We start from the raw sequence: 115,343 nt of genomic DNA on the forward strand, positions 1-115,343 counted from the left end.
GGTGGCGGGTGATATGGGGACAATCGCGGAGCAGGCGTTCGCCTAGTGTTGCGGTGTTGCCATGGCGGCGGGGGCTACCGTTAATGAAGAGAATGGTCATGAGAAGAAACTCCTTTTTAGTTGACTATATTTTGCCAAGTGCGGTGAATCATAATTGGTAACGGTTTCTTGAAACGGAGGGGTGGTTATTTCCCGAAAGCTAGTGCTAGAATGTAGCTTAACGATCTTTTTGGGAAAGGAGGCATCATATGAAACAGGAAATTCGGCTCCGCTGGTTGTTACTGGGAGCGCTGTTCAGTAGCATCGGCATGAGCTTTATCTGGCCGCTAACCACGATCTATATGCACAATCGGCTGGGCACCTCGCTGACGGAAGTGGGGATTATCTTGCTATTTTACTCGCTAGCCAACGTGGTCGGTAGCGTATTGGGCGGCCGGTTGTTTGACCGGTTGAACCCCTATTACCTGACGATTGGTGGGGTGAGTGTTTCGTTGCTGACGCTGGGAAGTCTGATCTTTAATCACGGGTGGCCCGCGTTTCCCATCTCGCTAATCTTTCTGGGGTTGGCGTCGGGCTGGACGCTAACGATGGTCAACTCCCTGGGAACCACGATTCACAGTCGGGATGGTCGGTACATATTTAACATGTTATATTTTGCGCAGAACTTGGGGGTCGTCTTAGGGACGGCCATGGTGGGGTACGTCTATAATACCAGTGTGACGCTCCTCTTTGGAATTGCGACGAGCCTGTTTGTTCTCTTCCTGGCCGTGGCGATCCTGTGCTATCACGCCCCGGCCGTCATGCAACGCCAGGTCGTTAAGCAGGAGAATCAACACGTCCATATCGCGCTCCCCAACCGCCGCATCATGTCGGGCTTCTTCATTTCACTGGTCATTATCTGGATTATGTACGAGCAATGGGTCTCGAACCTGTCCGTCTACATGACCGGCATGGGCATTCCGATGAAGGATTACAGCCTGCTGTGGACGTTAAATGCGGGGCTGATCGTGGTCTTCCAGGCCTTGATCAACTGGTTCTCGCATTACTTTAGCAACCTCTACCTGCAAGTCTATGCCGGAATCTTCTTCGTGGCGGTGTCCTTTGTGACGCTAATCTTCGCTAAGGACTACTTGCACTTTGTCATCGCAATGGTCATCCTGACGATGGGTGAGGCCACGGCCTTTCCGGCGATTCCCGCGATTGTGAATAACCTGACACCGACTGCCGTTAAGGGGAAATATCAAGGTATGGCCAATGCCTGGGCCTCGGTCGGTAAGGCGGTGGGACCCCTATTTGGCGGTCTGGTGATTGACCATTCGTCCTATACGTTACTGTTTATTATTGCCGCGGTCGCCAACCTGGCGATTCTGGCGCTGAATGGTGTGATCATTACCGGCAACCAACGCCGTGTGGAAACTTTTAAATGAGTTCTGGGGAGAATGGTGTATAATAAACTCAGGTAACTATCTGAAACATTAGGGAAATCAGGGGAAAGCACATGAAAAAGAAAGTTAGGGGAGTCTGCGGCCTGTTGATTGGGATCGTGGTGGGCTTGCTGCTCTTTGCGCAACCACCGCGGAATCAATCGACCGTCACGGACTCGGTCGTTAAACCCACTTCGGGACAAACGGCTGTGCAGGTGACGAATACCACGGGTAGCGGACACGTTGAAATTAAGACGCAAACGACGACCAGCCAAGAAGGTAAGACGGTGAGTCGACAAACGACCACCACAACACCCGTTCGGCAACAACAGAATCGGCCCCATCATTAGTCGGAAAAGTTTTTTTCACGAATTTTGACGGGTTTAAGTGAGAATATACAGAAGAGCTAACCTACAGGGATAAGGGTTAGCTCTTTTTTTACCCAAATATCCAGAAAATATACATAAAAATGAATGTTTATAAAAGAGTTGACAGTGATAATGAATAATGATAAATTTAATATCAATAAATGAGACCAAGCAAAGAAGAGTAGCCGCAACTAAGTTGACCAGCGAGTTCGGGATGATGGAAGCCGAATCAACCGGTTGGGGTGAAGCGCATCGGAGCGTCGAGGCAGTGAAGACTGTAGTTGCCTCTGGGTCGTGCCCATTATCGCACGGTGCGTCACCATCACGTGGCGCCATGAGAGATAAAACAAGGTGGTACCGCGAGCCATTCGCCCTTGTTGGTTTGAGGAAACCAACAGAGACGAGTGGCTTTTTGAGTTCAACGAAATGAGGAATTGGATTATGAAAAAATTAGTAGGATTGAGTTTTGGGCTATTGGCCATTGCGGCCCTGGCCGGTTGTGGGACCACGCAAGCTAAGAGTAGTGCGGATAAGGCGTTGAACGTGACGATGGTGGGGAATCCCGCCACGGCCGATCCCGCCATCTCGGGGGATTCGAACAGTTCTAGCATGATTGCTCAGACGCAAGAAGGGCTGTATACGTTAAATAAGAATGGGAAGGTCGTTGCCGGCGTTGCCGAAAAGGTGGTTAAACCTACGCAGAACGGCACGGTGTATACGTTTAAGATTAAGAAGGCCGCCAAGTGGGCTAACGGCGATCCCGTGACGGCGCAAGACTTCGTCACCTCCTTTCAGTGGCAGGTCAATCCGCAATCTAAATCTCAGGTGGCGAACAAGCTGAAGTTTCTGAAGAACTACGATGCCGTTCAGTCCGGGAAGAAATCCGTTTCCGCATTGGGCGTTAAGGCCCTCGACAAGTCCACGTTACAGTTGACGCTCTCCAAGCCCCAACCGTGGTTGGCGGATATCTTGGCTACGGCCGAGTATCCCATGAAGACGGATTTATTTAAGAAGTATGGCAGTAAGTATGGAACGTCTTCCGCGAAGACCATGTCCGAAGGAGCCTACAAGTTGGTCGGCTGGAGTGGCACCACGGACAGTTGGTCCTACGTCAAGAACACCCACTACTGGAACGCCAAGAACGTCAAAATCGCTAAGGTGAACGTTCAAGTCGTCAAGGAACCTGGCACCTCGGCTAGTCTGTTCAAGTCCGGGAAGGTCCAAGAGACCGTCTTATCCGGTCAGTACATCAAGCAAAATGCGAATAATAAGGAACTGAAGACCACGCTAAACAGTTCGATGCGGTTCCTGGAATTTAACGACAAGAAGACGGTGACCCACAATACCAAGGTTCGGCAAGCCTTCTCCTATGTCGTGAACAGAACGGCATTGACCAAGAACGTCCTTCAGGATGGGTCCGCGGCGGCCAAGAGCCTGATCCCTTATGGCGATGGGAATGACCCGACTACCGGCAAGGACTTCTCTGAAGACGTCGGCAATCTGTTGAGTTACAACCCGCAAAAGGCCACGCAACTGTGGAACGAAGCCAAGAAGGAACTGGGCATCAAGAAGGCCAATCTAGAACTCCTAACGGCCGATACGGATGAACAGAAACATGCCGCACAGTACCTGCAACAACAAGCTCAGAAATACATGCCTGGCCTGACGCTGACGATTAAGTCCATGCCGTTGGCCCAACAGATTGCCAAGGGTTCGGCCGGCAACTTTGACATCGATTTGGATGGCTGGACCACCGACTGGCGGGATCCATCCGACTTCTTACAGATGGCCGATGGAACCAGCTCCGTTAACTTCACGAAGTGGGACAACGCCCACTTCACCAATCTAATGAAGAAGATTGATGACACGTCCGCCTACACGACCCAGCAACGGTGGGATCTGATGAAGCAGGCCGACAAGTACGTGACCCAACAAGCGGGTCTGGTTCCTCTGTATCAACAAGCCAAGGCGCACCTGGTCTCCGATCAAGTCGGTGGCTTAAAGTACACCATGATGACGGATGCGCAGTACAAGTACGCTTATTGGAAGTAGTCACAAAGATTCAGCCTATCCCGTGAGTGTTCGCCCCGAGAGACCCCACTCACCATTACCAACCCCTATCTAGAAAGTCGTCCTGTAGACCTGCAGGGCGGCTTTTTTTAGTGGTTATCGATAGCGAAATAGTTGTACCAGAAAACTAATCAGCTAGCCGATGGTTTATGTTACTATGAAATTAAGGTGGATCTCGGGGAACCGTTTCGGCGGCTGATTTGGGGGAACGTTGGTCATCGCCAACGGCAAATCGGCTACTGAATGGGGTAGGTCCAGCCGGAAGGAGGCTGCGCAGTGCGTTTTCGAAGAATCTTGCGAGACCAAGTTGTGCAAACAGTTGATCTATTGGAAATCTTTCTGTGTTTGATGGTTCCAGTCATCGTGGTGAAAGGGGTATTAGATTACCTCGCCCAGGGGCAATTATTTTGGCTGGACTACATTATCTTATTGGCAAAGAGTGTGGTGGGGTTCATTGGGCTATCTATCCTGTGCGACCTCTTCGAAGTGGCTCGTCGCTACCGATCACGCTGAATGGTTAACGGTGGGGTCTCTGAGATCCCGCCGTTTTTTAAGCCGGAAAGTCTAAACCAATCTTGCGTTGGAGGGGCTTACTCGTCTTCCTGTGCGGTTGTTTGGCCGTAATAGTCACAGCTTCCTGACGAAAGGCCTGATCGGAAACGCGGGTTCGCACGGGCACCGTGAACGTCACCTGGGTGTGTTGGCGGCTCATGCGATGATAGATCTTCCCCCGGAACTTAAGCGTGACGCGACTGTGTTGGGGGACCTTTACGGTGGGGTGCCAGCCCTTTTGGTGAGCCGGCGTTTTAGCAGCCGCGAGAAGGGGCTTCTTCGTGGCGTAGCGCTTGGCGGAGATTTTCTTAGTCAGATGACCATTGGTGACCTTAAACGTCCCGTAACCGCGAAATTTAACGTTAAATTGCTGATGCTTGGTAGGATTCGTGGTCTTGGCCAGCGTTTGGCCCTTGTAGGTGACCTTGAGGGTCTGGGCGCGGGCGGACTTAACCTTAAGGTGTAGGCGGTGCGTATGGCCATTATAGCGGGCCTGAGTGACGGTAAATGTGGGACTAGCAGTGCTGGCTTTCAACGTGAAACCGGCGGCCAGACCGGCAATGACTAAGGCAGCGAGGACACCCAGCGTCAGTTTATTCATAAACGAACCTCCCGTAATTTAGTTCCCAGATTACGGAAATTAAGCGCCTAAGTCAACGTTTAGCCACTTTATACATCAAATTGGATACAATTCCCCTTATACTGGCGGCTAAAGGCGCTAAAAAATGGCTACCCATCGCTGTATGATTGAGTAGCCGTTGCAAAGTTAGTGAAGCATATCTTCTGTATAAATAGCGTGATCCGACACGTGTTCAAATAGTTCATGGCCATTGTTGTCGTGCGTATCGACGAACATGCCCTGCCCGTCATTGATGACGTAGTAGTTGCCGTTGGCATTCTTCGCCAGCATCACCACGAGGGGCTCGTGTTTCGGCAAGATCTCACTGTCGGCCACTGCCATGGCCGTGGTGCCCCCTTGCGTGAAGACGATGGTCTTTCCAGTTTTTCCTTTAAAGTGGTGGTCAATGCGTAGCGTTTGGGTGGTGTAATAATTCTTCGGCGCCTTGTGGTGGCTCACGCTCTTGGTAATCTCGCCCTCGACGATGACGCTGGCGGCCTTCTTCAAATTCTGAATGCCCGTCAGGCCGTTGCTGTAGTCCTTGACGTGGTCGACCTCCAGCTCCGGCTTAGCGGCAGTCGTCAGCGCGGCACGCGTCTTAGCGGGGGTACTGTAAGCTTTGCGGGCACCGCGGATGTCGCAGTTTCGAATCATGTATTTACGATTGGTGGGCCCCATGACGCTGAGCGCCCCGGCACTGTTATGGGCCAGGCCGAGGCCGTGACCGAGTTCATGAATGGCCACGTTGGCGCGCTGGGCCTTCGTGTATTTGTATTTCTTTAGGACACTACGGTTGAGGTACATGCCGGCGCCGGTCTGATGGCCCTTAGAATCGAAGGACTTGCCATTGTAGGCCATCCCGGTTGCATTGGTCCAGATCCCGGTCTTCTTGCTGACGGTGGTGACGTAGGACCGGGAACGCTTATTCTTGGTCGAGGACCACGTGAAGACCTTGGTCTTGTTCCAGGCTTGTTGGGCCGTACGCCAGATTGACCGGTAGTAGCTACTGGTTGATTTGGTATAGTAGCTGGCCCGTTTGGTGGCGTAGCGGTACTTGCTGATGGGCGTGGGACTCTTGGTCGCCGCGGCCGCGGAAACGGGCCCTAGCAGGGCGAGACAGCCCAGCAACCCCAACAAAACTTTCTTCATTAAACACCAATCCTCTCCAGCTAAACGTGCAGGTAACCATTTTGACGAAAAAACAGTCACTAAATAGTCCAATCAACGTACCATTTAAGCGTAGTCCCAACTGGGCGGACTGTCTAGCTTTTTTTTCGCCATTTTAGCTTTGCGCGATTAAGGTGGTGTGAGGCCTCTTGGGTTCCGGGCATTCGATATGAATAAACATGAGTAAAACGGATATTTATAACTTGAAGACACAAAAAAATCAGCAACCACGAAGATGTCTTCGTGAAAGCTGATTAGTAGTTATGGGCAGTCAGGGGATCGAACCCTGGACCCACGGATTAAGAGTCCGTTGCTCTGCCAGCTGAGCTAACTGCCCATGTGATTAAGTTGTTGCTGTTGTATGTCTTCCATATCAACGAGAACTATCATATCATGAGGATAGGGGGTGCGCAACCCCTTTTCGAAAAAAAGTTGATTTTTATTCAAAATAACTGGGTATTTTGTCAGAAATAAGGAATCGGGAATCCCGGTTTCACGCGGATTATCATTATTTTTGTAGCGCGTAAAATTTTTTCAACTTTTTTTCGAAAAGATTCAAATTAATCGCTATTTCGGCGGACAGCTAGCAGTAAGACCGGCAAAAAAAACAGAACTTTTTTTGAAATTCCGCTAAAATCACCGTTTTCCCAAACGAACGCGGTCAATAACGGTCGCAAATTTGGTCGAATCCCAAATCTGTGGAACCGGATATTGCGGATTACCCTCCGCTGCGGCTCCGGCGGCCAAGGCGGGGATATCGGCTTCTTGAATTTGAGAAAGATGGTCCGGTAAATCAAGGTCAGCGTGCAGGCGGTCAACGGCCGCCATAAATTGGTGCGCACACTGGGCGTCATCCGTTGCGGTCAGGCCAATGGTTCGACCCAGCGCCGCTAATGCTGGCACCACGCTATCACCAAACGCGGCCATGACGACGGGGAGAATGACCGCGTTGGCTAGACCGTGGGGCACATGATAGCGACCGCCAATACCGTGGGAAATGGCGTGTACATAGCCGACATAAGCACTAGAAAAGGCAATGCCCGCATCGTGACTAGCGATGAGCATCCGTTCACGTGCGACGAGGTTGCTGGGATCTTGGTAGGTGGCTCGTAGATAGCCAAAGACCAAGCTTACGGCGTGGCTGGCGTGTTCTCGGGCCGACCGCGATCCAAACTTATTGGTGTAAGCTTCAATGGCATCCATGCCAGAATAGGCGGTCATTTTAGCGGGAAGCCCCGTTAAAAGTTGCGGATCAAGGATGGCGACTTTCGGAATTAAGAATAGGTCATCAATCGGATATTTCCGGTGAGTCTGTGTATCGGTAATTACGGCACCGGCGGAAACTTCAGAACCAGAACCCGCAGTTGTGGGAACAGCAATGAGTAACGGAAGGGGACGATGAATCTTCATCGTTCCCGTCATGGACTGAATAGATTGACGTGGACGAACCAGCCGGGCACCAGTCACTTTAGCACAATCCATCACGGAACCACCACCGACAGCAATTAGGGCTTGTGCGCGTTGGTTAGTCGCCGCTTGCAGACAGGCTTCGATGCAAGCGATGTCTGGATCTGGTTTAACGTCTGCGAAGTAAGCATAGTTCACACCAGCTGCGGTTAAGGCGTTGAAGAGTGGGTCCAGAGATTTACGCCGAATAAATCCGGGGGTGGTGACGACTAATACGCGTTCAACGTGGTGCTGTTGGAGAATGGTGGGAATCCGTAACACACTGTTGGCACCGGAAATCGTCGTTGGTTGGAAACGACGCTGTAAAGGTTGCGATAAACTCACGGCAAATTGCTGTGAACGATAAAACCAGGTCGACATCGAAAGACGCCTCTCAGTAAGGGACGGTTCACAAATTAAACGTAGTGTAGGCTTACCAGGTAGTACTGTCAATTAATTGGTTCGGTCGTTCAGGTGGCCAGTGGTAGTCGGCAAACGTTGACTTAATTGAAAAGTAATCGTCATCAAAATGTAAGAGTCCCGAATCACCAGGTAAATCGCTCGGCTTTTTCATGAAAATAACGTATGCTAATAGCCATAATTATGAGTTTTGTTCAGTAATCAGCGGTATTTCCCGAGAAATATCCGGTTAAAACAACCTTAAATCCTTGATAGACTAGGACTGAAAGAAACTTCATGATGTGTTATAATTCAAGTAGCGTTGTTTTCCCGTCACTGGAAGTCTCTCAGGACGGGCAACGCACCTGAAAAATTAGGGTCAGTGACAACGACTGACCCACTATTCCTTGACTTTAAACGATCAACATAAAACCGTACCAAAATCGTAGTGGCCCCATTGACGATGGTAGTTTGACATCCAATGGCTGGCCTGCCGGTAATCCTGCAATTACCGGATCGGACTGTATTTCCCTTTAAGGAGGAAATTTTTAATTATGCCTAAAAAAATTCTAGTTGTCGATGATGAAAAGCCTATTACAGATATTATGAAGTTTAATTTGGAAAAAGAGGGTTACGAAGTGGACGTCGCCTACGATGGTGAAGCCGCCATTCAACAGGTTGAAGACGGGAACCCCGACCTCGTCATCCTCGATTTAATGTTGCCTAAAGTAGACGGCCTGGAAGTCGCCCGTGAGATTCGTAAGAAGCATGACATGCCAATCATTATGGTCACGGCCAAGGACTCCGAGCTCGACAAGGTTCTGGGTCTGGAATTAGGGGCCGACGATTACGTTACTAAGCCGTTCTCTAACCGGGAACTGGTAGCCCGGGTGAAGGCCAACTTGCGGCGGCAGAACACGGCCGCGCACGCCCAACCGGAAGAACCCGAGAACCAAGACATCGAGATTGGTGATTTAACCATCCATCCCGAAGCGTACTCCGTGTCTAAGCGGGGAGCCAACATTGAATTGACCCACCGTGAATTTGAATTGTTACATTACTTAGCGCAACACATCGGTCAAGTGATGACCCGAGAACACTTGTTGCAAACGGTCTGGGGCTATGACTACTTCGGCGATGTTCGGACCGTGGACGTTACGGTGCGGCGCCTGAGAGAAAAGATCGAAGACAGTCCCAGCCACCCTACTTGGTTAGTGACGCGGCGTGGGGTTGGTTACTATTTGCGTAACCCCGATTCTGATCAAGCTTAGCTAGCGGGGAACCGCTAAATCTCGCATTGGAGGAGTATGTGACTTCGTGAATAGTAAAATTAAATTTTTCCAGTCGATTCACTTTAAAATCGCGCTGGTCTTCGCGCTACTCCTATTGCTAACGCTGGAGATCGTGGGTGCCGTGTTCGTCCGGCAGCTGGAACGTCAAAACTTAAACACGTTTAAATCCCAACAGGTCGTGCAGACGTACATCGTCAATCGCCTGTCGGACGAGCTGTCGACCACGAATACCACCAAGGCCGATAAACAGATTAAATCGACGCTGTCGGAGATTAACAACACCAATAATGCCCAGATTAGGGTGATTGACAACAAAGGAACCATTCGTGGGACCAATGAAGCCGATAACCAGGGGATCGTTGGTCAGAAGACCACCGATAACAACATTAAAAATTCAATCTACAATAACCGCGACGTGGTCCGCACCACGTACAATTCGCAGAATAATAGTCGCTACTACACGACCATTACGCGCCTGATTCGCACCCAAGGAAATAACAGCGAATTAGTCGGGGTTATTTACATGCGGTCGAGCCTAGACTCGGTCTATCAAAATATTAATCAAATCACGCTGATCTACGTCTCCGCAACGTTTGTGGCGATTATCTTGGGTCTGGTGATGGCCATTATTATTTCCCGGGCAATTACCCGACCAATCGATGAAATGAAGAAACAAACGCTACGCATTGCCAGAGGGGACTACTCTGGGCATGTGCGGGTCTATGGAACCGATGAACTGGGGCAATTGGCCAGTGCCGTCAACAACCTGTCCGTGCGCGTGGAAGAGGCGCAGGAGTCGACCGAGTCCGAGCGACGGCGGCTAGACTCCGTGATGTCCCACATGACCGATGGGGTTATTGCCACCGATCGGCGCGGGAACGTCACGATTATTAACGAAACGGCCGCCAGTTTCCTGGATACGGAAACCGACAGTGCCGTGGGGAAATCCATTCTGGACCTGCTGGCGATTCGCGATGACTATACGTTGCGCGAACTGCTGGAAGATCCGGACGATTTAGTTTTGGATTTTTCAACGAAAGAACACGACTTAATTCTTCAAGCCTACTTCTCTTTGATTCAGCGGGAGTCTGGCTTTATTTCCGGGCTGGTCTGTGTGCTCCACGATGTCACGGAACAGCAGAAGATTGACCAGGATCGGAAACAATTCGTTTCCAACGTGTCCCATGAGCTACGGACGCCGCTGACCAGCGTGCGGGCGTATATCGAGTCCCTGTCCGAAGGCGCTTGGAAAGATCCCGAGGTTGCGCCGCAATTCTTGAAGGTCACCCAAGAGGAAACGGACCGGATGATTCGGATGATTAATGACCTGTTAACCTTGTCACGGATGGATTCCGGGACACAAAAGGTTGACTTGGAAATGGTGAACTTAAACGAGCTGTTCAACTACGTGTTGGACCGCTTTGACATGATGCTCAAGCAGGATGACCGGCCGGAAAAGACCTACACGATCAAGCGGGACTTTACCAAGCGCGACCTGTGGGTGGAAATCGATACCGATCGGTTTACCCAAGTTCTGGATAACCTGATGAATAATGCCATCAAGTACTCGCCCGATGGTGGGGTCGTGACCTGCCGGCTGCTGGAGACGCACAACAACGTCATTCTCAGCGTGTCTGACCAAGGCTTAGGGATTCCTCGCGCGGATATTCCACGGATCTTTGATCGCTTCTACCGGGTTGATAAGGCCCGTTCACGGGCACAAGGTGGGACTGGCCTGGGATTAGCTATTTCCCGGGAAGTGGTCCAGTTACTCGGTGGCCGAATCTGGGTAGACAGTCGTGAGGGACGGGGGTCAACGTTCTACATTTCCCTACCTTACAAGCCGTATGAAGAGGAGGATCTTTGGGATGAAGATAACTAAAGCCCTCTTACCACTCGGATTAGCCGTGGCGGTGACCGTCAGCGTGGTGTTGTCCGCGATGATCTGGACCAACCCGGCGCAGTACGAGCGGAACCGCCAACGCAGTTCGAATACGCCCACCACGGAGCTGAGTACCCGGCCGCAAAAGGACGTATACCTGCCAACCCAGGTCGTTTACAGCGATCCGCAGGGCAAGCAGGAGCTGTTGAACAACCGGAAAGTTAACCTGACCACGGAGTTGCGCGAGGCATTGACCAAGTGGCAGTTTAGTCGAGTTAACCGGGTGCGGGTATCCTCGAAGCACGCCTACATGCAGTATTTGACGCGCAAGAGTAGCCTGCTCCTGTCGTACGCCAGCCCCATCAACGTGAAGATGTTCAACACCGTCTTTGGTAGTCAACTGAATAGCCAGTCGACGCAGTTTTCGCGGATCTTGGTGCCGTTAAACGACCGGGACCACATCTATCTGTTAGACGACAAACGACAGGATGTCTATCAAGTGACGGTTAAATCCTCGGATACCGCGGCGATTCGGAAGATTATGAAGGAAAACCTCTTCCGGATTAGCGTTAAGATGGCCTGGCTGAGTAATTCGGCCACGGCCTACGTGACGTCGAACATTACGGTGCCATCCTACAGTTATTTGGTCAACCAGCAGTCGACCGATTACTTCACTACGCGCCTCTTAAATAAAGGGGAGTCCACGAATGTGTCGGCCAAGAAGACCAAGGATAGTACCATCTATAGCGACGGCGCTTCTCGACAGTTGACCGTGTACAATAAGCAGGGGACGGCGCTTTATGAAGACTACAGTGCGCTCCAATCCTCGTTGAACTTCAGTCAGGCGCTCAAGGCCAGTTATTCTGCTGTGAAGACCATTGGGATTCCCATGGAAAACTTGCGGTATTACGGGTACAGCGCGAAGAATTCGACGGTGACCTACCGGAGCTTCGTGGAAGGCTTCCCCATCTTTAATCAGAGTAACTACGGTGCCGCGCGGATTCAGATGTTATCGCAGGGCGTGCGCCGGTATAATTTCTCCTTGTACAGCCTGCAGGTCCCGGTGCCAACCGATAAGAAGTCGGTCTCGTTGCCCGGGACGCAAGCCGTCATTGATCAACTGGTTGCGGCGGGGTACGATAAGTCTAAAATCAGTAGTCTTCAGGTCGGCTATCAGTGGCTGACGTCCACGTCGTCGGATAAGGTGGTTAACCTGACGCCAACGTGGTACGTCCACTATAACGGGAGCTGGAGGACCTATACGCAACTGTTGAAGCAACAGCAATAGTCTGGTGAAAGGAGGGGCGGTCCGGCATGGATTTTCGACGGATTGAGTGGCTATTCTTAGTCGCGTTTATCGCAATTGATATCTTTTTATTCGCGGCGTTTCAACACGACACAACGGGACAAACGGATGCGACCACGAGTCGCTCGGCGGATAGCGATACCACCATCATTAAGGAAATGCGCACCGACGATATCAAGTTCGGAACGCCCTCCAAGAAGAGTGGCGAGGGCTACTACGTTTCCACCAGTAATGATGATAGTATCAAGAGTAGCCTGACGTCGCTGTCGGATCAGACGGTTCGTTACCAGTCGGATGGGACGATTACCTCGACCTTCAAGACGGCGATTACCGGCGTGGATACCGCGCATCCGGACAAGGCGTTGGATACGGTGGTCGGGAATACGGCGCTGATTCTCAATGGGAGTCAGTATAAATACAATCAACAATTGTCCAGCCGCAACACGGTGGTCTATACGCAACGGGTCACGGATGGTCAGATTTATTCCAAGTACGGTGAGATTCGCTTCAGCCTAACCAATACGGGAACCGTCACCGGCTACACGCAGGGCTACCTGACGGACGTCACGACCTTGCGGGAAAAGACCGAAACCATTTCCGAACGAAAGGCGTTAATCTGGTTGTACCAGTACAATCAGATTGCTAATAATACCAAGATTGTGTGGACCAAGCTGGCATACACCCGCTACTTTAACTTAAAGAACAGTAGCGTGTATATTCCGACTTGGGTCATCGCGGTCAAGGCCAATAGCGGTAGCAACGCCGGCGTCTTACAGCTGAAACACGTCAACGCCTTTACGGGGGCCATCTTGACCTCGGACAGCAACGTCAAGACCGTCAGTGGTTCGGCAACAACTAGCGATTAAGGAAGGCGGCTTAGGCCGTCTTTTTCATTGGGCGCCAGTAAAATAATAATAAGTTACAAGTCCGCTGAAATGCGGTATCATAACGGTATTGAATTTAAGGAGAGGTCGAATGGATTTGCGGACGGAAACAGCAACAGCAGATGATTTGCGGATCAGTGTGTTATCCAGTGGAAGCACGGGTAACGTCTGCTACGTGGAGAGCCCCAACGAACGGATCATGATTGATGCCGGGTTGAGTGGCAAGAAGATTGAGAAATTAATGGGCGACATCGACCGGAAGATGCAGGACGTCAACGCCCTGTTGGTCACGCATGAGCATTCGGACCATCGGCAGGCCGTGGGGATTTTAGCGCGGCGCTATGCCCAACTCGATGTCTATGCCAACCAGGGGACGTGGGATGCCATGAGCTCGAAGATTGGCAAGGTGGATCTGGCGCAAAAGCACCTGTTCGCGCCGGATACCGTCCAGACGTTTGGTGACATTGACGTGGAAAGTTTCTCGGTGTCCCACGATGCTGCGGAACCTCAATTCTATGCGATTCACTATCACGGGAAAACCTTCGTGATTCTGACGGATACCGGCTACGTGTCGGAGCACGTGGAAGGCGTGATTGCCGACGCGGACGCCTACCTGTTGGAATGCAATCATGATGTGGAAATGCTACGGATGGGCGAGTACTCGTGGCCATTGAAGCAACGCATCCTGGGCGACAAGGGTCACCTCTCCAACGAGGAAGGTGCCGATGCCTTGATGGATGTGTTGGGCAACCGGACCAAGAAAATTTACCTGGGCCACCGCAGTCTGCACAATAATATGCAGTCGCTGTGTCATCTGACCGTGGCCTCCATGATGGAGAACCGCGACTTCGGGGTGGGTCATGACTTCCAGTTAATCGATACCAACCCGGAAGAGGCCACGCCGTTGGTCGCTTTATAAAGAAAACGTAAACTTTAGGACTTCGGCAAGTATTTGTCGAAAAAAATTCACACAATCCAGCTATTATAAGAGTTATCAAAAAATGGCGGTTGGTGGCCTGATGCCCTGACCGACGAATGAGGAGGGTTAGCGCGTTTTTGCGCAATGCTATGGATAACAACAATAATCAAAACAATCAAGCTAATGATAATAACCAGGCAACACCAACACCCACGCCGGAACCCCAACCACGGAAGCGGCGGGGCGGACTGACCTTAACCAAGGTGGCCGTGACCGCGGCCGTCGCCGGCTTACTCGGTGGCGGGGTCGCTTACGGTGGGATTAATTACATTAATAATAGTGGTATTAATGATACGGCCGTGCCTAGTGGCAGTAATTCCACGGGCAACACCAAGACCTCGAACGTGACGGTCAATGTTTCCACGCAATCGACCAAGGCCTTCAACAAGGTCAAAGGGGCCATGGTCTCCGTGGTCAACCTGCAGAAGCAGAATAGTAGTAGCAGTACGCTGGGGCAATTGTTCGGGGAAAGTTCGTCCTCGGACTCCAGCAAGTCTAAGTCAGAATTGGAAGAGGCTTCGGAAGGTTCCGGGGTGGTTTACAAGAAGGATGGTAATACCGCCTACATCGTGACCAACAACCACGTGGTCTCCGGTTCCTCGGCACTGCGGGTCGTGACCAGCTCGGGTAAACAGCTACAAGCGAAGTTAGTCGGGAAGGATTCCGTGACCGACTTGGCCGTCTTGAAAGTTAACGGCGCGGACCTGAAGACGGTGGCGTCGTTCGGGGATTCCGATAAGATTAAGGTCGGCGAGACGGCCTTGGCGATCGGGTCACCGCTGGGTAGCCAGTACGCCACGTCCTTGACGGAAGGGATTATTTCCGCCAAGAAACGGACGATTGAAACCACGAACTCTGCTGGGACGCAGACCGGGAACGCCACGGTTATTCAAACCGATGCTGCGATTAACCCTGGGAACTCCGGTGGGGCGCTGATTAACGTCGGCGGTCAAGTCGTGGGGATTACCTCGTCGAAGATTGCCAGTGATGCCGAGGGGACTAGCGTTGAGGGGATGGGCTTTGCCATTCCGTCGAACGAAGTCGTCAACATCATCAATCAGCTGGTCAAGAAGGGTAAGGTCGTTCGGCCGGCACTGGGCATTACCTACGTGGATCTGGCCAACGTTTCCAGTGCGCAACAGAAGTCGGTGCTGAAGCTGCCATCTAGCGTGGATGCTGGGGTCGTGGTCATGAGCGCTTCGTCCGGTTCACCGGCGAAGAAGGCGGGCTTGTCCAAGTACGACGTCATCACGGAGCTGGGCGGTCACAAGATTTCCGACCAATCAACGCTGCGGGACATTCTCTACAAGTACAAGTTGAACGACACCGTGTCGATGACGTATTACCACAACGGTAAGAAGCAGACGACGAAGGTGAAGCTGACCGAAAGCAGCTCGCAACTGAAGAGCACTACCAGTACTACCGAAAACTCAGAAAGTTAGGCAAAATGAAAGCGGTCGTTGGATTTTTCCAGCGGCCGCTTTTTTCGTATGATAAACTATTCAATGAAAAGCCGAAGTTTAAGGTCGGCTGAAGTTAAATGAAAACGTACCCGGTGGTTGGCTGGCCGAACGAACTAACTGTGAAGACCAGTCGTAATTCAGGCCGAAAAATAAGTGAAATTATAGCTGTGGATAACTTGGGGGATAAACACCGGGTGTGGGTAGTGGAAAAGTTGTGAACAGGTCTGGAACGGCAATGAGAGCGGTGTAAAAGTTATCCACAGGTGCTGGGGATAACTGTGGATAGAAAAACTTGGTGGTCGGATGATGGCTTCAAAACGTTGGCGCCATGCGGATTGTAAGCGGAGCTGGCGAACGTCCGTTTCGTTTCTGACCGGTGGATAACTAAATAGGGATTGACGTTTTCGCAAAAAATAGATGTCGTAGGTCCTTACCGATTTACCCCCAATATCTAGGAAATCAGGTTGTCCACCTGTGGATAACTTTGTGGACAACCTGTGTACAGGAGGATAATTATGAACATCAAATTTGTCGTGGTTGGGAAGTTGAAGGAAAAGTATTTCAAACAGGGAATCGCGGAGTATGCCAAGCGGCTCTCTCGTTTCTGTAAATTTACCATCGTGGAGGTCCCCGATGAAAAGGCGCCGGAAAATCTGTCGCAGGCGGAGATGGACCAGGTCATGGCGGCGGAGGGCGAACGCATCTTGAGTAAGATCAAGGACCGCGAGTACGTCTACGCACTGGCCATCCTGGGCAAGGAGCGCTCGTCGGAGGAGTTCGCCCAGGAAATTAAGGACCTGACCACCTACGGCCACTCGGATATCACCTTCGTCATCGGCGGCTCGCTGGGCTTAACGCCGGCGGTCCTGAAGCGCGCGGACACCCAGATTTCGTTTGGCCGCTTCACGCTCCCCCACCAGCTGATGCGGCTGGTGTTGACGGAGCAGGTTTACCGGGCGTTTATGATTAATGAGGGGAGTCCGTATCATAAGTGATGGGGATTAGATTGAATCTTTATGGTAGAAGTGTCTAGAAAGGATTGGTTAGTTTGAAACTTAAGCATTTGATTGAATATGTTAAAAATAATTATCCAAGTAAAAATTCAAATAAATTTGAAAATGAGAAATTCAAAGACAATGAAACCGTTTCGATATTGTCAGCTGGGCTTAATACCGTAGATAATAAACGATTATTTCTGAACGATAAATTTGTTTCCAATGGATCGGCGGGAATAAGTAGGTGGGCAATTGTTCCATGGATTGCATTGTTTGACATAAATATAACTAGTAGTGCAAAAGAAGGATTTTACATCGTTTATTTATTTTCAGCGGATTTAAAATATGTTTATTTATCGCTTAACCAAGGGTGGAGTTTCTACCAAGATACATATGGAAAAAAAGAAGGTTTAAAAAATGTAAGGAAAGTATCAAGTTATTGGCAAAAATGCTTAAATAGTCGGACAGATAGAATGTCTGATGGTGGAATTGATCTACACGCGTCTGAATATAAGGGAACGACTTTACCACTAGGGTATGAACAAGGAAATATTTTAAGCATTCAGTATGATCTTGATAATCTGCCGGAGGATGACCGGTTAGTCGGTGATTTATTAGATATGAGAAATGTTTTGAAAGAGTTGGAGAGAAAACTATTATTACCAGAGGAATTGAGTTCTTCAATCCTATATATTCTAAAGAAAGGTGAACTAGAAGACTCTGATACTAAAACTAATTTGGAACATCAAAAACAAAACAAAGAAATTTTTTCTAATGAACAAGAAATGTGTAAAACCGGGTTACCACAAAATGGACTACCTCACAAAGTAGTGGGTAAACTTCAGAGGGATATTGATTACGGTGCAAGGGAACGGTATGACGCCAAAATAGGATTTATTGGTGAACTGTTGGTAGTGGAATATGAAAAGGCAAGATTAAAAAGGGAAAGTAGAGGTGATTTAGCTAAGGTTGTTGAACAAGTGTCAAGAACACAGGGAGATGGGTTGGGTTATGATATTCGATCATATACGAAGGACGAAGAACCAAGATTTATTGAGGTGAAGACAACTCAAGGTGATATTAATACGCCCTTTTATTTAAGTAGAAATGAGATGGAAGCGTCAAATAGGTATGGTAACGCCTACGAGTTGTTTAGAGTCTATGATGTCATGGATAATAAAAGATTTTATACAGTGGCTGGACCATTGGAAAAAAGTTTGGAAACGACAGTACAATCATATAAGGCGCTGCCACGTGTTACTCGATAGTTGGGTAGAGAGTATCCTTGCATTGTCAGACAGCTTCTCCAGCTGGTTTTCAAGAGCAGATGGATTAGTGCAATTGGTTTGTTCATGAGTTCTAGCCCGATTCGTCCTAATAATAGCTTCACCCACCCAATCAAAATTAACTAAAACGGCGCTCCGCAGTCCATCCCGACTACGGAGCGCCGTTACTATCCTAAATCATCTTAATCTTGTCCATCAACTGCTCAATCGTAATTCCCTGAAGGTAGGCGACTGTCTGGGATTCGACGTCCCCAAGAATACTTTTAAACATGTCCTGGAATCTGACCTTGTCCTTCTCGGTCCACGACCACGTAGATATTGGCCAGCGTGATGTCTTACGGCAGTGTAGCGAGACCAGCCCCTAGCTACGGTTTTCTATTGAAAAATTACCACTAGATCTCAGCACGATTATTTTAATATATAACTAAACAACTTGGTTAATGTTATTATAAAATACATATGGAGTTCATAAGTTATTCACACTTCGTTGCTATTCTAAAATCATTCAAAAAGAGGACAGCTCGCACCCCATAGGAGACGGAGGATTACCGCATGAAGAAGATAATACGAGCGATTATGATAGTGGGATGTTTTTTGGGATTGGCGTCATTGCTACGGATTCACGCGCAGCAGCGAGAAGATGTGATTCAGACGGCGGTTCTCCAGGACCGAACGGGGACGGCGGTTAAAGAGGTCACGAGCCATCAGCCGCAAGCCTTACAGATGGCGCTGACCGTTAAGTTACCGGCAGGGGAGACGTTACTGACGTTAGCCGATCAGGACAATGTAAAGTTTAAAGTCGGCGACATCACTGACCTTCAGTCCGAAGAGGACATTACAGCGCGGGTCGATCAACAGCATCAATTATTGTTAAAAAATGCTCAAAATGAGTCGCGTGAGGTCGAGGTCATCGTCCCGTTGACCATCGCCGACCCGCTACTTCTTTCTAGTTTACAACTCGAACTCCAAGTCGCCGATTCGGTGGAAACCTTCACCCTCCCCGAGGTCGCGGTAATTGCGACCGACACCGAGGAAGCGGTTAAGGAGTCGACGAAAGACGCTTCAAAGGAATCTTCAAGAAAGTCCGACAAGGCGTCCAGTCAGCAGCGACCAGCCGATTCGGCAAAGGACACAACGACCAAGGATTCCGTCGCTAAAGAGGTGACCACTAAGGACGATGCCAAAGAGTCAACCACTTCAAGCGATAACCAGACTGCTGAAAGTAAGCAGCCAAGTTCGCAAACCAATGGGAATTCATCATCCAAGCAGGCGACGAAGACTAGCGAGTCAACGACCAAACAAGCGGCGAGTGACGAGATAGCCAAGGTAGCGAGTGCTACGCAAACGAAGGATTTACAACGACTGGCGTCCATCAAGTCGGCGTTAGCCAGCGAAGAAATCCCCGTTCACCGGGCGCAGATCCAGATGGAAAGCTGGTCGGATGAGTTGATTATGGGTGGCACGATCTTGGATAAAGATGTCACGCTCTACGAAAAGAAATTGGGAGAAGACCAAAATATTAAAGTAGGTGGCTATTACGGTGGTACCAATTTCAACAACTTTGAGACGCGTTACCACTCGTCTTACCTGCAAAAAAATGGTGGGGAAAAGGCCTACGCCATTGCAATTAATGGGCAGCCAACTTTAAACGAAACCGACACCATAGAAGTCTACTATCCCAATGTTGGCGCGTATACCACGTCAACCACGGCGGAGACGCCGACGGAACAGATGGGCGTTCTCATTCAGATTTCAAACCTTAAGTACCATGAAAAGATTGGGAAAGAAAATGCTGGACGAGCCTACTTTGACTTCTCCAACAATTTCTACTCCGGCATGGTGTACAACGGCATTTACGAGTTTGACCTCGACATGACGTTTACCGATGCCGAGGAGATGAAAGCCCTACGCTTCCCCGAAAAGAATGCTCAAGACGACTATCGGACGCACTTCACGTTCGGGTCGTTGAATGGTAATGCGTCTGGTCAACACGAATGGGCCGGTACCCGGTCGGACTTGCCAGGAAAATTGGCGCCCAATGCCCTAATTAAAGACGATGGCAATGGTTGGTATGAAGGCATTGGTATCGGCGTAACCCCGGAGGAAGACCACAGTGGTGATCAATACTGGGGCGACTACCTCGGTTCCAGCGACTACGAACTAGGCGCGGTGTCCTTCCCGATGGTTGGGACCACGCAGCTCTTTAAGCTCCGAAGCGAATTCGGCTTCACGTGGCAGTCGTTTTCTAGTGGCTACATCATGCCCCTAGAGCCCGCGGCGCCGCAGAAGACGGTTCATCGGACTAGCGAACTAGGGTCTGAGAACAACAACCTCGATGGCGTAACCATCGACCGGGATGCCGACGACCTCAACAGTTTCTACTACACGATTTATCAACCAACGTACAGCATCCCCAACGAGTCCATCGCCAAGCCGAATGAGATTATCTTCCGCGACCGACTGCCGCAGGGCGTCACCGCCACGAAAGAAAACATTCAGCTGTTCAATACCGATGGTAATCTAATTGACGTCAAAAAAGGCGATATCACCATTTCCGAGGATGGGACGGTCGTTTATCGGCTGTCTGACCAGGAGATTGAGGCGTTGACGTTCGACGGAAAGTCCTTTGCGATTCAACTGAAAGTGACGCTGGCCGATGACTTCGTGGGCGGCCTCAAGAACCGGGCCAGCATCGAGTTTAACTCCGGCGACGAACACACTTGGCGTAAACGTACGAATCGCGTGGTGACACGGTTCTTCCGCGGTTACCCGCATGAATTCCAAAAGATTGATGGCACCACCAACCAGCCACTGACGGGTGCGGAATTCATCGTTCAAAACGCAAACGGCGAGTACCTGACGTTTGATCGGAGCGGCAAGTTTGAAAAAGTGGTGACGGACAGAGCGGCGGCGACCCGGCTAACGGGCGACGACACCGGTAAGCTGAAGGTTACGGGGCTTCCGCGGGGCAACTACACGCTGATTGAAACGCGGGCGCCGGAGGGTTACGTCATTGGCCCAGCCACGAAATTTACCGTGTCGAATCAGGCCCAGAGCACCCCACAACAGATTAAAAACGATCCGTACAGCCTGCCCGTAACCGGGGGGCAAGGCATCTTCTGGTTCATCATCATTGGGCTCACGCTCACCCTATCATCGATTGTCATTTGGCGCACACACCCTAGAAGAGGATAACCCATGAAATTCATTAAAGTACGACAACTATTACTCGCGACCTTCGCCGTTTGTGGCCTGGCCCTTGGTGGCTGTGCCGTGGCTCAGGCTAATGAGGCGCCGAATGCGGTGACGATTAAACTTCACAAGCTGGATAATCGATCGGACGAAACCGAGACGCAGCACGAGGATTCGAACCGGGTGATTGAAAACACTGGGGAGGAATTGACGAAATTCTCGGATGGCGTGAGCGTGACCCCCTACGATGCCCAGAAACTGGAGGCCGTGACCTTTGGGATCTATGACCTGACGGCATTTCTGGCAGATAAGCAGGTCGTGAGTGGTCAGACCTCCGCCGAAGAGTTTGAAAAGGTTCGCGACGACGTGATTGCGGAGATTGTCGGTGATAAGACCGACCCGGCCGAGGTTCTACGGGCACAGAAAGATTTTGTAAAGAAACATAAACTACAGCCGATTCAAACGAAAAAGCTAACCGACTCATCGGGCATCTTAACCTTTACTGGACTGGCGAATAAGGGCTTCTACCTGATTATGGAAACTGAGGCGCCAACCCATCATTTGACGGGGCTCTCGGCGCCCATGATTATCGGGCTACCCCTGTCTAACCGGGCGACCATCCACCTATACCCCAAGAACCTAGTTGCCCGGGACGTGGACCCGGAGATTCACAAGGTCGGGCGTAACCCGGAAAGGCCGACTAGCGGTAAGTATCTAGGACTGGAAGGCGTGAAGTTTACGCTGCAACGGGCGGACGGCAAGGGTGAGTCGCGAGACTTGGTGACGGATAAGGACGGTAACATCGCCTTTGGTAGCCTGGAGGTCGGGACCGAATATGTCCTGACGGAGGCTGACAACTCACGGTATCCTTACTACGACCAGGTAAGTGCCAAGGACCATAAGACAGCGCTGACGTTTACCGTGGACAAGGAAGGAAACGTTAAGGCGAAGGAAATGTTGCCGGACGCCAAGCACTTTGTCATTAGAGGGTCAAAGATTAGCATCTTAAACGACCTGACGCTGGGCGGGGCGAAGTTCAAGAAGGTTGATTCCAAGACCGAAAAAGGACTAGTCGGCGCGAAGTTTAAGGTGCAAAAGGTCGATTCAGATGGGAACATCTTCTGGGCAGTCTTTAACCGTGGGACCTTTGTGAAATGGGTCGACAAAAAAGCTAACGGAACGACGTTGACCTCGGATCAGCACGGAAGATTCCAGTTCAATGGGGTGCCCTACGTGTATGATGGCAAGGTGACGTATAACCTGATTGAAACGCAAGCGCCGGCCGGTTATGCCCTGTTGAAGGAAGCAACTGAATTTGAAATCGATGGTCGGGTGCACCTCGAGACCATTAAGAACCATAGCTACGCGCTTCCGGTTACCGGGGGAATGGGCATTTGGCTATTTCTCCTCATCGGGGGACTCCTGATGGGTGGCGCGGGTTATCTGTACTACCGGCAACGGCGGTCAAGCTAACTTGGACAATTAGAGAAGGGAGGGCTCCCGATGCGCAAATGGCTGGTGATCCTACTGGGATGTTTAGGTCTGGGCGTGATTGGCTATCCGGCTGCCAGTAACTTGGTCACCGGGTGGCGTCAGCAGGGGGTCCTGGTGGCCTACAAGAATCAGCTGAAAACGGCGAGTCGGGACCATCGACGAGCCCTTCAGCGGTCCTTACAACGGCAAACCACGGCTACGGGGATGGCGGTTATCGACCTGTTTAAGACCGAGACGACCCGTTTCATGGAAACCACGCCGCTAGCATTGGTGGCGATTCCCAAAATCGATGTGGAACTTCCCGTGTTTGTCGGGACCAGCGATGCGGTGCTCCAGAAGTATGCGGGACTGGTCCACGGAACCGATGTCCCCCAGGGCAAACGCAATCAGCATAGCCTGATTACCGCGCATCGTGGGGCGCCCAATGCCATCCTCTTCACGGATCTTCCGCGGTTGAAACGTGGCGACCGATTTTACCTGAAGAATGCTTACGGGCTGATGACCTACGAGGTAACGACCATTCGGACCGTCAAGGCGACTACGCGTCAGCCGGTTCTCCGCTCGGCGGCCAAGAATCAGGTGACACTGATGACCTGTACGCCGTATATGATTAACACCCATCGCCTGTTGGTGACGGGGGAAAGAATTCCCAACGCTACCCAGACGATTCCCAAGGGCAAGTTTGTCTGGGACTGGTACAAGATTGGTTTGCTGGTGTTGGCGGGATTATTGCTGATTGGCGGCGCATGGGCGGCTTACCGTCGCTATCGCCGGGCGAAGGAGGGAAAATAAATGGCTAAGCGCAAGCGACGATTTAGAAAAAGTTCCCTCTGGTTGCTGGCGATGTTTCTGGTGGGCAGTGGACTGGTGCTCCTCGGGCTGACGCAGAGGTCGTCCATCACGCGGATGGGTGAAACGGCGCTGCGGGGGATGACGGTGGAGAGTGTCCAGCAAGCTAAGCGAACGGCGCAAGGCAAGACGGCGTCGTTTAACTATCAAAAGACAGCCCAGCTGACACCACTGACGGTCGGCGGCTATGGGCTCCGTGAGCTAGTGGGCAACAGCGGCTACGATGGGGCGGTCGGGCAACTCCGCGTCCCGACGGTGGGGTTAGACCTGCCGATTGGCGTTGGCGTGAGCAATGCCGTGCTGGTTCGGGGAGCGGGAACGCTCAAGGCGGACCAGCAGATGGGTCAGGGCAATTACGCGCTGGCGGGGCACTATATGACGGCGAAGCGCCTGCTGTTTTCGCCACTCAAGGGTGTCCGCAGGGGAAATCAGATTTACCTGACGGATAAGCGGCGAACCTACCGTTACCAAGTCACCCGCGTCCAGGTGGTCGATCGCCACCGGATAGAGGTTATTGATGATGTCCCCGGCCAGCGCCTCGTCACCCTGGTGACCTGCGCCTCTGCCAGGCGCGGTGAGCCGAAGCGGCTGGTGGTTCGCGGCGAGCTACAGGCGGTGAAGCGGGTGGCGACTAGGGATTAAACAGAAAGCGTAAAAAGCCATTCTGGTCTGGAGTTGATTCCAGGTCAGAACGGCTTTTTTGGTGGTTGGGTGGGATGAGGAGAGGTGGAAATTGTTTCATGTGAAACAGGGAGGTTTTAGGTGGGGAGAATACTGATTTAAAAAGGCACCTGCAGGGGAGCGCCCCCACATCTGTGGGGAATACCAATCGTGTACGTTTACGTTGGGGCCAACAATAGGATCACCCCCACACCTGTGGGGAATACCGCTGAAAAGCGGTGTGGTTGGGCCTTTTTTTAGGATCACCCCCACACCTGTGGGGAATACCAGGAGGTGTGGTGATATGTAATGCGACGTAAGGGATCACCCCCACACCTGTGGGGAATACACTAAACAATCCTTGTCATACTGGACCTCTGTATTTACAAAATCACTCAGATTAGTCAGTTTGCTCTTACAGCATACAATATTGAGGATAGATTAACAATGAATATGACGAGGCATCATTATAAAGAGTGGTGATGCTTCTAAAAGCTACAGAAGAGATATCATTGGGATGTTTAAATTTGGCGTATGTTGTTATCTAACAAGTCAGGAAGGAACTCAAACAAGTGGGTTTTAGAAAATATGGGATACACTCCGATGGGTTTATTTAATCTTGAAAGGCACCACCCAAAACAAAGAGCTCCCCCTAGCCAGCTAACTAGAGGGAGCCTTGCACTAATACATTTCAAAAAAATTTACTTTCCAGTCGTCCCCAACTCCAACAACCGATGGCGTAGCGCATCGTCGTAGGCCGTCAGGTACAAGCCGTATTTCCCACGCTTCATCAGCACGTTTAATACGTTGGCGATGAAGGTTTTGTATTCTTCCTGGGTGAAATGCCGGTCCTTACGCTTCTTGAAAATCTCCTTGTGCGAATATTTTTCAGGAATAATAGTCATCGTATCCGTCTGCGGGTCGTAGCCAAAGGACGGGCCAATAATCATGCCCACGTAGTTCAAATCGAAACCTTGCAGGGTGTAGATGGTGCCCACCTGCGTGATGGAACCCTCTCGCTTGGCCCAGTGGGTTCGCTGGGGGTCCCATTCGTCCCATGGCAGATTAAAGCTATCCATCTCCACGTTGTGCCGGCCGTCAATCCGCGGGAATCCTGAGGTCGCGACCATCCGACTCATGCCGACTTCCTTATTCCGTTGCTTAATCTTTTCAAACATCGCCCCAGCCGTGTCAAATAGCTTAAATTCGAAGTTGCTATCATCCGGGAAGGGCTTCATCGGCTTCTCGGCGGTCAGATCGTCCATCCAAGCAACCTGGTCATCGTTAGCCACCATCCGATACTGGAAGTTCATACTGAATAATTTATGTGGATGGGAACCAATCGTTTTATAAAGTAAGTCGCGGTCCCAATACATCTTTGACTGGAAGACCTGGTCAAAGTCATAAACGACCACGACCACCTTAGCCAAATTCATCAAGTCCGTCAGTTGATTTTGTCCACGGTAGTGCGCGTAGGGTTCCGACTTGGAATAGAGCAAGTGGGCCTCGTCCACGAAGATGATGTCATACTTCTTATGGTTCTTTTGCGCATAATTGATCAGCGAGGTTGGTCGTCGAATCTCGCTGGCCTTCATGTTGGGAATGGAAGCGGCAAGGTCGCGGTAAGCCTTATACAATTCCGGGTGATTGACCACGAGTGAGGTCTTATAGTGTCGGTCAGTCATGTATTGCCGAACCAATTCCATCAAAACGACCGATTTACCGGTTCCCGCGGCGCCTTCAATAATGGCCACGGCGGACGTGTCGCCGGTCAAACCCTGTCTGATGTAAGCGTTGAGGTTGGTGATCACCGATTTTTGGTCGTCCGAGAGATCATCGACAAAGAATTGTTCTTGTAAAATTTTATTCATGTGTGCGTGATAGCTCCTACTATAAATTTGATTAGCCGTTCGTTAAAAAAGCTATTGTTATTATAGCAGTTACTGACAGTATTGACGGAACTTAAAGAAGAAAGGTCATGTCGATGTTGGCCGTCAGCTGCGCCAATACCGATTAAATGGCTTCACCAATGTTTCATGTGAAACATGGCCAACATCACGTACAACCACAAACGCGCCAGTCAGGAAAGACTTCCCGGCTGACGCGTTTTAATTAAGCCAATGATTTATACAAGATTCGATTCAATCGGCCAAAGCGATCCGCACGCCGATCGACCAGCTCATAATCCAGGTGCTCGTACAGCCCCACGTGGCGGGTCACAATGTACAGGCCATCGATTTTAGCCGCCCGGGCCGTGTTCTCCGCGTGCTGGACCAATTTTAGGCTGAGCCCCTGTCCCCGATAGGTCGGGTTCACGTAGACCGAGCTCACGAAGGGCGAGTAGGGGGTGTCGGGCACGATGTCCGTGGCCAGCAGTGCGCAGAAGCCGGCCAAGGCCCCGCCATCCGTGGCGTAGACCACTCGCTCCCACGGCTGCCAGGTGGCCGTTCGCATGCGCTTGGCGAGTGCCGCGCCCGCCGGCCAAGTGATTGCGCCAATCTGTTCGGCCGCTTGGCCCCACGCCGAATGATGCGGTGTCAGTAATTGTGTCGTCAACATCGCCAGTCCGCCTTTAGGTCCACAAGTAGCCGTTCTCTTGGTCCACCGCCTTTTGCGCGGCGAGATTCAAGTAGTTGAACGGCTCGTTGAAATTAGGCGAGAACAGCATGTCTAGCATCGCTAGCTGGTCGATAGTCCCGCCGTTTTGCATGATGCCCGACACAGTATTGGCCGCCTGAGAGACATCGTGTTCACACAGCAGCTGTGCGCCGAGAACCTTCCGATTATTGCGGTCATAGATTAAAATCACCGTGATGGGGTAGGCGTTGGGCATGAAGTTCGGACGATAAGGGCCCGTGTAGGTGACGCTGGCCGCGTTAATCTTAACCTCCCGCGTCCGGCGCAACGTCAGGCCGGTACAGGCAAGCGTGTGGTTGAAGACCTGCATACCCGTGGTAATCTGGGTGCCAATCGTGCGGAGTCGCCGTTCGAAAACGTTGATTCCGGCCAGGGCGCCTTGCCGAATGGCGTGAGACACCAGCGGCGCATAGGTCACCGTCTTAATCGGATTGTAGTGGCTCACCGCGGCATCTCCCGCGGCTAAAATGTCGGGGTCCGAGGATTGCATGTAGTCGTCAGTCAGGATTGCTCCGTTTGGCGCCATAGCAACCTGTCCCTGCAGGAGCTCCGTTTGCGGAATCACGCCCGCGCTGATGGCGGCCATGTCAACCTCGAAGTCACCGGCCTCGGAGTTCAGCAGGAGTTGCCCGTCCGGTGCATCCTGAAAACCAGTCACCCGGGTGTTAGTGAGAACGTGAACGCCCTTATCGGTAAGCAATTGCGTAATCTTAGCGGCCAATTCGGACTCGATGTATTCATCGAGGAGCTGGGCGGGTTGTTGGATTAAAATCACCTCGTGGCCGGATTCGCGGTACCCTTCGGCCAGTTCAACGCCGACGTAGCCACCCCCAATGATGGCGACCTTTTGGCGTTGAGCGGTATAGGTGCAGATGTTGTTGGCCTGACTGTAGGTCTTGCACAGCAATACGCGAGGATTCTCGATGCCCGGGATAGCGGGGATCGCCGTAATCGACCCAGTCGCCATGATCAGCTTGTCATAGGTCACGGTCGTCATGGCCTTGGTGATCAGGTCTTGGACCAATAGGGAATGATCGCGGGCGTCCACGCGGATGACATCGTGATTTAATTCCAGGTCCACGCCGCGGCGCGTAAAGTCGGCGGGTTCCTGGTACTGGGCGTCCGAGAGTGCCCGAACGGTGCCTTTAATATGTAAATAGGTGGCGCAAGATAGATAGGAAATGTCGGCCTGGCGCTCGTAGACGGCAATTTCCGCTTGGGGATAATTTTTGAGGATTTGTTTAACCGCGGCGATACCGGCGTGCGTGCAGCCAATGATAACGACTTTCATTTCGACAAGCCCTTTCTTTTTTAACTTATTTCGGTATTTTATAGTATACTGATGTTATAGTTAATGCAAACCATCCGTTTAGGGGGTATTTTTATTGGAAACCACTTATCGTTATTTCGTTCAACCACAGATTGATACGGCCACTAAGACCATTTTTGGCTACGAACTGTTGATGAAACAACTTACCCCTGATGGCTGGCGACTGCCGGAGTCCTTTTCCGCAATCGATCCGCAGATTATCGCGGATCTGCTCGTGGAGACGACCAAGGTGTTATCGCTCAAAGTTCGCTATTGTTCGGTCAATGTGAGCCGTGAACAGTTGATGACCACGCCGATTACCCACGCCATTATCAAGAGTCAAGAACAACTCTACCCCACGAAACTAGTGGTGGAGTTAACCGAAGACGATGGCCCGCAGAAGTACACGATGGCCGACCTGTTGCCGCAACTCAAGCGGTTCATTGATCAGGGTATGGAGCTGTCCCTCGATGACGTCGGGACGGGCGATAATTACTTCAAGGATGTTCAAGAACTATTGCCGTTAGCCTCAGAGATTAAATTTGCTTTGCAGAACTTCAACCGGGATTTCAAGGATCCCCACATTTTACAAAAGCTCCACTTCTGGCACGCGATTAGCGCCGAATACGGCCTGCGCCTCGTGTTAGAGGGGATTGAAGACCAAGCGGATAACCGCCTCAGCAAGAAGTTGGGGATTCGGTTGAAGCAAGGCTACTACTTTAGTAAACCACAATTGTTGAAGTTACCACAAGATACTTGTTTGGCCTAAATGAATAATCTGTCCCATTGATGGGCAAGGGGAGTTTGACCGGTGAAATTGGCCGGGAGGCTGCTCTTTTTTGTTGAGGTGAAACGGCCCCTAAAGACGCTCACAGCGGCGATGGGCCGCGGGCTGTGACCACTGTTAATAGTCGGCTAGTGCCGTGCCTGCTGGCGTAATGCCGTCATGGTGGCCGTTTGAAAGGTGGCGATGAGGTCGTGAATCGTGGTTAAGGATTCTTGTTGACCGCCCAGTAGCCATTCACGCCAGATCCGATAGACGCCGGCAGACATGAACTGCGTCCAGTATTTTTGCTGCGTGGCAGTGGCGCCGTCCCACGTCATGGTGACTGCATAGAAGCGCTGCATGTTCTGGTCAAAAATCTGTTGAAAGATGCTTTCAAATCCCCGCGTCACGGAGAGTTTGAGCGTGGGGCCTAGCTGTGTGAAGAAGGTACCCAACGCGGCGAGCTTCTGGTCTTGCGGGACGTGAGCCAAGATATCATCGAATTGCTGGGTGATGATCGGGGTAAAGTGGGCCGTCAACACATCGGCTAACGTCGTGAAATGACGGTAAAACGCCATGCGACTGACGCCGGCGCGTTTGACCACGGCCGTTACGGTCAAATCATTGAGGTCCTTGGTTTCGAGTAGTTGTAACAGGGCGGTTGCCAGATAATTCTGGGAATCTTGCTTAATTTCTTGGGCGTGATTAGTCGCTGCCATAACACATGCTCCATTCTGTCAGAGATGCGCGAAATTCGCTTGAATCCCACGTGGCCTCATTGTATGCTACTTCCACAGACGTTACAAGTGAAACGAAAGCGAGAGTGACAAATGATGAAGAAGCAGTTAGTGGTCGTCACGGGTGGGAGTGGCTTCATTGCCATTCACATTATTTTACAGTTGTTGCAACGCGGATTCGCGGTGCGGACTACGGTTCGTTCCCTAAAGAAGACGGCGTTAATTCGAGAAATGTTGACTAACGGTGGTGTCACGGACTTCCATGACTTGGAGGTCGTTGCGGCCGATTTAACCAGCGATGCCCACTGGTCAGAGACGTTACAGGGGGCCACTTACGCGATTCACGTGGCTTCGCCCACCCCGAATCGGGTCTTTAAGGATGAAAATGAGATGATTCAACCGGCCGTGAATGGGGTATTACGCGTATTGACGGCCGCTCGCGACGCCGGGGTCAAGCGCGTGGTTCTGACGTCGGCGTATGGGGCGATCTTTGCCGGCCATCCGCGGCGAACCACGCCCTACACGGAGGCGGATTGGTCGGATGTTTCGGCGAAGAAGGTTCACGCCTACCAGAAGTCTAAAACGCTAGCGGAACGGGCAGCCTGGCAGTTTATTCGGGAATCGGGCCGCGGCATGGCGCTAACCGCGGTCAATCCCGTGGCGGTGATGGGGCCGGTACTGGCCAACGACTACTCGCACTCGAATGGCCAAATTCGTCAGCTGTTAGAGGGTCAGCTCAAGGCGGTTCCCCGCGTCGATTCGGGTTACGTGGACGTCCGTGACGTGGCCACGCTACACATTTTAGCCATGCTGGCGCCTCAGGCCGCGGGTGAGCGCTTTCTGGCGACGACGGGAGAAACGCTGTCCATGTTGGACGTGGCCGAGGTCTTGCGGACGGCCTTTCCCCAATTTGCGGACCAGTTGCCCACGCGGACCATTCCTAACAGTGCGATTAAGCTGGCGGCGTTGGTGAAACCGGAGTTACGGATGGTCGCTTCGCTTGTGGGAGAATATGCCGGAACGCGTAATGATAAGGCGGTGCGGCTGCTGGACTGGCATCCCCGGTCGGCACAGACGGCCATCGTGGCGACGGCCCAATCCATGCTAGATTTAGGAATTGTTCAGGCCCCAGGGGTATCGTAAAAGGTAGACCATTTCCCACGGTGGAGATGGTTTTTTTATAAATAAAATTATAATAGAATACAATAAAAATAATTTACATTTCTAATGGTATTTGGGCGCGATTATCTGGTATACTGGGGGTAGTTAAAGATCAGTTAGAATGGTTGCGTGAAGGAATAGCGGCGAATCCGGCCATTTGACGAGAACTAGGGCGTTGACAGTCGGACAGTCACGGGGATTAGTAGCGAAAGGGGTCCCAGTTGTTCGGGAATAATTAATAAATCAGGTTAACATCTAATCCAGCTAAAGACTGGCTAGAGTGAACAAAATGTTGCGATCACGGAAAAGATTGTGGAGGAGGCATTTGTCATGATAGTGGGGAGGATGATCCGGCTGTTTGTGGCTGTGCTGGCTGTCTTAACAATTATGGGGATTCGTCAGCAAGTTACCCATCCGCGTGATGGGGTTGGGTATGCGGCCGAGATTCCAGGAAAGGGAACGCCTAGTGGGGCTCCGATTGGAATGTTTGGGTTGTATTTGAATACGGGATTTAATTTACAGCCAGCGAATGTGTATACGTCTGTTGGGCATGAGAAGACACTGAGTACGGGGACAGCTCATTCTATAATTGACTTATTGAATATTGGTGCCACGGATCATTTTCAATGGGCGCAGTCGGTAAATGGGGGCGGCAATTGGTCGGATATGCAGGGGGAAAATCATGCTAACTTAACGGTGACGCCTGAGAAGGTGGGAACGATCTACTACCAACAACGTTTCCAGTACTATTTTCTCGTGTCTACTTGGCCGCATGCTACGGTTCCGTGGACGCCCGCGACTTATTTTTCACGTGTCGCCGCTATAACGACCTTTCCTAATCCTATTCCTGCAACAGGTTTGGCCGTAACGACTGATAACGACTATCTTTACAACAATCAAGCGAACGCACAACAGACTTATGTGCATGCCTTACCGGAGCCGGCTAATGCCACTGGGGATGTCATCTGGTCGAGTTCAGATGCGAGTCTAGCAACCGTTTCTAAATATACGGGTGAGGTGACGGCGAACACTAGCGGTATGGCGGGCATTGTTAAAATTACAGGGACGATAACCAATGCGGATGGGAGCACGGTTGCGGCTGAGGTGCCGATTACGATTGGTGGGGGCTTGGATTCGCAAACCGTTGATGAGGGTCAAACGGCGACGTTTAAGGTTCGGGGAAAGTTTGATCAAGCACCCGAGAACGTCACGTGGTATCGCGTGGATAAGCAAGGGCACAGCACAAAGATTAACGGGCAGTCCGGCTTGAGTTACACCACGCCGGCGACCACTCAGGCGGATAATCAACAACACTACTATGCCGTGGTGACCATTAAGGATGCCAATGGCACCCCCCATTCGATGACGACCAATCAGGCCCTGCTCACCGTAATTCCGGATCCAACACCCAAGGTGACTATTACGAACACGGTGGAAAAATTAAGCACGGGTAGTCAGCCAGCAACCACGCTTGATAACATATTTTATAATGATATCTGTCAGATAACGGGAACGGTGACGGATGCCAATGCGGCGTCTAAACTGGATGACGGCGACTTCGCCATTAATCTACCGAAGGATGTGAGCGACGTCATTGTTAAGGTGGATGGGCAGTGGTCCGCCTATAAGACGACAGACAATGGCGCGCAGAAAAATTACTTGGCGACGGGTCAGAGTTTCAAGGATGAAAAGACACATACGTTTAGCATATCTTTCGTAAGCCAGCAGAAGCAAAATTTAAAATATGCCACCGGCGTTACCTTTCAAGGCTATGCCGATAAGAGTCGCAGTCAGTCATTGGGGACCTTTACGGGGAATGATGTCCAGCTGAACTTTACCGATGGCAAACTCAAGGCCGCTGCTAATGATGTCGACTTCGGCCACCTAACGATGCAAAACCTCGGGCAAAATTTACCCGGGAAAGCCGCTGGGGATGGGGAATTGCTGGATGTTACAGATAATCGGCAAGATAAGACCGCCACGCGCATCGATTTACGCCAGTCGGCACCGCTGAACAATGGCCAAGCGAATTTGGACGCTACGATGAGCTTTGATCCCGGAAGTAAGCAGGCGCTGTTGCCCTTGTCGAATGTGGATCAGACCCTTGTGACGACCAAAGCTGGCGATGCATTGTCCTCAATCGGCGTGGCGCAGGGGCAAGGGTTAACCATCAAGGTGAATACTGGCAACTTCCAAGCGGGGACGACGTATACGACCCAATTAATCTGGAGTATTGTTACGGGGCCGTGAGCTGTTTCATGTGAAACAAGTTGTCACCAGAAGAGGCGTGTCGAGTTGATTTAATCCGAGTGAAACTCAGAATTTCGTTAATCCCAGTAAGGATAGTATAATGATTAAGAATGACGGTTGTCGGCAATCGACGACCATTGTTGCGAATCGGATTTAACGAATTAAATGAGCTATTCAAAGGAGAAAATCAACCATGAAGCACATCGTAGCGGGAATTGTTGCCCATGTCGATGCCGGGAAGACCACGCTGTCGGAGGCGTTGCTGTACCGGTCCGGCGCCCTGCGGCAACTGGGTCGCGTGGACAACGGCGATGCTTTCCTCGATCCCGATGATTTGGAAAAACAACGGGGAATCACTATCTTTTCTCACCAGGCGAGCTTACGGCATGGCGCTCTAGATTTAACCCTACTGGACACCCCGGGACACGTGGACTTTGCCTCCCAAACGGAACAAGTGTTAAGCGTCCTTGACTATGCCATCTTAGTGGTGTCGGCCACCGATGGTATTCAGGGGTATACCCGGACGCTGTGGCGCTTGCTCCAGCATTATCAAGTTCCCACCTTTATTTTTGTGAATAAAATGGATGCCGATACGGCCGACCGCGAACGCGTCTTGAGTCAGTTGCAAGAGGTCTTTTCACCGGGGTGCATCGCCTTTAACGACGCAAAAACGGCCGATGGTGCGCTTCCGGCTGGTGCCGACGAAGACATTGCCATGCAGGACGATGCGGTACTGGAAAGCTTTCTGGACAGCGGAACGGTTGACGATGAAACGGTTCGTCGGCTGATTCAGCGGCGCCAAGTTTTCCCCTGTTACTTTGGGGCGGCCCTGAAGGTGGACGGGATCGATAGCCTGTTGGCGGGTCTGGAACAGTGGACAAAAGCGGCCACCTATCCCGATGAGTTTGGCGCGAAGGTCTTTAAGATTTCCCACGATGACAAGGGTGAACGCCTCACGTGGCTCCGGTTAACCGGTGGCGTCTTGGCGAATAAGGATGTCATCCTAGACGAGCAAAAGGTCAATCAGCTACGCATCTACGATGGGGCGAAATTTACCATTCGGCCCCAAGTCGTGGCCGGCGAGGTCTGTGCGATTCCTAATCTGACGGGGACTCATCCGGGACAGGGCCTGGGTGCCCAAGCCGCGGGTCGCTCGCCGGAGATTCAGCCCGTCTTGAACTACACCCTAGACCCACAAGGCAACGATATTCATAAATGCCTGACGATTTTACGGCAGTTGGAAGACGAGGATCCACAACTTCACGTGGCATGGTCCAGTCATTTACAAGAAATTCGCGTGCAGATCATGGGGGCTGTTCAACTGGAAATCCTCCAACAGATTTTGCGTGAACGGTTCAATCTTGAGGTGGGCTTCGGCACGGGCAGCATTCTTTACAAGGAGACGTTGACGCAGGCTGTAGAAGGCGTTGGTCATTTTGAACCCTTGCGGCACTATGCCGAGGTGCACTTGCTCATGCAGCCAACGCCGCGGGGCAGCGGCGTCACGTTTGCGGCGGATTGCGATTTGGAAATTTTAGGCAAAAATTGGCAACATCAAGTCCTGACTAGCTTGCGGGCCAAGGAACACCTGGGCGTCTTGACGGGGGCGCCGTTGACGGACGTCAAGCTGACGCTGGTCACCGGCCGGGCCAGCATTGTTCACTCGGTCGGCGGCGACTTTCGAGAGGCAACCTGGCGTGCGGTGCGGCAGGGGCTGATGATGGCCCGGACGCAAGGTCAGACCGAGCTGTTGGAGCCGTGGTATCGGTTCCGGCTGGAGGTTGGTCGGGACCAAGTTGGGCGCGCGATGACTGATATTCAGCGAATGCACGGTAGCTTTGAGACGCCCGACACCGCGACGTCTACGGCCGGAATGACGGTGCTGACCGGTACGGCCCCAGTTAGCGAGATGCAGGGCTACGTGCAGGAGGTTAACGCCTATACGCACGGGCAGGGCCAGCTGGAGTGCTTAATCGATGGCTACCGGCCTTGCCACAACGCCGATGAGGTGATTGCGGCGGCGGATTACGATCCCGTGGGTGACCTGGATAACACGCCGGGATCGGTCTTCTGTGCGCACGGGGCCGGGTATCCTGTGCACTGGGATGACGTCCCGGAGATGGCGCACGTGGACTATCGGTACACGGCGAGTGAGTTGGCGCGGTTAAAAATAAATGAATAAAACGTAAACGAGGCGATCTTATTCCTAGAATCGCCTCGTTTTTACCTAAACGGCCCCCATTTTGCGGATTTAGCTCGTATAATTAATAAGGAAGCCCAGAATTGGTAACGATTTGCTTCCAAAATACAGGAAAGTAGGGGATGTTATGTTCAAGAAACTCATGTGGTTTGGCGTGTTAGTCGGCGTCGGGGTAGCGAGTGGCCTGGTTGGTACGACGCAACCGGCCGCCGCGCGCTCGCTTAAGACCCTGCCAGGGATGTCCTACACGCACACCACGCCGGTACGGTCGCGGGGAACCTGGTACAACTGGGACAAGGAGATCGGTGCGAACAAGATTGTTGTGAAGAAGCATCAGGTCAAGTGGTATTACCGGCAACATAAGCAGGGGAAGTGGCATCACGAACAGACCTTAACCGGCAAGAAGCTCTACGTTTATCACCAAACGCTAAAGCATAAAAAATTGTTTGGCTTCTACGCGGCCTATGAGGATGACTTTAACTTCTTTTACACGGGGACGAAGAAGATTCATGGCAAATCGGTCAAGTACCTCTCCTCGGCCGGAATTTATACGTATTATCATGCTTGGAAATACGCGATTCGCTAAATGCCCAAGCCTCATGACGCATTGCTTCAGATGACACCAAGGCGTGGTATACTAAGGCCATTCTAGAGACTTGCAGACGATACCCATGCCAACATTGCCGTCGATGGAAAGGAATACCATGCATCTAAGCGTCTTGCACTGGCATGAGGAAATATTTGCCATTCCAGAAACCGCCCAGCGCCTCTTCTCCAGTGATCGGGTGGCCAATCAAAGCTTTGTCTGGGGACACCGCGTGGTGGGGCTACAGTTTCATCTGGAGCCGGCCGCCGCGAACGTCCGTGAAATGGTGGTCAACGACTTTCTTTACATCGCGGGTTCCGTGCTTCGCCAACCGGTCGCGGCTATTTTAGCCACGCCGGTTCCCCCGGAGAATCAGCGAGCCCTATTTCAAATTTTAGATTATGTCACGGCTTAACCGGCCAACGCAAAGTGGCGGTAGACTGAAAATCAATTCGGTTTACGCCATTTTTATTATTAATAATTAGAGATAAATTGATAATTACGGATACTTCAGACTTATTACAACGTTTTACCTTTTTCCCTTGCCACCCTTCCGCCAATCCTGTAAACTGACAATTACACAAATTATGCAAACGTTTTAACGTAAAAGGGGTAGCTCATGAAAATTAGTAAAAAAGTCTGGTTCGACGCAATTGGGGTGGGACTGTTCACCTTAGTCTACAGCCTCATTATGGGCGGTCTGTCGCTGTGGATGGGGTCGGCGGCTTTCATCGCCGTCTCGTACTTCTTCGGTGCCGGCTTTCCTAAAGATAAGCTCTGGAACATCCTGATTAGCTTTGCGCTGGGCATCGTCTGGGGGCTGATTGCCTTTCGCCTCCTTCAGATTCCAAGCATCGCGCCGCTGTGGCCCAGTGCGGTGATGTTTGGGCTAATGACCTTCATCGTCTTATTTCTTCAGGGTACCATCATGAAATTCACCATCGTGCCGGCCTGGCTCATCGCTTGGGGGACCACGATGCTCATCATCACCAACATCACCGTTCACAACTGGTCGCTATTTGTCGTCCAGCTCTACGGTTCGATGTTGCTGGGGATTTTCGTGATTGGTTACGCATCGGATCTCTTCAATTGGGTCATGTTCCGGTTCTTCCCGGACCAGTCGACTCAGCCAACCGAAACCACGGTCGAAGATGAACAGGATTAATCACGAAGGGGCAACGTCATCTCAGGACGTTGCCCCTTTTGCTTGGTTAGGGTCGAAGAAAGCCCGCGTTTTCGCGCACCGTGGCTGTCTTTTCGCCCGGATTTTTGCTAAGCTAAAACTGAGGTGATTGCATGCAGATTCAAGAAGGCTTCATGCCCTTTCAAGGCTACCAGACCTACTACCGCATCGTCGGTGAGCTGGACAACGGCCAAACGCCGCTGCTACTGCTCCACGGCGGTCCCGGGTCGACCCACAACTATTTCGAAGCGTTTGATGAACTGACGGCCACGACCGGACGACCCATCGTGATGTACGATCAGCTGGGTTGCGGGCGTTCGGACATGCCGGACGCACCTCAGCTCTGGCGCGCATCGACTTGGGTGGCCGAACTCCAGGCCCTCCGCGACTATCTTGGCCTCACCAAGCTCCACCTGTTGGGCCAGTCCTGGGGTGGCATGCTGGCGATTATTTATCTGTGTGACCACCAGCCACAGGGGATTCAGAGCCTGACGCTGGCCAGCACGCTGTCTTCGGCCAGACTGTGGGCACAGGAGCAACACCGAATGATTGGCTTCATGAGCGCTACCGACCAGACGGCCATCGCACAGGCCGAAAGTAGCGGAGATTTCACCACACCGGCTTACCTGACCGCCAACCAACACTTCATGACGCGGCATGCGGCCGGACCAGTCACGGCGGCCTCTCCGGAATTTTTACGCCGGCCCACGCGGCAGGGGACCGTGGCCTACAACGTGGCTTGGGGGCCTAACGAGTATTCGCCCACTGGCACCCTCAGAGACTACGAATACACGGCCAAACTCGCCGACCTCACCACGCCTACGTTGGTCACCAGCGGGGTCAATGACCTGTGCACGCCACTCGTGGCCAAGACCATGGTCGACCAGTTGCCACACGCCGAGTGGACCCTGTTCGCCCACAGCCGGCACATGGCCTTTATCGAGGAACCGACCGCCTATCGGACGCGGCTAGCCGCATGGTTACAGCAAAATGATTCGTGAAAACAAACGACCGTCACTCGTGCATGTCGCGCAAGTGGCGGTCGTTTTCCCTTAAATTAAAGCGTATTGGCATTGGCCATCATCTGGTCCATCACCCGGTCTAGCGTATCCAGATCGGCCTGAGGAATCCCCGCCGTGACCTGTTGACGAAAGGCCTCGGCCAGCGGAATACTCCGCGCCAGTAGGTCTTCACCGGCCGGCGTCAGCGTCAGCAGGCGTGCGCGGCGGTCCTTAGCACTGACCGCCACCGTGATCAGGTCGTCTGCGCTCAACTGATTAACGATTTTGACCATGCTGGGGCCGGTGATCCCGATCAGATCGGCGAGATCGCGCTGCCGGATTTTAGCCTGCTGGTCGATGTAGTAGAGGGCCATCCAGGCGCTACGGTTGATGCCCATGGGCGCCAGAGCGTCATTAAACTTGCTGGCGAAAAGCTTGCTGCTGCGGGAAGTAATGCACATGATACAGCTGTCTAAATCGAATTGGGATGTTGCCATTGAAGTCACCGCCCTCGAAAGAAATGGATGCCTTATTATACCATGCCTCCGCTCAAAAATAGATAGTTAGCTAACTATTGACTTTGCTCAGCTATTCATTATAATGAGGTTGTAAGCGCTTGACAAAACGAAAACTAGGGGGTTACACCAATGGAAAACTATCAGGCAACGGCGCGAAAAACCCAGTCGGGGCTCCAGGTTGACGTCCATTCCCGGGGCGTCCACACCACCATCGATGAACCAGAAAGCCTCGGCGGCACGAACACCGGCATGAATCCGGTGGAACTCGTGTTGAGTTCGCTGGGGACCTCTCTACAAGCCACCGCCGCGGCGTTAGCGCCGGCCAGCAAGTTCAACTATGAGCACATGACGGTTAATCTAGAAGGTGACTTGGATGCCGCGGGCTTCATGGGCGACCCAGACATTCGCAACGGCTTCCAGGAGATTCGCTACCAGCTTCAATTTAAGACGCAGGCCTCTCAGGAAGAATGCGGCCGGTTTGCCGATCTCGTCGCGGCCAATTGTCCGGTCGAAGACATGCTGCGCAACGGCGTGGCGGTCACGTTGGATCAAGTTGAGATTATCTAAAGGAGGCGGCCAACATGGCTATGGAGACATTTAAAGTTCAGGTCAACAGTACCGATCATCCCCACGAATACCAAGCAACCGTCCGGGACTTCCGGGTGAAATTAGCGCCGGATTCCACGACCGCCGCACACCCCCACGAGGCTATTCTACAGGCTTTAGGCGCCTGCGAAGCCATCGTGATGGCGTCCTTCAACAAGCAACAGAACTTTACTTACCGCGACTTCTACTACACCTTGGCTGGAACGCGATCCGGGGAGCGGCCGGGAATGGACCACATCGGCGTGGCCGTTCATTTGAATACGGATGAGTCGCCGCAAAAGTGTCGTGAATTTATGGACTTCACGGAGAATACCTGTCCGGTCATGGACAACTTGACCCACACGGTACCGGTCAAACGGACGGGTGTGGCCGTGATTGCCTGATTTAATCAGTGATTTCTTATAGACGGTGTATGCGCGGGCATATGCCGCCTTTTTGGTAGAAATGTTTCATGTGAAACACGGCCGCTAATTCTAAAGAATGATTAAGGATGACGAACTGCGTGCAACCAAACGCGGTTTTTTTACATTAGTAAGAGTATAGGGGCCGATTCGCCCAAAAGGAGAGTGGGATAAAGGGCGATTAGCCGGCGAGTATTAAGGCTGATTAACCGAATAACTGAAGGTTGAAAGACAGAAATCGACTAAAACCAGTGTCATCGCGTAACTCATCGCGTTAATATTAGTCGTTTACAATTTCGCAGTGGAAAGCGGTCGCCTTACCGTTCGCCAAATATGGGTTGGATCGCGGTGGGTGGACGGGCCGAGCCACAGTGCGGTCTCGACACCTCGCTTTGAGCCGATAGTCCACGTCTCAAAGACGCCAGTTCCCTAACCGGCCAAACCCGCCACTAAGGGAACTCCCACGGCTGAACCCATATTTGGCTCACTCACGGCTGCGAGAGCGCTGGCCAGCAACCAGCGGCTTAACCCGACGTAACAACTAACCGAGTGGCTAACTCAACCGTTGCTGACAAAAACCGGCCTGCCGGAGATCGCCAGGGGTGGAGCCAGCTGTGTCGACGGTGTTAGCTGAGGGGGCTTCTCAGCTTACAGCGTGGGGCGACTTGGGAGACTTGCGGGCTGGGCAAGGCTTCCGAGCGAACCGGAAGCCCGTTTCTCAGGCTGAAGGTGTCCCCCATAGCAGGCGGAACCCCTGGCAGGCGTAGGCTCTGATTTCACCAATTTTAGTGGACAGAACACTGCCGTTCCGGGAATCAGAGCGTTTATTCTACTTTAAGCGGAGTCGACTGCGGTTTGGCGCACGTCTCAGCTAGGTAAAGGTGACGCAAAAGAGCCTGGGATTGTCCCAGACTCTAGTGAAACGCTAGATTTTGACGGGTGCGACACGGCTTAATCCTCGGTAATCTCCAGCTCGCTAATCCGGCCGTGCCGGCGAGCGTAGAAGAGTACACCCATACCGGAGAACGCGGTGGTGATGAGTAGGAGTATGGCCATGTCGGGAAAGGCCGAATCCCCAATCATCAACGTTTCGCGCAATCCGTCGACCGCGTAGCTCATCGGCAACCACGGGTGAATCGCTCGGAAGAAGCCGTTGGTGAGCTGCAACGGATACGTGCCGGCCGAACCGCCCAGTTGTAGCACCAGGAGAACCATGCTGAAGAAGGACCCGGGCTTACCCAAGACCAGGTTGAGCCAGTAGACGATACTCATAAACGTCCCGCCGGTAATCCAGATCATCAGGAAAGTCGCCCACGGATGCACGGGAGCGAGCCCATCGATTGACGCCAGCAGGCCAGTCATGAAGAGGGCCTCGCCGGTGACAAAGGCGGTCATGATGGACGATTTACCCAACCACCAGCCCCAGCCACTGCGCGGGTACTTCCGGGGCGTGTACATGTCAAACATCAGATTAAAGGCCAGAGCACCGACGAACAGGGAAACCGACATCATGTAGGGTGCCATCCCCGTGTCGTTGTTATGGGCATCGTCCGTATCGGTGTGCGCGGTCGTGGTGGGTTGGGCGAATTGCTTATAGGTCAGTTGGGACGGGTGCACTGTGGCTTGTTTGCCGGCGGAATCCAAGGCGTGGGCCAGCTTCGCGTTACCGGCGTGGACCTGCGTTGCCCCCGTGGTGGCCTGATTAGCCCCACTAGCCAGTTGGTTGGCGCCGGTAGCGACCTGATGGGTTCCAGTCGTAGCCGTTTGGGCGGCCGTGGTCAGTTGTGGTCCAGCGGTCGCGAGCGTGTTGAGGCCGCTGGTCAGCGTTGTCGCGCCGGTGGCTAAGTGACCGACGCCGTTCGTGAGTTGCGGTAGCCGCTGGTTAACGGTCGTGATCCCCGTATTGAGGCTGTCGGCGCCCTGAGTCAAAGACGGCCCCTTGGCGGCCAGCCGCTGCGTCCCGGCCGCTAGTTGGGCGTTGCCGGTGGCGAGTTGGGTCGTGCCCCGGCTCAGCGTCGCGTCCTTAGTGGTGAGTTGTCGGGTCCCACTGGCCAATTGATTGGCCCCCTGTGCGAGCCGAGTGGTGGCGTTTGTCAGGCTAGGCAGTTGGTCGCTAAGCGTCGTCACCCCGCTGGTGAGCTGGGTCAACTGGTGATTGGCCCGTTGGAGTCCGCTCGTGAGCGTGACCGAACGGGTGGCAAGTGTGGCAATGCCGCTGGCGAGGTCACCTTGAGCGGCTGCCGTCTGGGTGAGCGTGGTCTGTAGCGTGGTGGTGGCCGCACTGGTGTTATTCAGGCTAGTCAAATCACGGCTGAGTTGCTTGGCGGCCGCCTGGGTAGCGGCAAGTTCGTGTGCACTCGGCGCGTTGTCGCTGGCAGTCTTGAGCACGGCGGCCTTCTGCGTTGCGGTTAGGCCCTGGGCATCGGCCGTGGCGGCAAGCTTTTCTTGTAACGTCTTATTTTGGCGGGTGCTGGTACTGTCCAGGGTCGTCAAGGCCGTCTGAAGCTTGCTAGCATCGCCCTTGACGGCGGTGGTTGCTGATTTGTAGGCGGCTAACTGGGATACGGCGCGCTTGATCGCCGTCTGTTGGCTCTGCGAGGTCTTCAAGCCGGCTTGCATCTTCTGCAGGCCCGTGGTCAGCGCGGCGCTACCGGTGGCCAACTGGGCATAGCCGGTGGTGAGTTGCTGCCCACCGCTAGCTAGGGTGGCGGTCCGGTCCTTTAGGGTGTGGGTGCTGGTCGCCAGGCGCGTGAGGTTATGGCTGAGGGCCTCGGTGCCTCGCTGCGTTTGAGATACCCCGGTCACAACCCGCTTGGTCCCGGTCGCGGCGGCTTGACTCCCCGTGGCTAGTTGATCGGCGGCATGGGCGAGTTGGTCGGCCGCCTGCGTGTAAGTCGTCACGCCAGTGCTCAGTTGCTGGCTCCCCGTAGCGAGTTGTTGACCACCGGTAGCGAGCTGTCCGGTCTTAGTTGCCAGTTGATTGAGACCGCTACTGAGCTGTTGGCTCCCGGATTGGGCCTGTTGAACGCCCGTCACGAACTGACTGAGCTTCGAAGTGATCGTGTTCTCGCCGTTGGTGAGTTTCACCGTGCTGGCGGCGAGGGTGTTCAGCCCGCGGCCAATCTTTTGGTCGGCGGCGGTGAGACGTTGACTGCCCGTGGCGAGTTGCTGATTGCTGTGTCCGGCCTTGGTCACGCCGTCGCCAAGTTGTTTGACGGTCGTAAAGAGGGTCTGGGCGTAGCTCTTGGTCACCGCGTTGCTGACGGACTGGGCCGCCGATTTCGCCGCCTGCGCCGTTAATTTGGCAGCGATGAAACTATGCCCGGCGCTGGTCTGGTAGTGCAGAACCATCTGGTGGGGCGTGGTTTGCATCAGCGTCGTGGCGTTGTGGGAGAAGTTCTGGGGGATGGTCAGCACCATATAGTACTTGCCCGTCCGGAGCCCGGTTTGAGCGGTACGCTCCCGGGCCACCGGCGTGAACTTCATGGCCGACGAATGTTTGAGCGTCGTGGCCAGGTTTTGTCCGGCCGCCAGCCGCTTGCCGTGATAGGTCACGGGACGATCCCGATTGACCACGGCGATGGGCAGGTCGTTTAGCTTGCCGTACGGGTCCCACATGGATTTTAGAAAAGTAACGGCGTAGATTGATGGAATCAACATGATCACCGCTAGAACAATGAGTAAGAGTTTGTGCTTAATTAAATAGTGCCATTCAGCTCGAATCATCGGCGATTCCCCCTTGGTTATGGTATCCTGAGGCCAAAATAAACCTCATGTGTGGCTAAAGAATAATCACTTGGGCGAGGACCGTCCACAACAGAAAAAAGCAGTTTGGGGATTAAGCCGCATTTTCGCCACATCTGGGGTTTAACTGGGGGGATTAGATGACAGATCGCCGCGTGATTCGAACCAGACAGGCGCTACGCCAGGCTTTTCGTAAGTTGGCCCAACAATATCGATTTCGTGAAATTACCGTCCAACAGCTAACCGACGAGGCCAATATTAACCGCAAGACCTTTTACCTGCACTTTGAGTCGATCGATGACCTAGCCGATAGCTTCACGGCGGAGATTGCCGATCAATTGCTGGGCCTGCTACTGGAGGCGCCCACCGATCACGACCCGCTGGACAATTCGGGGGTGTGGTCGGATCGGCTGGGAGCCTTTTTCGAGGAAGCCCCCACGTTTTATACGTTTGTCCTGACGTCCGATGACTACAGTTTCCTGTCGCGTCGGGTGAAGTATCGGGTGGCCGCGGGACTCATCGACCGGTTTCAGGCCGACTACCACCTGAGTGAAATGGACGCCAAGATTGGTGTGAACTTCCTCATCGACAGCACGTTGACCCTGTTTCGCCTGTACATCACCGGGCAACTCGACCTTTCGCTGGCCGAGTTTCAGGCGCGGCTACGGGTCTTGAATTTACGCGGTTGGCGGGGCTTTCTAGCGACCGTGCGGACGACGTGAATGACGGGTGACCCGCTGAAAAATGGGATTAAAAAACGAGAGTGGGACAAAAGGTGATTGGCCGGCGAGCATTAAGGCTGATAACCGAATAATCCCGGGCTTGGATTGTTTGGTTATCAGGTTTAAGCGGAATCGGCTGCCTTTTGGCGCACGTTTCAGCTATGTAAAGGTGAAGCGAAACGAGCCTGGGAATTTTTGTCCCAGGCTCGTTCGTCTTCTTAAATTGAGGAGGTCGTCTCAAAGTTACCGGCGCGATTATTTCTGGTAAATGAAGACCAGTTCGTTGGCCGTGGACCGTGCCGGCGCGTACGCCCAGTCGGGATGGTCGAAGCTAGCCACATCGCTGATGCGTTGGACTTGATGCTCGGCTAGGAAACGCACCATTTCTCCTCGGGCCATCTTGGCCAGCGTGGCCTTGACCTTCAATTTCCCGGCGACCAGACTGCCGAAAATGACGGTCACGAAGGGCTGATTTTGCGCGAGATAAGGCGTGATTGTCTTGGCGTATTCTTGCGAGGCCAGGTTGATGATCGGTTCTGGCGTGGGTGTCAGGGCGCGGTAGAGCCGATCGCCCCAGAAGGCGTAAAGGTTTGGAGTTGATCCCACGGCCAGTCGCGACTGCATTTCCAAGCGGTAGGGCACGATGCCGTCAAAGGGTCGTAGGATGCCGTAGAAGCCGGAGAGAATCCGCAGGTTGGCGCGTACGTAGTCCAGAGCGGGCGCGGTGAACAGGTCGGGGGCCATGTACTGATATTGAATGCCGCTAAAAGCTAGAAGCGCGGGTGTCACGGATCGCGTCAACTCAAGCTTCTGGAGCCAATCATAGTTGGGTTGCGCGAGTTTATCGCTACAGCGCCAGAGGGCCTTAGCCTGTGCGTAGTCGAGTTGCCGAAGTCGGGCGAGAATCTGGCGAGTCGCGTCCAGATATTGGGGCGTGTGCTCGCAGGCGAAGGTGTCCGGATCAACGACCATCTTTTTGGCGGGGGCAATGATGATTTTCATGGCAAACGTCGCCTTCTTTCACAGGGTTTAGACATTAAGCGTAGCATACTTTTGCCGAAAAAGGCGTTGAAAAGGGGGTGCCAGCAGCTTCGATTGGGCTGGTCGCCGGCACCTGCCAGGGATTTTGGCGTTGTGGGGGATCTCCTGCGGCTCTCGGCCCGCCCACCGCGATCCAACCCTTGGCGAACGGTAAGGCGGCCGCTTTCCACGACGAAGCTGTAAACGACTAGGATTAACACCACATGACCTTAGTTTTCGTTGATTTCGGTCTTTCAACCTTTAGTCGACAAACAAAAAGCCCGAGGCAGCGGTGCCCCAGGCTCAATCGGTACAAAACGCGTCAATTATTCGAGTTGGCTTCCCGCATTCTGGCCGGGAGCCACGTCGTCGTGGTTGGCCGGCGTCGGGTTCAGCGCGAAGTCGTCATCGGCGGGAATAGTCGAGGTGTTGATGGCTTCGTCGGACTTGTGCAGGGTGACGGTCCCAAAGGCCGGAACCGTGGCAACCTGCCAGTGGTTGCCGTTGCCGTCAATCGTAACGGCTGCCTTGATTGGCGTGGCCGTTGGATTGTAGAGGTGCGCGGTGATGTCGCCGTTGGCTCCGAGGAAGGCCACGGAACCGAGACTGCCGGTGTAGCCGTCCTTGGTGTAGTTGGTGGAGCCAATCACCTTGGCGCCGGTTGGGACGTCCTGACCGAAGTTGCGCAACATGAAGTATTCCAGATTTCGTTGCACCTTCCCGGTGGTGTGGTCGATGGTGACGACCCCTTCACGACCGGTGGAATCCGCGGCGTTTGGCAAGCCCCGTTCGTCCAAAGCCAGGTTCCAGAGCGTAATCATGCTCAGCCCATTGTGGACCAGCCAGTTGCCAATCACACCGAACATGATGTGAGCGGCCTCTTCCGGCGAGTCGTTCATCATGCAGCGCCGTTCGGTCATGACCACGTCCCAGTTGGCGTAGGTTCGGTTGGCGTTGTAGAGATTCTCAAAGGGACCGGAATAAGTGTGGACGGCTAGCCCGTCAAAGGCGGCAGCCTGAGCGGGGGTCACTTCTTCTTCGATCGGCTTGGTCAGCGCGTGGAAGCTGTCGTCCAAGAGGTACAGTTTGGTATCGGGGAACGAGCGGTTTAGCGCCGGTCGAAGGTATTTATACCCAAAGCTAGCCAGTTGCGGAATCGTCCAGATCATGGCTGGCCAGTGGGCGGCGTTGGACGGTTCGTTTTGAATGGTCAACCCGTAGATCGGGATGCCCAGCTTGCGATAGGCTTCGATGTAGCGAATGAAGTATTGGGCGTAGATGTATTCGAAACGGTTCTCCTCGGTGTAGCCGTTGCCGGTGAATTCGCCGAAACGCAGGTGACCGCCGTGGGTCAGATGGCCGGTGTTCTTCATCCAGGCCGGACCGGACCAGGGTGAGGCGATGATCTTTAGGGCCGGGTTAATCTGCAGGATTTCCTGTAGCACGGGCACGATGTTCTTGAGGTCCTTGGTGGCATCCGGCGCGCCGGGTTCCCCCTCCCCAATGGAAAAGTGTTCTAACTTATTATCGTGTTCGCCGTAAGGCATGTCGTCGTAGGTGTAATATTCCTGACTCTGGAAGTCGCACGAGCCCAGGGGAACCCGCACGCTGGAGAAGCCACCTTGCTCGGGATCGAAGAGTTCGGTCAACAGGTCATGGCGTTGCTTGGCCGACATGTCCTGCCACAGCAGGTGCGCTGCGGAGTCGGTAATCGCGGCGCCGACGCCCTTCCAGTCTTGGTGCTTGTCGGTTGGGTCGATGATGACCTTCTTTGCATCCGCAATGTCACTTTGATAATCCGGGGTGGCCAACGGGGTCCGCCGCTGTGCTAAATCACCGGAAGTGGTGGTCCAAAACTCATGGTTAAATTTTCTCATCAATAAACTCCTCCAATCAGATTTGATGATCGTATAAATGGGAGAAATAACTGGTAAAAATGCCAGTATTTCCGTCCGGGTACACCTTAATCGTAACCGCTTACACGAAAATCGTCCATGGCGATCACTACCCTGAATTTGTCCAAATGGAAACTAAAAGCGATTGTGCGGGTAGGCGGAGCATGGTAATCTGAAGATAGAGACTTTTGGACGAGAGGGGGACGAACCGGGTGGCACAACAATACTTATTTCAGACGATTGAGTCCAACATTTACCTGTACGCGGGGCACTTCCAGCGAAACTTTCCCAGCTGGCACTATCCGCGCGAGCAACACCAATTGTTCGAGCTCATCACGGTCATTCAGGGGAGTGTGACGATGTTTATGGGACCGCGGCGACGGGTGATTAAGGCGGGTGAGGCCATCCTGATCACGCCGGAGACGCCGCACGAAAGTTTCAATTTTAGTGGTGACCGCCTCCAGTTCTTCTGTTTTCACTTTAACGTGGGCGATCTGGAACTCAAGACGCAGCTCATCAAGAACTTAGGAAACGTGGTGGCCCCCGCGGATTCGGCAGTCAGTCAAGCGGCCCACCGCTTCACCCAGTCGCTCATCACGCTGGAAGAAAGTTCCGTTCGGGGGATGGCCCGTAAGTTTCGAGTGGAGATCAGTTTTTTGGAGCTCCTGACGGCCTGGTCCCAGGCCCAACCGGTGGTGACGACCTCCCAGGAGTATCCGGAACGCGAGGTGGTTTTGGCGCAGAAGCTGGCGAGTGGGCTCTTTCGCGATGACGGGCTACGACGTACCTTCCAGGCGGTCTGTGCCGACCTGAACGTCAGCACCACGTACGGTCACCGAATTTTTAAACGCGTCTACGGTATTACCCCCAGCGGTTACGCCAACGAGCGACAATTCAGCCGAGCGAAGGTGCTACTGGAAATTGGCGAAAACTCCATCGAAGACATTGCCCTACGAATGCACTTTAGCAGTCAGGCCAGCTTCAGTAAGCAATTCAAGAAGTGGTCGGGGATGACGCCCAGCGCCTTTCGCAAGACCCAGCGGCGGGAGCGGCAGTCCGCGGATTACCTGGGGTAGGGTCAGTGTTTCATGTGAAACATTGCGGGCAAATAAAAAGCAGCCGGCGGAAGCCAACTGCTCGGTAAGGTCCTACCACATATATTCAATTGGATCTTTAATGTACTTATCGTAAACGTCGGTGACAATGGCCATCTGGTCGGCGGTCAACGGCTGCAATTCGGCGGCGTGCGTGTTCCGCTCGATTTGTGTTGGGTTGCTGGCCCCCGGGATGACGGCCGAAACGGTATCAAACATCAGAATGTACCGAAGCGCGGTATCGGCCAGATTGTCGGTGCCGAGGCGTTCCTTGAGTTCCTGAGCCGCCTTGACGCCGGTGAGGTAGTCGACCCCGGAGAAGGTCTCCCCCTTACTGAAGTGTTGACCATCGCGGTTGTTCATCCGGTGGTCGGCGGGATCGAAGTGGGTGTCGGCGGTGAATTTCCCGGTCAACAGGCCACTAGCCAGTGGGACCCGCGCTAAGATACCCACGTTGGCTTGTTGAGCCAGCTTGAAGAACAACTTGGCTGGCCGTAGCCGGAACATGTTGAAGATGATTTCAACACTAGAGATGTCGTAGTCCAGCGCCTTGATGGCTTCTTCGACCCGTTCAACGCTGACGCCGTAGTTGGCAATCTTGCCTTCCTTTTTGAGATCATCTAAGGTTTTGAACGTTTCGGGTTGGTAGTAGATGGCCATTGGCGGACAGTGCAGTAAGACTTGGTCGAGTGAATCGACCTGCATGTTTTGCAGAGATTCCTCAACGTAGCGTCTGATCGCCTTCGGGCTGAAATGGTCCATCGTCAGCGGCATTTCCTTACGCCCCACCTTGGTGGAGTAGTGGACGTCGGGGTGCCGCTTGATGAATTGGCCCACGACCTTTTCACTCATGCCGTCCTGGTAGCCATCGGCGGTGTCGAAGAAGTTAACGCCGTGATCGTAGGCGGCTTCTAGGGTGTCGAGCGCATCTTTTTCGTCAAAGGGTGCGCCCCATTTACCGCCCAGTTGCCAAGTGCCGAGGGAAACCTCGCTGATGTTAAATCCAGTTTTCCCCAATTTTCTAAATTCCATAGTGGTTAACCTGCCCTTCTGATTTATATTTAGCATAGCACTTGAAGCGCGCTTCAAGTAAAGTATTTTATTATAAGATTGGACTGATCGAACATGACTGAATTGACGATTTCTGAAGTATCTAAGCAGTATCATTTGGCGCCCTCGACGCTACGGTATTACGAACGCCTGGGCCTGATTCCGGGGGTCCGCAAGCGGAACAATCACCGTGTTTATAATGAAGCAAATCTAGAAAAATTAAATAGCATCGTGTGTTTTAAAAATTCCGGAATGAGTATGAGTGAGCTACAGACGCTGCTGAGCTATCAGGAAACCGGCCCCGACCTAGATAATATTTTGGCGGTTTTGAATGAACACGAGGTCAGCGTTGCGCGGCAGTTGGCACAATTGGAAAAGTATCACCGGCACATCACCCAGAAGGTGGCCTTTTACTCGGCCATCAAGGAGGCGGAGGCTACAGGAGCGCCCCGACCGGATTGGGCGGATTATAAGCCTGGGGATGAGCAGTAGGGGCGGCTCGGGGGAATTTATAGGTTGAAATAGGTTTGGCGAGCCGGGTTCTTCCGCTTAGAAAAGTAAGTCGCCCCTGTCCGGCATAGCGGTTAGGATGTAGATTGGCTTGGAGCGTTAGACTTGTTCTCGCCAGTAGACTTGGAAAACCTGCGGCCTTTGAAACGTGTTCGCCCCGGCAGGTCCCTGCGCTTAGAAAGCTAAGTGACTCCTGTCCGGTGTATGTTGCTAATGTTTAGGTTGGTTTGGGTCGTTGGATTTGCTCTCGCCAATCTATTTGGGAAACTTGCGGCCTCTGAAACGCGTTCCCTCGGGCAGCCCCCTCCGCTTAACCCCGATAAGCACCGGCTCGGTTCCACCGAGCGGGCACTTATCGACGTTAATGCTCAGGGGCTAACCGCCCTCACTCACGCTCTTATACAAAAAAAGCAGCCCCGCGTTCTACTCGGGACTGCTGTGGTGGGGTGCGGCGACCTTCGGAATGCTTGCGCACCGATCGCTTTCCCTCACCTTGGTTTGGCACCATCAGCTAGTATCGCACGGGGCTCGTGGGAAGTCAACCTTCTTGAGCGCCGCGGATCGTCATTAATTTAATTGACACGCCCAGCGCGATGATGAGGAAGACCAGACACATGGTGAAGCCGGCCTGAATCCCGATTTGCGGGGCGTTGGGTTGGGCGTGGAAAGATTTCGTCGCCAGGTTAATCGTCGCGATAATGATCGCGGTCCCAAACGACCCGGAAATCTGACGTAGCGTGTTGAAAGTAGCGACCCCATCGGCAACGAGCCGGTTGGGTAGATGGGTCAGGGCGTGCGTCTGGATGGGGATGAGAATCAAGACCAGGCCGAGCTGACGAATCGTTTGGCCAATCGTCAACATGACCACCGAGGCGTTGACGTCGATGAAGGCCTGCATGATGGTCCCGAAGCAATCAATCAGCAAGCCGGTGGTCACAATCACCCGGACTGGATAGCGGTCGTACAACCGCCCGCTGATGGGCGACATCACGCCGGTCAGACAGGCGCCGGGCAACAGGGCAATCCCCGATATGATGGGGCTCTGATGCATGATGGACTGAATCAAGAGGGGCAGTAGAATCGTGTTTCCGTACATGGTCGCCACGATGAGGGCGTTGAGGCTGGTGGCGGTGGTAAATTGCCCGCTCTTGAAAATCTTGGGATTAATCAAGGGATTGGGGCTATGTAGTTGTTGCCGGATGAACAGGGTGGTCAGAATCAGACCGAAAATCAAGGGCACCACCACGAACGGCGACGTCAGTGCGTATTGGCCGACGTTTGAGAAACTCCAGAGGAGCCCCAGCGCCCCGAAACTCACCAGAAACAGGCCGAGGCGGTCCAGCGTGGGCGTCTCGTTGGTCGGGACGCTCGGCAGAAAGAAGTACGCCAAAATCAAGTCCAACAGGATGAAGGGCGCCACGAGAATGAAGAGGTACCGCCACGAAAAGTACGTGAGAATCACTCCGGATAGGGTCGGTCCGATGATCGGTGAAAAATTAAAGGCGAGACCGACAATCCCCATGACGGCGCCCTTCTTGGTGGGGGCGGCGTAGCGAATGGCGAGGATGTTGACCAGCGGCATCATCACGCCCGACCCGGTCGCCTGAATCATGCGGCCAAGGATTAGGACCCAGAAGCTCTGCGCCAAGCTGCCGAGCACCGTGCCGACCAGAAAGATGGTGGTGAACAGGATAAACAGCCGGCGAAACGTGAACTTTTTAATCAGGTAGGCACTCACGGGAATCATCATCGCGCTGACCAGCATGTAGCCGTTGCTAATCCACTGGACGGTGGATGAATTGACGTGAAAGACGGTCATAAACGTGGGTAACGCAACGTTCATGAGGGTCGAACACAGGATACCGAAGAAAGTGCCAAATACCATGATGAATAACGATTGCTTGATTTGTTTAGACATTAAATGGCCTTCTCTTCTCTATTAAATTGCACAACTTATCCAATGATACTGATAATAGGAAAGTTAGTCAATCGGTCTAGGCAGCTAAGTGTTGGTGAGATCGCGACCAACTCGCCGTTATCCCCGGAGGATTGTCGGCTAATGGTCAAATTAGTCACTTATTCATACCATTTACGCTTTTGTGAATTTAATTGTAAGCGTTTACATAAAGGGCGAATTGTGTTAGTTTAGAACGTAAAGAGGTGTCCAGGTATGAAAAAAAGTGACGTATTAGTAATTGGATCCAACATGATTGATCTGACGACCTATATCAACCGCATGCCCGTGGCGGGTGAAACCGTGGAGGCCGAAGACTTTTCGATGGGTTTCGGGGGCAAAGGGGCCAATCAGGCTGTGGCCGCCGCACACCTGGGGTCGCGGGTCAGCTTCATCTCGATGGTCGGGGACGATAGCTTTGGCGAACAACAATTGGCCAATTTCAAAGCCGCTAACATTGATGTGACGGGTGTTGGCGTGGGTCACAAGAGTAGTGGGGCGGCCCCCATCTTTGTCGATCCGACCGCCGATAACCGCATCCTCATCATCAAGGGGGCCAATAACGAACTCACGCCGGCCGTTTTGGATACCCATCTCGATTTAATTCAGAATACAAAATTAATTGTTCTCCAACAGGAAGTTCCGTTGGCGACTAACTATCATGCCATCGACTTGGCCAACCAGTATGGCGTGCCGGTGCTGTTGAATCCCGCACCGGCCAACAGCGAGCTAGACCTGGAACACGTCCGGCAAGTGGACTTCTTCTCGCCCAACGAAACCGAGCTAGCAACCTTGACGGGGCTCCCGACGGAATCGATGGATGAAATTTCGCGGGCCGCCCAGCGCTTAGTCGATATGGGCGTGAAGAACGTCCTGGTCACGATTGGGTCGCGCGGTGTGTTGTGGGTCAGCGCCACGACCAGTCAGTTAATTGACGCCGTGAAGGTCGAAGCCGTCGACACCACCGGGGCTGGCGACGCCTTCATCGGGTCGTTTGCCCATTACTTCGCGCAGGGCGACACGGTACCGCAGGCGTTGCGCCACGCCAACGAATACGCCGCCATCACGGTCACACGACGGGGGACGCAGAAGTCCTATCCCACGGCCAAAGAAGTCGCGGCGCTGTACCAGCCAAGTTGAGTGAGATTGGGTTTAAGCGAAACCAACTGCCGTTTGGCGGAAGTTTCGGCTATTTAAGGACAGGCCGGTTTTGTTCCAAGCGCTTTTTAGGGCAAACGGGCGGGGCGTCAGCCTGAGCAGATTGATTGCGCCCGGTCGGCGGCTTTCGTATACTTAAGGGTAATTACAGTTCAGCCGATATTAAAGGAGGGCGTGACCATGAAGAATTTATTACTCGGGGTTAGTCTGGCGGCCAACGTGGCCCTGGCCTACTTAGTGGTTGCCGATAGAGACCAGCTTAAGGCCCTACAGTCCCGTGCGGATAGTGCGATGGACCAGGTTGCCGGTAAGGCCCAACAGATCAAGGGTACCCTGACCGGCGACGTGAGCGATAAGCTGAAGGGCAACCTACGCGAGGGTCGCGGCGAGGTTAAGTCCGTGATCGACGACGTGAAATCAGAGTTTAATTAGGTAAATGCTAAAAGGACCGCGGAAATTTCCGCGGTCCTTTTTTTCGGAGCCTGGGACAAAACCTCCCAGGCTTGTTTGCGGCACCTTTACATAGCTGAGACGTGCGCCAAAAGTCAGCCGGATCCGCTTAAAACGGCTAACCAAACCATCCAAACCTGAGATTGTTCGGTTAGCAGCCTTAATGCTCGCCGACTAATCGCCTTTGTCCCACTCTTTTTTCGGGGCGCGACGCTTATGATGGTGTCCAGACCATCTTCAAGTCAGGCACGCCGGTGGCCGCATCACGGGTTGTTGTCTGGGCAACGAAGTGGTGTCGTTGGTAGAAGGCCAAGGCGACTTGATTTTGGGGATAAACGTGTAGGGTCAATCGGGGATAATCAGCCTGAAGCCGAGTGATTAGGGCGCTACCGACCCCGCGCTGGCGGTGGTCACGGGCCACGAAGATACCGGCGATGTCCTGACCGTTGAGTCCCGCGAAACCGGTGATTTGTTGTGACGTGGTAGCGAGGTACAGCGTGGCCGTGTCCAGTTGTGACGCCACAGTGGGAGCCATCTCGTGCCAGTATTGGGGGTCGACGAAGGGGTGGGCATCTAGATTTCCCTGAAGCCAAATGGTCATGATCCGGTGACGTTGCGTGGCGGTGAGGGTGGTGACTTTAGTAATCATTAGGCAATTCTCCTATTATTAATAATTAGCCGACATTGATACTTGTAAAGTTGTACAGGTGCCAGTCGTCCGTGAGATGAGGATTGTTGCGGGCCTTGTTGGGCGGCACGCCAACGAAACGTTTGAATTCACGCGTGAGGTGGGCCTGGTCGGCGAAGTTTAGAATGGCCGCAATTTCCGAGAGCGGAAGGTTGGTGGTCTGGAGAATCTCGATCGCCCGGTTAATCTTCACGAGCAACTTGAACCGCGAGATCGTCACGCCGATTTCGCGGTGAAATAGGGTGGACAGATAGTGCGGGGAAAGCCCCAACTGGTTGGCCAACTGGACGACGGTGACGGTCGTCTCGGGGCCATTCATGATAATCTGGTAGGCCCGCCGCACCGGTGCGGAGAGGTGGACGGCCTTGAGTTGGTGGACCCGCTGTGCCATGTCTTTAATCATGGTTTCGATGCCACTCATCACGTCGTCGTAGGTGGTCAGCGTCTCCAGCGTCCGCACGTAATGGTCGTTGAGCGAATAGGCTTGATCGAAGTCCATCCCGGCGTGAATGGCCGCGCGCAGGGTAACCGAGGTGCTGATGATCCCCCAATTCTTGATATTCCGGAGGTTACTGCCGTCCGCGAGAATCCCGATACGCCCGGAATTCACCAGTCCGACAAAGGCATCGTGAACCATCGAGGGTTTTCCCAGTTCGACGGCGGTCTTCAACGCCTTCTCGTAGGCGTAGCTGACATGGGCGCCCTCGTCTTCAAAGTTCACCAGAATCAGCTTGTCGTTGAACTGATCGGAGGGAATAGCCTGGTCGAAGGCCGCCGTGATAGCGGCCTCGTCGAGCGGAAGGTGGCGCAATTGGGCCAACACCAAGAGCTGGTCAACGCACTGTTGCCGCGGAATCGAGTAGGTACTCAACACCTGAGGCAAGTAAATCGTGCGGGCGTCCGTACTGTTGGGGCGCCGACTGGTCACGTCGGTCAGGAGAATCGGGCCCAGAATGTCGGTATATTCGGCGTGAATCAGGCAGACGGAGAAGAGATTTTGGCTGTGGCGGAAGACGGTTAGGGTCGCGGCGGGATGCGGAATCTCCTGAAGAATTGCGGCGTAGGCGGCCGTCAGCAGTTTTCCCTGTTTGAAGACGACCTCGGGCTGGTGCCGAAAGGTTTTAAAGATGACGGCGGGCACGTTGATGGCCGCCAGATAGCGCGTTTCTAAGTCCAAGCCAGTCCCTCACTTTCAAGATAGAAATTCAAAAATTAGATATTTATTCAAAATAGGTGCAAATGTAAGCGCTACATTAGTTATACCGTAGGCGGCCAGGAAATGCTAGGGGCCGATCGGGAGCGGTGGGCAGGTTTTACCGGTGGTTTCCGCCCAATGAAGTCACGTCATAAAAATGTGGGCAGGCAACCGCAGTTTAGGAGGCGTATAATGAAGAGGTGAAATTTATTGAACGGGGTGACTGTTTTTGCGAAAGTTAGCACCATTCTTTGTGGCGTTGGGCGCGATTAGTTTTGGCGTGCCAGCCACACTGATGAAGATTGCCCGGAGTGAGGGTGTGGTCAACGGACCGCTGTTGTTCTGGTCGTTTCTGAGCGCCGTGGTGATTCTCGGCGTGATTCACATTGCGCGGCGGCGTTGGCTACGGTATCAGCATACGAATTGGAAACAGCTCTTGGCGGTGATGGCCGCGGGCACGGCCTCTGGTTTTACCAATACCTTCTATATTCAATCGTTGAAATTAATTCCGGTTGCGGCCGCCGCGGTCATGTTGATGCAGGCGGTTTGGCTATCGGTCTTGCTCGGGAGTCTGATTCATAAACGCCGGCCCTCGCGGCTGCAGGTCATCAGCATCGTGTTGGTCCTGATTGGCACGGTCCTGGCGGCGGGCCTCTTTCCGATTACGCAGCCGCTGTCGTTATGGGGGCTGTTTCTAGCCTTCTTGGCGGCCTGTGCGTACGCCTGCACGATTCAATTTACCGCGATGCTCGGGAATAACTTGGACCCGCTGAGCAAGACGTGGCTGTTGTGTGTCGGGGCGTTTCTTCTGATTTCGGTGGTTTGGGGACCGCAGATTGTCTCGGCACCGGTGACGTTTGACACGCTTAAATGGGCCTTTTGGATTGCCATCTTCTCCATGGTCTTCCCACTGGTCGCCTACTCAATCTTCATGCAGTATCTGGACCTGGGCATTGGGCCGATTCTTTCCTCGCTGGAATTGCCGGCGTCCATCACGATTGCCTTTCTGGTCTTGGGTGAACGCGTGGACTGGCTCCAGATTGTGGGGGTCCTTGTCATCATTGGCGCCGTGATTCTCCCGAATGTGTGGGGGATGCGGCGACAGAATCAATTACGCTAATTGTTTCATGTGAAACAACGGAAGTCACGCCACGGAATTGCCCGCGGTGTGGCTTCTTTTTATGGTATTCTAGGGCTATCAAAGTCGAGGAGATGGGCAAATGGCCACCATTACCGGAAAAACCTTAGCATTAGACGCCGTGACGGCGGGAAACCAATACGTGGATTGCGAGTTGACCTATTCCAATCAAGACATTCGGATTGAGGAGGTAGCTTTTGACAAGTGTCGCTTCCAGCAGACGGACTTCAAGACCAGCGAGTGGCTGGACTGCACCTTTCGAGGATGTCAATTTCTCAATTGCCAATTCCAGCAAAGCTATCTATATCGTTGCGCGTTCAACGCTTGTCAGCTTCTGGGCAGCGACTTCACCGCAGCACGGCTCAAGGACACGACCATCGTCGACTCGCGGGCGGACTACGCCAACTTTGCCGAGGCCGTTCTCACCGGGGTGACGATGACCGCCACCCGGTTGCTAGAAGCCAGCTTTCAAGCGGTGACGGTTAAACGATTGCTCAATTTCAACCGTTGCGATCTGACCCGCGCCGATTTGACGGAAAGTCGGTTGAAATTGGTCGATTTACGCAGTTGTCAGATTGAGGCGCTCGCTTTTACCCCGGGACTAGTCCGGGGCTGTAAGATTGACCCCTTACAGGCCGTGACCTTTGCGGCGGCACTGGGATTGGATATTCAGGATTAAAAAGAGAGTTGCGACGGGGTACCGGTCGTCGCGCGCTTTTGGCTGGCTATGACGGCCGTTGGGGCAGCGGCCACGGCGCGTGCCTCCGCGCGAGTCCCCCAGTGGCCCAGGCAGATGCTGGCGGTCGCCCCGAGAATGATGATGGCCAGAATGGTCTTGATGACTTTTTCGTTGATGGTGAGGACCTCCTTGATTGTGTCGAGAATAACAGGGTTAGTGGGCGAGCGCAAGTGCGGGCAGTTTTAGCAGAAAATGCAGGCTTTTTTGACCGTTGAGCATTTATTCAGTGGACGCGGTTTTCCCCGTCCCGTATGCTGAGAGCAGACTATCTTTAAAAGGAGGCGGCCACCATCGCTGTCACGCTGGAAACGCCACTTGAAAATTTATTATTAGCCAGTAACCTGGGGCTTGGTCGCGACCACCGGCTGGCGGGCTGGCACATCCTGACCATTTTATACCACGACAGCGCGACCGGTGGGGTGCCGATCACGCTAGGGTATTTAGCGAAGCGCTACAACGGGGACTATCTGGATACGGATGAAAAGCCCCTTAAGGATGACGTGTTGAAGCGCATCCTGGAGGTTCTCGGCGACCAGGCGAAATTAATTGAGGTGTCACCGCGTAAGGTGCGGGTTCAGATGAAGAGTGGCGGGTACCACACCCAGCAATCGTACGTTTATAAAATTACGAGTAGTGGGATTGAATACCTGTCGGCCATGCAAAAAGTGGTGGATGCCGATAACACGGTGACCGCCAACATTACGCGAATTAACGAATATTGTCGGTTGGTAGCAAAGCTCTCGGTCCCGGAATTAACGGCGACGGATACCCGGTTATACAATGACTTTCAGAACATGGTGTCGGCGTACAATGACGTCATGAAGGGGATGCACAAGCTCGATGACGACCTGAGCGAGTTGGCCAATGACCTGGGTTTAACCACGGTGGGGCGGCCGCCGAGAGTCTGCAGGAAATGTTGAAGGATAAGGCGATTCCGGCATTTACCCAGTTGCTCGATCAGGGCCCACGACTACAGGCCCTGGCGACCTCGACCACCTTTAGCGACCGCGCAAAGATGCTGTTGCGGTTTAACAAGTCACGGGAATACGTTCAGCGCCAGTTGAACCGGCTGGCCGCGAGCTTTGACCCCAGTTCGAGTGCCATCGACAATAGTCTGGATACGGTCTATCTGTTATTTCAGACCATTCTCAATGCCATTCGGCTGCTGAGTCAGGAGTACGATCACGTTCAGAATCAATCGGTGGATATTAAAGCCTTAACGGGGCAGATCGACCACTTGTTAACCCACTATCAGACGGTGACGATTCCGCTCCGATTCCGCAACATTTACCGCAGGACCGGGTAAATACGGATCCCGCCGACCTGTTGGCGGCCAGCACCATGGGACCCGTGATCTACACGGCGATGAGCCAGACGCAGACGAAGCTGACGGCCGCCGATAATCCTACGGTTGCTGCGAATGAAGCCGATGACGAAGACCATCAGGCGGGACTGGCCGAATTCAAACGGCTAGTCATGCGTGATGGCAATCATGGTGTAGTCGACCAGAGCTTAGTGTTAAAGACGATCCAGGCTCGCGATGAGCTGGTTCGTTTGTACGGGGCGACCGGCTACATGTTTTCAAGTCGGTCGACGAGTATCACCAGTTCGTGGAACAGGAGCAGTTGATTACTGAATACGAGCGGTTAATTGGCGATTGGGTGAAGGCGTAACTAAATGGCGTAAATGAAAAGGGATTGCCCAATCTGAGCAATCCCTTTTAACTAGCCACTAACCCCGTCGTACCCGATAAACGTGAAATAGGTCTTCCCGCCAATCCGGTAGAGACTGTCGAAGGTTCCGGCGATACCGTTGTCTTCGTTACCGGCGTTGTGCTGGGGGTCGTGTAGATTCTTTAGCGTTACGCGATACTGATAAAGGCCGGTGTGACTGACGCGCTTGGTTTTTAAGCCCTTAATGTCGTGGCTGAAATAGAGCACCCGGTCGGGGTCGTGAAAGTCGGTCTTAGTAATCTTTGCCAGACCGGTGGGTTTTTGCATGAAGCCCAGCCCGGCGTTGGCTTTATCATCGTATTTCATATATTCGAGATAACCATCGGGCGTTACGCGGACGCTGGCCGTGGTGGTTTCTTCGGAACTCAGCGCTGCCTGGGCGCCACCGAGGTATAGGTCACCGTGGCTGTAGCCGGGCATGAAGTCCGGCGCGGGAATCCGCTTAAACGCCGTCAGTTTGTCCGTGGCCTTCAATGTGGCCTGCGGGTCGTAGGCACCGGCACCCGGGTCGATGGTATAACCGGCCGGCGCGCTCTGGTGAATCAGCGGGTAACTCAACCGCGCCAAGTAGAGCTGGAGTGTAGGCACCAGAAAGTCTCCGGACTTGGTACTGGTAAGGTTCCCGGCAACGACCGTCCCCGCCGGTAGGGTCAGGTCGCGACTGAGCGCGTGGCCGACCTTGTGCGAGGGGACGAAGTTAACCTTGAGCTTGATAGTTCGGGTGACTTCGAAGTATTGACTGAGGTTGAGAAAGTCCGTGCTAGCCGTGAAATTGCCCACTTTGACTAGGGCACTGGGCTTTTCGGTTTGCGCGTTGATGGGCCGCGTCCCCACAAAGAGGGCGGCTAAAAAAGCAACGATTCCGGTGCTAATCTTAAAAAATTTGTGCATGTTGCCATCCGGCCTCCTACGAAAATTTAGATACGTTAAGTATACCGGAAAGCTCGGGATAAATAAACGAACAAACGTTCTTTTGTGGAAAATTTTCGCAGTTAACCCGGGTTATATTTCGCTAAAATAACCGGCGCAACCAAGGTGTGCGTGTCTTGTGGGGGGAAAACGGGTATGCTGGAGGCAGACGCCCCTACTCTTCGAAATCATCGGCTTACTGGTCTTGATTTATCGGCGGCAGCGGCAAGGGCGTTATCCGCTGCCTCACGGTGTGGTTGGGTTGGCCCTTCTCGTGATGATGTTATTGCCGGTGTCTCAGGTGGCCGATGCAATTATGGGTTTTGTCGCGGGGTTACGCGGGTTGAATTAGTGTAGTATCGCAGGGCTGATGGGAATCTGTCGGCCTTTTTGCATTAACCGATTGTCTGTAGATTAACCAGTTGACAGAGGAAGCCTACAGAAATAACCCGGGAAATTTCCCACTTAGTTGTTGCAATCTAGTCAACAGATACTTAAAATGAAGAGTTAATTAATCGTGAAATCGGCCGTTCTGTCGCGACGAGTCACTGAAATCGGAGGAACAAGTCATGAAATACTCTTATAAATTAAGTGATGCCATCCACATCCTCGTGTACATCTATATTGCGCCGGGAAATCTGGACAGTACGACCATTGCCAGTAGCGTGGCGTCCAATCCTAGCGTGGTCCGGCGGTTGATGGCGGCCTTGAAGAAGGCCGGCCTAATCGCCAGTCGTGCGGGTGCGGCCGAGCCGCGGCTGGCCCGACCGGCTAATGAAATTTCGTTACGCGATGTGTTCCGGGCGGTGGAGCCAAACTCAGAATTACTCCACGTTGACCCGCGGACTAATTTAGATTGTCCGGTGGGGGCCCACATCCAGCAAACGTTGGACGGGGCCTACAGCCGGATTCAACGGGCGGCCGAAAATGAGATGCGCCAGCTGACGATTCAAGACATGGTCGAAGATATTCAGCTACGCAATCAACAGATGGGTTAGTCGTTTAATCGGTAATCTTTGGCGCACGTTTCGCCATTTAAATGAGATGCACGAGGGCTTGAGATGTTTTGTTTCGGGCCCTTTTCGTTTGACGTTGATTACGACTGCCCAACGCAATTGGCCACTACTAGGGTGATCAAGATTGGATCGACGTCAGGTTGATAGTCGAGGGGTCAAGGTCTTTAATTGGCAGTTAACGCGCTCGATCTCAGCCACATAAATTTCTAAAAAAGTCGAAGCCACGGTGCTTGGACTTTTTTAGTCGATGACCAAGCGCCAGGCGTTGTATAATAAACCTATTGTAACCGCTTCAGAAAGGAAGTCTCAAACAGATGAAAGCAGATTTAACGTGGCTAGATGATCCCCAGACCTTCCGGATCAACCAAGCGCCGGCCCACAGCGACCATCGCGGCTATGCCACGGTTGAAGAGGCTGCGGCCCACCACAGCAGTCTGGTTCAGAGTCTCGATGGCTCGTGGGCCTTTCGTTTTGCCCGCGATCCGCAGCACCGGCCGGTTGGGTTCTATCGGCCGGACGACGACCGCAGTGACTTTGAGCCATTGACGGTTCCCGGCCACATCGAACTCGCCGGATACGGGCAGATTCAGTACATCAACACGGCCTATCCTTGGGAGGGCAAGCACTATCGCCGCCCCGCCTATAGTCAGGGTGCCGATCAACCCGAACGGGGCATGTTTAGCACCGACCCCGAGAATACCGTGGGGGCCTACGTGAAGCATTTTACCCTCGATCCGGCGTTGCGGGGGAAACGCGTCAGCATTGAGTTTGATGGTGTGGAACAAGCCATGTTTCTGTGGCTAAACGGCCAGTTCGTGGGCTATGCCGAGGACAGCTTTAGCCGCTCGGAATTCGACCTGACACGCTACCTCCAGCCCGGTGAAAACCTGCTGGCCGTTGAGGTCTTTAAGCACAGCACGGCGGCTTTCCTGGAGGATCAGGATATGTTTCGTTTTTCCGGAATCTTTCGTAGCGTGCGGCTGGTCGCAAAGCCTGAGTTACACCTGGAAGATTTGACGATTCGCGCCGGCGTCGATGCGGCGTTGACGACCGGTCAGTTGGCCGTGACCCTGCGATTGTCGGCGGCGAAACAGCTAGCCGGGGCGGTTCAGGTCCGGCTGCTGGATGCGACTGGTCAGTCGCTGTGGCAAGCTGAACGCGCCGTCGCCGACACGGTAAAATTAACCACGGACTTGCCCCACATTCACCTCTGGTCGCACCACGACCCGTACCTTTACCAGCTGCAAGTCACGCTACACACGGTGGCGGGGACAGTGGTCGAGGTCGTTCCGTATCCGGTTGGCTTTCGCCGGTTGGAAATGCGCGATAAGGTCATCACGCTTAATGGTCAACGGCTGATTTTAAACGGCGTCAACCGTCACGAATGGGATGCGCATCGTGGTCGGGCCGTGACCCTAGCGGATATGCAAAGTGATCTGGCCGTCTTTCACGCCAATCACATCAACGCCGTGCGGACCTGCCACTACCCGGATCAGCCGGTCTGGTACGACCTGTGCGACCGCCACGGGATCTATATGATGGCCGAGACTAATCTCGAAACGCACGGTACCTGGCAGAAGATGGGGGACGTGGAGCCGTCCTATAACGTGCCTGGTGACCTGCCGCAGTGGCAATTGGCCGTGCTCGACCGGGCCAAGAGTAACTATGAAATGTTTAAAAATCACCCGGCCATCTTGTTCTGGTCGCTGGGTAACGAATCCTATGCGGGTGAGGACTTGGCGGCGATGGACGCCTACTACCATCACGTTGACCCGACGCGGCTGACCCATTATGAGGGTGTCTTCCAGAATCGGGCCTACGCCGATCGGATTTCCGATGTGGAGAGTCGTATGTACAATCCGCCACGTGAGATTGAGAAATACCTGCAAAACGCGCTGGCCAAGCCGTTCCTGGACTGTGAATACATGCATGACATGGGCAATTCACTGGGGGGCATGGCGAGCTACGACCGCTTGTTAGACCGCTATCCGATGTATCAGGGCGGCTTCATCTGGGACTTCATCGACCAGGCACTCTGGGTCAAGGATACCGTCACCGGTCGGCCGGTGTTGCGCTATGGCGGGGACTTTGATGACCGCCACAGTGATTATGAATTTTCCGGGGACGGCCTGCTCTTTGCGGACCGCACCCCGAAACCAGCCCTACAGGAGGTGCGTTACTACTATGGCCAACACGACTAAATTGAATTTAATATTTGGCGACGTCACCCTCGGCGTGAGTGGTGACCGGTTTCACTATCTTTTCGCCTATGATCGCGGCGGTCTGGAGTCGCTGGTGCGTGACGGTAAGGAGTGGCTGTACCGCATACCGGTTCCGGCGCTGTGGCGGGCCACCACGGATAACGACCGGGGAAATGGCTTCTCCCGGCGTTCCGCCATGTGGCTGGGGGCCGACCTCTTTAGCCACTGTACCCACGTGGCGGTGGCCGTGGATGGTCACGCGATTCCGCTGCCAATCGCCCCGGAGAATAACCGTTACACCGACCACGAGACGGCCGATGAGGTGGCGGTGACCTTTACCTACACGACGCCCACCGTTCCGGTAACCACGATTGAGGTAACCTATCAAGTCGTCGCCGGTGGAAAACTAACCGTGACCGTGCAGTACCATGGCGTGGACGGTTTGCCGGAATTGCCTGCCCTGGGCCTGCGCCTGGTTATGCCCACGACCGCGAGCGAGTTTGACTACCAGGGCCTATCGGGCGAAACGTATCCGGACCGCATGGCGGGTGGTCAACCGGGAACCTATCACGTTGCCGGGCTCCCGGTGACGCCGTATCTGGTGCCGCAGGAATGCGGTATGCACATGGCGACCGACTGGGTGACGGTGACCCGCGAGCAGACGTTAAATAACGCCGATCCGGACCATCAGGCCTTTCAGTTGACGGTTCGCAAACACGAACAGCCCTTTGCCTTTAGTTGCCTGCCCTACACGCCGGAGGAGTTGGAAAACGCCACTCATCAGGAGGAGTTGCCGGTGCCGCGCCGAACGGTCTTAACCATTTACGGCGCCGTTCGCGGCGTGGGTGGCATCGACAGTTGGGGTGCGGACGTGGAACCGCAGTACCGGTTGGCCGGGGATGCCGACCACCGCTTTCAGTTTGAGATTTAAATATCAGGCTAGTCCGAGTGCGTGCTGGGGCTAGCCTTTTTGGTGCTGACAAGGATAATTATGGGAAAAATTAGACCAATCATTTCGGTCGCCAATCGGTCGGTTGGTCGGACTAGCCGGACAACTAGACCACTGTAAATGGGCAGGAACCTCGCGAATTTAAGGCTTGCTCGGTCGTTGAGGGGATGCTATAGTTTAGCTACGGGTAAAGCTACGGGATAGCAAATAAAATAGCAAGCAAGTGGTAAAATTGTTATTCTTATAAACCAGTAAAAAGTGGGTCATAACGACGAGGAGGCCACGACCATGCAACAGGTAGGGAAACGACAGCAATCATGGGTCATCGGAAGTCTATTGGCAATCTTGGTGCTGTTACTTAGCTTGGGTCTGGCCACAACTTCGGCCGGTGCCAAAGCCACGAGTAGCCACACTGAAAGGGCGCGGATCATGAAGAAGAATAGCCGCTCCCTGAAAGCCGCCACGCTAAATGCGAAGGGCCTGTCGATCGCCTGGAAAGACGTGCTTCGCCACAAGGTTAAACTGTTAAAGCAACTGAAGAAGACGATTGCCAAGGAAAAGGGCAGTGTGTATTCTGCCCGCCAAGTCAAGACACTCAATCATAAGATTGATCGGCTTAACCGGAAGTATACCCGCAAACTAAAGAGGCTAAAGACGCACAAGGACCCGACCGATATTTACTATACGTGGTACAAAGAACCGGGCGGCTACGTCGCGTTCATGAAAGAAAAAATAAAGTGGGTCGGTCGCCGAGCGTATGTCGTCTGGGGGATTCGCGAACATGATGGTAAGTTTAACAATTACGGGGGCCACGGCGACGGCTTTATCATGTAATCGGCTTTAAGGATCTGGAGGTGACCTTCCAGATCCTTTTCGCTCCCAAGGCGCCTTTGTAGCTAGATTAAAAATAATTTTGTTTTTTTTTCAACTTTCTGCTTGCCTTGAAGTCCACATGAAGGTTTAACCTAGGGTCATTCAAGTGTTTGGAAAGGAAGTTTTATTTATGACGAAAAATGTTTTGATCCTGGCCGCTAATGGCCAAATTGCCCGACTTGTTGAACAACGCCTGCTGACCGAAGCAGCCTTTGCTGACGTGAACCTGACACTCTTCTTACGAAATGCCAATCGTCTGAACCAGCTCCAAGATAATCCACGCGTGACGCTGATTGAAGGCGATATCACGGATGCCGCTGCGGTCGGTGCCGCGATGGCCGATCAAGACTTGGTCTTTGTCGCCGTGGTTGACCATGACCGGCAAAACCGACTCACGAGAAACGTGATTGCCGGCATGCAAGCTCATCAGGTGTCGCGGGTCGTCTTTACCAATGTGCTGGGTCTCTACAATGAAGTCGGCGGTGAATTCGGTCGGTGGAACCTGGAGATGATTGGCGCGGGGATGGCGCCGGCGCGTCAATCCGATCAGTTATTGGCCGATTCCGGACTAGACTATACGACCTTGCGTTTACCTTGGCTCAATGATCGTGACATTAAATATACGGTAACGACGAGAAACCAGCCGTACGACGGTGTTTCGGGTTCCCGGCGGAGTGTGGCCGATGTGGTCTTGAGCATGATCGCTGACCCTAACAAGTATAGTCGTGATAGTATTGGGATAGCAGATCCAGCGACCGAGGGTCAGAATCGGCCCGTTTACTAGGGACAAGGAGTGTAATTAAAATGAATATTAAAGAAGCTAGCGAAAAAACGGGGGTCTCCTCCGCAGCCATCCGTTACTATGAGAAGGAATCTCTCATTCCAGCCATCGACCGGACTGAGGTGGGTAACCGCGATATTGACGACCGCATTATTCGGCGTATTCGGTTTGTCACGCAAATGCGAGCGGCCGGAATGAGCATCGAAAACCTGCGACGGTACATCGAATTATTCGATGCGCAGGAAGACAATACCAAGGAACAGAAGGCCCTGTTACAGGAACAGCTGGCCGTCATGGAAGAAAAGCGCGATGACCTTCAGGCGGCGATTGACCACCTCAACTATAAGCTGAACCACTTCTACGATCACATGGAAACTACGGAAGCCGAACTGCGGCAATTGGAGAAGCAACATGCCGAAAAGCTGGAGTCGACGGAGCAAGCCGACGATGAACTGAAGTGATGACGAAGAGCGACTATTTGTGAATGGTCGCTCTTTTTGAGGTTATGGGGTCAATATAATTAGGAGGTCGGTCGAATGGCACTTTTCACTTCGACATTCGTTTTGTTAGTAACAGTTGCTTTAGCGAATCTGGTAGCGCAATGGTTACCGATTCCTAAGACGTATTTGGCATTGCTGGCGGGAATTATGGTCGCGCTGATTCCAGGGTTAAATCATTCGGTCTTGAATTTTGAAAATGAAATCTTTATGGTCTTGATTCTAGCGCCGTTGTTATTTTTCGAAGGTCAAACGACGCCAATGGTTAAGGTGGGGAAAGGAATTCCCAGTATCTTGGGAACGGCTTTTGCCTTGGCGATAGGGTCGGCCGTAGTCGCAACGATTGGGTTACATGGCATCTTCGCGGTCAGTTTGCCCTTAGCACTGGTGATGGTGGCGATTAGTACGCCAACCGATGCCACGGCATTTGAATCTGTCATTACCGGGAGAAAAATCAGTGAGCGGTTGAGTAATCAGCTGAAAATGGAGTCATTATTTAATGATGCGACTGGGCTGATTCTGCTACAAGCTGGGTTGCTATGGCTGAAGACCAACGAGTTTTCTTTTAGTCAGAATATCGGTAAACTCTTAATCTCCGCAGTTGGTGGTGCCATCGTGGGTGCTGTGCTAGCAGTGGCTATCATGTTATTTCGGCAGGCCTTGGTGCGAACCGAAGAAAACGTTATCTCTTCCCAGACACTCATCTATCTGCTGACACCAATCGTGATTTATTTGATCGCAGAGCAACTGGGCGTGTCGGGTATCATCGCGGTTGTGGTCGCAGGCTTGATTCACAATGGGGAAGCTAACGGTAGTCGGTTTACGGCGCCGCGGCAGATGTATCTGGGGACGCAGCTGATGAATTTTATTTCAGAAATTCTAAATGGTGCGGTCTTTGTGATTCTCGGCATTAGTTTGGAACGCATTGTTCAGGAACAGTATCAGCAAATGTTTCGGTCGCTCCAGTGGCTGTGGTGGGGAGTAACGGTTTATCTAGCCTTGCTCCTCTGCCGGGCCATTTACGCCTATTTCTTTATTGCCCAGCGTCGATGGCGAACCAGTTGGTTGTTTTCACTGGGTGGTGTTCACGGGACGGTTACGTTAGCCATGACCTTTTCCGTTCTGGGGATGCTGCCCACCAGTCAATTTCAGCAAGTGATCTTGATGGAAACGGTTGTCATTATCCTGAGTATGTTGGTACCGACCGTATTGTTCAAGCGGTTGTTACCTCAAGACGGCGATGCACTCAGCAAAGCTAAGGTTCTAGCACAGATTCGTCGTGAGATGACGGCCGTGGGAATTCAACGGGTTCATGAGTTGGATTTACCAGAAAATGTTAAACACGTGGTCATCTATGATCTTCAGGACCAAAATAAACGAAATCCGTTGCAGGCCTATCTACGGCGTTGGCGTGGCATTATTAGTCATCACGAAGCCATCAGCTTTCTCCAAAGTCGTGATCAACGATGGGCCATGATGCAAGCATTTGCCAGTGAACGGGCCTTCTTGGCCGACCAGGCACGCCGCCACGTCGTTGATGTGACGTTGTTACACGATATTTACACGGAAGTCTTGATGTCGGAAGCCTTGGTGGTGGACCCTTACAGCCGAATGGTTTAAAAGACTTGTCTTCGAGTCGACTCGAAGGTTTATCGTGAGCGTAATCAGTCAAAAGGAGTGTGTTATGATGAAAATTTTAATTCTAGGTGCGCATGGTCAAATTGCTCAATTGGTCCGGACGCGGTTGCTGGCCGAAACGGATGCGACGTTGACTTTGTATCTACGTCAAGCAACGCGACTAAGCGTGGTTGACGCACAACGAGAAACGGTTGTCGAGGGTGATGTCAATGATTACGCCACCCTAAAGGCCGCCATGGCCGGTCAAGACATGGTACTAGCCGATTTGGGTGGGACGTTTGAACCCATGGCCAAAAATATCGTGCAAGCCATGGAAGAAACTGGCGTGAAACGCTTACTGTATATTACGGGATTGGGCCTGTACCACGAATTGCCAGCAAAGTTTGATGCCTGGTTGGAACGGTCGATTGGGCACGCCGTCATGGAGGATACACGGCGAGCGGCAAGAATTATCGAAGATTCACCGCTCGATTACACCATCATCCGGGCTGGCTACATGACCAACAAGGACGAGATCGACTATGAGCTGACGGAAAAGGGAGAAACCTTCAAGGGAACTACCATCTCGCGGCAAAGTATTGCCGATCTGATCGTGAAGATCGCTAAGAATCCGGCCCTGCACAGCCGCAGTAGCCTTGGCATTGCGAAGGCTGGTACAGATGGCGATACGCCGGTGTATGCCTAGCTAAAGCGTGTTGATAGGTGGTCATGTCGTGTAGCGCCGTGGTAATCAGAACGCGTCAACAGTAATAAAGCTCAAGTCTGTTTTTTTGAAAAAAGTGCTTGTCTTAAAGTCTACTTCAAGGTCTAAACTGGAACTATTGAGTAGATAAAGGAGATTTGCACATGACAACGAAAACGTTAATTGTCGATTATTCATGGTCCGGGACTACCGCCAAGTTAGCGATGGCTCTGCAGCACGTGACTGGCGGTGATCGGGTGGACTTGACGGTCGCCGCAGAAACCTTTCCTAACGATATGTACGCCACCTCTGATGTGGCGAACCAGCAGCTGACAACGCGGCAGTTACCGGCCTTAACCAATGCGCTCCCCGATGTTAGCGCCTATGACGTGTTGCTCGTGGGCGGTCCCGTCTGGTCGGCGAAGGTGTCGACGCCGGTCCGATCATTCTTACAGCAGCTTACGAACTTCCAGGGAACCGTCGCGCCGTTCTACACGGACGCCGGCACCCCCGGCGGTTACGAGGATGACTTTGCCAGGCTGGTCACGACCGCTACTGTGGTCCCGGGAATTGGTTTGACAGCGGGAGAACTGCGGGACGCCGAGCAGCAGCTGACCAGTTGGTGGCAGAACCTAATTAAATAATTGGAGGAATTTCAAATGAAAACAGCCGTATTTGTTGAACCAGGCAAGGTAGAAGCTCAAGAATTACCCAAACCAGAAGTGAAGAATCCCACGGACGCCGTCTTAAAGATTGTGCGGGCCTGTGTCTGTGGCTCCGACCTGTGGTGGTACCGGGGGATTAACGACCGGCAAAAGAACACGCCGGTTGGTCACGAAGCCATCGGAATCGTGGAGAGCGTGGGCAGTGATGTCACCAACGTGAAACCTGGTGACTTTGTCGTCGCCCCGTTCACCCACGGTTGCGGTCACTGTGCGGCTTGCCTGGCCGGCTTCGATGGTAACTGTGAAAATGCGCGGACCGATGATGAAATCGTCGGCTACCAAGGCGAATACTTACGCTTCAAGAACGCCGACTGGGCCCTAGTCAAGGTGCCCGGTCAACCCAGCGACTACACCGATGCCCAACTCAACGACCTGTTAACGCTGGCTGACGTGATGGCTACGGGTTACCACGCCGCCGCGACCGCTGAAGTTAGGGACGGCGATACGGTGGTCGTTATGGGTGACGGCGCCGTGGGTCTGTGCGGCGTGATTGCCGCCAAGCTTCGCGGGGCTAAGCGGATTATTGCCATGAGTCGCCACGCCGATCGCCAGGCGTTGGCCAAGGAATTCGGCGCGACCGATATTGTAGCCGAACGTGGCGATGAAGCCGTTGAACGTGTCATGGCCCTGACGGCTGGTGCCGGTGCCGATGCCGTCTTGGAATGTGTCGGGACTGAACAATCCGTCGATACGGCCGTCAAGGTAGGCCGTCCGGGCGTGCCACAAAAGGCCGAGATGAACACCAACAACTTGTTCTGGAAGAATATTGGCCTGCGCGGTGGGATTGCCTCCGTGACGACCTACGACCGGGAAGTCTTATTGGATGCCGTTTTGAAGGGCGAGATTCACCCCGGTAAGGTCTTCACGCAACGCTTTGATCTTGCTCACATCCAGGACGCCTATGAGGCCATGGATAAGCGAGAAGCAATTAAATCATTGCTAATTATTCGCGATTAATAATTAAACGTAATCATTAGTAATAAAAATGGGCGTGCGGCAGTAGCTGCAGGCCCATTTTTAATGAAAAAACGCCGCCGTTACGCTTACTAACGAAATTGGTGAGGAATTTGTGCCCCCCTGGAGGACAAGGCTTTAGAATTCCTTATAAGTTTGGCCCTTTGAAAATGAGTGACTGGAGTGAAATACGGGATTCGCCGAGAGTTTTTAATTTATTTCAAATTTCTTCTTGCCTTGAAGCACGGATGAAGGTCTAAACTCCTAATCATTCACTTAAAGACGAGGAGCAAATACACATGGCAAAACAAAAACGATTTGACTGGATCTTACTGGTCATCTTAATGAGTTATTTCATGATTCTCTTGGACAATTCAATCATCTTCACGGGGACGGTTAAAATTGCCCAAGATTTAAGCCTGAATCAGGCGACGCTGTCTTGGGTCAGCAGTGCTTATTCGCTGACGTTCGGCGGTTTTCTCTTATTAGGGGGTCGGGCAGGAGACCTATTTGGTCGGCGGCGGGTCTTTAAATTAGGGCTGATCATCTTTGGCCTGGGGTCACTTTTGGTCGGGCTGGCGGTAAATGCGCCGATGATCATTGCAGCTCGGGCCTTTCAGGGCATTGGGTCGGCTATTCTGGCGCCAACCACGCTGGCAATCTTGATGGATACTTACGAGGGGGCTGAACGCGTCAAAGCCATCGCTTATTATGGCGCCATGGCCGGCATTGGCGCTAGCGTCAGCCTGGTCATTGGCGGCGTCTTCGCCAGTCTGTTAACCTGGCGGGTTGGTTTCTTCATGAACGTTCCCATCAGTATCTGGATGTATTATTTGGCGGTTAAGAAGCTCAGCGCGGATCGCGGTCAATCTGGCAAATTGGATTGGGTCGGCACCCTGAGCTCTTTGATTGGGATGAGTGCACTGGTCTACAGTATTATTGGAAATTGGGCCCAGCTGCCGGCCTTGCTCTTGGCCGTCGTATTCTTGGGTATCTTCATTTATCAGGAACACCGGACGGGGCAACCGATCATGCCATTACGATTGTTTACTGACCGTGAACGGATTGGGGCTTACGTGGGGCGTTTCCTTTATCTCGGGGCCATGATGGGCTTTTGGTTCATCACCCCACAACTCATGCAGAATCAATTGGGATTCAGCGCGTTGATGGCAGGGGTCGCGTTCTTCCCCCTGACCGTGGTGAACTTTATCATTGCGCTTCAGGTTGCCCGACTGACGGCGCGATGGGGTAATGGCGGCCTACTGGTCATTGGGATTGCGCTGACGGCGCTTGGCATGCTCTGGCTGAGTTGGTTTACGCCGACGACCGGCTACTGGTGGGGAATCGCCGCGCCAATGGTCGTCATCGGAATTGGTCAGGGCTTCTCCCTGAGTCCCTTCACGGCGGCCGGAGTCGCGCATACGCAAGGGGCTGACGCTGGTGCCGCTTCTGGGGTGGTCAACGTCATGCATCAGATTGGTGGCTCCGTGGGGTTGTCGATTCTGGTGACCATGCAAGATCTCTTTGGTGGTCAAGTACCGGGGTTCCAACACGCCATCCTGACGGGCGCCGGCTTACTGTTACTGGCCTTATTAGCCGCCATCTTCCTAATTGTGCCGGGTGAACGTCAAAAAAATTAAAAATAAGTTGAAATGGGCCTTGCCTTGAAGTAACTGCAAGGGACTACACTGAATTTATCAACGAATGAATTGGAGGAAATGAATCATGACAAACGTTTTAATTATTGGGGCAACGGGTTCTGTGGGTAGCGTTACCCGTCAATATTTCTTGGACCACACGGATGACCAACTGACCTTGATGGCGCGGAACACCCGTCGCTTGGGTCAATTGTCCGACCGCGAACGTGCAGTCACTGGCAGCGTTACGGATACGGCAACGTTGAAGGCCGCGCTTAAGGGTCAGGACGTGGTCTTTGCTGCCTTGAGTGGGAACCTTGCTGGTATGGCAAAGAGTCTCGTTACCGCTATGGATGAGACGGGCGTCAAGCGCCTCTTATTCATTGCCTCGATGGGGATTTACAACGAAATTCCGGCGAGCGTGGGCGCCAGTGGCAATTTGGCCACTAACCCGATGCTGCAAGGTTACCGCAACGCCGCCGACGTGGTCGAAGCATCTGATCTGAACTACACGGTCATCCGGCCCGGCTGGTTTGACAACGGTAAGGACACCGACTACCAGGTGACTAAGAAGGGCGAACCCTTCGGCGGCCATGATGTTTCCCGGCAAAGCATTGCCGACCTGGTCATGCGTTTGGCCCACGACGAGACGTTGGGCTCTCGCGATAGCCTAGGTATTAACCGCAAGTAGATAACGGTGGACTTGAATTAAAGGAGTATTGTAGAAATGGAAAATAAAACATGGTTGATTACTGGTGTTAGCAGTGGATTTGGTCACGCGATGACCGAGCAACTCTTGGCTCAGGGGAAGACGGTCATTGGCACCGTCCGTAACGTTGCCAAGGTGCAGGACTTGATGGACCAGTATCCCGACACCTTTGTTAGTGAAATTATTGATGTGACGGATGTTTCAGCCATTCATCACTTAGTCGCCAAATTAACGCAGAATTATCAGATTGATGTGTTGGTCAACAATGCTGGCTACGGGTTATTTGGCGCCGCTGAGGAATTGAGCGATGACGAGATCAATCGGATCATCGCGACTGACCTGACGGGATCCATTCAAATGGTGCGGGCTATTTTACCTAGCATGCGGCATCAGGGACATGGCCGCTTGATTCAGATTTCTTCCTACGGCGGTCAGGTGGCCTTTCCGGGGAATGCGATGTATCACGCCGCCAAGTTTGGGATTGAAGGCTTCATGGAGGCCGTTGCCCAGGAAGTGGCCAGCTTTAACATTGGCGTGACCATCGTTGAACCCGGTGGTGCGCGGACTGAATTTCGTTATGGCAGTGCGCAGGTGGCCAAGGCGATGCCGGCGTACGAAGGCAATCCGGCGCATGCCTTTCAAACGATGCTAGACCCGGCCAATGGACTCGCGCCTGGCGATCCTAAGCGTATGGCCAGCCGCATCATCGAAAGTGTCGCCCAAGACCCAGCGCCATTGCGGATGGTCTTGGGTTCCCAAGCGCTGGAAAATACGATTGCAACGCTGGAAAAGCGAGTCGCCGATTTCAAGACACAAACGGATCTGGCCGCCTCGACGGATTTTCCGGCGGGCGAATAGGCCAGACAGGGTAGAAAAGACTGACTGTGAACGTCTCGAACGCCTCCTCCGAGGTGATTGGGACGTTTTTTATGGGCTCGTTTATCATTCTTAGGGCAATGGGCCTTGCCTTGAAGTAACTGCAAGGGACTACAGTAAGGTTAATAAATGAAAATGGATTGAGAGGCGGTTTTAAAATGAATACAGAAATCTTACAGCTTTACCGGGACTACAACCAAGCCATGGCGGCAGATGACACGGCGGCCTTGGACCGCTTACTGGGGCCGGACTTCACGCTGACCCACATGACGGGATACGTGCAGCCACGCGCGGAATGGCTGGGTGAGCTGGCGCAGGGAACCATGCATTACTTTTCTTCGGTCGAGGACCACGTGGCGATGCGAGCGACCGCGTCAGGCTGGCAGGTGACCGGTCAAAATCGAGTCGTGGCCAGCATTCATGGTAGCGGGCGGCATGAGTGGCCGTTGAATACGGTCATGACGGTTTCACAGATTGATGGTCGGTGGCAGATCTTGTCAGCGGTTGTCACGACGTACTAGAAAGGAAGTCATTAATTATGGGGGTATTTGAAAATTTAAGAGCGGGCCAGGCTTACGATATCCACGACGCAGCTTATTTAAAAGAAGTTCACGGTGAAATTGATCGGTCGGATGCGTTACAATTTCAAATTAACCAAACCAATCCTAAGCAAAAACAGCGTATCTTGGATTTGGAAAATAGCTTACTTCACGGTCAAATGACCGACGGCACCTTCTTTACGCCGCCGATGCACATTGATACGGCCAGCCGGGTCTTTCTGGGCAAAAATGTTTACGCCAATCACGACTTAACCATGATGGCGGCGGGCACCATTACCATTGACGATGGCGTCATGATGGGGCCGGAAGTGGGGTTCTTTACGGTCAACCATGAGCCGAAAAATATTCGGACAATCTTGACCAAGGAGATTCACGTTAAACGTAATGCCTGGATTGGCGCCCGAGTTAGTCTCTTGCCGGGCGTAACGATTGGGGAGAATGCTATTGTGGGGACGGGCGCTGTGGTCACCAAGGATATCCCCGATAATGCGGTCGCCGTGGGAGTGCCAGCTAGGGTTGTGAAGACGCTGGATTAGGTTAAATATTTCATGTGAAACATCGTGGTGAACGTCGGCGTGGCCTTTCCCACGGGCCTAATTGCTCAGCACCGCCCAGATGTGTTCCGTCTGGAATCGGACGATGAACGGCCTGGATTTCTTTCAGTATACTAGAAGAAATCGAAAAATTTGATATTTTATCCAGTGTACTGGAAGAAAACAGAAAATATAGAATTTTATCCAGTATACGAAACAAAATATGTTGATTTCTAGTTTTCTTCCAGTATACTAGAATAAAACTGAGAGGAGACCGATTATGGTAGTCCGACAACTTTACTTGAAGCGCTTAAAGAAGTATCAGGATACAGAATTTGTCAAAGTGATTACCGGTGTGCGACGGTCGGGAAAGACCTATGTCTTGCGTATGTTTCGCGACTACTTAAGAGATAGTGGCATTTTGGCGGAACAGATTATTTTCCTGAATTTTGAATCCATGAAGTATGGTGATCTTTTGACTAAAGAAGCCCTCTATCAATACGTTACTGACCGCGTTATTTCTGGGAAGAAGATGTATCTGTTCTTTGATGAAGTTCAACGTGTTGTGGGATGGGAAGATGCCATTAATAGTTTTCGGGTGGATTTTGACACGGATATTTACGTTTCGGGGTCCAATGCTTCCTTGCTATCTGGCGAGCTGGCAACCTTACTGACGGGGCGGATGGTAGAGATTCCGGTCTATCCACTATCATTTAAGGAATTCATGACATTTACGCAGACCAGTAAGAACCCTGACTTGGCATTTAATGACTATGTCACAGAGGGGGGCTTTCCAGCGGTGGCACTGGTTACTGATCCAGAAGTCAAGCGCAGCGTGTTAGATGGTATCTATAGCTCGATTCTGTTGCGCGACGTGAATGAACGGGCGGCTGTTAGAAATGACACACTGTTAACGCAGGTGGCAGCTTACCTGCTGAGTGAGATTGGCAATCCAATTTCCGGTAATAAAATTGCGGGAGTCTTGAAAAATGACGGTTGGTCTAAAGTAGGCGTAACCTCGGTGTTGCGGTATATGCAGCTGCTGAGCGAGGCGTTTATCTTTTACCCAGCTAGACGTTACGATTTGCGGGGAAAGAATTATTTGCGGTCGACGGCGAAGTACTACGCCGTGGATACGGGGTTGCGTAACGTCACGTTGAACCGGAATTATCAAGATAACTTTGGCCATCAAATTGAAAATATCGTGTACCTGGAACTCTTGCGACGTGGCTACCGGGTGGATGTTGGCAAATACGACGAACAAGAAATTGATTTCGTTGCGCGCCGAGGAGCAGAGGTGGCTTACTATCAAGTTACCAGGCAACTCCCCACGGCGGATAATCGTGAAATCGGGAACCTCCAAGCGTTGACGGATAATTATCCCAAGACGCTAATTACCGCGAACCGCATGGATGTTGGCGAGGTGTTGGGGATTCCCATCGTGCATATCGTGGACTGGCTGCTAGGGTAGGAAGAAGCGTGAGACAAGAAGCGGTTAGTCGGTGAGCATCAAGGCTGACAACCGAATGCCCCTGACCTTGGATAGTTTAGTTATCAGGTTTAAGCGGAACTAGTGCGCGGCTCCTTTGGCGTACGTTTCGGCTATTTAAAGGGGATACAAGCATACTAACCAATCCTAAGCAAAAACAGCGTATCTTAGATAATGTTTCATGTGAAACACACCAAATTTAATGACAAAAATAGCGCAGATTCACCAGTCGTTTTCAACCTGGTGGGTCTGCGCTATCTTATTTTATTCAGGTAAAACTAGATAAACTGAATCAACGACATCAATACCGGTACAACGATAATAAACAATACCGTACTGGTCGTGACCACATTGGTGGCGTATTCCACGTCACCGTGGGCTTCGTTCGCCAAGATTGGCAGAACCGCTAGCATTGGCGTTGCGGATTGGACAATCAACGTTTGTGAGGCCAGGGTTGGGAAGGTGGCGCCGAAGTGTCCGGCGGCTAGCAACACCCCAACCATCAGGATTGGCGACAGCACGAACCGGCCCAGCAGCGCCACGATGGTATCGCGGTCAAAATGAATACTCTTCAACCCGGCATCGGCCAGAACAATCCCAATGTAAATTAAGGACAGTGGCGTCACCAGATTACCCACGTAAGTCAGCGTGGAATTGAGGAAGCTGACCTTCAAGACCGGGATATTTAACAGTAAGAAGATCAGGGCGACCAGGAAACCCACCAGCGGCATCGGAATGACTTTCTTCCAGTCGATGTGGTTGTGGTGCTTTTCCTTCGGCTTCGTCGGGTCGTCGTTTGAAATCAGGAAGACCCCAAAGGCCCACGTGGAAACGGTGTTGACGATGTAGTAGACCAGGAAGTAAGTCATACTCTGGTCGCCGAACAGGGCGATGTTCAGTGGTAGCCCAATGAAGATGGTGTTGGCGTTGACCACCGCGTTGATGAAGATTCCCTTACGACCGGGCCGTACGTGCATCAGCCGCACCAGGCCAAAGGCGATGATATAGCCAATGATCACGGCCAGAAAGGCGTAGACCAGGTAACCGGAGAAGGAGACCAGCTGACCGCGTGTCAACCGGCTCAGTACGGAGACGAAGATTGATGCGGGCAGCGCAATGTTCTTAATAAATTTAGAGATGGTGCCGCCGAACTTATCATCGAACCAGCCTTGTCGCCGCAGGACAAAGCCGAGAATCATGATGAGAACAACGACGAGGACACTTTGAATCGAATTCCATAAAACAGCCAAGGGTAACGGCCTTCTTTCACATGAATTTAGTTAATTAGGTTATTTATTGCACAACTAAGTAGGACACAATCGGTCTTAACACACTGTGCCAGCAGGAATGAATGATGACCAACTCCTGCTGGCACAGATGGTATGACGATTTAGTTGTCGGAGAACGGTGATGACCGCTACTGCGTAATTTTTCGGGTAAGTCTTAGTCGATGGCCTTGTAGACGGGAGTCCACTTCATGTCGGCCACGGCCTGCTTGGCGTCGGCGATGGGTTCCTTGTTGAGCCGCTGATCGATGACGCTTTGTGCCACGATTTCGGCTAATTTTTGAGAGAATTCCGTCAGTTGTGAAACGGGAGGTAGCACGGCGGCACCGGGTTGGGTGGTGTCGACAATGCCCCCTAGCGCATGGCAAGCCGCGGAGAGCGTTTCCCCATTTAAGACCTTGGCTTTGGCGGCGATTAAACCGAAGCCCAAGCCGGGGTACATCAGGGCGTTGTTGCCTTGGCCAATGTGGTAGGTCGTCCCCTGGTAGTCCACGTCGTCGGCCGGAATCCCGGTGGCGATCAAGGCCTTACCGTCCGTCCACTTGATTAGGTCGGCAGCGGTTGCTTCGGCCAACTTGGTTGGGTTGGACAGGGGGAAGATGATGGGCCGTTCCGTGTGAGCGGCCATGTCTTTGACGATGGCTTCCGTGAAGGTGCCCGGTTGCGTAGACGTTCCGATCAGGACGGTTGGGTGAACGGTCTTGACCACGGCGGCCAGGTTCGTCAGCTCATCGGCGTTGTCGAATTCGGCGCGATCACGGGTGAACGGCTTCTGAGCGGCGGTCAGGTCCGGCGTATCGGAGAATAACAGACCTTGCTTGTCGACCGCGTAGAAATGCTGGCGAGCTTCGTCTTCGGAAAGACCGGCCCGTTGTAGTTCATCGAGGATCTGGTTGGCAATCCCCATGCCGGCGGTACCGGCACCGAACGTCACGAATTTTTGGTCCTTGATGTCTTCCTTGGAAATGTTCAGGGCGCCCAGAATCCCGGCGAGGACGACCATCCCAGTTCCCTGGATATCATCGTTAAAGGTCGCAATCTTATCCTTGTACTTGTCGAGGATGACCTGAGCGTTGGAGCGCCCGAAGTCCTCCCAGTGCAAGAGTGATTCAGGGAATAGCTTCTGTTCTGCGGTTACGAAGCGGTCGATGACGTCGTAATACCGGTCACCGTAAACCCGCTTGTGGTGGTTTCCTAGGTAAAGGGGATCGGCCAACAGTGTTTCGTTGTTGGTACCGGCGTCAATGCTGACGGGCAGCACCTGAGCGGGGTCAATCCCCGCGGCGGCGGTGTACACCATCAATTTACCCACGGCGATGTCGACCCCGTTGACGCCCCAGTCGCCCATGCCAAGAATCCCCTCGGCGTCGGTCACGACGACCAAGCGAATGTCGCGGCCGTCAGCGGCGTTCTTCAAGGATTCCTCGATGTGGTCGGGGTCATCCACGGAGATGAAGGCGGCGTTCTGCGGATCAGTGAAGAGGTGGCTGTAGTCTTCGATGGAATCGGCGACCGTTGGATCGTAGACGATTGGCATGAATTCCACCACGTGGTCGTCCATCAGCCGGAAGAAGAGCGTCCGGTTTTCGTTGAACAGGGTCATCAAGAAGATGCGTTTTTCGAGATTGTTGGGCTTGCTTTGGAATTGGGCGTAAGCTTGCGTGGCCTGTTCGTCCAACGTTTGGACGTGGCTAGGCAGCGTGCCGACTAAGCCGAGTGTTTGGCGTTCAGCCTGAGTGAACGCAGTGCCTTTGTTTAAAAATGGGTTATTTAAGATTGAAGCTGTGGATTTCATCAATGAGTCCCTCCAGTTCATGATTAACTTTACAAGTCATACTATAGACGGTTGCCAAATGTATAGTCAAATCTGGCAGTCGTTATAAAAATAATTTATAATGGGTCGATAAAGACTGTCAGAGGAGGATGTCAAAATGAACACCAAGGATTTGGCCTATTTCGACCGTTTAATTAAATTGAAAAACTTTTCGCAGGTGGCCGCGGAATTCGGCGTGACGCAGCCCACGATTACCACCGCTATCAAACGTTTGGAGACGGAATTCGCCACGAAACTGTTTCTACGAGACCGGGTCCACCACGACCTAACGGTAACCGCCAGTGGCCAACAGCTGGCAGTGCATGCGGCGGCCATTCTGGCGGACTTGGATCTAGCGCATCAGGAGATTGCCCACCTGACCCAGCAGCGAACCGTCCTGGGATTGCCGCCGATTATCGAAAACCACTACTTCCCGCGGGTGGCCGCGCACCTGCAGGAACGGGGGATGCTGGAAAATATCGAAACGGTGGAAGGCGGCTCGATTCAGCTGCGTAACGCCTTACGCGCCGGCCAGATAGATTTGGCGTTGCTGGGATCCACCGAACCCTTGACGTATAAGACGCTGATCGCCGAAGAATTTGACCGGCAACCCTTTAACATCTTTGTCTCGGCCGCCCATCCCTTGGCGGTCCGCAAGCGGATTTACTTCAGTGAATTGCGCCGGGAAAGGTTCGTGCTCTTCAACAATAGTTTCATTACCAATGCGGCCTTCAATCAGCTAGCGCGCCGTAACCATTTTCGCCCGGAGGTGGTCTTCCGGGCCCGCGACACCCATATCATCATGAATCTGGTGGCCGAAAATGTAGGCGTGACCTACCTTCCGGGTTTAGTCGATCAGCACCGCGATGACGTGGTGCGACTGGATCTGTTGGACGACGAGCAGCCGGAATTTATCTCCAGCATTGCCTACCGGGCCTCGCACGTCTTGACGCCCACGCAGGAACAGGTGCTGGCCGTCTTGCGGGGGACGTTGGCATAGGTGAAATAAAAAGAGTTTGGACGGTTTATCCAAACTCTTGTGGCGATTAGCGCTTCGGAAAGGGAATCACGTTGGACGACTTCCCGCCATCGTGGAGATCGCCGTACGCCTGTTCCATAAAGTTCTCGAATTCTTCGGGGGTGTCGGGCGCCTCATCGTCATAGATGTCGTCATCGTCCGAGAGTTCCGTGTAGCGGTCGTGGGCCTGGGCGTACTGAATCAATTGGCTCACGCCCTCCAGGCTAGACTTGTAGGCGTACAGCACGTGGTCGATGCCCAGTGCATCGGGGATGTGGGTGGCTTCTTCCTTGGTCAGTGGTTTCTTGATTTCCTTGTACAGGTCGTTAGCGATGAAGGAAACGGTGAGTGTTTTGGTCGTGATGGTGAGGACGTCATCCGTGTTGGTCAGGTCCTGGAGGTCACCAGCGGTAATGATAAAGTCCTCGCGCTGATTGGTGAACAGGTTCTTCATGACTAATTTGACCGTATCCGTGGGCTTGAGCAGGTTCTCCTGCCGCCGTTCCTGGGATTCGGCGAGCACGTCGTTGACTAGGGACGCGAAGTCGTCGTCCGCCATGTTCAAGGCGTCTTGGGTGGCCTGCATCGTCAGCATGAGCAAGTCCCGCATGGTTCGCTCGTTGGCGTATTGAGGAGTGTCCGGGGTAAAGGACAGCTGCGGATTCCCCTCATCGGTGACGCTGGCTTGATAAATGATGTGATCACGGCTCATAGTAATCCTCCTGTAAGGTTAGTTTGGTCTTATTATACGCGCCGAGACCGGGAGTTGATACTGATTTTCAGAACTTGTATGATTAAAGTTAAAAGGAGTGTGGCTGATGGACTTACAAGAAAAATTCGCCTACATGGCGGCGGGTAAACCGTACGACGACCTCGATCCCCTGTTGATTGCGGCCCGAGACCGCGCGACCGCCAAGACCAACGCGCTCAATGCGACCGATGATCCGGCCGAACGGGCACGGCTCTTCACGGCGTTGGTGGGGAGCACCGGTGCCGACCCGGTGGTCAATCCGAATTTTCGCTGTGAATTTGGCGCCAACATTCACGTGGGTCGGCAGTTTTACGCCAATTATGATGTGGTCATGCTAGATGGTGGAAAAATTACGATTGGCGATCACGTCCTCTTTGGCCCACGCGTGGGGCTGTACACCAGCAATCACCTGTTTGACCCGGTCGAACGGCAAACCGGGGGCTGTATCGCGAAGCCCATTACGATTGGCGATGACTGTTGGTTGGCGGCCAACGTGGCCGTGATGCCCGGCGTGACGATTGGTGCAGGAACCATCATCGGGGCCAACAGCGTCGTCACCCACAGCATTCCGGCCAATGTGATTGCCGCGGGAAATCCCTGCCAGGTTCTACGACCGATTACGGCGGCGGATAAGACCGGCTTCGTGGGGCATGACTTTATTTAAGGAAGAGATTAACTTTTAGAAGGTATGGCAGCTCGTCTGGGGGCTGCTTTTTTCGTTCGGATGATGTATTATTGACAGATTAGGATAAAATGAGAGGATAGAGTGTTATGTCGATGTTTTTCCGCGGGTTGCTCCTGAGCATCGCGCTGGTCTCGTCAATCGGGATGCAAAATTTATTTATCTTTAACAACGCCATCAACCAACGCCTGCCACGGGCGGGAATCGTGGCGGTGATGGTCTGGTTTGCGGATACGGCACTGACCCTGGCCGCCTTCTTCGGGATGGGCGCGTTGATTGGTGCTCACGAGGTTCTCAAGCTGATTATCATGCTGGTGGGGGGCATTCTGGTCTTATGGATTGGGTTTGGCATTCTGCGGTCGGCCAGTAGCTTTCGGCTGGCCAGTTCCAGCCAGGCGCTACCAATGGGCAAGTCGCTGGTCAACGCGTGGGTCGTGACCTGGGCCAATCCCCAGGCGATTATCGACACCAGCCTGATGTTTGGGGCGTTGCGCAGTACGTTGGCCGATGGGGAAGTCTTCCCCTTCATTACCGGGGTCATTACTGCGACGGCTATCTGGTTCGGCGGAATCACGCTGGTTTTGGGGCTCTTGAAGGAACGCCTGCCACAGAAGTTAATGCTGTGGGTCAACATTCTTTCCGGAATCGTGGTCATGGTTTACGGGGGTTATCTCCTCTGGCAAGCCGGCCAGTTGTTCTGGTAAATTGAAAAAATAACGGTTCGTCACAATCTCGTGGCGAACCGTTTTGTTTCACATGAAACATTTTAAAAGAGGATCAGCAGGCCGACTGCGATGAAGAGTAACGGGGAGAGCCAGGCGCCAAACCGTGCGAAGAAGGCGGTGGCGGCGGTCGAACGGGCCAACCGATGGCTAATCAGGATCCACAGGCCAATCATTAGGAGAAAGACGCTCAGGACGCCCCCAAACTCTACCGCGGTCAATCGCGTGAAGAAGGGGATGTAGATGCTGAGGTTATCCCCGCCGTTGCCGACGGTCAGCGACCACACGACCGGTAGGCTGACCGTGCGGGCGAGAGGGGGTAGCGCCGGCTGGCGGTGCCGAGTTGACCACCAGGAGACCAGGCCACTAACCCCCAGCAGGAAGGGCACCAGGCCTAGCCAGTGAGTCCAGTGAGCGATATTAAAATGGAGGACGCCGCGGCTAATCAGCCAGGATGCGGCAATCAGCGTGACGATACCGAGGTATTGGCCGCTGATGATGGCGCGGCTCTGGCGGCGGTTGCGCGCGGCCAACCACAGGAGGAGCAGTACCACGAGGTCATCGGTATCCGTGACAAAGAAGATGCCGATACTCGTGAGGACCAGGGAAAGGGACATGGCGGATTCCAACTTTCATTCGAAATAAAAAAGCGGCCGTCTCCAGCGAGATGACCGCTTAAATTTTAGCTTACTTAGTCGTTTCTTCTTTAGCCGGCTTGTGCTTGAAAACGACCTTCATGGATAGGAAGTAGTTAACGGTGACGGCGACCGCGTGACCAATAATCTTGGTGATTGTGCCGTTGGCGCCGATGACGGAAATCCCCAGCCATAACATGACGAATTCAATCAGGTAGGTCGCAATCCGCGTGCTGTAGAAGGTGCCCATTTCTCTGAATGGCGTGTTGGACTTGTGTTTGAACACGAACGTCCGGTCCAACCAGAAGGACCCCTGAACGACCAGAATCCAGTCAATGAAGTTGGCTAGCTGGTATTCGATGCCTAACGTGTGGGATAGAAAGTAGAATAACGCAATGTTTACCACGACCGTCAGTGCCCCAAACAGCAGGTAACGTTGGACTTGGCCGTGAACTTTTTCCTCGACTTCTTCTAGTTGTTCCTCAAACTCGGCTTCCGTTTCGGTAAGTTCTGCCTCGTACTCTGCCGCGGTGGCAGGGTAATGGTCGTGCCGTAATGGTGTTTTGTCTGATTGACTCTCCATAACTTCTGAGACCTTTCTGTGACGTCCAAACCCTAAGGCAGTACCGAGACTAAAGCTTTCAGCGGCTAGCCCGAGTTGTGAAAACGTGTAATTAAGTTGCTAATTTAATTATACCGTTTTTGACCGCCACTGCAACGGGACACCCTTATGAATTTTAAACGCTTAGCTACTGGGCAGCGGTAGTGCGGGCTGGCCGCCTTGCCGTTCGCCCAATATGAGCTGGATCGCGGTGGACAGGACGCTGTGAGCCTGAGGAGCGGTCTCACAGCTCGCTTGGAACCGCCAAAGGCCGGCGTTTCCAAGTCGCCATTTTCTAAGTAGTCCACTCAGAAAATCCCACGGCTGAGCTCATATTGGGCTTCACTCACGGCTACAACCGTGCTGGTTGATGTGATAAGCGTTGAGATTCACTAGGTTGCCGAGCGAAAAAGGACGATATATTTTAGGTGGAAGGTCTATCCTGCCGGAGGAGGCCAGGAGTGGAGCCAGCCGTGACAACGGTGTTAGCTGGTGCTTTTGACCAGCTTAGACCGTGGGACGACTTGAGAGACTGGCGGTCTTTGACAGGCTTTCAAGCGAGCTGGAAGACCGTTCTTTGTCTGGAAGCGGTCCCCACAGCAGGTGGAACTCCTGGCAGCCGTAGGCGACTGGTAAGCTCACAGTTATGGCAAAGTTTTATCGCGAACGTCCAGGCAACCAGAATCCGACAATTTGTCGAGAACCGTCAGTCCGCCACGTAAGCGCTCCGGTAGTCGGCATCGCCGTTGAACTTGTTGTAAACGACGCCCTTGACCTTCGGGTTAACTAGGCTGCTGGTCCGGCTTTCGTAGAATGGTGTGACGGCTTGGTCCTTAAGCGCCGTCTGGGCGGCCTTGACCAGATCTTGGTACCGCGCGGTCTTGTTCAGCGCATCGGAGCCTTGAGCGGCGTTAAGGGCGGCATCGTAGGCCTTGCTGTCGTAGTGGCCCATGTTGGAGTTGTTCGCCGATTGGAGAATCTGTAGGGATTGAATCGGATCGGCGTAGTCCATCCCCCAGCTGGTCAAGTTCAGTTGGAAGTTACCTTTGGAAACGTTGCTGAGCATGGATGGGAATGGCATCGCGCGGACCTCAACCTTGGCGCCCAGTTTGCTGGTGATGGCGCTTTGAACGAATTCGGCGATGTTTTGGCTAGCGTCGTCGTTACCACAGGTGATGGTTAGCGTGACGGCCTTTTTCCCTAATTGTTTCAAGGCCTTTTGGTACAGCTGCTTGGCCTGCGTTGGGGCGTAGTCCACGGTGCCCTTGGTGTAGGCGTCGGCGGTGAAGTCAGCGCCGGTCTTCGGGTTCTTCATCATGTTGTGGACGCCAAACGTCTTGGCGGGAAGCGAGCCGTTCTTCAAGACCTTGTTAGCCAACTGCTGGCGGTTAACGGCCAGGGAAATAGCGGTGCGGAGGTCTTGATTAGCGGCAACTCGGTTATGCTCGTTGTATTGGATAAACCCAATCCGCCCGGCGGCTAGGGACTTGAGGTCGGGATTGTTCTTGTTTTGAGTGGTCTGTTCGCCGCTCAACGTGACCTGGTCGAGCTTCTTGGACTGATAAAGGTTGTAGGCCGTGGTGCTATCCTTGATGACCTTGTAGTTGATGGTTTGCAGCTTAACCGAACTCTTTTCGGCATAGTTGGCGTTCTTCTTGAGCGTCCAGTTATCGCCTGTCCCGTTCCAGTTGGTCAGGGTAAACGGCCCATTGTAAACGGTCGTCTTGGCGGAAGAACCGTATTTACTACCGTACTTGTTGACGGCTTTTTCGTTTAACGGATAGTAGGTGGTGCTAGCCAGCATCTTCTTGAAGTACGAGGCCGGTTGGCTCAACGTAATCTTTAATTGATACTTGCCGACTGCCTTGACGCCAAGGGTCGATGGCGACTTCTTCCCGGCGGCAATGGCGTTGGCGTTCTTGATATTAGCGAATTGGTAGGTGAACTCCGACTTGGACTTGGGGTTCAGCGTCCGCTCCCAGGAGTAAACGAAGTCCTGCGCCGTGACCGGGTCGCCATTGCTCCATTTACCATCGTGCCGCAAATTGATGGTGTATTGATGACCGTGGTCGGTCACGGTCGTCTTGGTAGCGAGGGCGTTTTCGGCCTGGCTGTTGGCGTTGAGCCGGTAGAGGCCTTCGCCAACCTGACTCAGCGTGTTGCTGGAAATATTGTCGGTAATCTTAGACACGTCTAGGCTGGAAATGGTAGCGGTCTGATAGAGATTCAGGCGCTGGGCCGTGGCGGTCTTAGTGGACTTCGAGTGGGCGGTGACGGCGAAGATGCCGCCGATTAGGACGATTCCGGTGCAGAGTAATAAGGCTTTCTTGTGATCGAATAAATTCATGATGAATTCCTCCAAATTTAGTTAGGGTCTGGGTTAGGGTCATCAGTAAGTTTTGCCATCGTTTGATCATGTTGGGTTCCTCCTCGGTTCTAAAAGTATGCAAAAAACCGTCCTCAACAGCCAATGTGTTAAGGACGGTTTTTAACCGCGGTGCCACCTTAATTAGATGAGTCGTCAAATAGACGGACCCGATCCCTCTCCACAGGAAACCAACATTTCCCTGACAACTGACGTATGTCGCACGTCTTCCCGTACTCTATAAATTTCGGGGAAGCCCTCGGTGGTCCATTTAACTACCTGCGTTCGGCCGTACTCTCAGCAACGACGGCTCTCTTGACGTGCACGATAATCTTGATCTCCACTTCAATGGTTTGTTTCGGACGATTTATTGAATTGAGGCTAGTGTACCCCCGCTAAACGCGAGTGTCAACGGGGAACTTAAATTTTTTTAGCACGTTAATTAGTAATTAATAACTAATTATTAATTACTAATTAACAAGATTATAACTATCATCGATCAACTGGTTCAGGGTCTGCCGATCGGTCTGGTCATTGAGCACCACCGTCAGCCAGTGTTCCTTGTTCATGTGGTAGGCCGGTAAGTAGCCGGGATTTTGCCGCAAGATGCTGGCGAGCTCCGGGTCGACTTTGACGTCGATCTCGGCAGTGCCGGTTAAGCCCAATTTATTTTGCGGCACGTTCATTACCGGGGCGAACCACTTGCCACTGGGCGTCTTAAAAGTGGCGTAGTGCGGGAATTTCTTAAACGTGTAGACGGGGGATGCGGCGTAATTATTAATGATATAATCAAAAACTTCTTGACGCGTTGCCATAACAAAGTCTCCTCAATAGGTTCTCTAGTTTTTAGTTTAGCGGGTTATCGTAAGGGGGTCAATTCATTAACCAAAGGTAAAATTTTAGGTGATAGTGACGATACCACACAACGACTAAGCGGGCAAAACGATTGTTCTGGCGATTGCCGTCAGCTTCGGGCATAATGAGTAAACTGTGGTCGCCATGCGACTCCTAGCATTAATTTTAGTGGGTTACAGTTTCGTAGTGAAAAATGGCCGCCTTGCCGTTCGCCAAATAGGGGTTGGATCGCGGTGGGCGGACGAGCCGAGCCACAGTGCGGTCTCGACACCTCGCTTTGAGCCGAGAAATCACGTCTCAAAGGCGCCAGTTCCCTAAGCGGCATGGAACCGTGCCACTAAGGGAACTCCCACGGCTGAACCCCTATTTGGCTCACTCACGGCTGCGAGAGTGCTGGCCAGCAACCAGCGGCTTAACCCCGACGTAACAACCAGTTTGTCGATAAACGCCGGTATTGCTGGTAAGCACCACCTTGCTGGAGATCGCCAGGGGTGGAGCCAGCTGTGGCGACGGTGTTAGCTGAGGTCCTTTCTCAGCTTACAGCGTGGGGCGACTTGGGAGACTTGCGGGCTTAGCAAGGCTGCCAAGCGAACCGGAAGCCCGCTTCTCAGGCTGGAGGTGTCCCCCATAGCAGGCGGAACCCCTGGCAGGCTCAGGCTCCTGTCCTCACTAATTTTAGTGGACAGAACACGGCCATTTGGGGAATCAACAACTTAATTTTACCCCCTGGTTAATCACAAAAAAGTGGGCAACCTCACGGGATTACCCACTTCTTCAGTACATTTAAGTGTCAGAATTTATTTACCAGGAACGTAGTCTTCATCAATGATTAAGACTGGCTTGATCGTCTTCCCGGAAACGGAATCAGCGTTGGCTTCGTTGATTTGACTGAACTTGTAGAACTTTTCGGTCTTTTGGTAATCGAACATACCCAACTTACTGAATTCAATCAGCCGTGGAATATCAACTTGAGGAATGGAGTCCCCCATGTTAACCCCGATGACGCTCTTGTCGTTGACACAGAGGTCGTTCCAGGTATCCAGGTCGATGTGATGGTTGGTAACGGCGATTGCTGCGGAAGTCCCACCTTGTGCCAAGGCGTTGATGGAGTTGGAGATAACGCTAGCGACACCAGTCGTATCAACGGCGTAGTTAACACCGAATCCGCCGGTCAAGTCTTGGACGGCCTTGACGACATCGTCAACGTCATTACTGTTGATGGTATCGGTGGCCCCGAGTTCTTTAGCCAACTTCAACCGAGAGTCCACGATATCAATGGCGATAACTTTGGTGCATCCGGAGATCCGGCCGGCCATCATGGCAGCCAACCCAACGGCACCGGTCCCGAAGACGGCGATGGTGTCACCAGGCTTTGGCTTCAACGTGTTGAGGACGGTCCCAGAACCGGTAACGTAGCCACAACCCAGAGGCCCTAAGCCCCGCAAGTCAAGGTCCTTGTCGACTTTAACGGCGTTCCGTTCCCGAACAACCGTGGTTGAGGTGAAGGAACTTTGGTCGAACATGTCGGCCACGTCATGACCGTTTTCGGTGAAGTGCGCGGTCCCGTCAGGACGAACCCCGGACAGGTTGTTAGCGGCGTAGTTTTCACATTGGGTTGGAATCCCCTTCAAACAGCTCTTGCAGTTCCCACAGCCGTAGAAACTCAGAACAACGTGGTCACCGGGCTTGAATTGAGTAACTTCTGGGCCGACTTTTTCAACAATCCCAGAGCCTTCATGTCCTAAGACAATTGGGTAGTCAATGACGGCAACCCCGGTACGGAGCGCTTCATCGGAGTGGCAAATCCCACTGGCAACCATGTGGACTTGGATATCATCCGGGCCCATCTTAGCCAGTTCAACGTCATCACGAATCTCAAAATCAGCATTTTGCTTATCAACAACTGCAGCTTTAATCTTCATAATTATTGACACCTCGGTTTTAAATTTTATGTCCTAATACATGTTAATTATCACACACAATCCGATCAATGTAAACGCTTACAGAAAGAATACATGCCATTGGTGTGATCAGAATCCGTACTGCGACCAGCTTTACGGCCAATTGTGGCTTTTTTATTCGCAGTGGCGATTCTGTCGTTGATTTCACAGTCACAGGAAAAAAGATAATTCTCCAGCGAATTATCTTTTTTCAGGAATTATGCTTAACCGTTAGCCTTTTCTGGATGGCCTTGCAGGTAGATAACGTGCGTGTTCAGGAATTCTTCAATCCCGTGCTTCCCGTCATCACCGCCGATACCGGATTCCTTCCAGCCGGAGTGGGAGCCGTTCATGGCTTCGAAGTTGAACCGGTTGATGTAGGTTTCACCATCTTCGAGTTCCTTAGAAGCCCGCATGGCGTTGTCCAGGTTCTCGGTAAAGATGGAAGAAGTCAATCCGAAGTCACTGTCGTTAGCCATTTCAATGGCGTCATCCAACGTCTTGAAGGTCAAGACTGGCAGAACTGGACCGAAGATTTCGTCTTGGACAATTTCGGAGTCTTGCTTGACGTTGCTGATAACCGTTGGTTCGAAGAAGAAGCCCTTGGCGATCTTAACCACGTGGCCACCGGTTTCCAGCTTGCCACCGGCTTTAACGGCCCGGTCAACCATGCCAGATACCTTGTCCAAGGCAGCTTGGTTAATCAGGGGACCCATGCCAATGTCTTCGTGCTTCATTGGATCGCCGACGGTTACTTCGCCCATCTTGGTTGCCAACTTCTTCGTGAATTCATCGGCAATGTCTTCTTGGACGTAGACCCGTTCACAGTTGTTGCAAAGTTGTCCGTTGTTGTCAACCCGTGAATCGATGATGGATTGAACGGCCAGGTCGATGTCGGCATCCTTGCAGACAATCGCAGGGGCTTTACCACCGAGTTCCAGAGAAACCTTCGCCATGTGCGTCGCTGCGGCGGCCATGACCCGCTTCCCGGAGTTGACGGAACCGGTCAAACTGATAATGCCAATCTTCTTGTTCTTAGAAAGTTCATCCCCGATAACGGCACCAGGACCGGTAACGATGTTAACAACACCCTTAGGAATACCAACCTTTTCACAAATCTTCCCGAATTCCAACCCTAAGTTAGGCGTATCGGTACTTGGCTTCATGACGATGGTGTTCCCGGTAACCAAAGCTGGACCCATCTTCCGGGCAATCAGGAAGAATGGGAAGTTCCAAGGTAAGATTCCGGCAGCGACCCCGATTGGTTGTTTATCAATCATGATGCTTTCGTTAGCGTTGTCGGATTGTAAGATTTCACCTTCGTAAGTCCGTGAAGCACTGGCCATGTAGTCGAAATAGTCTGCGGAGAAGAGAATTTCGGTGGTGGCCAGTGACTTGATCTTACCTTGTTCCTCTTGGAGCATTTCGATCAGGTGCGCGGAGTCCTTCCGAATTTCGGTGGCAACGTCGTGTAAGTATTGGCCACGAGTTGCGGCAGGAACTTTCTTCCAGGATTTTTGAGCTTCATAAGCCGCATCGATGGCTTCCCGAGTTTCCTCAAGCGTAGCGCTAGGAACGGTGGAAATGGGGGCACCGGTGGCTGGATTGATGACGGTGATCAGATTGCCTGAAGAAGAATCCTTAAATTCACCGTTAATGTACATTTGATAATGTTTTAATGCGACAGAGTTCTGTGTCATAATGCGCAATACTTCCTTTCCCAATTACTATTGGTCAATGTTTTAACATCGAATATATCTGGATAGTAAACGAAAAAACGTCACAGATTGTTACAAAATGAGCAAAACATAATCAAAACTAAACACGCGTATTTATTTGATTACTCAACATTGTTATAGTACGTTTTCGCTTCGATTGCAAACGTATTCACAATAAAACGCCCGGTAATCGCCCGATAAAAGTTCCGAAAGGTCAAGGGCGACTAACACTGAGCGTTTTTTGAAGATTTGTAACAAACTTTCTAAACTGATGGGTCGTCAACCGGGTTATCGGCGCTTAAAAACTCGGGATGATTACGGAGGAAAGTGGCTGCCCCCGGATGTGTGGACAGAAGATCCTGCAGTTGGTCTGAGTCGGCCGTCAATTGGCGTAAGTGGTCAAATTCGGAGGGGGAGTTCGCGGTAGTGCCGGGGTAGAAGATCTCGGCGGTACTGCGGTCGTTGACGGCTTTAACGTAGACCTGAGCAACGTTGGCCGGGCGCATCGCTTCGCTCGTATCGGCGATGCCTTGAATGGTGATGAGGCCCACGTAGGTCTGGGTTTTCTGTAGAGCATCTGCTAGGGACAGGGCGTAACTGCGGAGGGCAGCTTTAGTCAGTGAAAGGGTAGTGGTCAGTTTGTCCGGGTGATGGGCCGCCCCACCACCGGTGAATAGAATGTTTCGGGGGAAGTCGTTGGGCGCGAGGTCCAGAAATTGCCGGCTGGTCGTGATGGCACCTAATACGTTGGTCGCAAATCGTTGGCTAATCTGTTCGACCGGTGTGGTTAAGGGGTCATCCAGCGTAGTGTCGGCCACGTTATAGACCAGGGTTTGCGGATAACCGAATTGCCGGGTAATCTGTTGAAACAAGTGGGCCGTGTCGGTGGGATCGGTCGCATCCGCGGCCATCCAGTCGGCAGCTAGTCCTTCGGTGTGGAGCTGTTCTGTCATCGTCTGTAAGTTTTGTGGGTTACGGGCGACCAGTAGCGGATGGTGGCCGGCCTGGCTAAACGCACGGGCAATGGCAAGCCCAAAGCCAGGACCGGCCCCTAAGACAATGACCGTTTTTGTCATGAATGATACCTCCAATCGGTGATGAATAAGGGGGAGTGCGTAGAATAAATTCACCTGTGGCTACCATACCAGCTTGCCGTCATTATAACAAAGAAAGGGCTTACGAAAATATTAATTCGTTGCATCACCGAATTAAGTGCAAAAAAATAAGGCCTGCAGATGACTTGCAGGTCTTATCATTGGACGCGTGTCTGTTTTTAATGACGTTAAATTTACTTGATGTGTTCGTTGGTGATGGCTTCGATGTCCGCCTTGGCAATCTTGGCCATGTTTTTCTTGAGGTGCTTGACGTCGTTTCGGTTGGTGATGAAGCCGGATTCGACCAGACTGTAGTCGATGCCACGCCGCCGCAAGACGTTGCAGTTCCGCAGGTTGGTCCGGTAGCTGTAGCCGTTGTAGGCTCGGTTTAAGCCCACGTACTTCTTGATGACCTTAGCCAAACGCTTGTCACGCTTCGTAGGGTGCTTCTTGTGAATGATGACGTGACCACCGTGGCCGGCTGGGGCGTCCAAATGGAACATGATTACCGTGGTCTTCTTGTTAATCTTGTAAGAGCCCTTGTGATGGTAGAGGGTATCGCTGACCAAGTTCTTCTTGGGATTGTAGAAGGTGATGGTGCTACCCTTAACTCTCTTGGCGTACTTCCGCAACTGTGGCAACATGTGTTTCCGCAGGAAGGTGGCCTCCGTGGTCCCGTTCCCCCGGGCGCCGGGATCGCCCGCACCGTGACCCATGACGATTAAGTAGTGTTTCTTGGCCTTAGGTTTGGCTTTGGCCTTTTTCGCCGTTTTAGACGTGGTCGTCTTGCTGGCGGCGTTGGCGGTCGTCACCGTTGTAGTAGCCAATGCTAGCGGCAGAAGTAACATGAGACCGGCGACAACGCCTATTTTCCAATGATGTTTCATCCGAATCGACTCCTTATGTATGCTGGTTAACGCCTTTAATCATACGCCTAAAGTGTCAAATAAGGTAGTCAATCTTGCTAGAAAAAGTGTTCTGGTCATTAAAATTGGTGAAATCAGAGGTCTGTACCTGCCAGGGGTGGTACTTGCCGGCAACACCAAATTTTCCGGCAAATCGTTACGCAGGGTTAAGGTGACCGCTTTCCACTACGAAACCGTAAACAGCTAATATTAACGCCATGAGTTGCGCGATGACACTAGTTTCAGTCGATTTCTATCTTTAAACCTTTTAGTAAGAATTCAAGAAAAATGCCACGGACCGGGGAACTACAGTTGTTGATGGGGCGTTAAGGCCAGCGTTGACGGGTGCTTGAGCCAGAAAGAGATTATGAAGACTAAAGCAGTCCCCTTAACTTTCTCTGAAATTAATACCGCGCCAACATGCGCTTAATTTCCGCCTGCATGGTGGCCGCAAAGTCTGCCGGGGCAATGACTTGGACGTTGGCGCCTTGGCTAAGCAACCACATCTTGGCGCCGGCATCGAAGGTTGGCGCGGCAATTAACACGGCGCCTTCGTCGGGATAGCGCGCCGTAATCTTTGCAGTGGGAAAACGGTCGAGGGCGGCTTCGGGGATGCCCCAGAACTTGAATTGCAGGTCAATCTTTTTCCCGGGTTGCATATACTGGATGAACTGGCGTAGCTCGCCTTCCTCTACGCGATCGGTGCGGCTACGCGGAATCGCCTGGCTAGTCGTCTGCAGGTGGCGGATGCGATCCACGCGGTAGAACAGGTTCTGGTGATAGCGGGGATTGTAGGCAATCACGTAGAAGTAGAATTCAGAGAAGATGATCGCCTCGGGGAGAATCGTTCGGGTGACCAGCTCGCGGTGTTGCCGCTGATAGGTGATCGTGACGGCCTGCCGTTGCGTGATGTACTGGCTCAACTGCCAGACGCGGTTCAGTAGGGGTTGCTCGTGCTGGAGAGGTTGATAGTAAAAGCGTTCGTTTTTAATGATGGGGCGCAGCTCGTTTTGGTCCTCGGGTGAGATGAGTTGGAGGAGACCATCGATGGTCTGGGCCATTTCGGATTTCGTCAGGGCACGACTCGCCAGCGTAATCTTGATGAGCAGGAGGATGGCTTGCTTGGATACGGTGGCCTGGGTGGTGCTGAGCTGGTAGCCACCGAGTTGCCGGCGATAGGTCAGTTGGTAAAACAGGTGTTGTTCGGCGATAAACTGACGAATCTGACTGAAGTCGCGCTGGATCACGCGGGGGCTGACGGCGAATTGGTTGGCCAGCGCGGCCTTCTTGACCAGGTGACCGGTCATGAGCGCTTGAAAAATGGTGAGTTGACGGTAAGCGGCATTCATGGGGCACACTCCTTTTTTAGTGGGTAGACGAATTCTGTCTATTTGTCATTGTAGACTGAGGTCAATTCGTAAGCAAGTGAGGCGATCGTCATGAATGACGTTGAGAATTGGCAAATCCTGTACCGGGAGCTGGCGCGGGTGGTGGGACCAACGGCGACTAAGAAATTGTGCGCGTACTACGGCGGTTCCCAGGTGAATTTTCCCAAACGCTTGGGTGATCCGCAGCGCGAGGCCGCACTGATTCGCCAGGAATATGCGGCCGGAGTGCGGATAGCACAACTGGCCCGGCAACACCATTATTCCAGTCGAACGATTCGACGGATTATTGCGGACACCTCGGCATAATGCCAGGAAAATTGCCGGGGCCGTGTGTGGCCAAAGTCATTTTCCCTAGCAAGGCGCGTTTGCTACGCTGATGAGGAAGCAGCAGGTTAAAAGGAGACGGTTTCGATGAAAGTACGTGTGGATTTATTGCAGGATTCTTATGCACAATTATACGAGGTGGTGGGGGAAGAATTGATGGTCAAGATTTATAATCTCTATCGAGGACAACAGGTTTCGTTTCCCATGCGCCTCTACAACCGCGACAAGGTCGCCCAGCAGATTGTGGCGGAGTACGACGGCCACAACATGGCGGAACTCACGCGCAAGTATGATTACTCCCAGCGCTGGGTGCGCCAGATGATTCAGGCGGATCGCGAGGCCAGAAAACGGCAATGAACAAACGTCCCGACGATAATTAGCGAAAAAATAAACGCCGGTCCCGAGGCAACTCGAGGCAGACGTTTATTTGGGTTCCACAGGCGTGGGGCTATGGAAAGAAAAAACGCCGCGGCTACTGAGTGGTAGCGGCGACGTTTAGTTAGGTTAATCTTCGACTGGTTCTGATTCTACGTTTTCGGTGACCGGGGTCGTCTTCTTTTGAACGAAGCCCAGGATGGCCCGGGCAACGGGACCCACCACGATCAATTGGAGTGGTAGGGCCATGAATAGATTAAAGATCCAGGTGTGCAGGTACGTCAGGAGAAAGTTCCCGCCGAAGTTCTGGGTTACAATCATACCGAACAACGACATCAGCGTAACCATGCCGACGACCATCATGCAGGAGATGGTCAGGGCGATCCGAATTTGTTTTTTCTTCATGTAATCATTCAGGATAAATTTGAAAAAGATGGCCTTGACGCTAGGGCCAATGATACCCAGGTCGCAGATTGCGGCGACCAGCAGGGCCAATGGATAACCCGTGAGGACTTCACGGACGAAGTGCTGGGAGAAGCCGTCGGTCAGGGCGATGTTGTAGCCAGCCATGACCAGGACCATGAGTCCAGCCATAACGGCGGTGAATAAGAGTTCTTCTTTAAAATTTCTAGGCATTGTGTTGCTCCTCGTTTGTATTTCCCACGAGCTGTTAGCATACCATGTTTATTTTCACTTTGTAAGGCTTATTTTGAAAACAAATGAAAAGAGCGCTTACTTCGTCGGCCATCATTTGGACGATAAGGGTGATTCTATATGCGAAATTAATAAATGTGGCGCCATTATTTTCAAGTCATCTCCGTGAAAACAATCGTTTCGTTTCTAAAATAGTCGGTGGTGGTTCCTTTTTTCATGAAAGTGGCCTAAACTACTGAGAGGAGGTTTTTTAAGTGAAGACACAAGACACAACACTGTCCAAGCGGACAATCCTACTCATGGCGGTGGTCACCGGCGTTATCGTGGCCAACCTGAATTTTATCCAACCCATTGAGAATTTGATTGCCGCGGACTTTGATATTTCTAAGGCAACGGTGGGGACGCTGGCCATGATTACGCAGCTGGGATACGCGTTTGGCCTGCTCCTAATCGTGCCGCTGGGGGACATCTTCGACCGCTATCATTTAATTCAATTTATGATGATCCTCTCTATCTTTTCATTATTGTTGGCCTTTTGGGCGCCCAATGCCGGCGTCTTTGCGGTGGCTACGGCCTTGGTCGGGATTACCTCGGTTGCCCCGCAGATTATTATTCCTTACGCGGGGTATCTGGCGCCGGCGCTACAACGCGGTCGGGTGCTGGGGATCGTGCTCAGTGGCCTATTGACTGGGATTCTCCTGTCGCGGTCATTTAGCGGTCTTCTTGGGAGTATCCTGCCCTGGCAAGACATCTACCTCATCGCCGCGGCCATCGACCTGATCTTCTTGGTCATCGTGCACGTCCAGTTGCCGCGGGATGCGCGGGGGCATCAGGATCTCCGCTACTGGTCGGTGATTGGCATGCTGCCTAAGCTGTTCACGAGCCAACGGGCACTGCGCGGCTCCGCCATTAACGGTTTCTGCCTGTTTGGGATGTCCAACGTCCTCTGGTCGACGCTGGCTTTCTACCTAGCCGCCACCTACCACTTAGGGAGTAATGTGGCCGGCCTACTGGGCTTGCTCGGGATTGCCGGGGTGCTGGCGGCGCCAATGATTGGCAATCTGGTCGATCAACGCTCGCCACGGCTCACAATCACTTTGTCGATGGCCCTTTCCGGGATAGCCTTCGTCATTTTCTGGTTCGTGGGTCACTGGATGATTGGTCTCATTATCGGAATCATTCTGCTAGACTTGGGAACCCAGTTCAGTCAGGTCTCCAATCAGGCCATTGTGCAGTCGCTGAACCGGAAGCTCAGCAGCCGGAATAACTCGGTTTTCATGTTCAGTTATTTCCTGGGCGGTTCTATTGGAACCCTGTCCGCAACGTGGGCGTGGACACACGCCGGTTGGCTGGGGGTCTGTGGCGTGGCCGCGGCCTTCCTGGTCATCGCGTTACTCGGCCACTGGGTGATTGGGGAGCCGAAAAAGCTCGCCGTCGAAGCGTCAGACTGATGGTTAGTTAAGCAGTTAAGAATGCAGTTTACCTGAAATGGGTAAGCTGTATTTTTTTGGAAAAAATAGTCTAACGTACGGATGTGCTGTGGGGTGACCGTGATATCATCGCCGACCACGCGGTAACGAAGCGGCTCGCGCTTGTTAAAGGCGTTAGGGCTGGAATAGCCGGGAACCTTGAAGGTGGGCATTAGCCGGCTAGTCGATCAGTATCCGGCTGAGCTGTCCGGTGGGCAAACGCAACGGGTCGCCATTGCCCGAGCGCTTTACCAGAATCCCGATATTATTTTAGCGGATGAGCCCACGGCGGCGCTGGACAGCGACCGGGTCCCAACTACTCCACGACCTGGCGAAGGCCCACAACAAGGCCATCGTGGTCGTGACCCACGACTTGCGGTTGAAAGCCTATGCCGACCGGACCTATGCGATTATGGATGGGAAGATGACGGTGGCTTAGAGGGAATAGATAAACGATGAAGCCATGAATTATAAGTGAAGCAACAAATCCCCAAGCCGTGAGATCCCCCGAATTTGCGAGGGTTCCCACGGCTTTTCAGCTACACATCTCTCAAATTATTTCTTCCATGATATTTTCATAGGCTACTCTATTGCGTCTCACTAGTGGGACGGGTACACTGTTTAAGAAAGCGGTTACACCAAAACCTTAATCGGGTGGAGACAACTGGAATCATGGGAGGGTGGTTGCAAGATGAATCGACATTTAAGTACCTTTTTTATTTTCACATTTGGGGCCCTGGGTGGCTTATTGTTTGGCTTTGATACCGGGATTATTTCCGGCGCCTCGCCGTTAATCGAAAGTAACTTTAACCTAAATATCGCGCAAACCGGGTTTATCACGTCATCCGTGTTAATTGGATCGTCCGTGGGGGCCCTGGGTGTGGGGCCGCTAGCCGATCGGTACGGGCGCAAACGCCTGCTGATTTTGGCGGCGATTCTGTTTCTGTTGGGGTCATCACTGTCCATGGTGGCCGTGGGCTTCTGGTCCATGGTCATCGCGCGAATCATCTTGGGTCTAGCCGTTGGGTCGGCCTCGGCCTTGACGCCTGCCTATTTGGCTGAACTGGCGCCCGCGGAACGTCGGGGGTCGCTGGGCACCTTATTCCAACTGATGATTACGCTGGGAATTCTACTGGCCTACGTGTCTAACCTGGGCTTCTTGAACCACAACCTGCTGGGCGTCCGTGACTGGCGGTGGATGTTGGGGTCGGCCCTGATCCCGGCAGCCCTGCTGTTGATTGGCGGGCTGTTACTGCCCGAGTCACCGCGGTTCTTGGCCGAGAAGGGACATAACGATCAGGCCTTAAGCGTACTGAAGATGTTACGACAGAATACGGCCGATGACCCTGAGAAGGAATTGGCCGAGATTAAGGTCGTGGCTAATCAGCCCAAGGGTGGCCTGAAGGAACTCTTCACGGTGGCCCGGCCAGCCGTGATTGTGGCGGTCGGCATCATGTTGCTCCAGCAATTGGTGGGGATCAACTCCGTCATCTACTTTCTGCCGCAAGTCTTCATCAAGGGCTTTGGCTTCGCCGAGGGCAGTGCCATCTGGATTTCCGTCGGAATTGGGATTGTGAACTTTGTCGTGACCGTCCTGGCAACCTTCATTATGGATAAATTCAATCGGAAGACGTTCCTGATGTTTGGGTCGATTGTGATGGCCGTTTCGCTGGGGATTCTGGCGGTGATGAACTTCACCATGGATATTCACACGACCGCCGTGCCAACCATGATTCTGATTGCCATCTACATCTTCGGGTTCGCCATTTCCTGGGGGCCCATCGCCTGGGTTACGATTGGGGAAATCTTCCCCCTCAGCGTCCGGGGTATCGGGTCATCCATTGGGTCCGCGGCCAATTGGATCGGGAATTTCCTGGTTTCCCAGTTCTTCTTGGTAATGCTGGCTTACTTCCATAACAATGTTGGCGGACCATTCGCCGTCTTCGCCGTGTTTGCCGTGCTGTCCATGTTCTTCGTCCACTACCTGGTTCCGGAAACGCGGGGCAAGTCGTTGGAGGAAATCGAAATGGCATTACGGCACCAATCCGGTACGACCGTTCAGCCGAAACATGAGGATTAATCTGAAAATCCCGCCGTGTAGCGGGATTTTTTGAGGCTTCAAACTGGGGTTACGGTCGATCGGTTGGGGATTTGATCGATCCTTTCGGCTTTGCCGCCAATGGTGATAGAATGAAAAATGAAAGCGCATTATTAAGGAGTGACAGGAATGGCAGATTTTAATCGTGACAGTTTTTCATTAAAGGGCCAAGTGGCCATCGTGACCGGGGGTGCCCGGGGACTCGGTAAGTTTTACACCACCGCCCTCTCCCTCTACGGCGCCGATGTAATGGTCGTCAGTCGGACGCAAAATGGTTGGGATGAGATTCGGCAGGTCGTCGAAAAGAATGGCCAGCACGTGGGCTTTTTCCAGCAAGACGTGACGGCGCCCGGCGCTGCCGACAAGATTGTTGCGGCCACGCTGAAGGAATTTGACCACTTCGATATTCTGGTCAACAATGCCGGCGTGATTATCAGAAATGACGTGCTCGACTACAAGGACGAGGATTGGCAGAAGGTCATCGACATTAACCTGAACGCCACCTATTACCTCGCGCACGCGGCCGCCAAGGTGATGACCAAGCAAAAACACGGCAAGATTATCAACATCGGGTCGATGCTCTCCTACCGGGCGGGAAAATACATCTTCCCGTATACCGCCAGCAAGCACGCCGTCTTAGGTTTGACGCGGGCCTACGCCGATGCCTTGGCCAAGGATAATATTCAGGTCAATGGTTTAGCTCCTGGTTATATTAGTACCGACATGACTAAGGCACTTCAAGAAGATCCCGTGCGTGGTCCGGAAATTGCGGCCCACATTCCTAGTGGTGACTGGGGTGTGCCGACCGATCTGATGGGACCGATGATCTTCCTGGCCAGCCACGCTTCCGACTACGTGACCGGAGTCATGATTCCCGTCGATGGCGGTTACCTACTGCGGTAAGTCCGTGAGTAGTCGTTGGGCAGTTTGTCTTAAATAGTGAATGAGGGGCGCCGGCGCTTGGCTAATTTGAGCACCGGCGCCTAAGTATAGGTACCACCGGCCGAAGTCGGCAATCTGGTGGGCATCGGCCGGGTCGAGAAAACACGCAAGAATCGCCGTTTGTTGGAAGGCGTCCCTGAATTGGAGGGCTACCGTGGGGTGGGGATGTTGCTGAAAGCGTTGGATGGCTGCGGCGTTTAACTGGAGGCGCACGTTGGGTTGTGGCCGGGCTTGGCGAATGGCGGCTTTAATCGCTGCCGGGTCGATCGTCTGGTCCTTGGCCACCGGGGCGACCTGGGTCAACTGCGCGATCGCCAGCTGGACGAAGCGGTGTTGGGTCAGGTCCCAGGCGTCCACGTACCAATTATTTTGCCGGTTGAAGACGTGATGAACCCAGACGGTCCGGGTCTTCTGGGCTGTGGTCAGGACGAGTTGACGCGTGGTCAAGCAGGCGTTGAGTAGTGGTTTTAGCAGGACCGGTGCGTGGTCAGCCAGTTCGGTCAGCTTAGGATTGCGCGGGTTGGTATGGTCAAAGACCAGCAGTTCCTGAAGCGTCAGGAGGTCGTCCTGCTGGGTTTGCGAGGCAATGGCCACCAGTTTTTCGGTCAAGGTCTTGCGATTTTGGAGGTAAGGGAGCTGGGTGTTTAGCGTCGCCAGAAAGCTGACGAATAGGGCCTTGAGCTCCTCACTATTGAACTGCACGGCGGGGAGCAATTGATTCTGCAAGACGGCGTACCCACCGTCACGGCCCACGCTGGCGGTCAGCGGCATGCCCAACTCCTGAATGGTATTGAGGTCCCGAATGGCCGTGCTACGGGAGATGTTGAACTGCGTGGTTAGCTCGCGAATCGTGAAGTATTGACGATTATTGATGTAGCGCATCATGGTATTAATCCGGTCGGTTCGATTCATGATAAGATCGCTCCTAAACAGTGTCAGCTTTTGAAATGATTAAATCGTATACTGAGTCTATCATTTAAAGGAGGCCACCACAACATGGCAGATTATACAATTGAGACGAAGGCAGCGTTTACGGTACTGGGCATCGGCACGGTTTTGACCGGTGGATTCCCCGAGATGGGGCAACAGAAGACGGCCTTTTGGCAAAAGATTAATGCCGAACGGGCGCTGGATCAGCTACCAGGGCTCAACGACTATCCGTTTGCCGTCAATGAAGCGGTCAACGGTGAATTTCACTACTACGCCGGCCGAGAAGTTGCGGCCGATGCGGCGGCAAAGGCCGGTCAACGATTGATTGAATTTCCGGCCGGCAAGTATCTGGTGATCACGGGTCATGCGGCCGATCAGATGGGTCTATACAATGCCCTGGAAGGCCCGGCTTTTGGCGAAATCTTACCGCAACTGACCGACTACGCCTACGTCGGCGGACCCAATACGTCATACGTGACGGGGACCACGGCCACGGGAGTCACGGGTGAGATGCTGGTGCCACTGGTTGAAAAGTAAGGATTATCACCTGGGTGAAATAAAAACGGCATGCTCCCGGGAAGTGTCGGTAGTGTGCCGCTTCGTCATCGTTACGTCGTTTGGATAGCATGGATTAAGCATAGTGACTACGACAGGTAGCGATAGGGATGGTCGTATCATCTATGGTATAAATCAGCCGCTCTTTTTCGTTAATCCGTCGGGACCAGAAGCCACTTAGGTCCCCATGCAAGGGTTCAGGTTTACCGCGTCCTTCGAATGGTGTCCGATCAATTGCCTTGATTAGCTGATTACCCCGTTTTAAAAGGCCGTTTGTCATTCTTAGCCAACCAAAGGAGGTTGTTTCACGTGAAACATGAATGGCGTCGAGCAGAAAAGGCTTGGTATCTGCCCAAGCACCCGACCATTTTGACCCTGCCCCGATTGAATTTTATCACGCTGACGGGGGTGGGAGATCCCAACCAACCGCAGTTTGGCGAGCAGGTGGGGGCACTATACCCGGTGGCCTACGATCTCCGAATGGCCTTGAAGCGCGGCGACTTGGGAACGCCCTACGAATACACGGTGTATCCGCTGGAAGGCGTGTGGACCACGGCTGATGGGTCCCGCGGGGCAACGCTGAATAAAGCAGCCCTACGCTATAAGATTATGCTGCGACAGCCGGACCGCTTGACCGAAGCGGATTTTCAGGCGAGCCTGGCGCGGGTGATGGCGAAGAAGAAAAATCCGTGGTTGGCGGATCTCAAGTGGGAAACCTTTGACGACGAACCCGCTACCTTTGCCCAACTGCAGGACGTTCTGGTTCAGCAACACTTGAAGGTCATCCCCACAATGGGCGACTACTGGCACCGCGAGATTTATCTAACGGATGCCCGCCGCACGGCCCCGGAGAAGGCCAGGACGGTGCTGCGGTATCGGGTAGCACCGGTGTGAGCGTAACCAGCTGAAGACAGTAAAAAAGTCACCCCGCGGGGTGACTTTTTATCGTTAACTGAAACTGTTTTAAGCAGGTTACGATTGAAGTGGCGGCTTCAATCGTAACTAGGGATCAACTTATTTAGCGTCGTAGGCAGCTTGGAAGATCTTGATGATGTCTTCCTTAGTTCCCTTACGTGGGTTAGAGAAGGCGTTTCCGTCCTTCAAGGCGTTTTCGGCCATCAGTTCGAAGTCTTCTGGCTTAGCACCGATTTCCTTGATGGAAGCGGGGATACCAACGTCTTGTGACATCTGCTTCATGGCCTTGATGGACAGTTCGGCGGCGTCACGTGTGGACAAGCCGGTCGTGTCTTCACCCATGATTTCAGCCAATTGGGCGAAACGTTCTGGGCAGGCGATGATGTTGTATTGTTCCACGTAAGGCAGGAGCAATGCACAGCAGACACCGTGAGGGGCGTCGTATTGGCCACCGAGCTGGTGAGCCATGGCGTGAACGTAGCCTAAGTTGGCGTTGTTGAAGGCCATCCCGGCTAACATTTCGGCTTCGACCATCTTGGTCCGGGCGTCTAAGTTATGGCCGTTAGCCACGGCTTCACGCAAGGAGCCTTCGATTAACTTGATGGCTTCGACACATTGTGAGTCGGTGATAGGGTTGTGGTCAACGGACACGTAAGGTTCGATGGCTTGAACGAAGGCGTCCATCCCGGTTGCGGCCGTCAGGTTCTTAGGAATATCAAGCATTAAGGTTGGGTCGTTGAAGGAAACCAACGGAATGTTCCGCCATGAAACGACCACGAATTTCAAGTGAGTCTTTTCGTTAGTGATAACGGCGTGACGGGTCAGTTCGGAACCGGTCCCGGCAGTCGTGTTTACGGCGATCAGTGGTGGTAAGGCGTTGTCGAGCGTTTCGATCCCGGCTAACTTGGTGATGTCGTCACCGTTCGTCAGGATATCGCCGGCACCCTTACCGGTATCGTGAGCGGAGCCCCCACCAATTGTGATGATGGAGTCGGCACCGGAATCTTGGTAGAGTTTCTTAACTTCTTTAATATTACGAATCTTAGGGTTGGGTTCAACGTTATCGTAAACAACGTAGTCAACACCAGCGGCTTCAAGAGAAGCAATGGTTTGTTGAACGGCACCGTTTTCCATACTTTCGAGAATCTTACCCGTTACGATGACGGGCTTCTTCATCCCTAACATCTTTGCCCGTTCACCAATCTTGCTAATTACGCCAGGGCCAAAAAAGTTGACACTGGGCATCAAAAAGTCATAACTACGTTCAGCCATAATTCAATTTTCCCTCTTTCAGAAGTTTTGAAAATCTTTAGTACCAATTTCACAAAGTAATTATAACTTAGTCGATTACAGTTTGCAACCGGTTCCGCAAATTTCCGGTCGGCGATCCCGAATAGCCCCCTTAGAAACGCCAGTGTGGCGCGATTTCAAAAATTAAAATAAAAATGGAAGGACACGGCTTTGAGAGATAATTTTATTAATGAAAAGCCTAACAAGTTGACTAGTCAACACGTTGGTTAGGGGGCGTAACCAATTTCACAGTCGATGATGAGACTGGATCTACGCGGTTCTTTCCCCAAAATGGGTATAATGAAAGTATCTTGAAACGTAAGAGGGAAAGATTATGAAAGATATGAACGCACACCGGCGTGATGAACAGGCGCAGTGGCGGGCCAGACAACAGGTGGAGTTGACCAAGTTGAAGGGGGCCCAACGCCATCTGTCTTTGAACGTTGGCGCCTATCTGGCCATTTCGGTGATTGAATTTTACCTCGCGATAATTGGGCATTCGCAGACCTTACGCGCGGATGCGTTTAACAATTTATCGGGGATTATCTCATCGGTCCTCCTGATGGTGGGGATCTACATCGCCCGGGATATCCACGACGATGACTTGATGGGGCACCCCCTCCCGGAGGACCTGGAAAATAGCGGGCAGCGACTGCAGCTGACGCGGTTTCACTACGAGACCGTATTCACGCTGATTACCGGAATCGTGATGATTGCGATCGCCGCCAGCGTCATTTATTCCGGGATTAAGAGTCTGATGCATACGGATACGCAGGAGGTGCCGCAGCCGATTACCTTAGTCGGGGCGGCCATTGCCACGGTGATCATGCTGGGGGTCTGGTGGCTGAATCGGCGGGCCGGCCGGAAGCTCCAGAACGCCGCGTTGACGGCCGCCGCCCAGGATAGCCTGAGCGATGCCGTCACCAGCCTGGGCACCATGATCGCCATTGGTGGTGCGCTCCTCTTCAAGCTGAGTTGGCTGGACGGCGTGGCCAGTATTTTAGTCGGGATCTTCATCCTGACCGCCGGCATTAAGATTTTCCGCGAGAGCAGTCTCAACCTGGCCGACTACTTCGATCCCCAGGTTGAAGACGAGTTTCGGCGGGCGACCGAAGCCTTTCCCGCCGTCGATCGGGTGTTGGAGCTCAAGGCCCACTACAACGGCAACGTCGTGACGCTGGAGCTGATGATTGCGGTCGATCCCCACATGCAGGTCCAGGATAGCTACCGTCTGGGTGAAGAGATTGAGGCCGCGATGCGGTTGAAATTTGGGATTGTGGATACCGACGTAGTGGCGGTGCCGGCCAGCGGTCAGGGAGAGCTTAAATAAGCGTGAAACAAGAGGCGGTTAGCTGGCGAGCATTAAGGCGGATAACCAAATTATCCTGAACTTGGATGGGGTGGTTATCAGTTTTAGGCGAAACCAGCTGCCCGTTGTTGCAGGTTTTAACACCAGATATTTGGGAGACACAAAAGACTTGAAAGGTTTGTGCCAGACGCACTAAAGGCGTTGGGAAATGTCGTTCCCAGCGCCTTTTAAGATCGTTAAAGATTAGGTGGTCGTGCTGGCTCCGGCGAAGAATGGTTCCGTCACGGTGAGGGTCTTGGCCGTCAGATTCAGGGCCGCCGTTAAGCCATAGGGGAGGGCCGTGCGCGGATAGGCGTGGCCGAAGTTGAGGTTGGTCATCAGCGGCGTTTCGCTGTCCGCCGTGGCGGCTAGTAGCGCCTGGCAATACTCGGTATAGTAGCGTTCGTTCTGCGGTTTACCGGCGATAATGGCCCGGACATTCCCGAGGATTCCTGCCTGCCTGAGACTTTCGAGCATGGTACGGTAGGCGGCCGGTGTCGGCTGTTCCTCACTGGTTTCGAGGAAGAGAATCTTGTCGCGCCAGGTTGCCGGTGCCGGCAATAACTCATATTTACGAGCAATCACGGGTTCATCGGAATATTGGGGATCGACTAAGAGACTGTTGAGGCTGTCAAGACAACCGCCGAGTAGCTTTCCGGTCACCAACCCGTTTCCCCGCAAGACCTCGTAGCCCCGCGTTTCGGGATGGCTGATGCGGGGAGTTTCCAGAGCCGCTACCGAAAAGTCCGTCCGTTCCTCGTACCAGACCGGACTGCTACTAATCGGCGTGGTGGCTGGGTTCCGGAAGTAATGATCCAGCGTTTGCCGCGTGTAGGGCAACAGGTCCGGTCCCAGTTCGGCCAAATCGTTCAATAGGTTGGGGCCGTAGTAGGTCGTGAGACCCAAGCGATAGAGCATCAGGTGGTTGACCGTGGTGTCGGAAAAACCGGTGAAGAGCTTAGGATGGGTGCGAACGGCGGCCGTGAACGCGGGATCGTCCAGGAGGTAGGGGGCCAGTCGATAGGTGTCGCTGCCCCCGATGGCACAGATGATGCCGTTAATGGCGGGGTCGGTGAAGGCCGCCTTTAAGTCGGCCGCGCGTGCCTCAGGGTGTGCTTCGAGGTAGGCTAATCCCTTGAGCGCGTTGGCCATGGGGACGGGCACTAGGCCAAGCTCGCGTAGCCGTTGTTTTCCGCGGGCCAGTTCGTGGGCCGCAAAGTTTTCGCCAAGTACACCGCTGGACAGACTGACGAGGGCCACGTGGTCGCCAGGCTTTAAAGCAGGAGGTTTACGCATGAGCAGGACTCCTTTGCCAGAAAAGTTAGCATCAGTCTACGCCTTTCACCGGCGAAAAACCATGGTTACCCCAAAGTGCCTACTCCCCGAAGCGACCAGGATGCGGTAGAATGGAAAAAACACGAGGAGGTCAGCTCATGAAAGAGTCGTATCACAATGGGGTTGAGGCCACGTTAGGCGTCATCAGTGGTAAATGGAAACCGCAGATTCTCTGCTACTTAGGCAATCGGCCGCAACGGACGTGTGACCTCCGCCAAGCCCTACCGGCAATTTCGCAAAAGATGTTGACTCAGCAACTACGAGAACTAACCGCCGATGGAATCGTGGCGCGCCACGTCTACGGAGAGCGGGCGCCTTTTAAGGTGGTCTATGAACTCACAGCGTTGGGGCGGTCATTAGGCGAAATTCTGGTTCAGATGTCGGTGTGGGGCGAACAACGCGCCAGCCAACTCCCGGAGATGGAGATTCAACACGACCACGCCGGATTTACTCACATTCTAGAAGGTTAGCGGAAGGGACTTTAAAGTGCCTTCTTTTTTTATGGCCCGAGAACCGGTATGCTAGGAAAATGAGGAGGTGAGTCCAATGACACCAAACTTACGCGGTCTAAACGTGACGCAGACGCTGATTACCCGACCGATCCAGTGGCACCTACTACTGTTGATGGTCGATCAGCCCCTGACGTTAGGCCGGATCAGCCGTGCGTTCTCTTGGCGGCAGTGGGGGCGTTGCTGGCTCGGATTAGGATGGCTCTGGCGCCACCAACTCATCGTGTTTCACGTGAAACAGGGTGGCTGGACGCTAACCGCCGCGGGGGAAACGCTCCGGCCAATCTTGGCGGCGATTCAAGTGTGTTCGACTAGCCGATAGATTGGCTGGAGGAAAAGGCTCCTGGATTCTGGCTTGCCGATTCTAGATGGCCGAAACGTGAGTCAGCCTTACGCCTTAGTCGTCACGCTGACCTGGCCCGAACCGCTGGTAATGGCCAGGGGATGGTCGCCGGGCTGCCGGTAACGTTGCTTGCTGCCGGCGCGTTTGGTGCCGTTTAACTTGAACTGACCGGTCTTAACGCTGACCGCAAGTCCGTCACTGGTAAGGTTCCGTAGGTCCGTCTTGCCATTTTCCTTGGTTAGCTGTCCACTGTCACGAAGCGTCAGATTGTTGGCAGTGGTGGTGCCGTTGTGATGGTTGATTTCAAGCGAATCCACCGTAAGATCGTTGAGAATCAGGGTACCGTTTAGCTGATTGACGGTAAGCTGCTGAATTTTGGTCGGAACGGTTAGTGTAATGACTGGGGTTTTCCCGATTTCAAACTGATGTTGGGTGGCGTGAGCTTCGGTGAGTGTTAATTGGTGACCACTGTTATTAATTTTAAATTGATTATTAATTACATTATTCGTTGATAATTGATAATGATTTCCTGATTTGATTACCAGGCGGGCGGTGCGGATATCGAGACGAATCTTTTGCGGTGTCGACTGTAACGTCACGTTTTGCTGAGTCAAACGGCCGAGATTCCCGGTGTTAACGTTGAGTCGGCGCTGACTAACGATGATCCACAGGGCGAACAGACCGAAGAGAACGAGCAGAATGAGTAGGGACCAGAGTAACTTTTTCATAAAAATAATCTCCTTTGTTGAATGAATATAAAATTTATTCATTCATTTTTATTGTAAAAAAATAACCGGTGCGGCTATTTTAAAATAAATAATAGAATGCTAGATATGAGATCGGTCAACAGCTGGTAGTAGCTGGTCGTCTGAATCTCGCTTTGATGAAAATCGACCACCGTCAGGGCGTTGAAGAGGCCAATGATGCGGTCCTTGCTGAGGCCATCCTTGAGCAAGCCGCGCTGTTGCCAGCGGTCGATTAGCCGCATGAGAGTGGCGTAAACCAGGCTGTCTTCCACGGCGGTGCGATTGGTTTCGGCAATCCGCGCGTTAAGCTTAGGATTAGTGAACCATTCCTGCAAGATTTGGTTGTCCGCGGAATGGGTAAAGATTTGTTGGATCACGGCTTTGAGCACTTTATCGGGGGCTGCGTCGAGGTCGATGGCGGCGATAACCGCTGCCTTAGTCCGTTCGTTTTCCGCGTTGTAGACGTCGATGAAGATGGCCGATTTGGACGGATAAAAGTTATAAAAAGTCCCCACGGCAACGTCGGCACGGGCCGCAATTTCTGCGATGCTGGTGTGCTTGAACCCCTGCGCCAGGAAAAGATCGTGGGCGGCGGTGAAGAGCCGTTCTTGTTTGGCTTCCACGGGTAAAGTCTCCTTTCGTCAATCAATGAATGAATATTATAATAATTCATTCATTTTGTCAACTGAAAAAACTGACCAGCCAGTAGTCTGGCATGGTCAGTCGGAAATTAAGCATCGATTTCGGTAGGATCTTCGGTCGTTAGCGGCGCAGCGGTCTGCTGCAGGGTGCGGTCGTAGCGTCGAGCGCTCGGCAACAGCCACATGATTAAGCCGCAGACTAGGCTACCCAGGCCACCGATGAGAAAGAGCTTTTCAACACCGATACTATCGGCTAACGGGCCGGCAAAGATTAAGCCCACGGGCCCGGTGATACTCATCATCGAGTTGAGCACGCCGAGAATTCGGCCTAGCTGTTCCGGGGGGAAACTCTGCTGAATCATCGCCATGAGTAGGGTGCTATAGAACGGCGTCGCAACGCCGGCCAGCGTATTGAGCCCCACGAACCAGACGAAGCCCGCCTGGTTACCGGGCAGAAAGCCGCTGGCACCGAACGTGACGCCCATGGCCAGCATTGCCCACAGGATGGGTGGCATCCGGTCTTTCCAGTTACCAAACACGCCGATAATTGTTCCGCCCAGGAGCATGCCCACGGAGTAGACCACTTCGATCAGGCCGGCCTGACCCACGCTGCCGTGGAAATACCCCATGGTCATCAACGGGTAAAGGCTAGCGGCGGGCATGAAGAGTAACGTAAAGAAGGCGCCGGTCAACGTGATTGCCCACAGTCCGCGGGTATGGCGGAGCCGAGTCAAGCCAAATTTGGCATCACTGAAGACGTGGACCGGTTCGTCGATGACGGGGTGTTCCGGAATCCGGACGAACAGTAAGAGACTAATCCCTACAGCGGCCCCTACCACGTCCAGTAGAATCAGGAAGTTTAGCGGCACGAGGGCGAAGAGAAAGGCCCCCAGGGCGGGCGCGATGATCATGTTGGCCGACTGGACCATGCCCAACTGACCGTTGATCTTAGTCAGTTGGTCGCTTGGCACCATGGTCGGCAGAATCGATTGGATGGTCGGCATCTGAAAGGTTTGGGCGATGGCCCGGACGAGCAGGGAAATGAAGATTAACCACAGCGGAAAGGTGGTTTGCAACGTCCCCACGGCCGACAGCACGATGGCCACGGCCGCCGCCACGACGTCCGGGACGATCAGCAGGAGTTTCTTGTTGAGACGGTCCACGAATGGCCCCACGAAGGGACTCAACAGGACCATCGGCAGCATGCCCAGTAACGTGGCGAGACTGAGCACGGTGGCCGAGCCGGTCTGCTTCGTCAGGTACCAGATAATCGCGTATTGGACGACCATGCTGGTGATACCCGACAGGAACTGACTGGTTAAAAATAAATAAATGTTACGCCGCCAGTGCGGCAATTGGGTCGTTTCCACAACCAAGCCCCCTTGTAAATGGACTAGTAAAGGTTGCCGATCTACGTGTCGGCCAGCTTGTAGCGGTCGTGAGTAGCCGCCACCCAACACAAGTGTGCTCAACCTTTAGCGGTATAATAATTGCACAGGGGTTTTAGATTAGCATATTGGTTAATTGGAAACAAGGAGAATGACTCACCAATTGAAAGAAATGAGCGAGAGATAGTAGACGGTTAGCTGGCGAGCGGTGATGCTGCTACTCAAGTCGTCCGGAATTCGGATTTTGGTTTAGCGTTTTTAAGCGGAATCAGCTACCCTTTGTCGCCGGCTGCAACACCAGCTATTCGACAGCACGAAGGGGCCTGAGACAGTTGCCTCAGACCCCTTAGGTATTTTAAAGCGGATAGTTATCAGTGGTTGACGGCGGGCTTACGCTGCAGGTCGGAGGGAATGAAGCTGTCCGGCTCGTGGTTTTCCATGAGTGCAGCGTAGTGGTCCACCTTGAAGTTGATAGTCGCGAGGTGTTGCTGGAGATCTTGGATTTCCTGCAACGTCTGCGCCTGCTGTTCCTTCATCATCTCGTAGCGTTCCGGCACGGTCTCATCGCCATCCTGAGCGAGGGCTAAGTAGTGCTTAATCCGAGCGACCGACATGCCGGTCGCGCGCAGGCAGACGATGATATTGAGCCACTCGAGGTCGCTATCCTCGAAGATCCGGTTGTTATTTTCATCGCGCTTAACGAACGGGAGCATGCCGTGCTCGTGATAGTAGCGAATGCTGTAGGTCGAAATCCCCATCTTTTCGGCGACTTCGTGAATCGTGTATGACATTAGCTGCGTCCTCCTCACGAAAATTAACCTTCGACTAACTCGAAGCAATTGCTCATTATCATACGGGAAAGCGGACGAAACCGCAAGCATTTAGGCTTTGGTGGGGATGACAGCGTAGTTGTGGCTGGTAACCGATCGCAGGCCAAGTAGTCGGCCCTTTAAACCATAACCGAATTTAATGACGATATTTATATCAAATATTCGCTTAATCAAAAATAAAGGTAGACTTTAACGTCCTGCTCCCGTATGATTAGGAGGAAATACGAATAAAACTGTTTCTATGGGGAGGAAATGATTATGCACTGGATTGCCGACTTGTTAGCGGCCATCGGGGTAGTCTTAAATGGCATTCCACAGGGAATCATGGCAATGTCACTGGGTTTTGCAATTTTTCCAACGATGTTTTCATTTATTTTTGCATCGGCGGTCAATGGGGCCTTTGGCGCCGTGGCCCCACTGTCCTTTCAGGCCGAATCACTGGCGCTAACGGGAAAACTCGGCCGCAATCTGCGCGAACGAACCTCAATTATTTTCGGCGGTTCGCTGGTGATGCTTCTGATTGGGGTCACCGGCACATTGACCAAGATTGTGGCGGTGCTGGGCAACGGTATCATGGCGGGGATGATGGCCGGCGTCGGGATCATGCTGGCCAAGATTGCCCTGGGCATGGCACGCGATGAACAGCTGACCGGCTGGTTATCGGTGGCTCTGGCCGCCGTGACGTACCTGATCACCAAGGACTTGGTGTGGACCATCGTGGTTTCGGTGGTCGGCTCGAGTCTGGCCGCGGTGTTTGGTCAGCATTATCGCGCGGAGTTACCGGAACACGTGACCGCTCGGCGCTTCGTCTTCACTAAACCCGTGCTCAGTGTGCGCGTGGTTCGTGGGGCTTTGAGTCTGGCGTGTTTGAACATTGGCGCAAACATTTCCTACGGGCTAATCACCGGTCAAATGACGGGACAGAAGCCCAATCCCGTCAATCTGAACTTGTTGACCATCACCCAATCTATTGCCGATATGGGGACCAGTCTATTGGGCGGTGCGCCGGTTGAGGCGATTATTTCCGCCACGGCTAGCGCCCCCGAACCCGTGGTGGCTGGCATCATGATGATGCTGATCATGGCGGCGATTCTGGCGATCGGCTGGTTACCTAAGCTGGGGAAATACGTGCCGAGCGCGTCCATCGCCGGCTTCCTGTTCATCTTGGGAGCGGTCGTGATCTTTCCGGTCAACGCCGGGTTAGCCTTACAAGGGTCAACGGCCACCATTGCGGCGATTACGCTGGTGATTACGGCGGTTGCCGACCCGTTTGCGGGCCTGCTCGCCGGGGCCGTTCTGAAATTCTGTTTGCCACTCTTAGGACTGGGGGTCTAACGCATGAAAACTTTTGAACTGCGAATCGGACCGTTGACTAGGCGATTACCCATCATGCCGATCAACGCGACCACGGCGATTGCGTCGTTTGTCTTGCTGGGAGATGCGGAGCTGACGGATTATGCGGCCCAGGCCCTGGCGCAACGGGTTCCGGCCGAGTTCGACTACTTTGTGACCTTGGAGAGCAAAGGAATTCTGCTGGCTCAGGAGCTCAGCCGGGTGACCGACCACCCGCAGTTCGTGGTCTTACGCAAGACCGTGAAGGATTACATGGTGGCGCCGCTCACAGTGCCGGTCACGGCGATTACGACCAGTGCGCCGCAACGATTGGTGCTCGACGGCACCGATGCGGATCGACTGGTGGCTAAACGCGTGGTGATCGTCGATGACGTCATCAGCAGTGGTGGCTCACTGGCGTCGGCCAAAGCACTACTCGAGAGGGCGGGCGCCACGGTGGTGAGTCAGATGGCCATCCTGGCAGAAGGCGAGGCCGCTAGCCGCGATGATATTGAGTTTTTGGCGGAGCTGCCGCTGTTTTCACGGTAAGGTGACGTAAAGGCTAGTCCTCACGAGAACAGGCCCCAACCGCGCGCACTTCAAACGCTAGTTGGGGCCTGTTTCTTCTATATATAATATTTTTAAACTAATCGTTTGGCCGGGGAAGGGTTACTTGGCGATGTAGGTCGTCTTGAAGTCGTAAGGGACACCGGCGCCGTTGTAGACGATCCCCTTGACGTTGCTCCGTAAGAGCTGGGATTTGGCCGCCTGGTACAGTGGGATCGTGCCTTGGTCGTTGATCAAGATCTTTTCAGCCTTGACCAGCTTGGCCCACCGAGTTGTCGGTTGGTTACCATCTTGGTTTTCGGCTTCGTCGAGGAGCTTGTCGAACTCGCTACTCTTCCAGCCGGTCGTGTTGTAACTAGAATCGGATTCGAAGACGTCCAAGAAGTTGATGGGGTCGGCGAAGACGGATTGCCAACCGGCCAGCGTCAGTTCGTAATTACCGTTATTTTGTTGGGTAATCAGTTGAACGTAAGGCACCGTCTTGATGGTGACCTTAACGTTGGGCAGTTTTTCCAGCGAACTCTGCAGGAATTCAGCCGTCTGTTTGTTAGTGTCGGTATCGGAAACGGACAGAGTGACGTTGAGCTTCTTATCGCCAGTCTGCTTCAAGCCCTTGGCTAGCAAACGCTTAGCCTGCTTAAGGTTGTAGGACACGCCGGACTTGACGTAGGCCTCTTGATTGAAGGCTTCGCCGGTCTTGGGGTTATTGCCCATGCCGGCGGGAACGAAGCCCTTGGAAGCGATGGAGCCATCCTGCAAGACGTCGTTGACCAGTTGACTCCGGTTGATAGCGAGGGAGAGAGCCTTACGAACGTTGGCATTCTTGAAGGCGGCAACCTTCTTTTGGTTCAGATCCAGCCGTTGGGAACCGGTTGGGAGGCGCTTAACGAAGTCCTTGCTGTTCTTGTTGTTCTTAATCTGTTGGCCGCTGAGGAGCGTCTCGTCGGTCTTCTTGGCGTTGTACAGGTTGTAGCTGGTCGTGGTGGATTCGGTGACCTGCTCGTTAATCTTGGTCAGGTGAACGGCCTTTTTGTCCCAGTAGGTTTGATTCTTGGCGAGCGTCCAACTCTTGCCGGTCCCGTTCCATTTGGTCAAACGGAATGGGCCGTTGTAGACCGTGGTGGCGGAACTGGTTCCGTACTTCTTTCCGTATTGGTCCACGGCCTTTTGGTTCAACGGGTAGAAGAGCGGCCAGGCCAGGAGCTTCTTGAAGTAGGAAACGGGCTTGGACAATTGAACGGTCAGCTTGTACTTGCCATCGGCCTTGATGCCCAGGGCGCTCAGGGGCTGCTTGCCCTTATTGACGGCCTCTGCGTTCTTGACCTGATAGAGGTAGAAAGCGTCTTGCGAAGCGGTCTTGGGATTCAACGTCCGTTGCCAGGAGTAAACGAAGTCCTTGGCCGTCACGGGTTGACCGTTGGACCACTTGGCATTCTTGCGAAGATTGAAGGCGTAAGTCTTCCCGCCGTTGGTGATCTTGGTGCTGGTGGCGAGGGCGTTGGCCGGCGTCCCCTTGCTATTCAACCGGTAAAGGCCTTCCTGTGTGTTCTGCAAAACGGTAAAACTCAGCGTGTCGGTGGCCTGCGCGAGATCGGACGTGGCCAACTCGGAGGACTCGGTCCAATTTAATTCCTGTTTGGCGGCGTACTTACTGCTACTGTTGCTCGTACTGGCCTGACTCCCACAACCCGCTAACGTTAAGAGGCTGAGTGCGGCAAGTGTTAAAACTGTTCCCTTTTTCTTCATCCCTAAAGCATCTCCTCAAATAAAAATCGTCCTTATGTCATTGACATAAGGACGATTTCACTCGCGGTACCACCTTGTTTCATGATGGACTCACGCCCACCATCTCCGTAACTTCTGTTGCCAAAAGTCGGAAGCGGTAACGGGCTTCAAGTCGAACAACCAGCTTTCACCGACTGTTAGCTACCAGGCTCATCTTCGAGGTTCCGTTGTAAGCCACCTTTTCAGCTACCGGTGGTCTCTGAACTTAGCGGGAACGACTACTCTTCCTGGTGATGCGTTCATGTATTTTTAACTTTGTTCTCATATTAGCCGCTGGCGGTGGGAATGTCAAGGGAGAATGTTAAAGTTCGAATTAGACTGTTGCAGCGGTAATTGTGGCGATATATAGAAAGAAAGCTAAGTTTTAACGGTCAAATATTAATTAATTTATCATCGGGTTCACATCAAACCGATCTTTTTAGACGAACAAAAAACGACCAACTTCGCAGCTTCAGAAGTTGGTCGTTCATCACAGTCAGATTCGAGTTAAATCGGTTTAACCCGCCGCGTACGGCACGGGCTTACTGTAATAATACCCTTGGGTCATTTTAACGTTATATTTCTGAGCCAGCGCGACATCGCCCTTGTCTTCGATACCTTCGAGGGTGAAGCCGAGTTGGTAGGTGTCCGCAATCTTACGCCAGAAGTTGAGACTCTTCATCATCTCATTTTGCCGGTGCTGGAAGCGAAAGTTTTGCATGGCGAATTTAATGCTGTCCATGAAGGGCAGGATGTCCTGAACGGCCTGCGACCACGGATTGTCCGTACCCACATCGTCTAAACTCAGCTTGATGTCAAACGACCGGTAGAGCGCCACGTAACGGTGGAGTTCCTCCAGCGAGGGCGTTTCGGTCAATTCAACGATTAGCTTTAAATTTTTGACGGCCTTTTTCAAGTGAATCAGGTGGCCAATGGTCCGGCTATCCATGAACTGCTGCCGGTTTAAGTTCAGTGAAATTTCGGGGTTATCGCGATGATCTCTTAAAATGCTCGTGATCTCCTGATAGGATAATAATACCTGCTGGTCCATTGGTAGCGCAGTAAAATCAGTAGGCGTCACCCAGTAGTCATGGCAAGATGACCGTAATAACAATTCATAGCCAGCTAACTTTTGCGTTTCCGCATTAATTTGCGGTTGGACGAAGAAACGATACATTTAAAAGAAAATCCCCTTTCCATGATTGCGAGCGCATCAAACAATACTGCTCATTATACAGCATCACCCAACTAATTTATAGTCATAATGGTGTAGGAGAGTGGCAATTTAACACTCCAAATTTCCAATATCGTCCGCTAACTGACTATGATAACGCTTTAATCAGCCAAGTTCAATTCATATGCTCGGCGGGCGTTGTCACCGGGCTCCGCCACGTGAACGATTCCCCGGAATTGA

Annotated in this window: 109 protein-coding genes, 1 tRNA gene and 2 pseudogenes (2 of these 112 running past the window's edge); 69 read left to right on the top strand and 43 right to left on the bottom strand. The window is 52.9% G+C overall.

All coding sequences use genetic code 11. The features are described from left to right. On the bottom strand, positions 1-100 hold the beginning of the coding sequence (locus V8I28_RS05440; RefSeq protein ID WP_341779114.1) for a flavodoxin family protein. It extends 437 nt beyond the left edge of the window; only the first 100 of its 537 coding nucleotides appear in the window; it begins with the start codon at positions 98-100; its stop codon lies off the left edge, out of view. Between the two features lie 148 nt (positions 101-248). Between V8I28_RS05440 and V8I28_RS05445 the strand changes: the two genes are divergently transcribed. From V8I28_RS05445 to V8I28_RS05460, 4 genes are all read left to right on the top strand, one after another. Further along, a complete protein-coding gene (locus tag V8I28_RS05445) occupies positions 249-1,427 on the top strand; it encodes an MDR family MFS transporter (protein WP_341779115.1) in 1,179 nt (392 codons plus the stop codon). Positions 1,428-1,498: 71 nt separating this feature from the next. Further along, positions 1,499-1,774 carry a hypothetical protein gene (locus tag V8I28_RS05450; RefSeq protein ID WP_341779116.1) on the top strand — a complete coding sequence of 92 codons (276 nt, stop codon included), beginning with the start codon at positions 1,499-1,501 and terminating at the stop codon, positions 1,772-1,774. 459 nt (positions 1,775-2,233) lie between these two features. Next, positions 2,234-3,844, top strand: a complete 1,611-nt coding sequence (locus V8I28_RS05455) for a peptide ABC transporter substrate-binding protein (protein ID WP_341779117.1) — start codon at positions 2,234-2,236, stop codon at positions 3,842-3,844. A gap of 294 nt (positions 3,845-4,138) precedes the next feature. Next, complete coding sequence (locus tag V8I28_RS05460; protein WP_341779118.1) at positions 4,139-4,375, top strand: hypothetical protein; 237 nt, start codon at positions 4,139-4,141, stop codon at positions 4,373-4,375. A 37-nt stretch (positions 4,376-4,412) separates the two neighbouring features. Here V8I28_RS05460 and V8I28_RS05465 read toward each other — a convergent pair whose 3' ends face one another. The 4 genes from V8I28_RS05465 to V8I28_RS05480 form a co-directional block, all read right to left on the bottom strand. Beyond that, positions 4,413-5,015 carry a hypothetical protein gene (locus V8I28_RS05465; protein ID WP_341779119.1) on the bottom strand — a complete coding sequence of 201 codons (603 nt, stop codon included), beginning with the start codon at positions 5,013-5,015 and terminating at the stop codon, positions 4,413-4,415. Between the two features lie 165 nt (positions 5,016-5,180). Continuing rightward, a complete protein-coding gene (locus tag V8I28_RS05470) occupies positions 5,181-6,182 on the bottom strand; it encodes a matrixin family metalloprotease (RefSeq protein WP_341779120.1) in 1,002 nt (333 codons plus the stop codon). A 282-nt stretch (positions 6,183-6,464) separates the two neighbouring features. Beyond that, positions 6,465-6,537 (bottom strand) — tRNA-Lys (locus V8I28_RS05475). Positions 6,538-6,836: 299 nt separating this feature from the next. Then, positions 6,837-7,991 carry an iron-containing alcohol dehydrogenase gene (locus V8I28_RS05480; protein ID WP_341779121.1) on the bottom strand — a complete coding sequence of 385 codons (1,155 nt, stop codon included), beginning with the start codon at positions 7,989-7,991 and terminating at the stop codon, positions 6,837-6,839. 608 nt (positions 7,992-8,599) lie between these two features. Here V8I28_RS05480 and yycF point away from each other — a divergent pair. The 12 genes from yycF to V8I28_RS05540 all read left to right on the top strand — a co-directional run bounded on the left by yycF (position 8,600) and on the right by V8I28_RS05540 (position 24,309). Next, positions 8,600-9,316 carry a response regulator YycF gene (gene yycF, locus V8I28_RS05485; protein ID WP_233669063.1) on the top strand — a complete coding sequence of 239 codons (717 nt, stop codon included), beginning with the start codon at positions 8,600-8,602 and terminating at the stop codon, positions 9,314-9,316. Positions 9,317-9,362: 46 nt separating this feature from the next. Further along, positions 9,363-11,219 carry a cell wall metabolism sensor histidine kinase WalK gene (walK, locus tag V8I28_RS05490; RefSeq protein ID WP_341779122.1) on the top strand — a complete coding sequence of 619 codons (1,857 nt, stop codon included), beginning with the start codon at positions 9,363-9,365 and terminating at the stop codon, positions 11,217-11,219. Further along, positions 11,206-12,507: a YycH family regulatory protein gene (locus V8I28_RS05495; RefSeq protein ID WP_341779123.1), complete on the top strand. Its 1,302-nt coding sequence runs from the start codon at positions 11,206-11,208 to the stop codon at positions 12,505-12,507. Before walK ends, V8I28_RS05495 begins: the two co-directional genes overlap by 14 nt. Before the next feature lie 26 nt (positions 12,508-12,533). Beyond that, the gene (locus tag V8I28_RS05500; protein ID WP_341779124.1) at positions 12,534-13,391 is read left to right on the top strand and encodes a two-component system regulatory protein YycI; all 858 of its coding nucleotides are present in this window, start codon (positions 12,534-12,536) and stop codon (positions 13,389-13,391) included. A 109-nt stretch (positions 13,392-13,500) separates the two neighbouring features. Continuing rightward, positions 13,501-14,328 carry an MBL fold metallo-hydrolase gene (locus tag V8I28_RS05505; protein ID WP_341779125.1) on the top strand — a complete coding sequence of 276 codons (828 nt, stop codon included), beginning with the start codon at positions 13,501-13,503 and terminating at the stop codon, positions 14,326-14,328. A gap of 149 nt (positions 14,329-14,477) precedes the next feature. Beyond that, positions 14,478-15,830 (top strand): S1C family serine protease, encoded by a 1,353-nt coding sequence (locus V8I28_RS05510; protein WP_341779126.1) that lies wholly within the window; start codon positions 14,478-14,480, stop codon positions 15,828-15,830. A gap of 536 nt (positions 15,831-16,366) precedes the next feature. Next, positions 16,367-16,846: a 23S rRNA (pseudouridine(1915)-N(3))-methyltransferase RlmH gene (rlmH, locus tag V8I28_RS05515; RefSeq protein WP_341779127.1), complete on the top strand. Its 480-nt coding sequence runs from the start codon at positions 16,367-16,369 to the stop codon at positions 16,844-16,846. A 53-nt stretch (positions 16,847-16,899) separates the two neighbouring features. Further along, complete coding sequence (locus V8I28_RS05520; RefSeq protein WP_341779128.1) at positions 16,900-18,114, top strand: MrcB family domain-containing protein; 1,215 nt, start codon at positions 16,900-16,902, stop codon at positions 18,112-18,114. Positions 18,115-18,684: 570 nt separating this feature from the next. Next, positions 18,685-21,327 carry a SpaA isopeptide-forming pilin-related protein gene (locus V8I28_RS05525; RefSeq protein WP_341779129.1) on the top strand — a complete coding sequence of 881 codons (2,643 nt, stop codon included), beginning with the start codon at positions 18,685-18,687 and terminating at the stop codon, positions 21,325-21,327. A gap of 3 nt (positions 21,328-21,330) precedes the next feature. Next, complete coding sequence (locus V8I28_RS05530; RefSeq protein WP_341779130.1) at positions 21,331-22,797, top strand: SpaA isopeptide-forming pilin-related protein; 1,467 nt, start codon at positions 21,331-21,333, stop codon at positions 22,795-22,797. 30 nt (positions 22,798-22,827) lie between these two features. Further along, positions 22,828-23,610 (top strand): class C sortase, encoded by a 783-nt coding sequence (locus V8I28_RS05535; protein ID WP_341779131.1) that lies wholly within the window; start codon positions 22,828-22,830, stop codon positions 23,608-23,610. Next, positions 23,611-24,309: a class A sortase gene (locus V8I28_RS05540; RefSeq protein ID WP_341779132.1), complete on the top strand. Its 699-nt coding sequence runs from the start codon at positions 23,611-23,613 to the stop codon at positions 24,307-24,309. It abuts the gene before it with no gap. A gap of 719 nt (positions 24,310-25,028) precedes the next feature. Here V8I28_RS05540 and V8I28_RS05545 read toward each other — a convergent pair. The 3 genes from V8I28_RS05545 to V8I28_RS05555 form a co-directional block, all read right to left on the bottom strand. Continuing rightward, positions 25,029-26,198, bottom strand: a complete 1,170-nt coding sequence (locus tag V8I28_RS05545) for a DUF2075 domain-containing protein (protein WP_341779133.1) — start codon at positions 26,196-26,198, stop codon at positions 25,029-25,031. Positions 26,199-26,439: 241 nt separating this feature from the next. Then, positions 26,440-26,886: a GNAT family N-acetyltransferase gene (locus tag V8I28_RS05550; RefSeq protein WP_341779134.1), complete on the bottom strand. Its 447-nt coding sequence runs from the start codon at positions 26,884-26,886 to the stop codon at positions 26,440-26,442. A gap of 13 nt (positions 26,887-26,899) precedes the next feature. Further along, positions 26,900-28,255, bottom strand: a complete 1,356-nt coding sequence (locus tag V8I28_RS05555; RefSeq protein ID WP_341779135.1) for an FAD-dependent oxidoreductase — start codon at positions 28,253-28,255, stop codon at positions 26,900-26,902. Between the two features lie 94 nt (positions 28,256-28,349). Here V8I28_RS05555 and V8I28_RS05560 point away from each other — a divergent pair, with 94 nt between their 5' ends. Beyond that, entirely contained in the window at positions 28,350-29,042 is a 693-nt protein-coding gene (locus V8I28_RS05560) for an EAL domain-containing protein (protein WP_341779136.1), read from the top strand. A gap of 146 nt (positions 29,043-29,188) precedes the next feature. Here V8I28_RS05560 and V8I28_RS05565 read toward each other — a convergent pair whose 3' ends face one another. Then, positions 29,189-29,758 (bottom strand): TetR/AcrR family transcriptional regulator, encoded by a 570-nt coding sequence (locus tag V8I28_RS05565; RefSeq protein WP_341779137.1) that lies wholly within the window; start codon positions 29,756-29,758, stop codon positions 29,189-29,191. Between the two features lie 114 nt (positions 29,759-29,872). Here V8I28_RS05565 and V8I28_RS05570 point away from each other — a divergent pair, with 114 nt between their 5' ends. The 7 genes and pseudogenes from V8I28_RS05570 (at position 29,873) to pepI (ending at position 38,157) form a co-directional block, all read left to right on the top strand. Next, positions 29,873-30,919: an SDR family oxidoreductase gene (locus V8I28_RS05570; RefSeq protein WP_341779138.1), complete on the top strand. Its 1,047-nt coding sequence runs from the start codon at positions 29,873-29,875 to the stop codon at positions 30,917-30,919. A gap of 348 nt (positions 30,920-31,267) precedes the next feature. Beyond that, positions 31,268-33,187: an Ig-like domain-containing protein gene (locus V8I28_RS05575; RefSeq protein WP_341779139.1), complete on the top strand. Its 1,920-nt coding sequence runs from the start codon at positions 31,268-31,270 to the stop codon at positions 33,185-33,187. A 193-nt stretch (positions 33,188-33,380) separates the two neighbouring features. After that, a complete protein-coding gene (locus tag V8I28_RS05580; RefSeq protein WP_341779140.1) occupies positions 33,381-35,369 on the top strand; it encodes a translation factor GTPase family protein in 1,989 nt (662 codons plus the stop codon). Positions 35,370-35,514: 145 nt separating this feature from the next. Further along, positions 35,515-35,973: a hypothetical protein gene (locus tag V8I28_RS05585; RefSeq protein ID WP_341779141.1), complete on the top strand. Its 459-nt coding sequence runs from the start codon at positions 35,515-35,517 to the stop codon at positions 35,971-35,973. A 124-nt stretch (positions 35,974-36,097) separates the two neighbouring features. Beyond that, a pseudogene (locus tag V8I28_RS05590) lies at positions 36,098-36,388 on the top strand (type 1 glutamine amidotransferase); the annotation flags it as partial. Positions 36,389-36,592: 204 nt separating this feature from the next. Further along, positions 36,593-37,138: a DUF1097 domain-containing protein gene (locus V8I28_RS05595; protein WP_341779142.1), complete on the top strand. Its 546-nt coding sequence runs from the start codon at positions 36,593-36,595 to the stop codon at positions 37,136-37,138. A gap of 131 nt (positions 37,139-37,269) precedes the next feature. Next, positions 37,270-38,157 carry a proline iminopeptidase gene (pepI, locus tag V8I28_RS05600; RefSeq protein ID WP_341779143.1) on the top strand — a complete coding sequence of 296 codons (888 nt, stop codon included), beginning with the start codon at positions 37,270-37,272 and terminating at the stop codon, positions 38,155-38,157. 56 nt (positions 38,158-38,213) lie between these two features. Here the strand turns inward: pepI and V8I28_RS05605 are convergent, their stop codons facing one another. Then, positions 38,214-38,618, bottom strand: a complete 405-nt coding sequence (locus V8I28_RS05605) for a MarR family winged helix-turn-helix transcriptional regulator (RefSeq protein ID WP_341779144.1) — start codon at positions 38,616-38,618, stop codon at positions 38,214-38,216. 186 nt (positions 38,619-38,804) lie between these two features. Here V8I28_RS05605 and V8I28_RS05610 point away from each other — a divergent pair, with 186 nt between their 5' ends. Further along, positions 38,805-39,242, top strand: coding sequence for an OsmC family protein (locus V8I28_RS05610; RefSeq protein ID WP_341779145.1), 438 nt, complete (start codon positions 38,805-38,807; stop codon positions 39,240-39,242). 14 nt (positions 39,243-39,256) lie between these two features. Further along, entirely contained in the window at positions 39,257-39,664 is a 408-nt protein-coding gene (locus V8I28_RS05615; protein WP_341779146.1) for an OsmC family protein, read from the top strand. 969 nt (positions 39,665-40,633) lie between these two features. On the opposite strand, the gene V8I28_RS05620 is transcribed toward V8I28_RS05615, so the two are convergent. After that, positions 40,634-43,408 (bottom strand): YhgE/Pip domain-containing protein, encoded by a 2,775-nt coding sequence (locus tag V8I28_RS05620; RefSeq protein ID WP_341779147.1) that lies wholly within the window; start codon positions 43,406-43,408, stop codon positions 40,634-40,636. A 158-nt stretch (positions 43,409-43,566) separates the two neighbouring features. On the opposite strand from V8I28_RS05620, the gene V8I28_RS05625 reads away from it, so the two are divergent. Beyond that, a complete protein-coding gene (locus tag V8I28_RS05625) occupies positions 43,567-44,148 on the top strand; it encodes a TetR/AcrR family transcriptional regulator (RefSeq protein ID WP_341779148.1) in 582 nt (193 codons plus the stop codon). Between the two features lie 255 nt (positions 44,149-44,403). Here the strand turns inward: V8I28_RS05625 and yaaA are convergent, their stop codons facing one another. Both yaaA and V8I28_RS05635 read right to left on the bottom strand, forming a co-directional pair. Next, positions 44,404-45,150 (bottom strand): peroxide stress protein YaaA, encoded by a 747-nt coding sequence (gene yaaA, locus V8I28_RS05630; RefSeq protein WP_341779149.1) that lies wholly within the window; start codon positions 45,148-45,150, stop codon positions 44,404-44,406. Between the two features lie 344 nt (positions 45,151-45,494). Next, the gene (locus V8I28_RS05635) at positions 45,495-47,045 is read right to left on the bottom strand and encodes a glycoside hydrolase family 30 protein (RefSeq protein WP_341779150.1); all 1,551 of its coding nucleotides are present in this window, start codon (positions 47,043-47,045) and stop codon (positions 45,495-45,497) included. Positions 47,046-47,275: 230 nt separating this feature from the next. On the opposite strand from V8I28_RS05635, the gene V8I28_RS05640 reads away from it, so the two are divergent. Further along, positions 47,276-48,139: a helix-turn-helix domain-containing protein gene (locus V8I28_RS05640; RefSeq protein WP_341779151.1), complete on the top strand. Its 864-nt coding sequence runs from the start codon at positions 47,276-47,278 to the stop codon at positions 48,137-48,139. A 72-nt stretch (positions 48,140-48,211) separates the two neighbouring features. On the opposite strand, the gene V8I28_RS05645 is transcribed toward V8I28_RS05640, so the two are convergent. Further along, positions 48,212-49,189: an aldo/keto reductase gene (locus V8I28_RS05645; protein WP_341779152.1), complete on the bottom strand. Its 978-nt coding sequence runs from the start codon at positions 49,187-49,189 to the stop codon at positions 48,212-48,214. Between the two features lie 93 nt (positions 49,190-49,282). Here V8I28_RS05645 and V8I28_RS05650 point away from each other — a divergent pair, with 93 nt between their 5' ends. Beyond that, the gene (locus tag V8I28_RS05650) at positions 49,283-49,699 is read left to right on the top strand and encodes a MerR family transcriptional regulator (RefSeq protein WP_341779153.1); all 417 of its coding nucleotides are present in this window, start codon (positions 49,283-49,285) and stop codon (positions 49,697-49,699) included. Positions 49,700-50,255: 556 nt separating this feature from the next. Here the strand turns inward: V8I28_RS05650 and V8I28_RS05655 are convergent. Next, on the bottom strand, positions 50,256-51,635 hold the full coding sequence (locus V8I28_RS05655; RefSeq protein ID WP_341779154.1) for a DHA2 family efflux MFS transporter permease subunit: 1,380 nt from the start codon (positions 51,633-51,635) through the stop codon (positions 50,256-50,258). A 252-nt stretch (positions 51,636-51,887) separates the two neighbouring features. Between V8I28_RS05655 and rbsK the strand changes: the two genes are divergently transcribed. Together rbsK and V8I28_RS05665 are read left to right on the top strand one after the other, a co-directional pair. Then, positions 51,888-52,811, top strand: coding sequence for a ribokinase (gene rbsK, locus V8I28_RS05660; protein WP_341779155.1), 924 nt, complete (start codon positions 51,888-51,890; stop codon positions 52,809-52,811). Positions 52,812-53,009: 198 nt separating this feature from the next. Beyond that, positions 53,010-53,261 (top strand): CsbD family protein, encoded by a 252-nt coding sequence (locus tag V8I28_RS05665; protein ID WP_341779156.1) that lies wholly within the window; start codon positions 53,010-53,012, stop codon positions 53,259-53,261. A 232-nt stretch (positions 53,262-53,493) separates the two neighbouring features. On the opposite strand, the gene V8I28_RS05670 is transcribed toward V8I28_RS05665, so the two are convergent. Further along, on the bottom strand, positions 53,494-53,928 hold the full coding sequence (locus V8I28_RS05670; RefSeq protein ID WP_341779157.1) for a GNAT family N-acetyltransferase: 435 nt from the start codon (positions 53,926-53,928) through the stop codon (positions 53,494-53,496). A 25-nt stretch (positions 53,929-53,953) separates the two neighbouring features. After that, the gene (locus V8I28_RS05675; protein WP_341779158.1) at positions 53,954-55,144 is read right to left on the bottom strand and encodes a helix-turn-helix domain-containing protein; all 1,191 of its coding nucleotides are present in this window, start codon (positions 55,142-55,144) and stop codon (positions 53,954-53,956) included. Positions 55,145-55,391: 247 nt separating this feature from the next. Between V8I28_RS05675 and V8I28_RS05680 the strand changes: the two genes are divergently transcribed. Together V8I28_RS05680 and V8I28_RS05685 are read left to right on the top strand one after the other, a co-directional pair. Then, positions 55,392-56,282, top strand: a complete 891-nt coding sequence (locus tag V8I28_RS05680) for an EamA family transporter (protein WP_341779159.1) — start codon at positions 55,392-55,394, stop codon at positions 56,280-56,282. A gap of 100 nt (positions 56,283-56,382) precedes the next feature. Next, positions 56,383-56,979 (top strand): pentapeptide repeat-containing protein, encoded by a 597-nt coding sequence (locus V8I28_RS05685; protein WP_341779160.1) that lies wholly within the window; start codon positions 56,383-56,385, stop codon positions 56,977-56,979. Here V8I28_RS05685 and V8I28_RS05690 read toward each other — a convergent pair. Continuing rightward, positions 56,976-57,209, bottom strand: a complete 234-nt coding sequence (locus V8I28_RS05690) for a hypothetical protein (protein ID WP_341779161.1) — start codon at positions 57,207-57,209, stop codon at positions 56,976-56,978. The genes V8I28_RS05685 and V8I28_RS05690 overlap by 4 nt on opposite strands. A gap of 249 nt (positions 57,210-57,458) precedes the next feature. On the opposite strand from V8I28_RS05690, the gene V8I28_RS05695 reads away from it, so the two are divergent. The 3 genes from V8I28_RS05695 to V8I28_RS05705 are packed head-to-tail and all read left to right on the top strand — an operon-like array spanning position 57,459 to position 58,668. Further along, entirely contained in the window at positions 57,459-57,959 is a 501-nt protein-coding gene (locus V8I28_RS05695) for a hypothetical protein (RefSeq protein ID WP_341779162.1), read from the top strand. Continuing rightward, a complete protein-coding gene (locus V8I28_RS05700) occupies positions 57,953-58,345 on the top strand; it encodes a hypothetical protein (protein WP_341779163.1) in 393 nt (130 codons plus the stop codon). The genes V8I28_RS05695 and V8I28_RS05700 overlap by 7 nt, the downstream gene beginning before the upstream one ends. Before the next feature lie 35 nt (positions 58,346-58,380). Continuing rightward, positions 58,381-58,668: a hypothetical protein gene (locus tag V8I28_RS05705; RefSeq protein ID WP_341779164.1), complete on the top strand. Its 288-nt coding sequence runs from the start codon at positions 58,381-58,383 to the stop codon at positions 58,666-58,668. Between the two features lie 95 nt (positions 58,669-58,763). On the opposite strand, the gene V8I28_RS05710 is transcribed toward V8I28_RS05705, so the two are convergent. Then, a complete protein-coding gene (locus tag V8I28_RS05710) occupies positions 58,764-59,663 on the bottom strand; it encodes a hypothetical protein (protein ID WP_341779165.1) in 900 nt (299 codons plus the stop codon). Positions 59,664-59,820: 157 nt separating this feature from the next. Between V8I28_RS05710 and V8I28_RS05715 the strand changes: the two genes are divergently transcribed. The 17 genes from V8I28_RS05715 (at position 59,821) to V8I28_RS05795 (ending at position 75,783) form a co-directional block, all read left to right on the top strand. After that, positions 59,821-60,033, top strand: coding sequence for a hypothetical protein (locus V8I28_RS05715; protein WP_341779166.1), 213 nt, complete (start codon positions 59,821-59,823; stop codon positions 60,031-60,033). Positions 60,034-60,250: 217 nt separating this feature from the next. Continuing rightward, positions 60,251-60,679, top strand: coding sequence for an Rrf2 family transcriptional regulator (locus V8I28_RS05720; RefSeq protein ID WP_341779167.1), 429 nt, complete (start codon positions 60,251-60,253; stop codon positions 60,677-60,679). A 332-nt stretch (positions 60,680-61,011) separates the two neighbouring features. Further along, a complete protein-coding gene (locus tag V8I28_RS05725) occupies positions 61,012-62,898 on the top strand; it encodes a glycoside hydrolase family 2 TIM barrel-domain containing protein (RefSeq protein ID WP_341779168.1) in 1,887 nt (628 codons plus the stop codon). After that, the gene (locus V8I28_RS05730; protein ID WP_341779169.1) at positions 62,882-63,829 is read left to right on the top strand and encodes a beta-galactosidase small subunit; all 948 of its coding nucleotides are present in this window, start codon (positions 62,882-62,884) and stop codon (positions 63,827-63,829) included. Before V8I28_RS05725 ends, V8I28_RS05730 begins: the two co-directional genes overlap by 17 nt. Positions 63,830-64,135: 306 nt before the next feature. Further along, positions 64,136-64,681, top strand: coding sequence for a hypothetical protein (locus tag V8I28_RS05735; protein WP_341779170.1), 546 nt, complete (start codon positions 64,136-64,138; stop codon positions 64,679-64,681). 169 nt (positions 64,682-64,850) lie between these two features. Then, positions 64,851-65,504 (top strand): NAD(P)H-binding protein, encoded by a 654-nt coding sequence (locus V8I28_RS05740; protein WP_341779171.1) that lies wholly within the window; start codon positions 64,851-64,853, stop codon positions 65,502-65,504. Between the two features lie 20 nt (positions 65,505-65,524). Beyond that, the gene (locus tag V8I28_RS05745) at positions 65,525-65,962 is read left to right on the top strand and encodes a MerR family transcriptional regulator (RefSeq protein WP_341779172.1); all 438 of its coding nucleotides are present in this window, start codon (positions 65,525-65,527) and stop codon (positions 65,960-65,962) included. Between the two features lie 75 nt (positions 65,963-66,037). Beyond that, positions 66,038-67,618: a cation:proton antiporter gene (locus V8I28_RS05750; protein WP_341779173.1), complete on the top strand. Its 1,581-nt coding sequence runs from the start codon at positions 66,038-66,040 to the stop codon at positions 67,616-67,618. Positions 67,619-67,682: 64 nt separating this feature from the next. After that, positions 67,683-68,321: an NAD(P)H-binding protein gene (locus V8I28_RS05755; RefSeq protein ID WP_341779174.1), complete on the top strand. Its 639-nt coding sequence runs from the start codon at positions 67,683-67,685 to the stop codon at positions 68,319-68,321. Positions 68,322-68,482: 161 nt separating this feature from the next. Beyond that, on the top strand, positions 68,483-68,962 hold the full coding sequence (locus V8I28_RS05760) for a flavodoxin (RefSeq protein WP_341779175.1): 480 nt from the start codon (positions 68,483-68,485) through the stop codon (positions 68,960-68,962). Positions 68,963-68,977: 15 nt separating this feature from the next. Next, a complete protein-coding gene (locus V8I28_RS05765; protein ID WP_341779176.1) occupies positions 68,978-70,000 on the top strand; it encodes a zinc-dependent alcohol dehydrogenase family protein in 1,023 nt (340 codons plus the stop codon). Positions 70,001-70,296: 296 nt separating this feature from the next. After that, complete coding sequence (locus V8I28_RS05770; RefSeq protein ID WP_341779177.1) at positions 70,297-71,637, top strand: MFS transporter; 1,341 nt, start codon at positions 70,297-70,299, stop codon at positions 71,635-71,637. A gap of 85 nt (positions 71,638-71,722) precedes the next feature. Continuing rightward, positions 71,723-72,325, top strand: a complete 603-nt coding sequence (locus V8I28_RS05775; protein ID WP_341779178.1) for an NAD(P)H-binding protein — start codon at positions 71,723-71,725, stop codon at positions 72,323-72,325. Positions 72,326-72,361: 36 nt separating this feature from the next. Continuing rightward, the gene (locus tag V8I28_RS05780) at positions 72,362-73,201 is read left to right on the top strand and encodes an SDR family oxidoreductase (RefSeq protein ID WP_341779179.1); all 840 of its coding nucleotides are present in this window, start codon (positions 72,362-72,364) and stop codon (positions 73,199-73,201) included. A gap of 176 nt (positions 73,202-73,377) precedes the next feature. Then, complete coding sequence (locus V8I28_RS05785; protein WP_341779180.1) at positions 73,378-73,740, top strand: nuclear transport factor 2 family protein; 363 nt, start codon at positions 73,378-73,380, stop codon at positions 73,738-73,740. Between the two features lie 17 nt (positions 73,741-73,757). Continuing rightward, positions 73,758-74,315, top strand: coding sequence for a DapH/DapD/GlmU-related protein (locus V8I28_RS05790; RefSeq protein ID WP_341779181.1), 558 nt, complete (start codon positions 73,758-73,760; stop codon positions 74,313-74,315). 277 nt (positions 74,316-74,592) lie between these two features. Further along, positions 74,593-75,783 (top strand): ATP-binding protein, encoded by a 1,191-nt coding sequence (locus tag V8I28_RS05795; protein ID WP_341779182.1) that lies wholly within the window; start codon positions 74,593-74,595, stop codon positions 75,781-75,783. Positions 75,784-76,079: 296 nt separating this feature from the next. Here V8I28_RS05795 and V8I28_RS05800 read toward each other — a convergent pair whose 3' ends face one another. Beyond that, positions 76,080-77,051 (bottom strand): AEC family transporter, encoded by a 972-nt coding sequence (locus V8I28_RS05800; RefSeq protein WP_341779183.1) that lies wholly within the window; start codon positions 77,049-77,051, stop codon positions 76,080-76,082. A 193-nt stretch (positions 77,052-77,244) separates the two neighbouring features. After that, entirely contained in the window at positions 77,245-78,882 is a 1,638-nt protein-coding gene (locus V8I28_RS05805) for a malolactic enzyme (RefSeq protein WP_445928185.1), read from the bottom strand. Positions 78,883-79,018: 136 nt separating this feature from the next. On the opposite strand from V8I28_RS05805, the gene V8I28_RS05810 reads away from it, so the two are divergent. Next, positions 79,019-79,900 carry a LysR family transcriptional regulator gene (locus V8I28_RS05810; protein ID WP_341779185.1) on the top strand — a complete coding sequence of 294 codons (882 nt, stop codon included), beginning with the start codon at positions 79,019-79,021 and terminating at the stop codon, positions 79,898-79,900. A gap of 46 nt (positions 79,901-79,946) precedes the next feature. Here the strand turns inward: V8I28_RS05810 and V8I28_RS05815 are convergent, their stop codons facing one another. Beyond that, entirely contained in the window at positions 79,947-80,630 is a 684-nt protein-coding gene (locus V8I28_RS05815) for a hypothetical protein (RefSeq protein WP_341779186.1), read from the bottom strand. Between the two features lie 106 nt (positions 80,631-80,736). Here V8I28_RS05815 and V8I28_RS05820 point away from each other — a divergent pair, with 106 nt between their 5' ends. Both V8I28_RS05820 and V8I28_RS05825 read left to right on the top strand, forming a co-directional pair. After that, positions 80,737-81,333 carry a sugar O-acetyltransferase gene (locus V8I28_RS05820; protein ID WP_341779187.1) on the top strand — a complete coding sequence of 199 codons (597 nt, stop codon included), beginning with the start codon at positions 80,737-80,739 and terminating at the stop codon, positions 81,331-81,333. A gap of 107 nt (positions 81,334-81,440) precedes the next feature. Further along, the gene (locus V8I28_RS05825; protein ID WP_341779188.1) at positions 81,441-82,055 is read left to right on the top strand and encodes a LysE/ArgO family amino acid transporter; all 615 of its coding nucleotides are present in this window, start codon (positions 81,441-81,443) and stop codon (positions 82,053-82,055) included. A 62-nt stretch (positions 82,056-82,117) separates the two neighbouring features. Here the strand turns inward: V8I28_RS05825 and V8I28_RS05830 are convergent, their stop codons facing one another. From V8I28_RS05830 to V8I28_RS05870, 9 genes are all read right to left on the bottom strand, one after another. After that, positions 82,118-82,690 carry a cadmium resistance transporter gene (locus V8I28_RS05830; protein ID WP_341779189.1) on the bottom strand — a complete coding sequence of 191 codons (573 nt, stop codon included), beginning with the start codon at positions 82,688-82,690 and terminating at the stop codon, positions 82,118-82,120. Between the two features lie 70 nt (positions 82,691-82,760). After that, entirely contained in the window at positions 82,761-83,291 is a 531-nt protein-coding gene (locus tag V8I28_RS05835) for a GtrA family protein (protein WP_341779190.1), read from the bottom strand. A gap of 724 nt (positions 83,292-84,015) precedes the next feature. Beyond that, complete coding sequence (locus V8I28_RS05840) at positions 84,016-85,656, bottom strand: peptide ABC transporter substrate-binding protein (protein ID WP_341779191.1); 1,641 nt, start codon at positions 85,654-85,656, stop codon at positions 84,016-84,018. A 488-nt stretch (positions 85,657-86,144) separates the two neighbouring features. After that, positions 86,145-86,489 (bottom strand): MmcQ/YjbR family DNA-binding protein, encoded by a 345-nt coding sequence (locus tag V8I28_RS05845; RefSeq protein WP_341779192.1) that lies wholly within the window; start codon positions 86,487-86,489, stop codon positions 86,145-86,147. A gap of 837 nt (positions 86,490-87,326) precedes the next feature. Next, positions 87,327-88,451, bottom strand: coding sequence for an NAD(P)-dependent alcohol dehydrogenase (locus tag V8I28_RS05850; protein ID WP_341779193.1), 1,125 nt, complete (start codon positions 88,449-88,451; stop codon positions 87,327-87,329). A 242-nt stretch (positions 88,452-88,693) separates the two neighbouring features. Continuing rightward, positions 88,694-90,169 (bottom strand): aldehyde dehydrogenase, encoded by a 1,476-nt coding sequence (aldA, locus tag V8I28_RS05855; RefSeq protein WP_341779194.1) that lies wholly within the window; start codon positions 90,167-90,169, stop codon positions 88,694-88,696. Between the two features lie 281 nt (positions 90,170-90,450). Then, positions 90,451-91,263, bottom strand: a complete 813-nt coding sequence (locus tag V8I28_RS05860; RefSeq protein ID WP_341779195.1) for an SDR family NAD(P)-dependent oxidoreductase — start codon at positions 91,261-91,263, stop codon at positions 90,451-90,453. Between the two features lie 212 nt (positions 91,264-91,475). Next, the gene (locus V8I28_RS05865) at positions 91,476-92,168 is read right to left on the bottom strand and encodes an N-acetylmuramoyl-L-alanine amidase (RefSeq protein WP_341779196.1); all 693 of its coding nucleotides are present in this window, start codon (positions 92,166-92,168) and stop codon (positions 91,476-91,478) included. A 422-nt stretch (positions 92,169-92,590) separates the two neighbouring features. Then, complete coding sequence (locus tag V8I28_RS05870; RefSeq protein ID WP_341779197.1) at positions 92,591-93,535, bottom strand: helix-turn-helix transcriptional regulator; 945 nt, start codon at positions 93,533-93,535, stop codon at positions 92,591-92,593. A 90-nt stretch (positions 93,536-93,625) separates the two neighbouring features. Here V8I28_RS05870 and V8I28_RS05875 point away from each other — a divergent pair, with 90 nt between their 5' ends. Both V8I28_RS05875 and V8I28_RS05880 read left to right on the top strand, forming a co-directional pair. Then, the gene (locus V8I28_RS05875) at positions 93,626-93,880 is read left to right on the top strand and encodes a Mor transcription activator family protein (protein WP_341779198.1); all 255 of its coding nucleotides are present in this window, start codon (positions 93,626-93,628) and stop codon (positions 93,878-93,880) included. A 105-nt stretch (positions 93,881-93,985) separates the two neighbouring features. Continuing rightward, entirely contained in the window at positions 93,986-94,255 is a 270-nt protein-coding gene (locus V8I28_RS05880; protein ID WP_341779199.1) for a Mor transcription activator family protein, read from the top strand. 147 nt (positions 94,256-94,402) lie between these two features. On the opposite strand, the gene V8I28_RS05885 is transcribed toward V8I28_RS05880, so the two are convergent. Then, positions 94,403-94,909 (bottom strand): DUF2798 domain-containing protein, encoded by a 507-nt coding sequence (locus tag V8I28_RS05885; protein ID WP_341779200.1) that lies wholly within the window; start codon positions 94,907-94,909, stop codon positions 94,403-94,405. A gap of 317 nt (positions 94,910-95,226) precedes the next feature. Between V8I28_RS05885 and V8I28_RS05890 the strand changes: the two genes are divergently transcribed. The 4 genes and pseudogenes from V8I28_RS05890 (at position 95,227) to V8I28_RS05905 (ending at position 99,397) form a co-directional block, all read left to right on the top strand. Then, positions 95,227-96,378 carry an MFS transporter gene (locus tag V8I28_RS05890; RefSeq protein WP_341779375.1) on the top strand — a complete coding sequence of 384 codons (1,152 nt, stop codon included), beginning with the start codon at positions 95,227-95,229 and terminating at the stop codon, positions 96,376-96,378. Between the two features lie 183 nt (positions 96,379-96,561). Further along, a pseudogene (locus tag V8I28_RS05895) lies at positions 96,562-96,835 on the top strand (ATP-binding cassette domain-containing protein); the annotation flags it as partial. Positions 96,836-97,087: 252 nt separating this feature from the next. Beyond that, a complete protein-coding gene (locus tag V8I28_RS05900; RefSeq protein WP_341779201.1) occupies positions 97,088-98,476 on the top strand; it encodes a sugar porter family MFS transporter in 1,389 nt (462 codons plus the stop codon). 147 nt (positions 98,477-98,623) lie between these two features. Further along, positions 98,624-99,397 (top strand): SDR family oxidoreductase, encoded by a 774-nt coding sequence (locus V8I28_RS05905; RefSeq protein WP_341779202.1) that lies wholly within the window; start codon positions 98,624-98,626, stop codon positions 99,395-99,397. Here V8I28_RS05905 and V8I28_RS05910 read toward each other — a convergent pair. After that, complete coding sequence (locus V8I28_RS05910; RefSeq protein ID WP_341779203.1) at positions 99,386-100,348, bottom strand: helix-turn-helix transcriptional regulator; 963 nt, start codon at positions 100,346-100,348, stop codon at positions 99,386-99,388. The two genes, V8I28_RS05905 and V8I28_RS05910, sit on opposite strands and share 12 nt — an antisense overlap. A gap of 84 nt (positions 100,349-100,432) precedes the next feature. Between V8I28_RS05910 and V8I28_RS05915 the strand changes: the two genes are divergently transcribed. After that, the gene (locus tag V8I28_RS05915; RefSeq protein ID WP_341779204.1) at positions 100,433-100,903 is read left to right on the top strand and encodes an effector binding domain-containing protein; all 471 of its coding nucleotides are present in this window, start codon (positions 100,433-100,435) and stop codon (positions 100,901-100,903) included. A gap of 94 nt (positions 100,904-100,997) precedes the next feature. Here V8I28_RS05915 and V8I28_RS05920 read toward each other — a convergent pair whose 3' ends face one another. Further along, a complete protein-coding gene (locus V8I28_RS05920; protein WP_341779205.1) occupies positions 100,998-101,201 on the bottom strand; it encodes a Txe/YoeB family addiction module toxin in 204 nt (67 codons plus the stop codon). Between the two features lie 29 nt (positions 101,202-101,230). Here V8I28_RS05920 and V8I28_RS05925 point away from each other — a divergent pair, with 29 nt between their 5' ends. After that, entirely contained in the window at positions 101,231-101,815 is a 585-nt protein-coding gene (locus V8I28_RS05925; protein WP_341779206.1) for a hypothetical protein, read from the top strand. Between the two features lie 120 nt (positions 101,816-101,935). Here V8I28_RS05925 and V8I28_RS05930 read toward each other — a convergent pair whose 3' ends face one another. Next, positions 101,936-103,108 carry an iron-containing alcohol dehydrogenase gene (locus V8I28_RS05930; protein ID WP_341779207.1) on the bottom strand — a complete coding sequence of 391 codons (1,173 nt, stop codon included), beginning with the start codon at positions 103,106-103,108 and terminating at the stop codon, positions 101,936-101,938. A 352-nt stretch (positions 103,109-103,460) separates the two neighbouring features. Here V8I28_RS05930 and V8I28_RS05935 point away from each other — a divergent pair, with 352 nt between their 5' ends. Then, positions 103,461-104,456, top strand: a complete 996-nt coding sequence (locus tag V8I28_RS05935; RefSeq protein WP_341779208.1) for a cation diffusion facilitator family transporter — start codon at positions 103,461-103,463, stop codon at positions 104,454-104,456. Positions 104,457-104,678: 222 nt separating this feature from the next. Here V8I28_RS05935 and V8I28_RS05940 read toward each other — a convergent pair whose 3' ends face one another. Then, positions 104,679-105,770 carry a S66 family peptidase gene (locus tag V8I28_RS05940; RefSeq protein ID WP_341779209.1) on the bottom strand — a complete coding sequence of 364 codons (1,092 nt, stop codon included), beginning with the start codon at positions 105,768-105,770 and terminating at the stop codon, positions 104,679-104,681. A gap of 137 nt (positions 105,771-105,907) precedes the next feature. On the opposite strand from V8I28_RS05940, the gene V8I28_RS05945 reads away from it, so the two are divergent. Both V8I28_RS05945 and V8I28_RS05950 read left to right on the top strand, forming a co-directional pair. Continuing rightward, positions 105,908-106,279 (top strand): winged helix-turn-helix transcriptional regulator, encoded by a 372-nt coding sequence (locus V8I28_RS05945; RefSeq protein ID WP_341779210.1) that lies wholly within the window; start codon positions 105,908-105,910, stop codon positions 106,277-106,279. 76 nt (positions 106,280-106,355) lie between these two features. Beyond that, positions 106,356-106,640: a hypothetical protein gene (locus V8I28_RS05950; protein ID WP_341779211.1), complete on the top strand. Its 285-nt coding sequence runs from the start codon at positions 106,356-106,358 to the stop codon at positions 106,638-106,640. Positions 106,641-106,708: 68 nt separating this feature from the next. On the opposite strand, the gene V8I28_RS05955 is transcribed toward V8I28_RS05950, so the two are convergent. The 4 genes from V8I28_RS05955 to V8I28_RS05970 all read right to left on the bottom strand — a co-directional run bounded on the left by V8I28_RS05955 (position 106,709) and on the right by V8I28_RS05970 (position 110,227). Further along, positions 106,709-107,389, bottom strand: a complete 681-nt coding sequence (locus V8I28_RS05955; RefSeq protein WP_341779212.1) for a DUF4097 family beta strand repeat-containing protein — start codon at positions 107,387-107,389, stop codon at positions 106,709-106,711. A gap of 74 nt (positions 107,390-107,463) precedes the next feature. Further along, a complete protein-coding gene (locus V8I28_RS05960; protein WP_341779213.1) occupies positions 107,464-108,030 on the bottom strand; it encodes a TetR/AcrR family transcriptional regulator in 567 nt (188 codons plus the stop codon). A gap of 107 nt (positions 108,031-108,137) precedes the next feature. Beyond that, positions 108,138-109,418, bottom strand: a complete 1,281-nt coding sequence (locus tag V8I28_RS05965) for an MFS transporter (RefSeq protein WP_341779214.1) — start codon at positions 109,416-109,418, stop codon at positions 108,138-108,140. A gap of 389 nt (positions 109,419-109,807) precedes the next feature. Beyond that, on the bottom strand, positions 109,808-110,227 hold the full coding sequence (locus V8I28_RS05970) for a MerR family transcriptional regulator (RefSeq protein ID WP_341779215.1): 420 nt from the start codon (positions 110,225-110,227) through the stop codon (positions 109,808-109,810). A gap of 297 nt (positions 110,228-110,524) precedes the next feature. Between V8I28_RS05970 and V8I28_RS05975 the strand changes: the two genes are divergently transcribed. Beyond that, entirely contained in the window at positions 110,525-111,601 is a 1,077-nt protein-coding gene (locus V8I28_RS05975; RefSeq protein WP_341779216.1) for an NCS2 family permease, read from the top strand. Between the two features lie 3 nt (positions 111,602-111,604). Beyond that, the gene (locus tag V8I28_RS05980; protein ID WP_341779217.1) at positions 111,605-112,147 is read left to right on the top strand and encodes a phosphoribosyltransferase family protein; all 543 of its coding nucleotides are present in this window, start codon (positions 111,605-111,607) and stop codon (positions 112,145-112,147) included. Positions 112,148-112,267: 120 nt separating this feature from the next. Here V8I28_RS05980 and V8I28_RS05985 read toward each other — a convergent pair whose 3' ends face one another. From V8I28_RS05985 to V8I28_RS05995, 3 genes are all read right to left on the bottom strand, one after another. After that, complete coding sequence (locus V8I28_RS05985; RefSeq protein WP_341779218.1) at positions 112,268-113,911, bottom strand: peptide ABC transporter substrate-binding protein; 1,644 nt, start codon at positions 113,909-113,911, stop codon at positions 112,268-112,270. A gap of 535 nt (positions 113,912-114,446) precedes the next feature. After that, positions 114,447-115,106, bottom strand: a complete 660-nt coding sequence (locus V8I28_RS05990; protein ID WP_341779219.1) for an EAL domain-containing protein — start codon at positions 115,104-115,106, stop codon at positions 114,447-114,449. Positions 115,107-115,264: 158 nt separating this feature from the next. Beyond that, positions 115,265-115,343: the final stretch of a GNAT family N-acetyltransferase gene (locus V8I28_RS05995; RefSeq protein ID WP_341779220.1), read on the bottom strand. It continues 452 nt past the right edge of the window; only the last 79 of its 531 coding nucleotides appear in the window; its start codon lies beyond the right edge, outside the window; it ends in the stop codon at positions 115,265-115,267.

It is taken from the genome of Levilactobacillus sp. HBUAS70063 (assembly GCF_038374745.1).
Classification (GTDB): Bacteria; Bacillota; Bacilli; order Lactobacillales; family Lactobacillaceae; genus Levilactobacillus.

Bases quoted from the DNA above. Each gene is read 5' to 3' on its own strand.
- V8I28_RS05700 (WP_341779163.1), top strand. From the start codon at position 57,953: ATGTTGAAGGATAAGGCGATTCCGGCATTTACCCAGTTGCTCGATCAG.
- V8I28_RS05805 (WP_445928185.1), bottom strand. From the start codon at position 78,882: ATGAAATCCACAGCTTCAATCTTAAATAACCCATTTTTAAACAAAGGC.
- V8I28_RS05585 (WP_341779141.1), top strand. From the start codon at position 35,515: ATGTTCAAGAAACTCATGTGGTTTGGCGTGTTAGTCGGCGTCGGGGTA.
- V8I28_RS05845 (WP_341779192.1), bottom strand. From the start codon at position 86,489: ATGGCAACGCGTCAAGAAGTTTTTGATTATATCATTAATAATTACGCC.
- V8I28_RS05710 (WP_341779165.1), bottom strand. From the start codon at position 59,663: ATGCACAAATTTTTTAAGATTAGCACCGGAATCGTTGCTTTTTTAGCC.
- V8I28_RS05455 (WP_341779117.1), top strand. From the start codon at position 2,234: ATGAAAAAATTAGTAGGATTGAGTTTTGGGCTATTGGCCATTGCGGCC.
- V8I28_RS05875 (WP_341779198.1), top strand. From the start codon at position 93,626: ATGAATGACGTTGAGAATTGGCAAATCCTGTACCGGGAGCTGGCGCGG.
- V8I28_RS05505 (WP_341779125.1), top strand. From the start codon at position 13,501: ATGGATTTGCGGACGGAAACAGCAACAGCAGATGATTTGCGGATCAGT.
- V8I28_RS05595 (WP_341779142.1), top strand. From the start codon at position 36,593: ATGAAAATTAGTAAAAAAGTCTGGTTCGACGCAATTGGGGTGGGACTG.
- rlmH (WP_341779127.1), top strand. From the start codon at position 16,367: ATGAACATCAAATTTGTCGTGGTTGGGAAGTTGAAGGAAAAGTATTTC.
- V8I28_RS05470 (WP_341779120.1), bottom strand. From the start codon at position 6,182: ATGAAGAAAGTTTTGTTGGGGTTGCTGGGCTGTCTCGCCCTGCTAGGG.
- V8I28_RS05720 (WP_341779167.1), top strand. From the start codon at position 60,251: ATGAAATACTCTTATAAATTAAGTGATGCCATCCACATCCTCGTGTAC.
- V8I28_RS05910 (WP_341779203.1), bottom strand. From the start codon at position 100,348: ATGAATCGAACCGACCGGATTAATACCATGATGCGCTACATCAATAAT.
- V8I28_RS05510 (WP_341779126.1), top strand. From the start codon at position 14,478: ATGGATAACAACAATAATCAAAACAATCAAGCTAATGATAATAACCAG.
- V8I28_RS05890 (WP_341779375.1), top strand. From the start codon at position 95,227: ATGGCGGTGGTCACCGGCGTTATCGTGGCCAACCTGAATTTTATCCAA.
- V8I28_RS05495 (WP_341779123.1), top strand. From the start codon at position 11,206: ATGAAGATAACTAAAGCCCTCTTACCACTCGGATTAGCCGTGGCGGTG.
- V8I28_RS05920 (WP_341779205.1), bottom strand. From the start codon at position 101,201: ATGACAAACGGCCTTTTAAAACGGGGTAATCAGCTAATCAAGGCAATT.
- V8I28_RS05725 (WP_341779168.1), top strand. From the start codon at position 61,012: ATGAAAGCAGATTTAACGTGGCTAGATGATCCCCAGACCTTCCGGATC.
- V8I28_RS05615 (WP_341779146.1), top strand. From the start codon at position 39,257: ATGGCTATGGAGACATTTAAAGTTCAGGTCAACAGTACCGATCATCCC.
- V8I28_RS05580 (WP_341779140.1), top strand. From the start codon at position 33,381: ATGAAGCACATCGTAGCGGGAATTGTTGCCCATGTCGATGCCGGGAAG.
- V8I28_RS05500 (WP_341779124.1), top strand. From the start codon at position 12,534: ATGGATTTTCGACGGATTGAGTGGCTATTCTTAGTCGCGTTTATCGCA.
- V8I28_RS05930 (WP_341779207.1), bottom strand. From the start codon at position 103,108: ATGGCTGAACGTAGTTATGACTTTTTGATGCCCAGTGTCAACTTTTTT.
- V8I28_RS05540 (WP_341779132.1), top strand. From the start codon at position 23,611: ATGGCTAAGCGCAAGCGACGATTTAGAAAAAGTTCCCTCTGGTTGCTG.
- V8I28_RS05575 (WP_341779139.1), top strand. From the start codon at position 31,268: ATGATAGTGGGGAGGATGATCCGGCTGTTTGTGGCTGTGCTGGCTGTC.
- V8I28_RS05750 (WP_341779173.1), top strand. From the start codon at position 66,038: ATGGCACTTTTCACTTCGACATTCGTTTTGTTAGTAACAGTTGCTTTA.
- rbsK (WP_341779155.1), top strand. From the start codon at position 51,888: ATGAAAAAAAGTGACGTATTAGTAATTGGATCCAACATGATTGATCTG.
- V8I28_RS05555 (WP_341779135.1), bottom strand. From the start codon at position 28,255: ATGAAAGTCGTTATCATTGGCTGCACGCACGCCGGTATCGCCGCGGTT.
- V8I28_RS05740 (WP_341779171.1), top strand. From the start codon at position 64,851: ATGACGAAAAATGTTTTGATCCTGGCCGCTAATGGCCAAATTGCCCGA.
- V8I28_RS05905 (WP_341779202.1), top strand. From the start codon at position 98,624: ATGGCAGATTTTAATCGTGACAGTTTTTCATTAAAGGGCCAAGTGGCC.
- V8I28_RS05835 (WP_341779190.1), bottom strand. From the start codon at position 83,291: ATGGAGAGTCAATCAGACAAAACACCATTACGGCACGACCATTACCCT.
- V8I28_RS05955 (WP_341779212.1), bottom strand. From the start codon at position 107,389: ATGAAAAAGTTACTCTGGTCCCTACTCATTCTGCTCGTTCTCTTCGGT.
- V8I28_RS05945 (WP_341779210.1), top strand. From the start codon at position 105,908: ATGAAAGAGTCGTATCACAATGGGGTTGAGGCCACGTTAGGCGTCATC.
- V8I28_RS05840 (WP_341779191.1), bottom strand. From the start codon at position 85,656: ATGAATTTATTCGATCACAAGAAAGCCTTATTACTCTGCACCGGAATC.
- V8I28_RS05950 (WP_341779211.1), top strand. From the start codon at position 106,356: ATGACACCAAACTTACGCGGTCTAAACGTGACGCAGACGCTGATTACC.
- V8I28_RS05810 (WP_341779185.1), top strand. From the start codon at position 79,019: ATGAACACCAAGGATTTGGCCTATTTCGACCGTTTAATTAAATTGAAA.
- V8I28_RS05760 (WP_341779175.1), top strand. From the start codon at position 68,483: ATGACAACGAAAACGTTAATTGTCGATTATTCATGGTCCGGGACTACC.
- V8I28_RS05570 (WP_341779138.1), top strand. From the start codon at position 29,873: ATGAAGAAGCAGTTAGTGGTCGTCACGGGTGGGAGTGGCTTCATTGCC.
- V8I28_RS05880 (WP_341779199.1), top strand. From the start codon at position 93,986: ATGAAAGTACGTGTGGATTTATTGCAGGATTCTTATGCACAATTATAC.
- V8I28_RS05770 (WP_341779177.1), top strand. From the start codon at position 70,297: ATGGCAAAACAAAAACGATTTGACTGGATCTTACTGGTCATCTTAATG.
- V8I28_RS05670 (WP_341779157.1), bottom strand. From the start codon at position 53,928: ATGATTACTAAAGTCACCACCCTCACCGCCACGCAACGTCACCGGATC.
- V8I28_RS05550 (WP_341779134.1), bottom strand. From the start codon at position 26,886: ATGTTGACGACACAATTACTGACACCGCATCATTCGGCGTGGGGCCAA.
- yycF (WP_233669063.1), top strand. From the start codon at position 8,600: ATGCCTAAAAAAATTCTAGTTGTCGATGATGAAAAGCCTATTACAGAT.
- aldA (WP_341779194.1), bottom strand. From the start codon at position 90,169: ATGACACAGAACTCTGTCGCATTAAAACATTATCAAATGTACATTAAC.
- V8I28_RS05795 (WP_341779182.1), top strand. From the start codon at position 74,593: ATGGTAGTCCGACAACTTTACTTGAAGCGCTTAAAGAAGTATCAGGAT.
- V8I28_RS05785 (WP_341779180.1), top strand. From the start codon at position 73,378: ATGAATACAGAAATCTTACAGCTTTACCGGGACTACAACCAAGCCATG.
- V8I28_RS05980 (WP_341779217.1), top strand. From the start codon at position 111,605: ATGAAAACTTTTGAACTGCGAATCGGACCGTTGACTAGGCGATTACCC.
- V8I28_RS05635 (WP_341779150.1), bottom strand. From the start codon at position 47,045: ATGAGAAAATTTAACCATGAGTTTTGGACCACCACTTCCGGTGATTTA.
- V8I28_RS05605 (WP_341779144.1), bottom strand. From the start codon at position 38,618: ATGTGCATTACTTCCCGCAGCAGCAAGCTTTTCGCCAGCAAGTTTAAT.
- V8I28_RS05940 (WP_341779209.1), bottom strand. From the start codon at position 105,770: ATGCGTAAACCTCCTGCTTTAAAGCCTGGCGACCACGTGGCCCTCGTC.
- V8I28_RS05900 (WP_341779201.1), top strand. From the start codon at position 97,088: ATGAATCGACATTTAAGTACCTTTTTTATTTTCACATTTGGGGCCCTG.
- V8I28_RS05465 (WP_341779119.1), bottom strand. From the start codon at position 5,015: ATGAATAAACTGACGCTGGGTGTCCTCGCTGCCTTAGTCATTGCCGGT.
- V8I28_RS05545 (WP_341779133.1), bottom strand. From the start codon at position 26,198: ATGAATAAAATTTTACAAGAACAATTCTTTGTCGATGATCTCTCGGAC.
- V8I28_RS05850 (WP_341779193.1), bottom strand. From the start codon at position 88,451: ATGAAGATTAAAGCTGCAGTTGTTGATAAGCAAAATGCTGATTTTGAG.
- V8I28_RS05530 (WP_341779130.1), top strand. From the start codon at position 21,331: ATGAAATTCATTAAAGTACGACAACTATTACTCGCGACCTTCGCCGTT.
- V8I28_RS05535 (WP_341779131.1), top strand. From the start codon at position 22,828: ATGCGCAAATGGCTGGTGATCCTACTGGGATGTTTAGGTCTGGGCGTG.
- V8I28_RS05790 (WP_341779181.1), top strand. From the start codon at position 73,758: ATGGGGGTATTTGAAAATTTAAGAGCGGGCCAGGCTTACGATATCCAC.
- V8I28_RS05755 (WP_341779174.1), top strand. From the start codon at position 67,683: ATGATGAAAATTTTAATTCTAGGTGCGCATGGTCAAATTGCTCAATTG.
- V8I28_RS05775 (WP_341779178.1), top strand. From the start codon at position 71,723: ATGACAAACGTTTTAATTATTGGGGCAACGGGTTCTGTGGGTAGCGTT.
- V8I28_RS05655 (WP_341779154.1), bottom strand. From the start codon at position 51,635: ATGTCTAAACAAATCAAGCAATCGTTATTCATCATGGTATTTGGCACT.
- V8I28_RS05525 (WP_341779129.1), top strand. From the start codon at position 18,685: ATGAAGAAGATAATACGAGCGATTATGATAGTGGGATGTTTTTTGGGA.
- V8I28_RS05565 (WP_341779137.1), bottom strand. From the start codon at position 29,758: ATGGCAGCGACTAATCACGCCCAAGAAATTAAGCAAGATTCCCAGAAT.
- V8I28_RS05445 (WP_341779115.1), top strand. From the start codon at position 249: ATGAAACAGGAAATTCGGCTCCGCTGGTTGTTACTGGGAGCGCTGTTC.
- V8I28_RS05915 (WP_341779204.1), top strand. From the start codon at position 100,433: ATGGCAGATTATACAATTGAGACGAAGGCAGCGTTTACGGTACTGGGC.
- V8I28_RS05860 (WP_341779195.1), bottom strand. From the start codon at position 91,263: ATGACAAAAACGGTCATTGTCTTAGGGGCCGGTCCTGGCTTTGGGCTT.
- V8I28_RS05610 (WP_341779145.1), top strand. From the start codon at position 38,805: ATGGAAAACTATCAGGCAACGGCGCGAAAAACCCAGTCGGGGCTCCAG.
- V8I28_RS05885 (WP_341779200.1), bottom strand. From the start codon at position 94,909: ATGCCTAGAAATTTTAAAGAAGAACTCTTATTCACCGCCGTTATGGCT.
- V8I28_RS05975 (WP_341779216.1), top strand. From the start codon at position 110,525: ATGCACTGGATTGCCGACTTGTTAGCGGCCATCGGGGTAGTCTTAAAT.
- V8I28_RS05935 (WP_341779208.1), top strand. From the start codon at position 103,461: ATGAAAGATATGAACGCACACCGGCGTGATGAACAGGCGCAGTGGCGG.
- V8I28_RS05830 (WP_341779189.1), bottom strand. From the start codon at position 82,690: ATGTCCCTTTCCCTGGTCCTCACGAGTATCGGCATCTTCTTTGTCACG.
- V8I28_RS05865 (WP_341779196.1), bottom strand. From the start codon at position 92,168: ATGAAACATCATTGGAAAATAGGCGTTGTCGCCGGTCTCATGTTACTT.
- V8I28_RS05645 (WP_341779152.1), bottom strand. From the start codon at position 49,189: ATGGAATTTAGAAAATTGGGGAAAACTGGATTTAACATCAGCGAGGTT.
- V8I28_RS05730 (WP_341779169.1), top strand. From the start codon at position 62,882: ATGGCCAACACGACTAAATTGAATTTAATATTTGGCGACGTCACCCTC.
- V8I28_RS05870 (WP_341779197.1), bottom strand. From the start codon at position 93,535: ATGAATGCCGCTTACCGTCAACTCACCATTTTTCAAGCGCTCATGACC.
- V8I28_RS05990 (WP_341779219.1), bottom strand. From the start codon at position 115,106: ATGTATCGTTTCTTCGTCCAACCGCAAATTAATGCGGAAACGCAAAAG.
- V8I28_RS05780 (WP_341779179.1), top strand. From the start codon at position 72,362: ATGGAAAATAAAACATGGTTGATTACTGGTGTTAGCAGTGGATTTGGT.
- V8I28_RS05735 (WP_341779170.1), top strand. From the start codon at position 64,136: ATGCAACAGGTAGGGAAACGACAGCAATCATGGGTCATCGGAAGTCTA.
- V8I28_RS05705 (WP_341779164.1), top strand. From the start codon at position 58,381: ATGGGACCCGTGATCTACACGGCGATGAGCCAGACGCAGACGAAGCTG.
- V8I28_RS05450 (WP_341779116.1), top strand. From the start codon at position 1,499: ATGAAAAAGAAAGTTAGGGGAGTCTGCGGCCTGTTGATTGGGATCGTG.
- V8I28_RS05765 (WP_341779176.1), top strand. From the start codon at position 68,978: ATGAAAACAGCCGTATTTGTTGAACCAGGCAAGGTAGAAGCTCAAGAA.
- V8I28_RS05820 (WP_341779187.1), top strand. From the start codon at position 80,737: ATGGACTTACAAGAAAAATTCGCCTACATGGCGGCGGGTAAACCGTAC.
- V8I28_RS05620 (WP_341779147.1), bottom strand. From the start codon at position 43,408: ATGATTCGAGCTGAATGGCACTATTTAATTAAGCACAAACTCTTACTC.
- V8I28_RS05825 (WP_341779188.1), top strand. From the start codon at position 81,441: ATGTCGATGTTTTTCCGCGGGTTGCTCCTGAGCATCGCGCTGGTCTCG.
- V8I28_RS05745 (WP_341779172.1), top strand. From the start codon at position 65,525: ATGAATATTAAAGAAGCTAGCGAAAAAACGGGGGTCTCCTCCGCAGCC.
- V8I28_RS05985 (WP_341779218.1), bottom strand. From the start codon at position 113,911: ATGAAGAAAAAGGGAACAGTTTTAACACTTGCCGCACTCAGCCTCTTA.
- pepI (WP_341779143.1), top strand. From the start codon at position 37,270: ATGCAGATTCAAGAAGGCTTCATGCCCTTTCAAGGCTACCAGACCTAC.
- V8I28_RS05970 (WP_341779215.1), bottom strand. From the start codon at position 110,227: ATGTCATACACGATTCACGAAGTCGCCGAAAAGATGGGGATTTCGACC.
- V8I28_RS05665 (WP_341779156.1), top strand. From the start codon at position 53,010: ATGAAGAATTTATTACTCGGGGTTAGTCTGGCGGCCAACGTGGCCCTG.
- V8I28_RS05685 (WP_341779160.1), top strand. From the start codon at position 56,383: ATGGCCACCATTACCGGAAAAACCTTAGCATTAGACGCCGTGACGGCG.
- V8I28_RS05815 (WP_341779186.1), bottom strand. From the start codon at position 80,630: ATGAGCCGTGATCACATCATTTATCAAGCCAGCGTCACCGATGAGGGG.
- V8I28_RS05650 (WP_341779153.1), top strand. From the start codon at position 49,283: ATGACTGAATTGACGATTTCTGAAGTATCTAAGCAGTATCATTTGGCG.
- yaaA (WP_341779149.1), bottom strand. From the start codon at position 45,150: ATGAAAATCATCATTGCCCCCGCCAAAAAGATGGTCGTTGATCCGGAC.
- V8I28_RS05625 (WP_341779148.1), top strand. From the start codon at position 43,567: ATGACAGATCGCCGCGTGATTCGAACCAGACAGGCGCTACGCCAGGCT.